We start from the raw sequence: 115,343 nt of genomic DNA, 5'->3' as shown, positions 1-115,343 counted from the left end.
CGCCAGGACCCCGCCTGCTCGCTGCTGCGGCGCAAGATCGAGGAGACCCCCGAACGGGTCACCGTCACCCTCGTGCAGGGCGTCATGGAGATGTTCGCCGAGGACCCCGGCGTCTGCGATCCGGACAACACCGAGTACCCCCTCGTCACCAAGCTCACCGACATCGTCCTCCAGGAGCCCCTGGCCGGGCGCGAGATCGTCGACGGGACCACAGGGGAACCCGTGGAACGCTGGCAACCCCGGCCCACCCCGGTCTGGGAGTAGCCCACCGCCTCACACCCCGCCCTCGCGTGCCGGCTTCAGCAGAGGGGCGCCGGGGCCGTGGGAGGCCAGTGCGTCGTCGTCGTTGCGCAGCCCACAGGCGCGCAACGACAGGCAGCCGCAGCCGATGCACGAGGAGAGCCGGTCGCGCAGACGCTGTAGCGCGTCGATGCGGCTGTCGAGTTCGTCCTGCCACTCGCTGGACAGGCGCGCCCAGTCCTCGGCAGTGGGCGTGCGCTTCTCCGGCAGCGTCGCCAGGGCCGCGTGGATCTGGCCCAGGCTCAGACCTACCCGCTGCGCCGCAGAGATGAAGGCAAGCCGCCGCAGCGTCGTGCGGTGGTAGCGCCTCTGGTTGCCCACCGTGCGAGTGGACGAGATCAGCCCCCGCTCCTCATAGAAGCGAAGGGCGCTGTGCGCCATCCCGCTGCGTTCGGCGAGCTGGCCGATCGTGATCAACACCGGTAGGTGACCCATCTCACTCGCCACTCCCTGTTCCTGCCGTCTCGACTCCCTTGACCTCAACTTAACTGAAGGTTTCAGGCTGTCGCTATGCCAGCGACCACGCTCTCCAGATACGCCGACCTGCCCGCACTCGTCGGCCTCCTCACCGGTAACAAGAAACACCAGGCCGCGGCCACCACCACCCTCGACGTCCTCTGGGTCCTCTACGACCGCGTCCTCGACATCTCACCCGCCACCGCCACCGACCCCGCACGCGACCGTTTCCTGCTCTCCAGAGGCCACGACCCGGCCGCTTACTACGCAGTCCTCGCAGCCAAAGGCTTCATCGACACCGCAGCCCTCCGTTCCTGGGGGGAGTTCGACTCCCCACTGGGCCGTCGTCCCGACCGCACCCTCGTCCCCGGCGTCGAGATCAGCGGCGGTTCACCCGGCCACGGACTCGGGCTCGGAGTGGGCACCGCACTCGGCCTGCGTGCCCAGGGCCACGGTGCCGCCCGAGTCGTCGTCCTTCTCGGCGACACCGAACTCGACGAGGGCAGCAGCCACGAGGCGATCACCGCCGCCGCACGCCTCGGACTCAGCGCGCTGACCGCCGTCGTCATCGACAGCCGTTCATCCCCCCTGGGCCGGTCCGGCAAAATCCCCGACCGTTTCGCCCGCGAGGACTGGGCCACCCGTTCCGCCCCGGGACGCGACCACGACGCCCTTCACCAGGCACTCACCGCCCCCCACGAGAGCCGCCCCCTCGCCGTCACCGTCCGCACAGCCGCCCGCCACCCCCGCTGACCCATCCAGGAGCCGCAATGACCACCCTCACCACCGAGGCCGGCACCATCCAGCGGATGCGCGAGACATTCGTCCACACCCTCGACCGGGCCATGAACGACGACCCCCGACTCGCCCTCGTCCTCGCCGCCACCGCCCTGGGCCCCTTCGCGCGCACCGCCCTCACCCACCCCAACCGGGTCGTCAACGTCGGCATCCGCGAACAACTCATGATCACAACCGCCGCAGGACTGGCCCTGACCGGGCTACGACCCGTCGTCCACGCCCCCGCCCTCGTCGAACGCGCCTTCGGACAGCTCAAGACCGACCTCACCCACCAAGACGCCGGCGCGGTCCTCGTCAGCACCGGCGCCTCCCACGACACCCCCGAACAGGGCCGCACCCGCATGGCCCCCGGCGACATCGCCCTCCTGGACACCCTCCCGGGCTGGACCGTGCACGTCCCCGGCCACGCCGACGAAGTCCCCCGCCTCCTCGCCCCCGCCCTCACCGGCGGCGACCGCGTCTACCTCCGGCTCTCCACCCGGGGAAACGCCGCAGCACGCCCGGTCGGCCAAGGACTCGTCGTGGTGCGCTCCGGATCACGACGAGCCGCAGGAACCGTCATCGCCGTCGGACCCATGCTCGACCGCGTCCTCGCAGCCACCCGCGAACTCGACGTCACCGTGGCCTATCTCGCCACCGTCCGCCCCTTCGACCGCACCGGACTCAGCCGCATCGTCGCCCGGGCCGGCCACGCCGACGTCATGATCGTCGAGCCCTACCTGCGCGGAACCTCGGCCCACGAGATCGCGGAGGCCCTCAACGGCCGCCGCCACCGCCAACTCGGCCTCGGGACCCTGCGCCACACCGAGATCCGCGGCTACGGCGCCCCCGACGACCACGACCGCGCCCACGGACTCGACACCGCCGGCCTCGCCCGCCACGCCCGCGACTTCTTCCTCGACTGACCAGGCCCGGCCGCCCGCCGTTCGCGGCACTCCACCGCAGCCGCGACAATAGACAGCGATGAACCTCGTCAACCTTCAAGACGTCTCGCTGGCCTACGGGCCCCTCGTCCTCCTCGACTCCGTCTCCCTCGGAATCGAAGAAGGCGACCGCATCGGCGTGGTCGGCCGCAACGGCGGCGGCAAGTCCACGCTGGTGTCAGTGCTGTCCACCCGCACCCAACCCGACTCCGGCCGGGTCATCCACACCCGCGGCCTGCGCGTGGGCTTCCTCCACCAGAGCGACAGCTTCCCCGAGACCACCGTCGCCGAATTCGTCATCGGCGACCGCGCCGACCACGAATGGGCAGGCGACGCCCGCGTACGCGACGTGCTGCGCGGCCTCCTGCCCGGCTGGGACCTCGGTGCGGCCATGTCCGGCCTCTCCGGGGGCGAACGCCGTCGCGCCGGCCTGGCCCGGATGCTCATCGAGACCCACGACCTGATCATCCTCGACGAGCCCACCAACCACCTCGACATCGAAGGCATCGCCTGGCTCGCCGAGCACGTCAAGGCCCGCCGCGAAGCCCTCGTCGTCGTCACCCACGACCGGTGGTTCCTCGACGCCGTCTCCAACCGCACCTGGGAAGTCGTGGACGGACGCGTCGAACGCTACGAAGGCGGCTACGCCGCCTACGTGCTCGCCAAGGCCGAACGCCAGCGCCTCGCCCAGGCCACCGAGGAACGCCGCCAGAACCTCATGCGCAAGGAACTGGCCTGGCTGCGCCGCGGCCCGCCCGCCCGCACCTCCAAGCCCAAGTTCCGCATCGACGCCGCCAACGCGCTCATCGCCGACGTGCCCCCCGTCCGCGACACCGTCGAACTCGTGCGATTCGCCAGCTCCCGGCTCGGTAAGACCGTCATCGACGTCAAGGACGCCACCCTCAACGCCGGCGCCAACACCCTCCTGGAGCGCCTGACATGGCAGCTGGGCCCCGGGGAGCGCATCGGCCTCGTCGGGGTCAACGGCTCCGGGAAGACCACGCTCCTGCGCGCCCTGGCCGGCGAGCGCGAGCCCGATGCCGGGACCGTCCGGCGCGGCAAGACCGTCCGCCTGGGACACCTCTCCCAGAACCTCGCGGAGCTCTCGCCCACCGCCCGCCCGCTCGAAGCCGTCACCGAGATCCGCGAACACGTCACCATCGGCAAGAAGGACTACTCCGCCAGCCAGATGCTGGAGCGTTTCGGCTTCCGCGGTGATCGCCAGTGGACCCCCATCGGGGACCTCTCCGGCGGCGAGCGGCGCCGACTGCAGATGTTGCGACTGCTCATGGACGAGCCCAACGTCCTGCTCCTGGACGAGCCCACCAACGACCTCGACATCGAGACCCTCACCGAACTGGAGGACCTCCTCGACGGCTGGCCGGGGTCCCTGGTGGTGGTCAGTCACGACCGGTGGTTCCTGGAGCGCATCTGCGACCAGGTCTTCGCGCTCATGGGCGACCGCACCATGCGCCACCTCCCCAACGGAGTGGACGAGTACCTCGCCCGGCGCGAAGCGGCCGAAACGGGAGCCGTCCCCGCGGACCGCGGCGCCGCGTCCGCCGTCGAGGCGGAGCCGGACCGGCAACCGCAACTCTCGGCAGCCCAACGCCGCACCGCGCAGAAAGAACTCCAGCGCATCGAGCGGCGTATCGACCGCATCGGCACCCGCGAGAGTGAACTGCACGAACTGATGGCCGCCGCAGCCGAGAACTACACCCGGCTCGCCGAACTCGACGCCGAACTCAAGACCCTCGGCGCGGAGAAGGACGAACTGGAAGAGGCGTGGCTGCTCCAGGCCGAGACACTGGGGGAGTGACCGCTGCCGGAAGAGACGCGGCCCGCCCCGTTCACCCTCGCTGGGGGCGGGCGGGCTCGTCCAGCGGCGACAGCACCGACCGCAGCAGCGCTGCCAACTCGCCGCGCTGGACGGCGCTCATCGCACCCAGGATCGACTCCTCGTAACTGAGCAGGTCGGCCAGCGCCGCATCCACCAGTTCGCGTCCCTCGACGGTCAGGCGCACCAACACCCCCCGCTTGTCGGCGGGGTCGGGGAACCGGCCCACCAGCTTGGCCGCGGCCAGCCGATCGATCCGGTTGGTCATGGTGCCCGACGTGACCAGGGTGGCGCGCAGCAGCCGCCCCGGACTCAACTCGTAGGGGGCGCCCGAACGCCGCAACTCCGCCAGGACGTCGAACTCCCACGGCTCCAGGTCGTGCCGGGTGAACACCGTGCGGCGCGCGCGGTCCAGGTGCCGGGCAAGGCGCGACACCCGGCTCAACACCTGGAGCGGCTCCACATCGAGGTCCGGGCGCTCGGTGCGCCACGCCTCGACCAGACCGTCAACCTCATCGCGCATGAGCACAGCATATCTCTTGACATCGAGATAATTTGCGGGAACCGCCGAACCCGCGCACCGGTCACTCGCCCCGGCGCCGCCCGCCGCCCTCCAGGCGCGGCTTGGCATCCAGCTTCGACAGCCCGTTCCACGCCAGGTTCACCAGGTGCGCCGCCACCACCTCACGCTTGGGCCGGCGCACCTCCAGCCACCACTGGCCGGTCAACGCCACCATGCCCACCAGCGACTGCGCGTACAGCGGCGCCAACTTGGGGTCATAGCCACGCGCCTTGAACTCCGCGCCCAACTCGTGCTCGACCTGACTCGCGATGTCGCTGATCAGACTCGCGAAACTCCCCGTCCCCGAAGCGGCGTGGGAATCCCGCGCCAGGATCCGGAACCCCTGGCTGTGCTCCTCGACGTAGCGCAACAGCGCCAGCGCCGCGCCCTCCAGCTTGTCCTTGGCATGGTCGGCGACCAGCGCGTCGCCGACCATGCCAAGCAAGCACTGCATCTCGCGGTCCACGACGACCGCGTAGACGCCCTCCTTGCCCCCGAAGTGCTCATAGACCACCGGCTTGGACACACCGGCACGGGCCGCGATCTCCTCGACCGAGGTGCCGTCGAAGCCGCGCTCGGCGAACAGTTCCCTGCCGACGTCGAGAAGTTGCTCCCGGCGCTCCTTGCCGGTCATGCGCTTTCTGCGGGATCTGGGCTTCTGCTCACTCACGGCTTCCATGATGGCCGATCCGCCTAGGCGCTCACACGCTTTGCAGCAAGCCGCTCGGCGTTGGGCCAACGGACCTTGGTCGCCCAGCCCAACTTCTCGAACGCCCAGATGACCCGGGCGGAGATGTCGATCTGCCCCTTGAGGACGCCGTGGCGTGCGCAGGTGGGGTCGGCGTGGTGCAGGTTGTGCCAGGACTCCCCGAAGGACGGGATGGCCAGCCACCACACATTGCGGGAGCGGTCGCGGACCTCGAAGTTCTCCTCGCCGATGGTGTGGCAGATGGAGTTGATCGACCAGGTCACGTGGTGCAGGACGGCGACACGGACCAGGCTTCCCCAGAAGAACGCGGTGAGCGCGCCCCACCACGACATCGTCACCAGGCCGCCGATGAGTGCCGGCGCGGCCAGCGAGAACAGCACGATCAGCCCGAACCACTTGTCGAGGCGGACGAGGTCCTTGTCCTTCAACAGGTCGGGGGCGAAACGCTTGGGCGAGGTCTTCTGCTCGTCCAGGTACATCCACGCCATGTGCGCGTAGAACAGGCCCTTGGCCACCGAGCGCCAGTCGTCGCCGAAACGCCAGGGGGAGTGCGGGTCGCCCTCGTGGTCGGCGTACTTGTGGTGGCGGCGGTGGTCGGCCACCCACTTGATGACGCTGCCCTCGATGGCCATCGAGCCGGCGATCGCCATCGCGATGCGCAGCGGCCGGTTGGCCTTGAACGAGCCGTGCGTGAACAGCCGGTGGAAGCCCACCGTGATGCCCAGGCCGCCGATGATGTAGAAGACCGCGCCGATGATGATGTCGGTCCAGGTCAGCCCCCATCCCCAGGCGAAGGGGACGGCTGCTGCGACAGCAAGGAGCGGGATGAAGACGAACGCGAAGACGGTGTAGCGCTCCGCCTTTCCGCGCTTCTCCTCCAGGATCTCCGGCTCGGGGCCCTTCCTCGCTGTGTCGGGACTGATCTCGGGTGCTGCGGTCATGTGTCCACCTTGGTCGGGACGGCCGTGGAAATCGATGTGAGAACGCCCGCGTCCCCAGGTCGGACCGGTCGTGGTGACCGGCGGACAAGGATCGGGGTGCGTCAGGCGAGCTCGAAGGGCGTGGGAGGCGTACAGGGATGCCCTGCGCCACCCGGTTGCCCGGCGGTCGCCGTGTGACTCTTACCTACGTAACCGTAACCTACGGCGTCGTAGGTTTGGCAAGTCCGTCGCCCGACCACTTCGGGTGAGGAAACACACGCCCCTTCCGTCACGGACTTTCCGGCATGTCACTTCAAGGTGAGAAAAGACTTACTTCGGTTGATCGGGGCTGTGGACAACCCCGTTTTCGAGCCGGCGGCCCCCCTATCCCTGGTGCAGCCTGAAGCCATGAAAGAGAACACGAGTTCGAACCAGGACGCAGCCCTCCGCGCCCGCGCCATCGACCTGCGCGAGCGGGGCTGGAGCAACCCGCGCATCCGCGCCGAGCTCGGCCTGAGCGGTTGGAAGCTCACCCAGCTCCTCCAGGGCCACGTCGAGCCCAAGCACCGCAACCTCGCCAACCGGGCCAAGCCCGAACTCCGAGCCCGCGCCCTCGACCTGCGCCGGCAGGGCTGGAGCTACGACGCCATCGCCCGCGAGCTGACGGTGTCCAAGAGCAGCCTGTCCCTGTGGCTGAGGGATTTGCCCAAACCCGAAAAGCCCTATCCGGGGCCGGTCCCGGAAGGGCGGGCCATGACACAAAAGGAGTGGGAGGAGCATTGCGAAGATCCGGCGAGTACTCGCCGGCGACAAGTCCAGCAAGAATCGGTTCGCAAACGGAGCGATGACAGGGCTGCAGCAGCCGAGGTGGTGGGCGAGCTCGGCAAACGTGAGCTGTTGATCATCGGTGCTGCGATCTACTGGTGCGAGGGAACCAAAGCCAAACCGTGGAACCGCAACTACCGGGTGGTCTTCGTCAACAGCGACGCCGGTTTGATCAAGCTCTTTTTGCGGTTCCTCGCTGCTATGGGCGTTGAGAAGGACCGGTTGGGGTTCACGCTGAGCATCCATGAGTCAGCCGACATCGGTGCGGCGACCGAGTTCTGGGCAGGTGTCGTCGGAGTAGGGGCGGAACGTTTCAACAAGCCCTGGATCAAGCGGCACAACCCAAGCACGGTGCGCAAGAACGTGGGGGAGAGCTATCAGGGCTGTCTGGTTGTGCAGGTGTACCGCAGTACTGAGCTCTATCATCGGATTGAGGCTCTGGCCAAGCAAGTGATGGACGGTTCGGTGTCGGGATGATTGGAGAGGGGGACCTCGCCATCTGTCGAGACCTGCTTCGGCCCGGTCCATGTGACCGTAACGGGCGAAGACGTTATGGTGTTCCATGCAAGACGCGGTGCCACCCTGCAGTCTGGGAATAGAGGCAGGTGTGGAAGTTTGTGGTTTTCGCGGATAGTAGATCTTCTGCTTTCCCGGGTGGTGTAATCGGCAACACTTCTGATTTTGGTTCAGACATTTCAGGTTCGAGTCCTGGCCCGGGAGCATGGCAGCTGAACAGCTGAGACGCTTCTTTGTAGACAACTTCACACTGTGACAGCGCGGGGTCCGAGACCATAGGTCTCGGACCCTTATCGCTGTCTCGGGCCGGTAACGCGTCAATCACGAACGCCACACCCGGGCGCGCCGTCCCGCCGAGCGGCCCACCTGTATGCTGCCCATGTCGGCCCAGGGAGGACGGGCTCAGCGTGCCCTGGCCAGGTGTTCTCAGGCCGTTTCGCCGACGCGGCCCATCGGCCGTGCGGGCCGTCCCCGCCGCCGGCCGAGCCATAGAAGTTCATTCGCCAGCGACATGAGGAGTCTCCGCCAGTGAGCGTGAGCCGTCCGGCAGCCGTCATCGTCCTCGCGGCGGGCGAGGGCACCCGCATGAAGTCCAGACTTCCCAAGGTCCTCCACGAGATCTGTGGCCGCAGCATGCTGGGACACGTCCTGGCCGCAGCCGCCGAACTCCGACCCCAGCGCACCACCGTGGTGGTCGGCCACGCCAGGGAGCAGGTGGCCCAGCACCTCAAGGACGTCGCGCCCGACGTCTCGACCGCGGTCCAGGACCAGCAGAACGGCACCGGCCATGCGGTCCGCATGGCCGTCGAGGCACTGCGCGAGCAAGGGGTGGAGCTGTCCGGCACGGTCGTCCTCGCCTACGGCGACACCCCGCTGCTGCGGGGGCGCACGCTCCTCGACCTCGTCGCCGCCCACGAGGCGGCGGGCAACGCCGTCACCGTGCTGTCGGCCAGGGTCCCCGACCCCACCGGGTACGGCAGGGTCGTGCGCGACTCCGGCGGTGCCTTCACCGAGATCGTCGAGCACGCCGACGCCACCGAGGCCCAGTTGGCCGTGGACGAGATCAACTCCGGGATGTACGCCTTCGACGGCGCGCTGCTCACCGAGGTCGTCAACCGGTTGTCCACGGACAACGCCAAGGGCGAGGAATACATCACCGACGCCGTGGCGATCCTGCGCGGCGACGGCCACCGGGTGGACGCGGCTGTCGCCGAGGACTGGGTCGAGATCCAGGGCGTCAACGACCGCGTCCAGTTGGCGGAGGCCCGGCGCCTGCTCAACGACCGTCTCCTGGAGCGCCTGATGCGCGACGGGGTCACCATCGTGGACCCGGCCTCCACCTGGGTGGACGCCCAAGTGAAGGTCGGCCGTGACGCGGTGGTAGAGCCCCAGACCCAGCTCCAGGGGCACACCGTGATCGGCGAGGGCGCCCGGGTCGGCCCGGCCACGCTCCTGCGCGACACCCGGGTCGGCGACGACGCCGTGGTCGGACACACGGTCGCCCACGAGGCCGAGATCGGCCCCGAGGCGTCCGTCGGCCCGTACGCCTACCTCCGTCCCGGCGCCAGGCTCGGGCGCGGGGTCAAGATCGGCACCTATGTCGAGGTGAAGAACTCCGTTGTCGGAGAGGCGTCCAAGGTCCCGCACCTGACCTACGTGGGCGACGCCGACATCGGCCGGGGCGTCAATATCGGCGCCTCCTCCGTCTTCGTCAACTACGACGGGGTCAACAAGAACCGCACGACGATCGGGGACCACGCGCGCACCGGGAGCGACAACATGTTCGTCGCGCCGGTCGACGTGGGGGCGGGCGCCTACACGGGCGCCGGCACCGTGGTCCGCGAGGACGTTCCGCCCGGTGCGCTGGCCGTCTCCGCCGGTCAGCAGCGCATCATCGAGGGGTGGGTGCAGCGAAAGCGTCCTGGGACGCCGTCCGCGCAGGCCGCGGAGCAGGCGGGCCGGGGCCTTCCGGGGAGTGACGATTGAGCGCGTGTCGGGGGCGGTCCGAACCGGCTCCTTTGAGCCGGCGAAGAAAGTAGGCAGCAGACTGTGGGGGAAATACACGTGACCGGCATGAAGGCCGCGGGCCAGAAGAAGATGATGCTCTTCTCGGGGCGCACCCACCCCGAGCTCGCGGAGCGGGTGGCCGCGGAACTGGGCATCGAGGTGGTCCCGACCAGGTTCCAGGACTTCGCCAACGGGGAGATCTTCGTCCGCTACCTGGAGTCGGTCCGGGGCAGCGACGCGTTCATCATCCAGTGCCACTCGGAGCCGATCAACAAGTCGATCATGGAGCAGTTGATCATGGTGGACGCGCTGAAGAGGGCTTCGGCCAAGCGCATCACCGTGGTGACGCCTTTCCTCGGCTACGCCCGCCAGGACAAGAAGCACCGGGGCCGCGAGCCGATCTCGGCCCGGCTGGTCACCGACCTGTTCCGTACGGCCGGGGCCAACCGCCTGATGGCGGTGGACCTGCACACGGATCAGATCCAGGGGTTCTTCGACGGTCCGGTCGACCACCTCTTCGCGCTTCCCATTCTCGCCGACTACGTGGCGTCGCAGGTGGACGCCTCGGAGGCGACCGTCGTGTCGCCCGACGCGGGCCGGGTGCGTACCGCGGACCGTTGGGCCGACCGGTTGGGTTCGCCGCTGGCGATCATCCACAAGCGCCGTGACCCCGATGTGGCCAACGAGGTGAAGGTCCACGAGGTGGTGGGTGAGGTCAAGGGCCGCACCTGTGTGCTGGTGGACGACATGATCGACACCGCGGGGACCATCGTGAAGGCCGCGGACGCCCTGTTCGAGCAGGGGGCGGCCAAGGTCATCGTGGCGGCCACCCACGGAGTGCTGTCGGGTCCGGCGGTGGAGCGGTTGCAGAACTCGCGGATCTCCGAGGTGGTCATCACCAACTCGTTGCCGTTGGCCAAGGACCGTCAGTTCGAGAAGCTCACCCAGTTGTCGATCGCGCCGCTGCTGGCCCGGGCGATCAACGAGGTGTTCAGCGACGGCTCGGTCACGAGTCTGTTCGAGTAGACCGCGGGGCGGCTGGGCGGGGTTCGCCCCGTTCAGCCGCAGCGCGTGCACGAGCCGCCGGTGAGAGCCGTTAGACTGCTATGAGCTTCCCCGCGTCTGTGGGGTAATCCCTGCGCTCGCGCGGGCCGCTTGACAGTGGCGCGGCGAGATCGTGTTTCCCCGCGTAGGTGGGGCTTTCCCGCTGGTATGGAGGCGGGGCTGTTTCGTAGAAGCCGTGTTTCCCCGTCGCCGCGGGGGAAGATCCACACCAAGGAGTTCCGTCGTGTCCGAGGTACGTATCGCTGCCGAGCCGCGCACCGAGTTCGGTAAGGGCGCCGCGCGCCGTGCCCGTCGCGCGGGCCAGGTGCCGGCCGTCCTCTACGGCCACGGCACCGACCCCAGGCACATCACCCTGCCTGGCCACGACCTGATGCTCGCGCTGAAGACCCCGAACGTGCTGTTGCGTCTGGACGGTGTCGAGGGCAGTGACAACCTCGTCCTCCCCAAGGCCGTGCAGCGCGACGCCATCAAGGGCTTCCTTGAGCACGTCGACCTGCTGGTCGTGAAGAAGGGCGAGAAGGTCGCCGTGGAGATCCCGGTGACCCTCACCGGCGACGTCGCCCACGACGGCGTGCTCAACCAGGAGCTGGTCCAGGTCGAGGTGCTGGCCGAGGCCACCCACATTCCCCAGGGCGTCGAGTTCGACGTCACGGGCCTTGAGGTCGGCGCCCAGGTGTCGGCTTCCGACCTGAAGCTCCCCAAGGGCGTCGAGCTCTCCGGTGACCCCGAGGCGCTCGTCGCGACCGTCTCCGCCGAGCGGGTCGAGGAAGAGCCCGAGACCACCGGTGACGAGGAAGCAGCCGTTGAGGCCGCTCCCGCCGCTGAGGCTGAGGACGAGGAGCAGGCCGCCGGTTAGTACCGGTTCACCGAGTCTTCGGATACACACTGATGCGCGGTCTCCTCAAGCGAATGCTGGGGGGCCGCGCGTCGCTGTTTTCCGCGTCGGATCGTGCACGAGTCGTGGAGAGTCCCGTGAGTTCGGAGCGCTGGCTGGTGGTGGGGTTGGGTAACCCCGGTCCCAAGTACGCCGGGAACCGGCACAACATCGGTTTCATGGTGGTCGACGCGCTGGCCGCCCGTGCCGGTGAGCGGTGGAAGGCGCACAAGGCGCACGCGGAGGCCGTCGAGACCCGGATCGCCGGTGTCCCGGTGGTGCTGGCGAAGCCGCGGTCGTTCATGAACCTTTCGGGAGGGCCGGTCGCGGGGCTGTGCTCGTTCTACAAGGTTCCGGTCGAGCGGGTGATCGTGGTCCACGATGAACTCGACATTCCGTTCAGTGCGTTGAAGCTCAAGCGCGGGGGAGGGGCGGGCGGGCACAACGGTCTGCGCTCGGTCTCGGCTTCGTTGGCCGATCCGGGGTATATCCGGGTGCGGGTGGGCATCGGTCGCCCTCCGGGGCGGATGGACGCGGCGTCGTTCGTGTTGCGGGACTTCTCCGGTCCGGAGCGTTCGGACCTTGAGGTCGATGTGGAGCGGGCGGCTGACGCGGTGGAGACGGTTCTGGAGTCGGGTCTGGAGAAGGCCCAGTTGATCTACCACACGGCAGGCTGATCCCGCCGGTCTGGCGGGGGAACGGCCGGCGGCTGTGCGGTCGCCGTTTCGGGGTGCCGTGAGTCGACCCGTCGGTCCTCCGGCAGGCGGACCTTCTTGTTAATGAGTGTCCGAGTTCCTTTTCTCGGATGGACCTTTTCTGCTCACCTTCCGTCACGTCGCGCGACTTATTGACTACATTTAGCTACTGTTCAGTGGTCGGTTCGAGTTCCGCGCCCCCTGGCCCCTTTCCTCTTGGGTTCGTCGCCCCCTTGCGCGAGCCTGCCCGAAAACGGATCAGTGCGGCCGGCGGTGTCGAAGGTAGGAATGCATGGCCGTCGTCAGTGACGTGAAACCTGTTGCCACGTGGCAGGCACCCGTTGCGGTGTCGGGGGCGGGGTGGCCGAAATCGTATGTGCGGGGATTGTTCGCGATCGACGCGTCGTGCGCGATCGCGTCGGGGTTGGTGGCTGTCGAGGCCCGGTTCTGGGGAAGTGTGTGGGCGCAACAGGTGGCGCCCTATGCGGTGATGTCGGTGCTGTTGCCTTTCGTGTGGGCGGCGGCAGTCGTGCTGGCCGGCGGGTACGAGCGTCGTTTCATCGGGATCGGCACCGAGGAGTTTCGCCGGGTGCTGAGTGCGGGGGTGATGCTCACGGCTGCTGTGGCGATCGTTTCCTATGCCACGAACACCGACCTGGCCCGCGGTTATGTCCTGGTGGTCCTGCCGTTGGTCACGGTGATGAGCCTGGCTTCGCGTTATGCCTGGCGCAAGAGGCTGCACCGGCAGCGCCGAAACGGGGCGTGCATGCGCCGGGTGGTGGTGGTCGGACATCAGGAGGCGGCGCGCGAACTGGTGATGCAGTTTCGTCGGGAGCCCTATCACGGGATGAGTGTGGTGGGCGTGTGCCTGCCCACTGGACAGTGCGAGCCCGGGGTGTCGGAGGTCGCGGGCTGTCCGGTCTACGGTGACTTCGGATCGGTACCGCCGGCCGTGGCGGTCACCGGGGCCGACACGGTGGCGGTTCTGACCTGCCCGGAGATCGACGGGGTGGAGTTGCGCCGGATGGCCTGGAGGTTGGAGAAGACGGGCACCGATCTCACGGTGGCGCCCGCTCTCATGGACGTCGCGGGGCCGCGCACCACGATCCGCCCGGTCGCTGGGCTGCCGCTGCTGCATGTGGAGCACCCGGAGTTGGCGGGCGGGCGCCGTCTGGTCAAAGGGCTCTACGACCGGGTGGCCGCGGCCGTGGCGCTGGTGCTGCTGGCTCCGTTGTTCGGAGTGCTGGTGCTGTTGATCCGCAGAGGGGGAGCCGGGCCCGCGTTGTTTCGACAGACCAGGGTCGGCAAGGACGGGGCCGAGTTCACCCTTTACAAGTTTCGTACCATGGTCGTCGACGCGGATTCCCTCAAAGCCTTGCTGCGTCGACGAAACGAGCACGACGGGGTGCTCTTCAAGATGCGCAGGGACCCGCGTGTCACGCCGGTCGGGGCATGGCTGCGCAGATATTCATTGGATGAGCTGCCTCAGTTGGTCAACGTGCTCAGGGGCAACATGTCGTTGGTGGGGCCCCGGCCGCCGCTGCCGGAGGAGGTGGCCAAGTACGGTTACGACGTCCGGCGCAGGTTGGTCGTGAAGCCGGGGATGACAGGATTGTGGCAGGTGAGCGGCCGTTCCGATCTTTCGTGGGAGGAATCGGTGCGTCTGGATCTGCGGTACGTGGAAAACTGGTCGTTGACGTTGGACGTCCAGATTCTGTGGAAAACGTGTTCAGCGGTTATCCGTGGGGCGGGAGCATACTGAGTCTGGTGAGCACCATCAGAAATGATCATGAGGTCGCGCGCGATCTCGCCATCGAGGCGGGACAACAGTTGCTGCGCTTGCGCGCGCGTGGTGGGTTCGACGAGCCCGAGGTGCTGCGCACGCTCGGGGACCGCCTTTCGCACGAGTTCCTCTTCTCCGCGTTGGGGCGGCTGCGTCCCAGTGACGCCGTGCTTTCCGAGGAGGGGGCGGACGATCCGGCGCGGTTGACCGCGCGGCGGGTCTGGATCATCGATCCGCTCGACGGCACCCGCGAGTTCTCGGAGCCGGGCCGGGTGGACTGGGCCGTGCACGTGGCGCTGTGGGAGAACGGGGAGTTGGCCGCGGGGGCTGTGTCACTGCCCGCGCAGGGGAGCACCCTGTCCACGGTGGATCCGCCGTGGCTGCCGGAGGAGCGGCCGTCCGAGCAACGGTTGCGCATCACGACGAGTCGTACCCGGCCGCCGGAGTTCGTGCAGCGCCTGGCGACCCGGATGGGTGCGGAACTGGTTCCGATGGGGTCGGCGGGGGCGAAGATCTGCGCGGTGCTGCTCGGGATCGCCGACATCTACATCCACGCGGGCGGGCAGTACGAGTGGGACAGCGCCGCTCCGGTGGCGGTTGCCAAGGCCGCCGGCCTGCACGCATCCCGGATCGACGGCGCTAACCTGACCTACAACGACGCGGATCCCTACCTACCCGATATCCTTGTATGCCGACCGGAATTGTCGAGTATGTTGTTGGCCAGTGTCCGCAATGCCGCGGACCTGGACAGCGCGGGTCCACACGCGGGTGGTTGAGGCTTTCTCGGCCCTCGCGAGCGAAGTGAGCATGAGGCGGATTCATGAGTCAGGCCAGTCAGCCGGCCCTCGGGCGGTACCAGCTCTCACAGCTTGATTTCCTCGAGGCGGAGGCCATCTTCGTCATGCGCGAGGTCGCCGCCGAGTTCGAGCGGCCGGTGCTGCTCTTCTCGGGCGGCAAGGACTCCATCGTGATGATGCGCCTGGCGGAGAAGGCGTTCTGGCCGGCTCCCATCCCGTTCCCGGTGATGCACGTCGACACCGGTCACAACTTCGACGAGGTCATCGAATACCGCGACCGCCGTGTCGCCGAGACCGGTGTGCGGCTGGTGGTCGCCTCGGTCCAGGAGCAGATCGACGCGGGCAAGGTCACCGAGCCCACTGGGCGCTGGGCCAGCCGTAACCGGCTGCAGACCGCCGCGCTGCTGGAGGCGATCGAGGACAACGGCTTCGACGCCGCGTTCGGCGGTGCGCGCCGTGACGAGGAGAAAGCACGCGCCAAGGAGCGGGTCTTCTCCTTCCGGGACGAGTTCGGCCAGTGGGATCCCAAGAACCAGCGCCCCGAGCTGTGGAGCACCTTCAACACCCGCGTCAACCGGGGCGAGAACATCCGGGTGTTCCCGCTGTCCAACTGGACCGAGCTGGACGTGTGGGGCTACATCGCCCGCGAGGGCCTCGAACTGCCCTCCATCTATTTCGCGCACCGGCGCCGGGTGTTCGAGCGCGACGGCATCCTGCTGGCCGACACCCCGGTCATCACGCGTGACGACGACGAGGAGGTCTTCGAGACCTCCGTGCGCTACCGCACGGTCGGCGACATGACCTGTACCGGTGCGGTGCGTTCCACGGCGACCGGGCTCGACGAGGTCATCGCCGAGATCGCCGCCACGCGGATCACCGAGCGAGGCCAGACCCGAGCTGACGACCGCGCCAGCGAGGCCGCGATGGAGGACCGCAAGCGCGAGGGCTACTTCTAGCCCGGGCCGAGCGTCCATCACCCCCAACCACCCGCGCACACGCACTTGGACTGGCTGCACATGAGTACTGACATCCTGCGGTTCGCCACGGCCGGCTCGGTCGACGACGGCAAGAGCACCCTGATCGGCCGGCTCCTCTTCGACTCCAAGTCGATCTTCGAGGACCAGTACGACGCCGTGGAGCGCACCAGCCGCACCCGCGGCGAGGAGACCGCCAACCTCGCGCTGCTCACCGACGGCCTGCGCGCCGAGCGCGAGCAGGGCATCACCATCGATGTCGCCTACCGTTACTTCGCGACTCCGCGGCGCACTTTCATCATCGCCGACACGCCCGGCCACATCCAGTACACCCGCAACATGGTGACGGGTGCCTCCACCTCCGATCTGGCGATCATCCTGGTGGACGCACGCAAGGGGCTGCAGGAGCAGAGTCGGCGCCACGCCTTCCTGGCGACCCTGCTCCAGGTGCCGCACCTGGTGCTCGCGGTCAACAAGATGGACCTGGTGGACTACTCCCAGGAGCGCTTCGAGGAGATCAAGCGGGAGTTCTCGGCGTTCGCCACCAAGCTCGACATCACCGACCTCACCTTCATCCCGCTGTCGGCCCTGCACGGCGACAACGTGGTGGAACGCTCGCTCAACATGACGTGGTACGACGGTCCGTCGCTGCTGCACCATCTGGAGAACGTGCACATCGCCTCGGACCGCAACCTGATCGACGTGCGCTTCCCGGTGCAGTACGTGATTCGGCCCAACCGGGCGGACGACCCCGGCTTGCACGACTATCGCGGTTACGCGGGCCAGGTAGCGGGGGGTGTGCTCAAGCCCGGTGACGAGGTCACCCACCTCCCTTCGGGGCTCAACACCCGGATCAAGAGCATCCGCACCGCCGACGGGGAGATCGCCGAGGCGTTCGCGCCGATGTCGGTGACCCTGCTGCTCGACGACGACATCGACATTTCCCGCGGTGACATGATCTGCCGCCCCAACAACAGGCCCAACGTCACCCAGGACGTGGACGCGATGGTCTGCTGGATGTCGGAGAACCGTACGCTCACCCCGCGTACGAAGCTCATCATCAAGCACACCACGAGAACCGCCAAGGTCGTGGTGCGCGACCTGCTCTACCGGCTCGACGTCAACACGCTCCACCGAGACGAGGGGGCGGAGGGCCTCGGTCTCAACGAGATCGGTCGGGTCAATCTGCGGGTCACCCAGCCGCTGTTCGCCGACGAGTACAAGCGCAACCGGCTGACCGGCGGATTCATCCTCATCGACGAGGGGACCAATGCGACGGTCGGGGCCGGGATGATCGTCCGCGCCGAGTAGGCGTGTAATTGTCACTCACGGTAGTAGTGTCACTGCCTGTGAGTGATTATGAGCTGGTATTCGTCGGGGGCATCGGGCGGTCGGGGTCGACGCTGATCGAACGGCTCCTCGGCGAACTGCCCGGGGTCTGCTCGGTCGGTGAGGTCGTGCACATGTGGCGGCGCAGTCTCGTCGACGACGAATGGTGCGGCTGCGGGGAGCCGTTCAGCGGTTGCTCGTTCTGGCGTGCCGTGGGAGCGGAGGCGTTCGGCGGTTGGGGCCGGGTCGACGCGCACGAGGTCCTGGCGCTGAAGGACGCGGTCGACCGCACCAGGTTCGTTCCCGGGCTGCTCAGGGCCGAGCCGGGCGGGCACCCCGACCTCGTCCACCGCTATACCGCGCTCTACGACCGCCTCTACGCTGCGATTGCACAGGTCAGTGGTTGCAGGGTGGTCGTCGACTCCAGCAAGCACGCCTCGCTGGCCGCCTGCCTGCGATTGCGCTACCACCGGCGGATGCGGATGCTGCACGTGGTGCGCGATCCGCGTGCGGTTGCTCACTCCTGGGCCAGGCGGGTGCCCCGGCCGGAGGCCACGGCGACCAGTCCCGAACAGGAGATGGCCCGCTACCCTCCGGTGCGTACCGCGGTGCAATGGATGACGCAGAACGGGGTGTTGGCGGCACTGGCCCGACGCGGAGTGCCCACCCAACGGGTCCGTTACGAGGACTTCGCCGCCGCGCCCGAGGCGGAGTTCGCCTCGATCGCCTCGTTCATCGGGTATCGCGGTGTTCTGCCCGTGGACGCGCAGGGGAATGCGACGCTCTCGGCGGGGCATACCGTTTCTGGGAATCCAATGCGTTTCACCACAGGTTCGGTCTCTGTGCGCGCGGACTCCTCATGGAGGAGTAGTCTCGCTTTTCGGCACCGTTTCACGGTGTCCGCGCTGACCGCGCCCGCGCGATGGCGGTACGGGTACTAGTCGCACATGCGACCGGTCTGCGCCCCACAATCATCCTGATGCGATTCCCGCGGTCCGCCGGCGTGCCCGGACGATCGCCGCGGGCGCTTTTTTCGTTGGAGTGAGCGCGATGAGCATGCCGAGCGATCACCGCATGGTGTTCACCGGTGGGTTGCACGGAAGCGGCGTGACGCTGCTGGCCGAGCACCTTGCGCGGCATCCGGAGGTTAGCCTGCTGGCCGGTGCCGACGCCCCCGGGTGCGAGGGGCAGCACATGCAGTCGGTCTATCCTCGTGATGCCGCCTACGGGGGGCCTGGGCTGTTCGCCTTCGATCCGCGTGCGCATCTCACCGAGGAGCGTCCGTTGTGCCGGGTCTCCACCGCTCAGCGGCTCTTCGAGCAGTGGGCCCCGGAGTGGGACCTCACCCGCGACGTGCTGGTGGAGAAGTCCGCGCCCAACCTGATCATGATGCGCTACCTGCTGCACCTGTACCCGCAGGCCCGGTTCGTGATGGTGGTCCGCCACCCCGTTGCGGTCGCGCTGGCCACCCAGGCGCGCCATCGTGACCTGCCGATCCAGTCCCTGGTCGCCCACTGGCTGCACGCGCACGAGCTGGCCGCCATGGACGCGCTCCTCGTCGAGCGTCTGCACATCGTGCGCTACGAGGAGCTGGTGACCGAACCCGAGCGGGTTCTCGCCGGGGTGGGTGACTTCCTCGAGCTGACCGGGCCGGTTCCGGCGGGTGGGATGGACGCTCACCACTGCGACCGCTACCAGCGGCAGTGGCGTTCCTACCGCAGCCTGGTTCACCCGGGACGCAGGGCCAGCTGCAACCGGATGGAGCAGCGGTTCGCAGAGCGGGTGGAGCGTTTCGGGTACCGGTTGGGCGACTTCACGGCGTTGAACCCGGAGTCCACGCGACTCGCCGCGCAGGGCGCACTCTCGGTTACTTAGCGTTAATTTTCGAGCGCATATGGTAACTATGAGTCTATGCGCGGAATATCGAACTCCGCGATTACGGAGAACTTGTACGGGTCTGCGGGCCTTTGCGGACCGCCCGTCGAAAGGTGCCGGAGCGAGCGGTTGGGCGCTGCCATGGTGGTGGCGACCCTGCTGCTCACCGGGTGCGCCACTGCGGATATCCAACCCGCGAGCGTGTACGAGGTTCCTCCGGAGTCGCCGACAGCCGAGCCAGGAACAACCGTCAGCGCCGGGGCGTCCGCAGATGCGCTCTCGCCCGAGCCACCGGCCCCCAGTGCGTCGATGAGTCCGCTGCTGGAGCCCGGTCCGTCGCCCTCGGGTGTCACCGCCTCGACCGACCCGGTCTGCGACGTCACGGAGATCCTGGAGCCGTCCTGCGGGGTGTGGTGGGGGGTCAGTCCCTATCGCAACAACGTCGCCGGGTTGGAGCGCGCTGCGGGGCGTCCCATGGACATCGTCTACACCTGGCACGGCATCGACCAACGCAACTTTCCCACGGCGAAGGAGCGCGCGTTCGCAAACGAGGGGCGTTACCTGCACGTCAATGTGGAGGCCCGTCGCTTCGACCAGAACGGGCATCCGCCCCTGCGCTACCGCCAGATCACCCGCGGGCAGTTCGACGGTCCGCTGCGGGCGCAGGCCCGCCAGATCGCCGATCTGGGGCTGCCGGTGTTCGTCACCTTCGACCACGAGGCCGACGCCAACAAGCGCTACAACACCCGTGGCACGCCCGACCAGTTCGTCCAGGCGTGGCAGCACGTCGTGGACGTCTACCGCGACTACGGGGCCGACAACGCGATCTTCGTGTGGAACGTGACCGGCTATCCCGGAAACTTCGCCCGGCTGCCCGGCCTGTGGCCCGGCAACGACTACGTGGACTGGATCAGTTGGGAGGCGTACAACATGACCGGCTGTCCCCACCAGCCGAGGTGGAAGCACGTGCAGTCCTTCGAAGAGGCGATGGCGCCGATGTACGAGTGGATCCAGGAACAGGGCCCCCGCCACGGCATCGACCCCGACAAGCCGGTGATGATCGGAGAGGCCGGAACCGTGCCGATCCCCGGCAACCCTCGGGCAACGCAGGAGTGGTACGCCGAGATCCCTGATGTGCTGCGCAAATACGAGCGGGTGCGGGCGGTCAAGTTCTGGGACAACACCCTGGGGCCGACCTGCGACTTCCGGTTGCTCAACAACCGTTATGCACGGGCCGGATTCGTCCAGGCGGGCCAGGACGAGTACGTGAACCTTCCCGAACAGGCGAGGGAAGCCGTCAATTCCGCGCTGTCGATGCTGGACCAGTTCGAGCTGCGCTACTAGTGCGGTGTGTGCCCGCATCGGGCGGGGCCCGGTGGCTGATCGGCCGACCACCGGGCGCTCTGGGCTCAGACGCCCTTGCCGCGCTTGTGCAGCATCCGCAGCACCGTCGTGGCCGGAACACCGCAGGCCACGGCCAGGGCCAGGTATCCACGTGCCTCCGCGGGGCGAGCGCGAAGCGTGTCGAGTGACCACGACAGCGCCGCGTCGCGCTGTCCGGCCGCGGCCTCTGCGAAGGCGATCTGGCCGCAGACGCGCGCGTATCCGCGCGGGTCCAACCGGAACTCGGGGTATTCGGCGAGCAGCCAGCGCAGCGCGGTGGAGATCATCTCCCAGCGTCCGGTGAAGTGCGATCTGGGGTGCCAGAGCACCCGTACTCCCGCTTCGGGGATGTTGCGCACAGGGGCGCGCCGGGCCAGGCGCAGCAGAAGTTCGTAGTCCTCGCCGTAACTGCCGGGGATGTCTTCGCTGACCAGGCCGCATCCGTGCACCATGGCGTCGCGTCGGATCAAAAACGTCGAGGGGTGCAGTTCGGTCAGCCGGGAGCGCAACAGGTCGGCGAAGGTGATGCTGGTGCGCCTGAGGATGCGTTCGGACTCGTGGTCGCCGTAGGCGACCCTGATTCCCGAGCAGACGATCTCGGTGTCCGGTTCGGCGCGCAGAACCTCGACCTGGGTGCGCAGTTTGTGCGGGAGCCAGGTGTCGTCGTCGTCGCAGAACGCCACGAGGTCGGTCTCGGCGGCCAGGACACCGGTGTTGCGCGCTCCGGCCAGCCCTTGGCGCATCGTGTTGGACAGCACCAGGATCGGGCGATCGCCGGAGCCGCCGGCCAGCGAGTGGTCGGGGGCCACGTGGTCGTAGACGACCAGGGTGATGATGGTTCCCTGGTAGTCCTGTGCGGCGATCGCCCGCAGGGTTGCGCGCAGCAACTCGGGACGGTCCTTGGTGGGCACCACCACGGTCACGTCCGGCCATTTCGCCCATGCCTGGCCGGAACGGGGAAGCGGGCGTGGTTCCGAGGGCCAGCGTACGGCGCTGAGCAGGTCGATCAGTTCTCCTGCCCGCCGGGCGGCTGCGCCGGAGCGGTCCTCCGCATCGTCTTCCAGGCGGAAATCGCCGGGCTGGGCCAATGCCTTGTCCAGGGTGGTGCACAGTTGCTGTGAGCTGCCGCAGGAGCGCACCAGGCCGGCGTCGTCCAAGCGGGACACGAAGCGCAGCTGGTGGTCGTCGACGTGCTCGCCGAGTTCGGGGTCGCGGGCCACGGCCAGTGGCAACCGACCCTGACGGCGGGCCTCGGTGATGGTGGCCGGTCCGCCATGGGTGACCACGACGGTTGCCCGGGCCATCAGTTCGTCGAGGCGTTGCCGGTCCACGAAGTCCACGCCCTCGGCGTGCACCGGCGCCCGGGAAGCCCCGTGCTGCACCAGCACCTGGATGCCGGGACGTCGTTCGGCGTAGTCGTCGACCCAGTCCAGGAGGCGGGTGAAGGGGTGGTGGTCGGTGCCGATGGTGACGAGGACGAGGGGACGCGCGTCGGCCTCGACGGCGGGCAGTTCGCTCATAGCAGTGGCCCTACGGTGATCGCGGTCGGCATGAATTCACGCTGCTCGTCCCACTGGGCGAGGAAGAGGCGGGTGAAGGGGCGGCACAGCCGCGCAGTCAGGGTGGGGGTGTCCATCCGGTCGTAGACCTCGATGTAGACGGTCGGCACGCGCAGCAGCCGGGCCAGGACGAAGAACGGCACGGCCACGCCCGCACCGGTGGAGACCACGACGCGGGGACGGTGCCGGGCGAATACGCGTAGCGCCAGGAAGGTGTTGCGGACCAGGTTGACGACGTTGCGCGTGGTGGGGTGGTAGGCCCAGTGGACGGTCTCGCCCGCCAGTGCGGAAACGGCATCGGGGGTTTTGAAAGTGATCCAGACGCGCTCGTGGGTGGTCCACCATGGCCGCAGCGGCCACAGCTGGGCCAGGTGGCCTCCACTGGAGGCGACGAGCAGGACAGGGGCTGAAGACATAGCCCAATAGTCTCATAACTGAGAGTGATTTAATCATTACTTGAAGTAATGAACATCGTTTGCGGGTAGAGAATCCCCTGCAATAAGGACGAATGCCTCTGCCACTGCGCAGGCACCAGCACCGACCGCTTCGGGCACTCACCGTGCGGTGGGGCGCCGGTGCAGCAATCCCTCCAGCGCCAGCACCGACCGCAATCGCCACAGTGTGGCCGCGTACCCGGCGCCTCCCACCAGCATTGCCACTGCGAGCGAGCCCGCCCCGGCGCCCAGGACCGCGTTGGCGCCCAGCGGGACCAGGCCGAACCAGACGAGGCACGCACCCACGGCCACCAGCCAGGCCCGGCTCAGCGGCTGGAGCCCCAGCGAACGGTGCAATTGCGCCAACGGCAGCAGATTGCGCACCAAAACGGCCGCAGCCCACGCCAGAGCCGCACCCACCGCCCCGATCCACGGGATCAGGACCACGCACACCACCACGCTCACCACAAGCGCCAGGATGTTGTTGAACAGGTTCCAGCCGGTGCGCCCCGCCATCGTCAGGGCCAGGTCCCCCATGCCACAGGCAGAGGACGCCAACATCGCAGCCGAGACCACTACCAGCACACCGGCGCCTGCCGCGTAGTCCGCGCCGAACAAGTGCAGGAGCAGCGGCGCATACACGATGACGGGCAGGTAGAGCGGCCAGGTCAGGCAGACCAGCCACGCGGTGCCGGCCTGGTACAGGGTGGCTGCGCCCTTGTGGTCGCGTATCGCCAACAGTTCGGCCAGGCGCGGCTGCACCGCGAACTGGATGGCCTGTGTCGCGAACTGACCGACCACCATGAACCGTGTCGCCGCCGTGAACACCGCCGCCTCGGCCGCCCCCTGGAGGACCGCGACGAGGACGATTCCGCTGCGCTGGATCCCGATCTGGGCGATGCTGGCCACCGATCGGGGCAGAGCGAAAGCCCAGAAAGTCCGTGCGTCCACGACCTTCGGCCCCACGGGCAGTGGTGCGGTTTCCTCCCGCTCCGCAACACGCAGGACCCGGCGCAGCCACCACCAGGCCAGGATCGCGACCGGAAGGTACGGGCCGACCCAGGCCACTGTCAACAGTCCTGCGCCGCCCCACACGGCCAGTGCGCCCAGCAGGGCCAACTGCGCGGCGGGACGGGCCACCTTGTCCAGGACCACCGTCGCCCGCATGTCGTTGAAGCCGCGGGTCGCTGCCAGTGCGGCATCGGCATAGACGGCAAACGGCAGGAAGATCGCCAGCACCTGTAGATAGGCGGCGGCATCCTGGCTGCCCAGGAGCCCCGCGAGCGGTTCGGCCAGTAATGCCAGAGCCGCACCGACCAGCAGGGCCACCGCCACCACCGGTCTCAACGCCAGCCGTAGCACTCCCAGGCTCTGACCGCCTGCTCCCAGGGCGCGCAGTCGCGCGATGAAGTACACCAGGCCGTTGGAGGTGCCAAGGTTGGCCACCGCGAGCACGATGAGGAACACCGAGGTCGCGGAGAAGAACACGCCGGCGGTCTCCTGGGGGAACATATGCGCCACGACCACCACGAGTCCGACGTTCAGCGCGGCCCCGCACACCGCCCCGGCCATGTTGACGGCCCCGCCCCGCGCCACCCGGCCCAATCCGGCGGAGTCCCCGCTCGTCGCGGTCGGGGCGGCCCCCGTCGGCCGTTGCTGCGTCTTCGGTCCCGGGTCGTTCATCGTCGCCAACCGGGCATGCGCCCCCACCACTGGGCCAGCCGCTCGTCATAAGGCGTGAAATGGGCGCGCAGCCGATCCCGCAGGGCCGGGTCCATGCTGCTGCGCGGCCGTGCGTTGTGACGCTCGAACCGGATGCCCGAATGCTGGGGGAGGTCGAGGAAACCGGCGATCACCTCGAAGTTCTCCTCCGGCTGCCGGAAGAACGACTCGCTTTCCACGACGTGGATGCGATCGCGCCCCACGTGCTTCTCCAAACGTTCCAACTGGTCCACGTACTGGCCTCGTGACAGATAGGCGTGATGTTGATGGCTGTGCGAGTAGGCGCAGGGGTCGGCAGCCAACCGCTCCTCGACCCCGGCCAGCCGCTCGGGCTCCAGTTCCAGAGCGCGTTCGAACGTCTCGGTCTCAAAGCCCCTGGCCCGCTCGTGCACGTAGGCGGAGTAGGCGCGTTCCACCGGGTCGCGCAGCGCCACCAGAATCTTCGTGTCGGGCAGCTCCCGAGCGATCCGCTCGGGGGCCAGCGGGTGGAACATGTAGTACGGGCTGGACTCGCAGACCTGGACGGGGGGCAGGGCCGACTTGCGCGTGGGGAAGTGCCCCCGGTAGAACGCCGGCCCCCGATGGTGGTTCACGTCGAAGTAGTGCACGCCCTTGCGGAAGGTCGGCCCCTCGACCAGCGGGTGCTGCACCAGGGCCTTGAACAGCGAGGTCGTCCCACCGCGCTGGGTGCCCACGATCAGGAAATCGGGAAGGACCCGGTTCCACCGGGTCAACTGGCCGAACACTCCTGCTGCGGCACGCATAGCGTTCTTGGCGGCAGACACGGCGGGTCCGGGGCGGTTGGTTGCGGTCATACGTCACAGGCTCCTTGCTCGGAGGGCCGGCGCGCCGGTCCGGGCGCGCTTGACAGGGGAAAGCCGCTCGCCGGGCGAACCGGGACGGCCATCGGTCAGGGGCGGGCGGTGGCCGCCTCGTGGGCGGCACGCTCCTCCAGCCCGGCGAGAGCCGGCAGCAGCCAGTCGTCCACGGCTGCGAGCTTCGCGCCCGCCTCGGCCTGACGGTCGTGCAGATAGCGTGTCGCCAGGTCGATCAGGTAGAGCGCCATCACGGTGGGCACCGCACGCGACTTCAGCCCGGTCGCGGCCAGCATCGGGTCCCGCAGCAGGCGCGCGCCACTGTCCAGCCAGCGGTGCACCCCCTGATGCACGCCGGCCTGGACCGACTCGTTGAGTTCGTAGTGCAGCGCGTCGAAGCCCACCGGGACGTCGAACGTCAGCCGTTCCCAGTCCCATACGAACGCCCGTCGCGAGGTGCTGGCCACGTTCCACCGGGTGAGGTCGCCGTGCCAGGCCCCGAAAGGCACCCGGACGTCGGGCAGCCGCTCCAGGGTCGCGCGCAGCGCATCGGCCTCGGGCCGCTGGCCCAGGGCGGTAATTCGCTCGACAAGGGTGCGCCGGTAGGGCGAGGCGGAGACCAGCCGTTCGGCGATCGGTTCCAGTGCCGCCACCTGGACGACGCAGCGCAGCAATTGGCGACGGGTGGGCCGGTCGGTCTGATCGCCTACAGGCAGCGCCTCCTGGACCAGCAGGGGACGATCGTTCCACTCGCCCGCGTGAAGCAGGCGAGGCACGGTGACATCGGGCAGGACCGAGTCCAGCAGGCGTCTCAACGCCACGGTCTCGGCAGCGACCAGGCGCGAGGTCAACGCGTTCACCCCGACCTTCGCGTACCCCACGATGCGGCCCTTGGGGGTGAGGAGCAGGAGGACGGGTTTGCGGTTCGCGCGGGGCGGACCGACATGGATGACGATCACCAGCTCCCGGTCCAGCGCACCCGAAAGCGCGTGTTCGATCCCCTGGCCCGAGCCGACCCGCAGCCGGTCGCGCAGCAGCAGCGGAGCCACCCCACTGGCGAACGCCGTGGTCAGCAGGCCCGTGCGCAGTTTTTCCCGGAGGGAGTGGCCCTGCGCGAACGCCGAGATACCGCGCACAGCGGCGTAACGGTTGGCGGCGGGGATGATCACCCGCGGATCGTGGGCGGAGGGAACCGGCAGGTAAACGCGCACAGGCGCGCCACGCGAGCCGGGCGTCCCGGGTTCTTCGCCGGAACCACGGTCGAGGAGACCGCCGCACGGCCAGAGCACCTCGGCGAGGTCGGTCAGGTAGGTTGTCTCGCCGGTCATCGCACGCCACTTTCCAGCGTCGAGACCACCGTTGGCGTCTTCTCTCTCGACCTCCGCCACAGCAGGGCAACGGCGATCATCGACACGGCCAGCGGCGCCGTCAACGCGACGTAGAAGAACATGTACCAGAACAGCAGCAGGATGCTCAGCAGCGAAGCCGAGCCGACCAGGGAGAGGTCGCCACGGTGACGCCACGCGGCCTGCGCGAAGAAGGCCAGGAAGAGCAGGGTTCCGCCCCAGCCGTTCGCGATCAGCAGCAACCACAACTGCCCGTTGTTGCCGATCGTGTTGTTGCCGCACTGCGGGCACTCGGGGGACTTGCCGATCGCGATGGAGGAACCGCTGCCCAACGCGGCGCGGGTCGTTCCCCAGCCCACGACCGGCGAGTCGCCCGCCGCACGCAGCGCGGCCGCGCTGGCCACCGCGCGGCCGTCGTCGCTGTGCGGGTTGTCCGCGCGCTCCTGCAAGATGTCCAGCAGTGGTGAGACGAGGACCGCGGCCAGCGCCAGTGCCACCGCCCCCGCGCACAGCGACACGGCCGCGATCCTGCCGCGACGCAGCAACTGCACCAGTGCAAAGGCCACCGATAGTGCCAACCCCACCCACAGGCCGCGGTTGAGCGAGTAGACGACGGGGACGACCGAGACCGCGATGGCCGTCACGCCGATCAGCTGCCTCCGGGTGCTGCCCCGCGCAACCCAGCCGACCACCAGCCAGATGAGGAGCAGTGACAGCATGTTGCCCCAGGTGTTGGTGTACTCCCAGGGAGCTTTGGGGCGCGGCGACTCGTACCCCAGCACGTCCATGATCTGGGCGGCGGAGGGATGGACGAGCGCTTGGACGTAGGACTCCCCGGCCAGCGACCCGGGGAGCAGCATCTCCACCAAGGACGTGAACTCGAAGTAGGGCCAGAAGGTCCCCAGCAGGCCACCGGCCACGGTCGCCAGGCACAGCCAGCCAAGCGCGCGGGCGATGCGCAGGTCAGACAGTTCCGTCCGCGACAGGTTGCCGACGTAGAGCATCAGCACGGTCAGCGCCAGGTAGGTGATGATGCGCATGATCGCGCCCAGCATCCCGCCGGTGCCCGCCAGAGCGCCCGCCGGTGTCAGCCCCACCAGGACCAGTCCGGCCACCGACCAGACCAGGAACAGCACCCACAGGGTGAACCCGGAGGGTAGGAACAGCGGACGTCCCGCGTGGTGGCGTCGGACCAGTTCGATCACCATCGGCACCGCGAACAGCCAGAACGCGAACTGCCCCAGTCCCAGCGCCCACCAGAGCGGGTATCCGGCCGTCAACCACACCACTGGCCACCCCGGGCGCAGGAGGTGCGTCACCGCTGCGGTGCGAGGTCGGCGGAGGACTCCGCTGTGTCGTGCGCGCCCGTGGCTGCCTTGGGAGCGCGTACCGGGGGAGCCTGTTCCCTAGGCGCTGGAGTGGAGGCGTGGAGCGTCGCCACGGTGACCGTGCCCAGCATCCGTGCCCCGATGTGCTTGAGCCGGTCCAGGCCCCCGGTCAGGTCCTCACGGCGCGTTCGGCCCAGTTCCACCACGGTCAGTACCGCGTCGCAGGCCGGGGCCATGGCGTGGGCGTCGGCGCGCTCGCTGATCGGCGCGGTCAGCACAAGCACGTAGCGGGCCCTGCCCCGCAGCTTGTTCAGGGTGGTGATCATGACCTCGCGCTGGAGCAGGCCTGCCGCGCGGTCGGGGTCCTGGCCAGAGGAGAGCAACCGCAGCCCCGGGGTGCGGACCGGATGCTGTTCCAGGGCGTTCGTATCGGCTCCCTCGATCAGTACCTCGGTCAGTCCGGGCCCCTGGGCCTCCAGCAACCGGGAGGCGGTCGCATCGCCTGGGTCGGCGCACACCAGCAGGACCCCGGCGTCGACGCGGGCCAGCGCGGCGGCCAGGTTCACCGCCACCACGGCCCCGGAGGAGCCGGAGGACAGCGCTGACACCTGGAGTACGTGGTCGCCCGCACCCAGACGGGCGCCGAGCGTGTGCGCCAGTTCCTGGAAGCCTTGGCCGGCCCGGCTGGTGGCGTCCAGGATGCCCGCTGCGGCGTCGGTCGCGCGCAGGTCCAACAGGACAGGGCCCGCGCCGTGGCGCCGGGCGTCGCCCACCGACCGCAGACGGGAGTCGCGGCGGTCCAGCAGGTAGGCGGCCGCGACTCCGGCCACCAGACCGAGCAGAAGTCCGCTGCCCAGCCACATGGCCGGTATCGGGGAACTCGCGGAGTCGGGGGCGACGGCGGCGGTGATGACCTGTCCGGGCAGCAGGGACTCGCGCAGTGCCTTGAGCGGGTTGATCTGCTTGCCGAGTTCGGTGATCTCGTTCTGTACGGATCCGAGTTCGGTCTCGGCACGTACTTGAGCCGCCCCGGTCGCGGAGTCGGCGCGGTCGGACGCGCGACCCAGTGCAGCCTCCCGTTGCCTGAGTTCGCTGGTCAGTGCGGTGACCCGGGCGTCGATCTGCTGGTCCACCTGTTCCGCCCGGTACTCCAGGTAGGCGCTGGCGAACGCCGTGGAGCCCCGCTGAGCCAGCTCGGGGCCGGAGTCGGAGTAGGCGATGTCCAGCACGCTGCTGTTGGGCGGGACACTGACGTTCACCCGGTTGCGGAACTCGGTGATGTCCTCGACGCGGCCCAGTTTCTTCAGCGCGGCGGAGGCGACCTCGGCGGATGCCACGAGTTGGGCTTCGGTATCGAGGTTGACCTCGCCGTTTGTGCGGCCGGAACGTTCGCCGGTGAGGTCGGCCAGCCCGGTCGGTCGTACCTGTACCGAGGTGGTGGCGGTGTAGGTACGGGGCACGACCACCAGGGCCAGCGCCGCGATGGTCAGACCGAGCGCCATCGCGGCAGCGATGATCCACCAGCGGCGTCGCAGTGTGGCCGCGTAGTCGGTGAGTTCCGGTCCGGGGGCGGGGGTATCCATCGGGGAGCGTCCCTACTTCTTCGGTCAACACATCTCGACTGACACGTTTGGTAATTTCTTAAACACTAAGAGTAGTCGAGTTGATCGTGTGCAGGGTTTGCCATCATCGAGAGTTCGGTGAAGCGGCGGAACCGGCAAGGAATTTGACGCCGGGCCGGCCGCGACCGAAACACAGAGCGGGGACGAATGCCAGCCCTGCCCGGTGCTGTCCGTCCCCAAAGGGTGCGCCCCGGCTGTTCCTCGGACGTGGACCCGCAGATCGGCACAGAACAGGCCCGTCCCCGCCCCCTCGTGCGGGTCGCGGTGTTTGAGAGGGGCCCGAGCACAGCGAGCGTCTGCTCGGTGAAACGGCAGGAGGAACACGTGGGCAGACGAGCGGGCTTCGACCGTCTGATGACCGGGTAGGCCCGGCCCCTCGTTTTTCGAGGGGCCGGGCCTACCCGGGCGGGTGTCCTCGCCCTATGGCGCCGACATGGGGCGCATCAGCCCTCGGGGCGCTTCTTCTGCGGTTCGAACACGGCCGCCACCAGGTCCGCGGCCCAGGTGAGCAGTTCCAGGTCGCGCAGCGGCTTACCGCCCAGTCCGCCGCTCTTGGGGGCCGGGACCAGCAGCGTCTTGGTGGTTTCCTTGTGCAGGGATTTGGGGTAGAGCCTGCGGACCCGCAGTTGTTGGGACTCGCGCAATTCCACGGGGGCGAACCGGACCTGGCTGCCCTGCATGATGACGTCGGTCAGTCCCGCACTCTTGGCCAGCACACGGAAACGGGCCACGGCAAGCAGGTTGTCCACCGGGCGCGGTGGCTCACCGTACCGGTCGGCCAACTCCTCGCGTACCGCCGCGATGTCGGCCTCCCCGCCGACCCCCGCGATACGCCGGTAGGCCTCCAGACGCAACCGCTCGCCCGGAACGTAGTCGTGTGGAATGTGGGCGTCGATGGGGAGTTCGACCCTGGTCTCGACCTCCTGGACCGAGTTCGGGTCACCCTTGAGCTCGCGCACCGCCTCACCGACCATGCGCACGTACAGGTCGAATCCCACTCCGGCGATACTGCCCGACTGCTCGGCCCCGAGGATGTTGCCCGCTCCGCGGATCTCCAGGTCCTTCATCGCCACGTACATGCCCGCGCCGGTCTCGGTGTGCTGGGCGACCGTCGCCAATCGCTCGTGCGCCGTCTCGGTCAGGGGCTTGTCGGCCGGGTACAGGAAGTAGGCGTAGGCCCGGTCCCGACCGCGCCCGACCCGGCCGCGCAGCTGGTGGAGCTGGGACAGGCCGTAGTTGTCCGCACGGTCGACGATGAGGGTGTTGGCGTTGGGGACGTCGAGCCCCGACTCCACGATCGTGGTGGAGACGAGGACGTCGAAGTTCTTCTCCCAGAAATCGACCATCACCTTCTCCAGCTGCTGCTCGTTCATCTGCCCGTGGGCGTAGGCCACCCGGGCCTCGGGAACCAGGCGCTGCAGGGTGGCCGCGACCTTGTCGATGGATGCCACCCGGTTGTGCACGAAGAACACCTGGCCCTCGCGCATCAGTTCACGCCGGATGGCCGCGGTGATCTGCTTCTCGTCGTAGGGCCCCACGAAGGTCAGCACCGGGTGCCGCTCCTCGGGCGGGGTCAGGATCGTGGTCATCTCCCGGATGCCGGTGAGCCCCATCTCCAGGGTGCGGGGGATGGGGGTCGCCGACATCGCGAGTACGTCCACCTGGGTCCGCAGCCGCTTCAGCGACTCCTTGTGCTCGACGCCGAAGCGCTGCTCCTCGTCGATGATGACCAGGCCCAGGTTCTTGAACTTCGTCTCGGCGGAGAGCAGGCGATGGGTCCCGATGACCACGTCCACCTCGCCCGAGAGCATGCCCTCGCGGGTCGCGGCGATCTCGGAGTCGCTCTGGAACCGCGACATCGGCTTGACCGTGACGGGGAAGGAGGCATAACGCTCGCTGAACGTGGACAGGTGTTGCTGGACCAGCAGGGTGGTGGGCACCAGCAGGGCCACCTGCTTGCCGTCCTGCACGGCCTTGAACGCCGCCCGGACCGCGACCTCGGTCTTTCCGTAACCCACGTCGCCGCAGATCAAGCGGTCCATGGGCAGGGCCTTCTCCATGTCGCCCTTGACCTCGTCGATAGCCGCGAGCTGGTCCGGCGTCTCCACGTAGGGGAAGGCGTCCTCCAGCTCGCGCTGCCACGGGGTGTCGGGGGCGAAAGCATGCCCGGGAGACGCCTGGCGCGCCGAGTACAGCCGGATCAGGTCACCGGCGATCTCCCGGACGATCTTGCGTGCCCGGTTCTTGGTCTTGGTCCACTCGGCGCCGCCCATCTTGGACAGCGACGGCGCGTCCCCGCCGACATAACGGGTGACCTCGTCGAGCTGGTCGGTGGGGACGAACAACCGGTCGCCGGGCTGGCCGCGCTTGGACGGTGCGTACTCGATCAGCAGGTATTCGCGTGTGGCGCCTTGGACGCTTCGGCTCACCATCTCGATGTAGCGGCCCACGCCGTGCTGCTCGTGCACGATGTAGTCGCCCGGCTTGAGCTGCAACGGGTCGATGCCGCCGCGCCGCCTGCTGGGCATCTTGCGCATGTCACGGGTGGATGAGCGCTGTCCGGCGAGGTCGGTCTCGGTGAGGACCACCATGCGCACCGAGCGCCATACGAAACCGTGCTCGATCAGCCCCGTGGTGACCGTGGCCACCGAGGCATCCGGTGGTCCGGGGAGATCCGGGCGCAGCTGTGCGCCCAGACCCGCGTCGCGCAACATGGAGACCAGCCGCTCGGCAGGGCCCTGTCCCTGGGTGAGCAGCACGACCCGCCACTCGTCGTGCAGCCAGGACTTGACGTCGGCGAGGGCGCGCTCGGTGTCGCCACGGTAGGCGTCCGCTGAGGTGGCCCCCACCAGGACCGAGTCGTCGTCATCGGCGGAACCGGCGCCCGGGTCGAAGGGAGTGACCGTCCACCACGGAAGGTCCAGTTCGCTCGCGCGCAGCCGGAGGTCGGCGATGGACTGGTAGGCCGAGGCGCCCAGGTCGATCGGGGCCTCGCCACCGGAGGCGGCGTTGATCCAGGACGCGTCCAGGAACTCCTGGCTCGTGGCCACCAGCTCCGTGGCGCGCGTGCGGATGCGCTCGGGGTCGCAGCCCAGAACGTGGGCGCCCTCGGGCAGGAGGTCCAGCAGCAGTTCCATGCGCTCGGCCAGGACCGGGGCGAACGCCTCCATGCCCTCGACCGAGATGCCCTCGGCGAGCTTGCCGAGGATGTCGGCGAGGGAGGGGTGCTCCTCGCTCAATGCGCGGGCCCTGGCCCGGACCTCGTCGGTGAGCAGAAGTTCCCGGCACGGCGGGGCGAACAGTCCGGCCGCGGCGTCGTCGCCGGAGCGTTCCGTGGCGGACATGGAACGCTGGTCGGCGACCTGGAAGTAGCGGATCTCCTCCACGGAGTCGCCCCAGAACTCCAGCCGTAGGGGGTGCTCCTCGGTCGGGGGGAAGACATCCAGGATTCCGCCGCGCACGGCGATGTCGCCGCGCTTCTCCACGAGATCGACCCGTGCGTACCCCGCTGAGACCAGGGATTGCACCACGGTGTCCAGCTCGGCCTCGTCGCCGGCGCGCAACCGTACCGGTTTGAGGTCGCCCAACCCCGCCACCAGCGGTTGCAGGGCTGCGCGGATCGGGGCGACGACCACGCGCAGCGGTGCGGTCAGCGGGTCGGCGGGATCGGGGTGGACCAGGCGCCGCAGTACTGCCAGGCGCTGACCGACGGTGTCCGACCTCGGCGACAGACGCTCGTGCGGCAGGGTCTCCCACGCGGGAAACAGCGCGACGGAGCTCTCCGGCAGCAGGGATCCCAGCGCCTCGGTGAGATCGGATGCCTCACGCTCAGTAGCGGTTATGGCCAAAACCGGACGCCCGGCGCCCACCGGGGCGTCGACGGCCAGCCCTGCGACCAGAAAGGGGCGAAGGGCGGTTGGCGCGACGATGTCGAGACGGGGATCATGGCCGCCTCGCGCGGTCGCGATCGCTTTGCTCAGGGCCGGGTCACCGGCGACGACGGAGAGAAGTCCAGAAAGGCTCATATCACCAAGTGGGGCGTTTGATGGAAGGTGCCTGCCGCACGGCGGTAGAAACGCGCCGGCCACGGATTCGGTGTGCTCCCCGTAGACAGCCTACGCGTGGCGCCACACCGGCTGTACCCGGATTCGCCACCGCTCACAGCGTGTGACCGGCATGATTGCTCACCATGAGTAACGCTCAATCGACCCGGGCTGTTCCGCCCCTCAGGGCTCAGCCCACTCCCGAGTACGACACCGAGGTTTTTCGACAGCGCATCCATGAGGCGGGGGTGCGCGTCCGCGACGAGCGCGGCGCCACCGAGTTGCGGATCCTGGAAGCCGGTTGCGGCCGGCAGTGGACGCTGGGCACGGTGGAGGTCGAGGGGGTGACCCCGCACATCACCGGAATCGACGCCGACGGGCGCAGCCTGCGCATGCGCATCGACGAGCGCGCCGACCTGCACGAGGCGATCGTGGGTGACCTGCGCACCGTGGAACTGCCCGAAGCAGCCTACGACGTGGTGTTCTGCTCCTGGGTGCTGGAGCACGTGTCCGGCGCCGAACAGGTCCTGGACCGGTTGTTCGCCGCACTGCGGCCGGGCGGGACCCTGCTCCTGCGCATCCCCGACCGCGACTCGGTGTACGGATTCCTGACCCGGATCGCTCCGTTCGGCCTGCACGTGGCCTACAAGCGTCATGTCCGTGGCCGGGTGAACGCGGGGCGGCCAGGGTTCGGCCCGTTTCCCACCGTCTACGACCGGGTGGTTTCCTACCGGGGGGTGCTCGACTACTGCGCGCGCAATGAAGTAGAGGTGCTGCAGACGCTCTCGTGCAACCACCACCTGCGCTACTTCGGCCGGATGTCCCCGATCGTCGACGCCGGACTGCGCACGGTCGCCGCCGCGTCGCTCGGCCGTCTCACCGCCAGGCACAACAACCTCGCTTTCGTCCTGCGCAAGTCCTGAACTTCCACGTCGTCCCCCATCATTCTGGCCGACCGCCCGACAAGCGGGCCGGGTGCGTCCACCGCCTGTGGACAACCCCGGACCGCGCCGCCCCGGGCGGCCTCGGCCAGAATGGGGACGGCGCGCCGCGCGCCGCCAGCGACGACGTAGGGAGCACGCATGACCCGGCCCGCCGGTGACCCGCCCGCCTTCACCCCGGGACCGGAGGGGTTGGCCCATCTGGAGCTGATCCTCTCCGGCGTGTGCCCGCTCCCAGGTTTCATGACGGTCGCCGAGGCCGCCGAACTCGCCACCGACGGACCACCGCCCCCGGGCGCCGTCTGGCCGGTCCCGGTCGTCCTCACCGTGTCCGACGAGCTCGCCGACACCAACAGCATCACCCTCACCGACCCCGAGGGCGCCCCCCTGGCCGAACTCGACGTCACCGAGGGGCGCCGTGCGGGGGGAGCCAGGCTGGCAGGCCGGCTGCACCGGGCCGCACCGCCCGCCCACGGAGTGCTGCGCGCCCTGCGCCACACCCCGGAGCAGGTGCGCCGGGAGCGCGCCGATCGCACGCGTCCGATGCTCGCAGTGGTCACCGACCAGGCGCTGCACCATCGGGCACTGACCCGTATCCACGCCGCTCTCGACGGGATCGGCGGTACCGCCCCCGATCTGCTCGTCCTCATCGACGCACCTTTCGACGACGAGGCCGCGGCACCCGCGGTCCTGGCCGCCCGTCCCCTCCTGCCCGAGGAAACCCGGTACACCGTCGTCACCCTGCCGGCGGCCTGGACCGACGGAGGGCCCCCGCTGCCCGCGCAGCGCCGCGCGCTGCTCGCCGTGCACGTGGCAGCCGCCTACGGTGCCACCCATGTGCTGCTCGAAACCCGGGAGAGCAGCGCGACCGACGCGTCGCCCACCCCCGTGGTCGTCCTGCCCGAGCAGGAATGGGGCTACGACACCGACACCGAATCCTGGCGTCCGGCCGACCGGATCGCACCCGACCGCGTCCGGGCCGAACTCACCGCCGAGCAGGTGGAGACGGAGTTGGTGCACGGGCGGGAACTGCCTCCGTGGTTCACTCCGGAGCCGGTCGCCGCGGCGATGGCCCGGATGCGTCCTCCGCGGACCCGCCGCGGACTCACCCTGTTCTTCACGGGACTGTCCGGCTCGGGAAAGTCCACGATCGCACGCGGGGTGAGCGAGGCCGTGCGGGCTACCGGCCGTACCGTCACGCTCCTGGACGGGGACGTAGTGCGCCGGATGCTGTCAGCGGGGCTGACCTTCTCGCGCGCCGACCGCGACCTCAACATCCGCCGTATCGGCTACGTCGCAGCCGAGATCGCCCGACACGGCGGTGTCGCGGTGTGCGCGCCCATCGCCCCCTACACCGCCACCCGCGCCGAGGTGCGCCGTATGGCCCAGGAGACCGGGGACTTCTTCCTCGTGCACGTGGCCACGCCGCTCGACGTGTGCGAGACCCGCGACCGCAAGGGCCTCTACGCCAAGGCGCGTGCCGGCGAGATCCCCGAGTTCACCGGGATCTCCGATCCCTATGAGGAACCCCATGACGCCGACCTCGTCATCGACACCGCGGGGGCGGCCGAGGCGGATTCGGTCGACCAGGTCGTGACGGCCTTGCGCGAGGGCGGTTGGCTGCCCGACGCGATGCCCTGAGCAAGACCCTCCGACACGCTGGTCCGGTGCGGACGGGGTGGCGCGCGGGGCACCGGTGCGGCACAGTGGGCGGCGCACCAACTGCCCCGGCTGCCGTCCGGCCCGCCGAGCCGTGTAGCCCGATCGAAAGGTTCAGCCCTGTGCGCTCGACTCTCCCGCGCCGTCGAACAGTTTTTGCGGGCGCGGCAGCGGCCGTGCTGATGCTCACCGGCTGCGGGGTCTCCCAGGCCGGCTCCGCCGTTGTCGTCGGTGGTGAGAGCCTGGGCCACGAGCAGGTACGCAGCGAGGTCGAGCGGATCGAGTCGGCTTCGGGCCGGCAGCTCTCCCCCCAGCAGCGCTCGGACGCGGCGACCAGGGTGCTCAGCAGCTACATCACCGTCACCACCCTGGACCAGATCGCCAAGGAGGAGGGCATCGCGATCACCCGGGCCGACACCGATGAGGTCCTCGACCGACTCGGCGGGCGCGAGTCGCCCCAGTTCCAGGGGCTCACCGATGCCGAGGTCGATGACCAGGTGCGCGTCGCGCTGATCGGGGACCGACTGGCGAGTGAGGCCGATCCTGCGGACCTCGCCGAAATCGAGGACAAGCTGCGCACCGACACCCGCGCCTACCTCACCGAGCAGGCCGAGTACAACGGGCTGAGCGGCGCCGAGCTGGAGGAGCAAGTGGAGACGGCGATGGCGCAACTGGAGTCGTCCGTCCCCGCCGAAGCGGCCAACCTCTACCCCCAAGAGCGCTTCCGCAGCCACCTGGCCGCGGCCGACATCGAGGTCAACCCCCGCTATGGGGTGTTCGACCCTGCGGGCCTCACCATCGACCCCCGTGGAAGCCTCCTGTCGGCACCGGCCGAACCCGCGCTTGCCCTGCCCCAGGGCCAGCAGCCCATGGGCGGGTGATCCCGACAGTGGAAGAGCACGCCGACCAGTCCTCCGGCCACCGGCTCCTCGCGCTGGTGGAGGTCATGGACACGCTGCGCCGCGAATGTCCCTGGGATGCGGGACAGACGCACGAGACGTTGGCGAAGTACCTCATCGAGGAGGCATACGAGGCGTTGGAGACGATCGAGAGCGGCGATCTGCACGCCCTCGCCGGGGAGCTCGGCGACGTGCTCCTCCAGGTGGTCTTCCACGCCCGAGTCGCCGAGGAGCGCGGCCCGGAAGGCTTCACCATCGACGACGTGGCCGACGCCGTCATCGACAAACTCACGCGGCGGCACCCGCACGTTTTCGCAGGCGTGCAGGTGTCGGGTGCCGACGAGGTCAAGGCCAACTGGGAGGCCATCAAGGCGGCCGAGCGCGCTGAGCAGGGCGAGGCCGCCGACACCTCCGTGCTGGCCGGGGTCCCTTTCGCCCAACCGGGGGCTCTGTTGGCCTACGAGCTGCAAAAGCGTGCCGTACGCAATGGGGTTCCCGAGGAGCTCATCGGTGACGACCGGGGTCCCGGAGGCGGATTGTTCGCCGAAGTGGCGGCAGAGCGTCGGGCCGAGGCCGATCCGGAACTGGACCTGCGCGCGGCGGCCCGCCGTTTCGACACCCGATTGCGTGCCGCAGAGGGCGCCGCTCGCGACGACGGCCTGGACCCGAGGGCCCTCACATCTGATCAATGGCGGAGGTACTGGGCCGCACAGCAGTGAGCCTCCCGTCGTTGAGGGAGATCTCCACGGTCTCGCCCGGCTCCCCGGTGACCGCCTGCGCAGGACGGCGTGCGGTGTCGCCCACCCGAAGCCACAGCCCGATGATGATCCAACTGGTGGTCAGCGACGATCCTCCGATGGCCAGCAACGGAGTCGTCATGCCGGTCAGCGGGATCAGCAGGGTGACCCCGCCGAGCACCACGAACACCTGGAACGCCCAAAGGAACGCGAGTCCGGCCGTCATCAGTTTGACGAAGAGCTCGCGTGAGGCCAGTGCCACCCTGAACCCCCGCTCCACCAGCAGCAGGATCGCCAGGATCACGGCGCTGAGCCCGGCCAGGCCGAACTTCTCCCCGATCGAGACCAGGATGAGGTCGGAGTCGGACGCGAACAGGGTCGCGGCGCGGCCCGCACCGAAGCCGATCCCCAGCAGCCCGCCGTCAGCGAGCGCGAAGAGACCCTCGACAACCTGGTAGCTGCCGCCCTGCTGGCGGTAGACCTCAGGGTCGAACGGCGCCAGCCAGATCGCGACGCGCTGTTGGACGTGCCAGAAGATCAGGTAGGCGGCGTAGGCGCCGGCGAGGAACATCGCCAGGCCGATCCCCACCCAGGACTTGCGCTGCGTGGCGATGTAGAACATCGCGAGGAACAAACCGAACAACAGCAGCGAGGTCCCCAGGTCCTTGGTGCCGACCAGGACGAGGATGGCCATGCCCCACGCCGCTGTCATCGGCCCCATGTCGCGCATCCGGGGCAGGCTGAACACCTTGACCTCGCGCACCATCACCTGTTTGGCAGCCAGCGCCAGCACGTCCCGTTTCACACCGAGGTAGGCGGCGAGGAAGACCACCAGAGGGAGTTTGGCGAACTCCGAGGGCTGCACGGTGATCGTGCCGAAGGACAGCCAGCGCCGCGCGCCGTACTGGTCCAGGCCCACCACCGGCAGCATGGGGGACGCGATCAGGAGCACGCCTGCCAGCGCCATCAGATAGGGGTAGCGCTGCAACAGTTGGGGACGGCGCACCACCACCAGCACGGCCAGGCACAGTGCCAGGCCCAGACCGGTCCACATGAGCTGTTTGAGGGCTCCGGACCCGTCACGTCCGGCCTCGGCGTGCAGGCCCCAGATCACCACGAGTCCGATGCCGTTGAGGAGAACCCCCAGTGGCAGCATGAGCGGATCGGCCCAAGGGGCCAGGTAGCGCAGTGCGATGTGCACCGCGATCGCACCCCCGCCGAGGACCCCGGTGAACAGGGCCAGAACGGGTGGGACGCTGCCGTTGACTCCGAGCCCGGCGAGGCTGAAGCCGATGACGAAGACCGTGATCGCTGCCAGCAGCATCAGCAGTTCGACGGTGCGGCGCCGCCCGGGGCGGGGCGTCGTCTTCTCGGTCATCCCCTCCGCCTTGCTCATCCTCTCTCGGGTATCGGACAGTGCGAACTATAAGCGTGTGATGGTCGGCCAGGGGTGAAGAGGGGGCAGCGGGTCGCCTGGTGGGAAGAGCGCGCGGTACCGGGACCCGGGACGGGGAAGGCCCTGTCGCGCGGTGGCGGGCCCCTTCAGCCGCGGACGGGGGTCGGGAGTCGGGCGGCATCCGTTCCGGCGGACCGTTCCATGCGGTGGGCCCGTACCGACCACACCACCGCTCCCACCCAGACGGTAAGAACCAGCAGGTAGACAGCTATTCGTGGGGTGCCGTCCAGAGGGAGCCAGTCGCTGTTCACGACGGTCCGGATGTTGGTCATGATGATCATGCCGCCCACCACCGAGCCCAGGACCCGTGCGGGGAAGTAGCGCACGATCCATGCGGCGAACGGAGCGGCGATCACACCGCCGATGAGAAGAGCGCCGGCCCAGGCCAGGTTGATGCCCGAGTGGCCGAGGCCGGTCAGGAACCCGAGGCTCGCCGACAGTGCCACGATGAACTCGCTGGTACTGACCGAACCGATCGCCGTGCGCGGCTCCAGCCGTCCGCTGGCGAGCAGGGCAGGGGTGCTCACGGGCCCCCAGCCGCCGCCTCCGGTGGCGTCGACGAATCCGCCGACCAGGCCGAGCGGGGCGAGGAACCGGGTGCGCAGCGGCTTGCCGAGGTGGCCGCGCGGGGTTCCCCAGGCGGTGAAACGCACCAGGACATAAACGCCCAGCGACAGCAGGATGCCCGACATCAACGGCGCTGCCAGTTCGGTGGAGACGCTGCTGAGGACGGTCGCCCCGACGAAGGCACCGATCGCGCCCGGCACCGCGATCCTCCGCACGACGCCCCAATCCACGTTGCCCATGCGCCAGTGCGACACCCCGGACGACAGGGTCGTCCCGATCTGGGCCAGGTGAACGGTCGCAGAGGCGGTCGCGGGAGTCGCGCCCAGGGCGAGGAGGAGCGTGGTCGAGGTGACGCCGTAACCCATTCCAAGGCTGCCGTCCACGAGTTGGGCCACCAGACCGACCGCGGCGAGCAGGACGAGGGTCTGCATCGAGGACGCCTTCCCGTCTAATCGACTGCTTAGGTCGGAATTGTAGACGACAGGTGGTTCGGCAGGTCAAAAGGCCGCGGCCCCGACCGCTCACCAGTCCCGGGGCGACGACTTCGGCCGGGAGGCGGGGCATCCTGCCGGTTGTCCGGCCGATGCCGGGCAACCGGAGAACACGTCAGGTGCTGATGCCCCAGCGCTTGCGGATCGACTTGTCCGCGTAGCTGAAGAAGATGTCGATCACGATTCCGATGATCAGCACGATCAGGATGTAGGACAGCAGCCGTTCGGAGTTGTTCATCGTCCGGGCCTGACTCAGCGCCCAGCCGATCGAGTTCTGTTGGTCGATGATCACCAGGAGTTCGCCGGCCATCAGCGACCGCCAGGCGAATGCCCAGCCCTGTTTCAGCCCTGCCACGAACGTCGGCAAGGCCGCAGGGACGATCAGGTATCGGTACCGGGCGATACCGCGAAGCCCGACCACCTGGCCGACCCGCAACAGGTTCGGCGACACGTAGTCGATGCCGGAGACCAGTCCATTGGCGATGGAGGGGGCCGCGCCCAGGATGATCACGAACATGATCGCGGACTCGGTGATCCCGTACAGCAGCATCGCGAACGGGAACCACACGATCGAAGGCATCGTCTGCAGGCCGGTGATCAGCGAGCCGATCGCCGCGCGCAGCGGTTTGATCCGCGAGACCGCCACGCCCACCAGCACGCCCACGACCACCGCCAGCGCGAAACCGCTGAGGGCCCGCTGCATGGTGACCTGCATCGCCTCCCAGAAACGGGGGGTGGTCACCTCGCCCAGCAGCACGGGAAGGACCTTGTCGGGACCGGGGAAGACGAACTCCGGCTTCCACTCGCTCCACACCACCGCCTGCCAGGCACCCAGCACCAGGACCAGGGCGAGGGCCTTGGGCCATGAGGCGTCCCACAGCCGCTTCCCCCACACCGCGAACCCATTGGGTTCGACGAGGCGCTGCGGGCCCAGTTCGAGGGCGTCCAGCCCCGCGACCTCGCGTTCGTCCTGCCCGGTTCGCGCATCGGCCCTCTGCTGGGCCGTCGTCGCCGAGTCAAGCGGCATGACGGGCCACCTCCGCTCGCAGCCGGTCGGTGATCGAGGCGGCTCGTGCGGCGACCTCGACGGAGTCGATCCGCCTCGGGCGCTCCTCCACCACGGGGAACTCCTCGATGATTCGGCCCGGACGGCTGGACAGCAGCACCACGCGGTCGCCCAACCGGACCGCTTCACGCACGTTGTGCGTGACGAACAGGACGGTGAGATCGCGTTCGCGCCAGATCCGCTCCAGTTCGTCGTGCAGGATGTCGCGGGTCATGGCGTCCAGCGCGCCGAACGGTTCGTCCATGAGCAACACATCGGCGTCCTGGGCCAGGGCGCGGGCAAGGGCCACGCGCTGGCGCATCCCACCCGACAACTGGTGCGGCAACCGGCCGGAGAATCCGCTGAGCCGGACCAGGGCGAGCAGCTCCTCGACCCGGCGCCGCCGTTCGGCCCGCGCGACTTTTCGCACCTTCATGGGGAGTTCGATGTTGGACCCCACCGTCAGCCACGGAAACAGTGCGGCCTCCTGGAACATCATGGAGACCCGGTGCCCACCGACGGTGACGGTGCCCGCTGTGGGTGCGTCCAGGCCGGCCACCAGGGACAGCAGAGTGCTCTTGCCGCACCCTGAGGCGCCGAGGACGGAGACGAACTCGCCCTTGCCCACCTCCAGGGAGAGGCCGTCCAACGCGGTCAGGGTGTGCTTGCCGCGGCCGAAGACCTTGACCAGGTCATGGATGCGCACGGCGGGCGGGTCGGCGGTGCCGGTGGGGGACGCCGGTGCGGCGGCGTCCTTGGGGACTGGGGTCATCGCTTCCTCCGAGGCCACTCGCCGGCGTCGGCCGGCGGTGTCGATTCGTTCGTCGTGGGCGGGGCCGCTCCCGGCGCAGAACGCCGTGCGCGGAGTCGGCCCCACCGATAAGCCGCCCCTAGAAGCCCGACACGGGCTCCTGGCCAGCCTTCTCCAGCTCCTCGTTGAGCAGGTCGAGGGCGTAGATGCCTTCCAGGTCGACCGGTTCGAGCAGGCCCACGGCCTCGGCATGCTCGGCACTGCCACGAAGGGACTCGGCCACCGGGTCGGTGGTGAAGGACAGGTTCTCGAAGGCCGAGGCCACGATCGCGTCGTCCAGCCGGTCGCCGCTGATCTTCTCCAGGTGGTCGTTGGCGACGGTCTGCGCGTCCTCGGAGTTGTCGTTGATCCAGGCCACGGTCTCCACATGGCCGCTCAGCAGCTTGGCCACCAGGTCGGGTGCGGCCTCCAAGAAGTCCTGGTTGACGATGAGGTGCGTGGTCACGTACTCGCCGTCGGTGTCGGCCCACTCGTCGGCCTCGTCCACCAGGAGGTTGCCCTCGCCTTCGATCAGCAGACGGCTGAGGTGCGGCTCGGGCACCCACGCGGCGTCGATCTCTTCGGTCAGGAACGCCTGCACGATCTCGGAGTTGCCCTGGGGGACGATCGAGATGTCGCCGCCGCCCTCCGTATCGAACTCCCAGCCGCGCTGTTGGGCCCACCAGCGCAGCGCCACGTCCTGGGTATTGCCCAGTTGCGGTGTGGAGATGGTCGTGCCTTCGAGGTCGTCCACCGACTCGATGCCGGGCCGGGCCACCAGGCCGGCCCCCCGCGAGGTCGACCCCGCGATGATGTGCAGTGCGGTGCCGCTGGACTCCGACCAGCCGTTGATGGCGGGGTTGGGGCCGATGAAGGTCGCGTCGATCTCGCCGGCGAACAACGCGTTGATCGCATCGGGGCCGGCGTTGAAGGTCTGGGTGTCGAGTTCGACGTCTGCGCCGAGTGCGTCGGCCAGGATCCCGTTCTCCACGCCCACGAGCGCGGGGGCGTGGGTGATGTTGGGAAAGTAGCCGAGGGTCAGGGTGTCGGTCTCGCCGGTCGCTGAGCCGGTGCCGCAGGCGGTGGCGACCAGGGCCAGGGTGCAGGCGGCCGCGGCGGTGGCCAGGGGGCGGGGTCGTCTCGCGGTCATGGGTCGGGAGCCCTTCAGGGGAACCAATGGGGTGCGGGTACGTAATTCCTACCTGAACAGTAGAGAACAGAATCGTCCGACAGTCAATCCCGATTTATCCGATGGGTTTTATCGTTACTGTTCGGTGTCGACCTGCTCGCCTACCGTCGTTGTGCCGTTGCTTTCGGTCCCCATGCGCGCGGATTCCGACACGCCGGACCCGTCGGTGATCGCCTTCGAGTGGATCGCCGTTCCACCATGGGTGCGTTGTCCCTGATCAGGATGGTGGGAAAAATGGACTAAACCAATCCGGGGAGTGGGGGAGACTCCGTCGCGCCAGGCTCGGTAGGCTCAGGGTGGTTCGCGCGGCCCCAGGGCGGCAAGTACGCCCGCTATTGCCCGTGCGGCCGCCGTGTCAGATGACACGCCGAACGTGGTTCCCGGCCGCACGCGACGCGCAGCGGGCGAAGAACCACGGCCAGACGCGAGGAAATGGAGTACTACGTTGTCGTCGATCGAGGCAGTGCAGGCACGGGAGATCCTTGACTCCCGCGGTAACCCGACGGTCGAGGTCGAGGTCCTGCTCGACGACGGGACGACCGTCCGCGCAGCCGTTCCCAGCGGTGCGTCCACCGGTCAGTTCGAGGCGGTCGAGCTGCGCGACGGCGGCGACCGCTACGGCGGGAAGGGCGTCGAGCGGGCCGTTACCGCTGTCAACGACGAGGTGGCCGACGAGCTGCTGGGCTATGGCCCCGAGGAGCAGCGCCTGATCGACCGCGCGCTCATCGACCTCGACGGCACCCCGGACAAGTCCCGTATCGGGGCCAACGCCATCCTCGGCGCCTCCCTGGCCGTGGCCAAGGCGGCAGCCGAGAGCGCCAACCTGCCGTTGTTCCGCTACATCGGCGGCCCCAACGCCCACGTGCTCCCCGTGCCGATGATGAACATCCTCAACGGTGGCGCGCACGCCGACACCAATGTGGACATCCAGGAGTTCATGATCGCTCCCATCGGAGCGGCCAGCTTCCGCGAGGCACTGCGCTGGGGCACCGAGGTCTACCACGCCCTCAAGGGAGTCCTCAAGGCGCACGGCCTGGCCACCGGCGTCGGCGACGAGGGCGGGTTCGCTCCCGACCTGGAGAGCAACCGCGCAGCGCTCGACCTCATCATCGAGGCCATCGAGAAGGCCGGCTACACCCCGGGCCGCGACATCGCTCTCGCCCTGGACGTCGCAGCCACCGAGTTCCACAAGGACGGCTCCTACCAGTTCGAGGGCAAGGCCATCAGCTCCGCGGAGCTGGCCGCCTACTACGGCGAGCTCGTCGACGCCTACCCCCTCGTCTCCATCGAGGACCCCCTCGACGAAGAGGACTGGGAGGGGTGGAAGCACCTCACCCAGGCCCTGGGCGACCGCGTCCAGCTCGTCGGTGACGACCTGTTCGTCACCAACCCCGAGCGCCTCCAGCGCGGCATCACCGAGGGCACGGCCAACTCGCTGCTGGTCAAGGTCAACCAGATCGGTACGCTCACCGAGACCCTGGACGCCGTCTCACTGGCCCAGCGCAGCGGCTACACCGCCATGATCAGCCACCGGTCCGGCGAGACCGAGGACACCACCATCGCCGACATCGCGGTGGCCACCAACGCCGGCCAGATCAAGACCGGTGCCCCCGCGCGCAGCGAGCGGGTCGCCAAGTACAACCAGCTGTTGCGCATCGAGGAGGAGCTCGACGACGCGGCCGTCTATGCGGGCGCTGGCGCCTTCCCGCGTTTCGCCCGGGAGGCGTAGCCCCATGCCGAAGGTGCCGGAGCCGCCGAAGGGCTCCCGTCCGCGCAAGACGGGGCCCTCGGCCTCCGGTGCCTCCGGCCGTACCGCCCCGACGGCCCATGGGGCGGCCAAGCCCAAGCCGGCTGCTTCGGCGAAGCCGGCCGCCACGACCGCCAAGGCCAAAGCGGCACCGGCCGGGAAGCCGGCCCCCGCCGCGCGGGCTGAGGACCCGGCCGAGCGGCCGACGCGGACCCGGCCGGCGCTGACCAGTCGCGCGGCGATCCTCGGCCTGCTCGTCTGCGTCATCGCCCTGAGCCTGGCCTACCCCCTGCGCGAGTACATCGCCCAGCGTTCCGAGATCGCTCAGCTCAAGGACCAGAAGGCCCGTACCGAGCAGGCGGTCCAAGAACTGACCGAGCGTCAGGCCGAGCTCCAGGACCCCGCTTACATCGAGCGTGAGGCGCGCTCCAGACTGCACTATCAATATCCGGGCGAACAGGCGTACGTGGTCCTCGACGGCAACGACCCCGCTACGGACGTCCCGGAGGACAGCGCGCCGAGTGACCCCTGGTTCACCCAGCTGTGGAAGTCGGTCGTCGCCGCTGACGTGCTGCCAAGCGACAGCGAGGAAATTCCCGAAGCCCAGGCCCCGCCCCGCGCCCCCTGATCCTTGCGCCCGCGAGGGCGTACGGACGTGATCGTCGGGAGGCGGCAGCCCGCTAGGCTGAAACCGACATGACTTCCCCAGATCAGTCCGCCCCCGAGGGGCGGTTCACCAGTGATGACATCGCCGCAGTCGAACTCCAGCTGGGCCGGCTGCCGCGGGGGGTGCGCGGGGTGGCCCATCGGTGCCCGTGCGGCCTTCCCGACGTCGTGCGCACCGCGCCCCGTCTGGAGGACGGCACCCCGTTCCCGACCATGTACTACCTGACCTGCCCGCGTGCGGCCTCGGCCATCGGCACGCTGGAAGGCGGGGGGCTGATGCGCGAGATGACCGAGCGTCTGGCCGCCGACCCCGAGTTGCGCGAGGCCTACACCCGGGCGCATGAGTCCTACCTTGCCGAACGCGACGCGCTCGCCGCTGAGGCCGGCGTCGAGCCGCTGCCCGCGGGGATGCAGAGCGCGGGGGGCATGCCCGCCCGGGTCAAGTGCCTGCACGCGCTGGTGGGTCACGAACTGGCGGTTCCGGGGACGAACCCGTTCGGCCAGGAAGCGTTGGAGGTTCTCCCCGAGTGGTGGGCCAAGGGCCCCTGCGTATGTGTGGGCGAGCGCACCGACGACACTGACGACACCGACGACACCAAGGACGACGAGTGAACACGGTCGCGGCGATCGACTGCGGTACCAATTCCATCCGCCTGTTGCTGTGCGGACTCATCACCGGCGGCGACGAGGAGGTCGAGCTGCTCGACCTCCAACGGCGGATGGAGGTGGTCCGGCTCGGAGAGGGAGTCGACCGTACGGGCGCGTTCTCACCGGAGGCACTGGAGCGCACGTTCGCCGCGCTGCGCGACTACGCGGAGCTGATGCGCGCCCACGGTGTCGAGCCCGGGCCCGACACCGTGCGGATGGTGGCCACCAGTGCCACCCGCGATGCCGCCAACCGGGCTGATTTCCTGGACGGGGTACACGCGATCATCGGGGTCGAACCCGAGGTCATCACCGGTGACGAGGAGGCCGAGCTCTCTTTCGTGGGAGCCACCGCCGAGCTTGAGGCGATCGACGAGGCGGACGGCTTCGCGCGCCCCTACCTGGTCGTGGACATCGGAGGCGGCTCCACCGAGTTCGTGCTGGGGCACACGGACGGCGACACGGACGATGTCGTCCGCAGCGCTCGATCGGTGGACATCGGGTGCGTCCGGATGACCGAACGCCACTTCAGCGCCGACCCGCCGACTCCCGAGCAGATCGCTGCGGCCACCGCCGACATCGAGGCGGCCCTGGACGAGGCGGCCGCCGTCGTACCGCTCGCCGAAGCCGCAACGGTGGTCTGCGTGGCAGGCACCGCCACGACCGTGGCCGGTATCGCGCTGGGCCTCGACGCCTACGACCCCGACCGTATCCACCACTCCCGCATCAGTGCGGACCGGGTGCGCGAGATCGCGGGGGAACTGCTGGCGATGCCGCGGGAGAAGCGCGCCGAGATCGATGTCATGCACCCGGGCAGGGTGGACGTGATCGGCGCCGGTGCACTCATCCTGGACCGGGTCCTGGCCCGTACCGGTGCGGTCGAGTTCGTCACCAGTGAGCACGACATTCTGGACGGTATCGCCTGGAGCCTGGCGCTGGGGTCCGAGCAGCCCTAGACGGGCCGGTCGCCCGTCGGTTCAGGGGCGGGCGACCGGTGCCCGGGACAGGGGCTTTCGTCCTCTGCTGTCGGAATTCGCGGGTGAGGCCCATCACGTTGCCCCGGCCGCGTGAAGCCGTTCACAAGGCTCTTGACCTGCAACGATAGAGGATCGGTCGGCTTTTTTGTGGTCTAAACCTTTCTGACTTGTACCTTTCTTGACGGGGGATGCTTGTGAAAGGATGCACAAGCGAGCGCGGGATGGGTGAGATCTCGCGGGAGCGTGAAGAAGTCCATCTCTTCTCCGGAAAACTGAGTGCAGAGATGTCAGTCAAAGAAGACTTACCAATCTTCGCCACCCGTGTCGGTGGCAGGATGTGGGAACCAAGGGCGGATATGCGATGACCGAGAGCAGGAACTACCGACTGGTTCACGGCGGTGGTGACGAATCGGAGATCCCGCACGTGCTCATCATCGGTGGTGGGTACCTGGGGATGTACACCGCGATGCGGCTGGAGAAGAAGCTGGGCGCCGGCGAGGCCCGTATCACCGTCGTCGACCCCAACTCCTACATGACCTACCAGCCCTTCCTCCCCGAGACCGCCGCGGGCAGCATCTCCCCCCGCAACGTCGTGGTTCCGCTGCGCAAGGTCCTTCGCCGCACCAAGGTCCTGACCGGGCGCGTCGTCCGCATCGACCACGCCAACCGCAAGGTCGAGTTCGAGCCGGCCCAAGGCGGGCTGCGCGACATCGCCTACGACTACGTCGTCATGGCCGCCGGCGCGGTCTCGCGCACCCTCCCCATCCCGGGGCTCGCCGAGCACGGCATCGGCATCAAGACCGTGGGCGAAGCCGCCTACCTGCGCAACCACGTTCTTGAGCAGCTCAACATCGCCGACTCCACCGACGATCCCGCTGTCCGTCGCAAGGCACTGAACTTCGTGTTCGTCGGCGGCGGGTTCGCGGGCGCCGAGGCCATCGCCGAGCTGGAGGACCTCGCCCGCGACGCCACCCGGATCTATTCGTCGATCAGCATCGACGACCTGCACTTCTACCTCATCGAGGCCGCGGACAAGATCCTGCCCGAGGTCGGTCCCGAGGTCGGCTCCAAGGCGCTCAGCCAACTGCGCCTGCGCGGCATCGACGTGCGCCTCTCGACCTTTCTCGAGTCGGCCGTCGACCAGCAGATCAAGCTCAGCGACGGCAGTGAGTTCGCTGCCGGAACCCTCGTGTGGACCGCCGGGGTCAAGCCGAGCCCGGTCGTCCAGGCGTCCGACCTGCCGCTCGGCCCCAAGGGGCACGTGGACACCAGCGAGAACCTGACCGTCAACGGTGTCGACCGTGCTTTCGCGGGCGGGGACAATGCCCAGGTTCCCGACGGCAACGGCGGCTACTACCCGCCCAACGCCCAGAACGCGGTCCGTCAGGCACCGGTGCTCGCGGGCAACGTCATCGCGACGCTGCGCGGCAAGGAGCTCTCGCCCTACCGTCACAAGAACCTCGGTGCCGTCGCCGGCCTCGGACTGAACAAGGGCGCCGCGCAGCTGTTCGGGCGGATCAAGCTGACGGGTCGGCTGGCCTGGCTCGCACACCGGTCCTATCACCTGCTCGCGGTCCCCACGTTCAACCGCAAATTCCGCGTACTTTCGGACTGGACGCTCGGTTTCTTCCTGCGGCGCGATTTCGCGTCCCTGCCGGAGATGGGCGACCCTCGCCAGGCGTTTACCGAGGCCAGCAAGCCCCAGATCGAAAACGGCCAGCTGCTGCGCCGCGTCGGCTAGCCCGTATCACCGTCGAGACGGCCGTGCCCGACCCGGGTACGGCCGTCCGCACGCGCCGGGAGCAAAGGGATCCGAACCCGAAAAATGGTGCGTGGGAGTATGCTGGACCCGCCCTCGTAGCCCAATGGTAGAGGCAGGCCCCCTAAAAGGGTCACAAGTGTCGGTTCGAGTCCGACCGGGGGTACTTCGGGCAGGGATGTCCAGACTTCTAACGGAACGTACGGCCAAATGGTTCCCGTGCAGGTGGCAGTGGTCGCCGTCACTCCATGGCCGGCCGTTCGGCCGTCGGACGGACCGTCGCACTCGTTGCCCTGGTCCTTGCCGCGGGGGTTCCGCCCCCGTCCGGTACTCCCTTTGCGGTCGGATCGATCCCGTACACCACTTTCCTCGCGGCGAACACACACCGTGTCGATGTGACCGCGTACCGTTCCTCACGCGACGTGTCGTGGGACATGGCGTGATGCCGAGCGGGAAAACGGGACGATTCGATGGAATCCACAAAAAGTTTCGGGCAGGGGTCCGGTGTTCTTCGCCGCAAACCCATCGACGACGGTGCCGACGACGTCGTGGAAGGCAGCGGTCTGACCCGATCCCTCGGACTGTGGCACCTCACCGCCATCGGTGTGGGCGCCATCATCGGCGCCGGTGTGTTCTCCCTCGCCGGCGCGGTCGCCCGTGACACGGCGGGCCCCGGTGTGCTCTTCTCCTTTCTCATCGCCGGTATCGCCAGCGCGGCCGCAGCCTTCTCCTACGCGGAGTTCGCGGGTCTCATCCCACGCGCAGGCTCGGCCTACACCTACGGCTACATCGTGCTCGGTGAGATCGTGGGCTGGTTCATCGGCTGGGACCTGCTGCTTGAGTACATCGCCATCGTGGCGGTGGTCGCCATCGGCATCTCCGGCTACTTCAACTTCTTTCTCCAAGGCATCGGATTGACGATGCCCGCGTGGATGATGGGCGCGCCGGGGACCGAACCCGACGGGGTGCCCGAGGGCACCTACCGGGTGAACCTGGTCGCGGTCCTGTTGTGCCTGTTCATCGCTTTCCTGCTGACCCGCGGAGTCCGCAACGCCGCCCGCTTCGAGACCGTGGTCGTGGCCATCAAGGTGGTGATCGTCCTGGTCATCGTCATGGTCGGTGTCTTCTACATCGACCCCGCCAACTATTCGCCGTTCCTGCCCTTCGGCGTCACCGGGACCTTCGCCGGAGCTGCGGTCGTCTTCTTCGCGGTGTTCGGCTACGACGCCATGAGCACCGCCGCGGAGGAGGCCACCGATGCCCGCAGGCACATGCCACGGGCGATCATCCTCTCCCTGGCCGTCTCGATGGTGCTCTACGTACTTGCCTGCCTGGTCCTCACCGGCATGCAGAAGTACACCGACATCGACCCCGAGGCGGGTTTCTCCGCGGCGTTCGCGTCGGTGGGCCTGGGCTGGCTGGCCAACCTCATCGCCGTCGGGGCGGTCATCAGCATCCTCACCGTCATGTTCACCTTCATGCTCGGCGTCACCCGTGTCTGGTTCGCGATGAGCCGGGACGGCCTGCTGCCCAAGTGGTTCGCCAAGACCGACCCGAAGCACAACGTGCCGGTCCGGGTCACCTGGATCGCCGGGGTGCTCTCCGCGGTGCTGGCCGGCCTGCTTCCCATCGGTGAGGCTGCCACTCTCACCAACATCGGCATCCTGTCGGCGTTCGTCGTGGTCTGCGCCTCGGTCATCGTGCTGCGCTACCGCCGCCCCGACCTGCCGCGCTCCTTCCGCTGCCCGGGGATGCCCGTCGTGCCCGCCATCGGAATCGTCTTCTCGCTCTGGCTGATCAGTTTCCTCGACGTCCACACCTTCATCCGTTTCGGAGGATGGCTGCTGATCGGCCTGGTCATCTACGGTCTGTACTCCTACCGCGCGTCCAACCTGAACCGTCCGCCCGCCGGGACAGCCGTCCCCGACGGCCCCGCCTCCGGCTGACCCTCATCCGTTCGTCCGCCGGGCGGCCCGCCCCCTGCGCGTGGTTCGCGTCGTGGCCCGCCCGGTGAAAGAGAACGTCGGTCAGGCCTCGCGCTCCAGGAGCAGCTGGAGCTGGGTGAACAGCCGCTCGTTGGGATCGGACAGGTCCACGCCGCTCACCGTCTCGGCACGGCGTACCCGATAGCGCAGCGTGTTGGGGTGCACATGCAGCCGGGAGGCTGCACCCCGCACATCGCCGAAGAAGTCCAAGTAGGCGATGAGTGACGCCACCAACTCCGACCCGTGCGCCGTGTCGTGCGCCACCAACCGTGTCACCCGCGGGTCGCGCAGCCGGGGATCGGCACGCAGGAGCGCCAGGGTTTCCCCGACCAGCACGCGCGCCCGTACGTCGGAGATGGTCGCCACGTCCATTTCCAGGTCCCGTCCCATGGCGTCCAGAACCCGGTCGGCCTCGGTGCGCGAGCCCCGGACGTCGGCCAAGCTGTCCACCATCGACCCGACCGCTCCCTGCACCCTGACCCCCAGCAGTCGTCCGGCCGCCCCCACGATCTTGCGGGCCAGCGCCACGACCGATGCCTCGGCGGTGCGCCGTGCCAGCGCCGGGAGCAGCACGTATACCCGGGTACCCAGCGTCGTGACCAGCGCCTCGCGCCGGTAGGCGGCGGCATGCACACTGATCAGGCTGGTCATCTGCCGGCGGTTGAGTTCGGCTGCCGACCGGTCCGCGAGCTGCCCGTCTTCACCCGTCCGAAGGGTGAAGACCAGCATCACCACGGCGTGCTCGGCGTTCACGGTGACGCTGTCGGCCAGCGCCATGGGTTCCACCCGGCCCTCCAACAGCCCAGCGAGCAGGTCCTCCCGCAGCCGCAACCCCGCGGTGAGTTCGGTGCGCTGGCGGACCAGGTGCAGTGCTGTCATCCGGGCGGCACCGAGCAGGGCCTCCTCCGCCTGTGCGGTCAGGGCGAGTGCGCCCTCCTGCACCCAGATAGTGCCCAGCGGTTGGGAGCCGGCGTGGATGCCTACGGCCAGGCGACGGCGAATCCCCAGTTCGGGGTGCTCGTCGATGCGGACCACCTCCTCGCCGCCGCGCAGTTTGGCGAACACCCCCCAGTCGCGCAGCAATGCCAGATAGGGCTCCGGCCCCTGGCGACCCAGTACCGAGCGGCGGCGCAGTTCGTCGGCGTCCTCGCCACCCGAGTAGGCCAGAACCCGGCTCGCCGCGTCCTCGATACTGACCAGTCCGCCGGTCAGGGTGGCGATCGTCTGCGCGAGCGAGAACAGGTCGCCGGCCGCCTCCCCGAGGTCGGTGTCGCGCCCCAGCCTGGCGTCGTCCACCACGCTGCGACACAGTGCCTGTAGCTGTTCCCAGCGCAGTTCGGGGCGCACGGCCAGCAGAGCTGCTCCGGCGTCCGCGGCCAGTGAGCGCAGCAGCGCGGTCTCAGCAGGGCCGTCGACCTTCACCGCAACCGCAGTGGCCCCGAGCCGGGCGGCCACCCGCACCAACCGGGCCGCTGCCCGACCGCGTACCCCGATCAGCAGCACCAGGTCGCCGGGGCCCGCCACCGCCTCCTCCTCGGGGTCGAGGATGACCACGTCGCCGACGGTCACGTCCAGCCCCCGCGGTGCCGACAGCACATCCACCACCGGCTCGCCCACCGCGAGCAGCAACTGCCGCAGCGGAACCCCGTACGACTCGGGCCCCCGGGCTGCGGGCGCCGTTTCGCCGGAAACCGATTCGTTCTTCATGACCCCCCTGTTTTGTTCTATCGAACAAATAAGACTCGCAAAAAGTGGCCGCGCCCACAAGACTCACCTGGGGTTCTCGGCATACCGTTTGTCCAGTTCAACGACGACGATACGCATGAGGGGGAAGCGGTCCATGGACGCCGTGACGAACGTGCCCACGCCGGTTAACGAGCCGGTCCTTACCTACGCGCCGGGCAGCCCGGAGCGGGCCGAGTTGGCTTCTGCGCTCACGACCTTGGCCGCCGACCCGGCCGAGCTCACGATGACCATCGGCGGGGAGCGTCGGATGGGCGGTGGCGAGCGCATCGACGTGGTCCAGCCGCACGCCCACGCCTCCCGTCTCGGCACGCTCGGCAACGCCACCCACGACGACGCGCGTGCAGCGATCGCCGCGGCTAAGCAGGCGGCCCCCGCCTGGCGCGAGACGCCCTTCGACGAGCGCGCCGCCATCATTCTGCGCGCCGCCGACCTCCTGTCGGGGCCGTGGCGCCAGCGCATCAACGCCGCCACCATGCTGGGCCAGTCCAAGACCGCCATGCAGGCCGAGATCGACTCCGCGTGCGAGCTCATCGACTTCTGGCGCTTCAACGTCCACTTCGCTCGCCAGGTCATCGCCGAGCAGCCTCCGGCCAATGCCCCGGGAGTGTGGAACCGCACCGACCACCGCCCCCTAGAGGGCTTCGTCTATGCGATCACCCCGTTCAACTTCACCGCCATCGCCGGCAACCTGCCCACCGCTCCGGCGCTCATGGGCAACGTCGTGGTGTGGAAGCCCTCACCCACCCAGACCTTCGCGGCACAGCTGACCATGCGGCTGCTCGAAGAGGCCGGACTGCCCCCGGGCGTCATCAACCTCGTCACCGGTGACGGTCTGGCCGTCTCCGACATCGCGCTGACCGACCCCGACCTCGCGGGGATCCACTTCACCGGATCCACCCGCACCTTCCAGCACCTGTGGCGCACGGTCGGGGAGAACATCGCCGGCTACCGCTCCTATCCGCGCATCGTGGGCGAGACCGGCGGCAAGGACTTCATCGTCGCGCACGCCTCGGCCGATCCCGCGATCCTGCGCAACGCCATGGTGCGCGGCGCCTTCGAGTACCAGGGCCAGAAGTGCTCGGCCGCCTCGCGCGCCTTCGTCGCACGTTCGGTGTGGAACCGGATGAAGGACGACCTCATCGCGGAGGTCGAGTCCATCAGCGTCGGCGACGTCACCGACTTCACCAACTTCATGGGTGCGGTCATCGACCGCCGTGCCTACGACCGGCTCTCCGGAGTGCTCAACGCGGCCCAGTCCGACCCCACCCTCGAAGTGCTCGCAGGCGGGACCGCCGACGACTCACAGGGCTACTTCGTGCGCCCGACCGTCCTGCTGGGCTCCGACCCCGGCCACGAGGTCTTCTCCACCGAGTACTTCGGTCCGGTGCTGGCGGTCAACGTCTACGAGGACGGCGACTTCGACAAGGTTCTGCAAACCGTGGACACCGGAGCCCCCTACGGGCTGACCGGTGCGGTCATCGCCACCGACCGTGCCGCGGTCACCCGGGCCTCACAGGCGCTGCGTTTCGCGGCGGGCAACTTCTACGTCAACGACAAGCCCACCGGTGCGGTCGTGGGACAGCAGCCCTTCGGCGGCGCCCGCGCCAGCGGCACCAACGACAAGGCCGGCTCCGCGGCCAACCTCGCACGGTGGAGCAGCCCCCGTTCCATCAAGGAGACGTTCGTTCCGCCGACGTCCTACCGCTACCCCCACCAGGGTTAAAGGGGTGCGCGCGTCGGGCCTCCGCCCGATGCGCGCCCTGATGAGGTGCGGCCGACGCACCTGCACGCCCACGAGGCGGGCGGGTCTTCGGGCACCCCGCCGCCCCGGGGCCGACCGGCCCGGGGCGGTCTCTTCCGCAGCCGAAACCACGAGCCGAGGTTCACCATGCTCCGCACGCCTCTGCTGATCGCCGCGCGATCGGCGGCCTGTCGCACCTTCGTCGAGCGCACACCCCTCACCCGCGCCATGGTCACCAGGTTCGTCGCCGGGACCACCCAGGAGGAGACCCTCCCGGTCGTCGGCGACCTCACCACCGACCGCCTGGTCACCCTCGACTACCTGGGCGAGGATGTCGCCGACGCGGCCCAGGCCCAAAGCACCGTCACCGCCTACACCAGGCTCCTGACCGCGCTCGGCGAGCAGGGACTCGCCCCGCGGGCGGAGGTCTCGGTGAAGCTGTCAGCGGTCGGACAGTTCCTGCCGGCCGACGGCCAGAAGATCGCGCTGGACAACGCCCGACAGATCTGTGCGTCGGCCGCCGCGGTCGGGACCACCGTGACCCTGGACATGGAGGACCACACCACCACCGATTCCACCCTCGCCATCCTGCGTGAACTGAGGGTCGACTTCCCGTGGGTGGGCGCGGTCCTGCAGGCGTACCTGCGCCGGACGGAGGCCGACTGCCGCGACCTGGCCCACGAAGGGTCCCGGGTGCGGTTGTGCAAGGGCGCCTACGACGAGCCGGAGTCGGTCGCCTACCGGGACAAGGCAGAGGTCGACCGCTCCTACGTGCGGTGCCTGAAGGTCCTCATGAACGGTTCCGGCTATCCGATGGTCGCCTCGCACGACCCCCGGATCGTCAAGATCACCGGACATCTCGCGTCGGTGGCCGGCCGCACCCCGGACTCCTACGAGTACCAGATGCTCTACGGGATCCGCACCGAGGAGCAGGCCGCGCTCGCCGCCGAGGGCAAGCGTATGCGGGTCTACGTTCCCTACGGCGAGGAATGGTACGGCTACTACATGCGCCGCCTCGCCGAGCGTCCGGCCAACCTTGCCTTCTTCGCCCGCTCGCTGGTGGGCCGGCGCTGACCCCGCCCGCTCAGTACCGCGGCCTCCTTCCCGGGCGGGAAGGAGGCCGCGCCTGTCATGGCGCGATGACTGATTCGGGACTGTGACGAATTCGCGGGAACCCCTGTGACAGGGCGTGCGTTACGTTGTTCGCAGGACAATTACGCCCTGAAAGGTGTACTACGAAAATGCGGATGCGCAGTTCCAACCCCGCTCTCAAGCGGGTCATGTCGTCTGGCCGGGGAGGCGCAGGCGCATATGGCTCCTACCCCCAGCAGGGGTACGGGCAGCAGCCCGGCTACCCCCAGCAGGGGTACGGGCAGCAGCCCGGCTACCCCCAGCAGGGGTACGGGCAGCAGCCCGGCTACCCCCAGCAAGGTTTCGCGCGCGGTGCCGACTACCGCCCGATCACCATCGACGACGTGGTCATGCGGACCGGCTTCACGCTGGGAACCGTCGTGCTCGCCGCCGTCGCCACCTACTTCCTCGCCATGGCCAACCCCGGCCTGGCTCTGCTGCTGACCATCGTCGGTGCCATCGGCGCGCTGATCCTCGGCCTGGTCATCAGCTTCAAGCAGTCCAACAACCCCGCCCTCATCCTCACCTACGCGGTGCTCGAGGGTCTGTTCGTCGGTGGTTTCAGCTTCGTGCTGGAAAGCTCGCTGGCCAACATGACCGGCGGCGGTCTGGTCGTTCCCGCCATCTTCGGCACCCTGTTCGTGGCCGGCGGCATGCTCGCGCTGTACAAGTTCAAGGTCATCCGGGTCACCAACACCTTCATCAAGGTGGTCTCGGCCGCTGCCATCGGCATCTTCGTGCTGCTGCTGGCCAACTTCGTGCTCAGCTTCTTCATCGACGGCGGCCTGGGCCTGCGTACCGCAAGCCCGCTCGGCATCATCGTCAGCCTCGTGGTCATCGTGATCGCCGCGCTGGTGCTGGCCATCGAGTTCAAGGGCGTCGACGACGCCATCGAGATGGGGCTCCCGGAGAACTTCTCCTGGCAGCTCGCCTTCGGCCTGACCGTCACCCTGGTCTGGCTCTACATCGAGATCCTGCGTCTGCTCTGGATGATCCAGGCAATTTTCAGCGAATAGCCGCCGGTATGCCCCAGGGCAACATCGGTGGACGATCAGCGCCGCACCCGATCAGCTTCGGGTGCGGCGCTTTCGGTTGATCCAGTGGGGTCCTCGGCGATTGCGGTCGCTAGGAGCGCTGGGAAGGGACGGTCGAGCGGTTGCGGCGGCGGCGGTCGAACTCCTGCACGATCGCGCGGGCGTAGCCGTTGCTGAGTCCGTACTCGTCGGTCAGCCAGTGGGACCGCTCCGAGCAACTGGCGAGTCCAGGGCCTCGTTCCAGAACGTCAAACCACTCGTGGAGTTTGCGACCGGTGACGGTCGGGATTCGATCGATGAGCAGTGCGTGTTTCTCCGGCGAGTGGGTCAGTGACATAGGCACCTCCGAGAGTGATCGGCACTTGCCTTCGACCCTGCAACACGATCACGGTTTGGACAAGGCTTTGTCGCGACCTTTTACGCGCGATTCCGTAGATCCATTTTTACTTTCCGGACGACTTCGCGCGTGTGTCCGATTGATACAGCGGCAATAAACCGTTATCACCGGCAAAGCGGAAAATTCACATGCGATGCCCCGCTCCCGGGTGGTGTGCCGGTATCAGCTCAGTCGTTCGAACACCGCGGCCATGCCCTGCCCGCCGCCCACGCACATGGTCTCCAGACCGAAGGTCTTGTCGTGGAAGCTCAGGCTGTTGATCAGTGTCGTGGTGATGCGGGCACCGGTCATCCCGAACGGGTGGCCCACCGCGATGCCGCCGCCGTTGACGTTCAGCTTCGCCTCGATGTCGATCCCCAGGTCATCTGCCGAGGGCAGGACCTGTGCGGCGAACGCCTCGTTGATCTCCACCAGGTCCACGTCGGAGATCGCCATGTTCGCCCGCGCCAGCGCCTGGCGGGACGCCTCGACAGGCCCCAGGCCCATGATCTCGGGGGACAGGCCGGTCACGCCGGTCGAGACGATTCGTGCAAGCGGTGTGATGCCCAGTTGGGCGGCTTTGACGTCGCTCATGACGACCAACGCTGCCGCGCCGTCGTTGAGCGGGCAGCAGTTTCCGGCCGTTACCGTTCCGTCCGGGCGAAAAACCGGCTTGAGCTGCGAGACCTTCTCGTAGGTGGTGCCGCGTCGAGGACCGTCGTCGGCAGAGACCACGGTGCCGTCGGGGAGGGTCACCGGGGTGATGTCGCGCTCCCAGAAACCGTTGTCCAGGGACTTCTCGGCCAGGTTCTGCGAGCGCACACCGAACTCGTCCTGACGCCGGCGCGACAGGCCGCGAAGCTGGACGACGTTCTCCGCGGTCTGGCCCATCGCGATGTAGACGTCGGGCACGTCGCCGTCGTCGCGCGGGTCGCCCCACGCAGGACTTCCGCCCTCGGCGCGCTTCTCGGTGCGGGCCTCGGCACCGGCGAACAGCGGGTTCTTGGTGTCGGGCAGGGAGTCGCTGCTGCCCTTCACGAACCGGCTCACCATCTCCACGCCGGCCGAGACGAACACGTCGCCCTCGCCGGCCTTGATCGCGTGATAGGCCATGCGGGTGGTCTGCAGCGACGAGGAGCAGTAGCGCGTGACGGTCGCACCCGGAACGGTGTCCAGGCCCAGTTGGACCGCGATCACCCGAGCCAGGTTGTATCCCTGCTCGCCACCCGGCAGCCCGCAACCGACCAGCAGGTCGTCGATGGTCGACGGGTCCAGCTGCGGCACCTTGGCGAGGGCCGCCGAGATGATCTGCACGGCGATGTCGTCGGGCCGTAGGTCTTTGAGAGATCCCTTGAACGCCCGTCCGATGGGGGAGCGCGCCGTTGCGACGATGACTGCCTCGGGCATGTTCGCGGCCTTTCTGTCGAAGCGGTGCCGAGCAGACCCGTAGTGCCTGCTTGGTTACTCGCACGTTAACGCTTGGCGGGTCCGCTGTCGGCCTGCGGGGTCTCATTGGTCGGATCCTGCTGGAAACCGGTGGCGTCCGGTTGGGCCTCGCGGCGCAGCAGCCGCGCCCAGCGGCCCCGTGGACCGTGCTCGACTCCGGCCACGCGCGCGCCGCTGACCTCGGTCCCGGCCCGTTCGGCCGCGGCCGCCGCTGCGCGGTGCACCGGCAGTACGCCTTCGCCTCGCCCGGTTGCGGGATCAACGGGCTCGGGAAGCAGGCCCAGCGCCGCGCACGCGGAAGGAAGGACCGCGGTCGCGGCCTGGGCGTAGCCACGCGCAGAGGGGTGGAAGCGGTCCGGGCCGAACATTTCATCCGGGTACAGCTGGAAGTCGTCGGAGAGCAGGTCGCTCAGCGATACCGTGCGACCGCCTTCCTCGACCACCGCGATGGTCTGCGCCGCGGCCAGCTGACGTGAAGCCCGACGGGCGATGTACCGCAGCGGCTGCGCGAACGGCTGCACCGTCCCCAGGTCGGGGCAGGTGCCCACCACCACCGCTGTGCCGGCGCCGACCAGTTCTCGGACCACGTACTGCAGGTGGGCGACCGCGTCGGCAGGGCGAATCCGGTGCGTCACGTCGTTGGCCCCGACGAAGACGACGGCCAGGCGCGGTGAAAGGGGGCGGATCTTCTCCAACTGCGCCAGGAGGTCGCGCGAGGTCGCCCCCACCCTCGCCACGTTGCGCAACCGGACAGGCCGATCCGCGGCTGCCGCCAGGCCCGAGGCGATCAACGCCGCCGGTGTCTGCAACGCATCGGTCACCGCGAAGCCGGCGGCGGTGGAGTCGCCCATCATCACGAATCGGATCGGCTCGCCGTCGCCGGTGCCGTAGAGCCCGTTGTCCTTGGGGCGCTTCCACTCGGTCTGCCCGATCGACCGGTAGGCTGCGCGGACCTGCACATACAGCAGGACCAGGGTGCTGGCGCCCAACAGTGTCAGTCCACCGCCCCCGAACGCCGTGGCGGTCGCGATCCTCCGTGCGCGTGCGGCGCGCAGCACCATGCCTTTCGCCTCCTGCGTCGAGCTGCCGGGTGCGAGGGTGAAGGCTTATCCCCACCACGTCATCCAAACAGTCAGGTTATGCCGGGAGGGTGCGCGACACGACGAACCTCGCGTGAACTGTGCGAGTGAGGTCGTGGAGCCCGAAGCCCGCGTTAAGGTCGAATGAAAACCGGCTCGACCGGCTCTGTGGCGGTGAAATGACCGCTGCTGACAGTGAGCGCCGTGAGATCCACGGTTGCAGGAGCACGCTAGAAAGCAAGGGGGAGCCGCTGATGCGGGTCTACAACTCTCTGATCGAATTGGTCGGCGACACCCCGCTGGTTCGGTTGCGCAAGGTCGCCAAAGGACTCGCACCGACCGTCCTGGCCAAGGTCGAATACTTCAACCCCGGCGGGTCGGTCAAGGACCGGATCGCCCTGAGCATGGTCGAGGATGCGGAAAAGAAGGGCCTGCTCAAACCGGGTGGGACCATCGTCGAGCCCACCTCGGGCAACACCGGCGTGGGACTTGCCATCGTGGCGGCGGAGAAGGGGTACCGCTGCATCTTCGTCTGCCCGGACAAGGTCAGCAACGACAAGCTCGCCGTGCTGCGCGCCTACGGTGCAGAGGTCGTGGTCTGCCCCACCACGGTCGCCCCCGACCACCCCGACTCCTACTACTCGGTGTCCGACCGCCTCGCCGAGAGCACTCCGGACGCCTGGAAGCCCGACCAGTACACCAACCCCAACAACCCCCAGTCGCACTACGAGAGCACCGGCCCGGAACTGTGGGAGCAGACCGAAGGCCGCATCACCCACTTCGTCGCGGGGATCGGTACCGGCGGCACCATCTCCGGCGCGGGACGCTACCTCAAGGAGGTCTCCGGAGGAAAGGTCAAGGTCATCGGGGCCGACCCCGAAGGATCGGTCTACTCCGGGGGAAGCGGACGCCCCTACCTCGTCGAGGGTGTCGGCGAGGACATCTGGCCCCAGACCTATGACACCGAGATCTGCGACGAGGTCATCGCGGTCAGCGACAAAGAGTCCTTCCTCATGACCCGTCAGCTCGCCAAGGACGAGTCACTGCTGGTCGGCGGCTCCTGCGGGCTTGCTGTCGCCGCCGCGCTCAAGGTGGCGGCCACCGCCGCGCCCGACGACGTCATCGTGGTCCTGCTGCCCGACGGCGGTCGCGGTTACCTCGGCAAGATCTTCAACGACGAGTGGATGGCCGACTACGGCTTCCTTTCCGCCGAGACCGAGGAGGCGACCGCGGGACAGGTCCTCGCGGGCAAGGGCGCCTCGCTGCCCGAGTTCGTGCACACGCACCCGGACGAGACCGTCGGCACCGCGGTGGCCATCATGCGCGAGTACGGGGTGTCCCAGCTGCCGGTGATGAAGGAAGAGCCTCCGGTCATGGCGGCCGAGGTCGTCGGCGCGATTGCCGAGCGGGACCTTCTCGACGCCCTGTTCAACGGGCGCGCCGAGCTGAGCGACCCGGTCGAGTCGCACATGAGCGCCCCATTGCCGCTGGCGGGATCCGGTGAGCCGGTGAGCCGGTGCGTCGAGCTGCTTCAGCAGGCCGGCGCCGTGGTCGTCCTCGTGGACGGGAAGCCCGCCGGGCTGCTGACCCGCCAGGACCTGCTCGCCCACCTCGCGGGCTGACCCGGTCCGGGGTCGGCCCGCCGCGGCCGGCCCCCGGACGGCGCCCCCGGGACAGGGGGCTTGCCCGGCACTGGTTGACTGATGCCCCTCGGTAGTGCCGGCGAGCGGAGGAGGGGAGCGGTGTCACGGCTGATTTCCTGGGCGGTGCGCGCGGCCTGGTCATGGGCCAGACGCAAGGCCGACATCAAACGGGGGTCGCATGCTGCGGCGCGCTTCGCGGCCTACGGGGAGGGAACCTCGATAGCATTCCCGCCGGCCACCGTTTTCGGCGAACCCTGGATCCGCCTCGGCGCCCACACGCTCCTGGGCGGCGACATCACCCTCACCGCCGGATTCGTCCCCGGCCTGGACCTCGGCCCGGTACCGCTCGTCACCATCGGCGACGGCTGCACCATCGGCCGCGGTTCGCACGTGGTCGCACACCGGTCCATCGTCATCGAGGACAACGTCTTCACCGGCCCCTACGTCTACATCACCGACCAGAACCACGTCTACGCCGACACCGAGACCCCTGTGGGGCACCAGTGGCCCGCGGAAAGCCCCGTGCGTATCGGTGCGGGTACCTGGATCGGTGCGAACGCGGTGATCCTCCCGGGGGTACATCTGGGGCGCAACTGCGTGGTTGCGGCCGGTTCGGTCGTGCGGCCGGGCGACTACCCCGACCACAGCGTCATCGCGGGGGTCCCCGGTCGGGTCGTCCGCCGTTACGATGCGCAAGACGGCTGGTCGCCGCCCCTCCGTGAGAACGCGGCTCCGCCCGCCGACTGAGGGCACACCTCACCCGCCCGATCCGTGGAAAGCGCGCGGAATCGGTGCGGCGGCGGCACTACCCTGAGCCCATGACTTACGAGGGTTTTGAAACACTGGCCATCCACGCTGGTCAGGAGGCCGACGCCGAGACCGGTGCGGTTGTGGTCCCCATCTACCAGACAAGCACCTACCGCCAGGACGGCGTGGGTGGGCTGCGTGGGGGCTACGAGTACTCCCGGACCGGCAACCCCACGCGCGCCGCCCTGGAGGAGTGCGTGGCGGCACTGGAGTCGGGGGCGCGCGGACTGGCTTTCGCTTCGGGCATGGCGGCAGAGGACACCCTGCTGCGCACCATCGCCAAGCCCGGGGACCACCTGATCATCCCGGGCGACGCCTATGGGGGTACTTTCCGACTGGTGTCCAAGGTCCTACAGCGCTGGGGCGTCGGCTGGGATGCCGTGGACCTGTCCGACCTGGACGCCGTACGCGCCGCGATCCGCCCGGAAACGGTCGCGGTCTGGGTCGAGACGCCCACCAACCCGCTCCTCAACATCGCCGACATCGGGGCACTGGGCGAGATCGCGCACGCGGCGGGCGCGCTGCTGATCGTGGACAACACCTTCGCCTCGCCCTACCTGCAACGTCCCATCACGCTGGGCGCGGACGCGGTCGTGCACTCCACCACCAAGTACCTGGGAGGGCACTCCGACGTGGTCGGCGGGGCGCTGGTCACGGCCGACGCCGAGCTGGGGGAGCGCGTCGCCTTCCACCAGAACACGATGGGAGCGGTGGCCGGTCCCTTCGACGCGTGGCTGACCCTGCGCGGGATCAAGACGCTGGGCGTGCGCATGGACCGTCACTGCGCCAACGCCGAGCGCGTCGTCGCCGAACTGGTCGAGCACCCCGCCGTCGCTCAGGTCCTGTACCCCGGTTTGTCCGAGCACCCCGGCCACAAGGTCGCCGCAGCCCAGATGAGCGCTTTCGGAGGGATGGTCTCCTTCCGGCTGCGCGGCGGCGAGGAGGCGGCGTTGCGGGTGTGCGATCGGACCGAACTGTTCACCCTGGCGGAGTCGCTGGGAGGCGTGGAGTCCCTCATCGAACACCCGGGACGCATGACACACGCCTCCACCGCGGGGTCACCGCTGGAGGTTCCCGCCGACCTGGTGCGGATCTCCGTGGGAATCGAGTCCGGTGACGACCTCGTCGCCGACCTGCTGACCGCTCTGGGGGAGTAGACCGCAGGGTGCCGTCCGCGACGACGTGTCAGGAGACGTCCGGCGACGCGGCGACGACGCGATCGCCCCGGCCCGCCCGCCAAGCGGCGCGGGTCAGGGGCGACGCCGGGCGCGTCTTCCGGAACCGCGCCGGGACAGCAGGGCGTCCACCACGAACGCGCCCAACCGGTCGGGGTCGGGCCGAAGCATCCGGCCACCGTTGCGATCCACCACCTCTGTCACGAAAGCGGTCAACCGCGGGTCGTCGGCCAACATGAACACGGTGAGCCGTGCCCCACGCCGAGTCATCCGGTCCACCTCGGCCATGGTCGCCTCGGTCGTCTCGGCCGCCGGGGGATAGGCGAACCGGGCCGTCCCCTCGGAATCCAGATGGGCGGTGGGCTCGCCGTCGGTCACGACCAGTACAACCGGGTCGAACTCCGGATGGCGGTCCAGGTGCCGTCCGGCCAGGGCCAGCGCCTGGTGCAGGTTGGTGCCCTGCACCCAGTCCAGGGAAAGCTCCGCCAGTTCACCCGGGGCCAACACCCGTGCGTAGTCGTTGAACCCGATGATCTGCACGGCGTCCTGGGGGAAGCGCGTGCTGACCAGCGAGTGCAGTGCCATCGCGGTCTGTTTGGCCGTCCCCCACAGGTCGCGGCCCACCATCGAGTAGGACAGATCCACCAGCAGGCACACCGCTGCCGCATCGCGCCGCTCGGTCTCGGCCACCTCGAAGTCCTCGGGCCGCAGTCGCACCCGCCCGGCCGGCCCCGCAGGGCGAGCAGCAGCATTGACGACCGTTCGCACCACATCCAGCGGCTGCTCGTCACCGAAGCGCCAGGGACGGGTCGTGCCGGTGCGCTCGCCGGAAGCACCCGTGTCCGAGACGGAGTGAGCGCCCGGGCGGGGCGCAGAGCGATCGGAGAGAACGTCGCGCAACGCTGTGTCGGCCAGCCGCCGCACCGCCTTGGGCGTGAGCTCCAGCTTGTTGCGCGAACCCGAGAGGTACCCCTGATCGCGCAGCTGCCGGTCGAGTTCCCGCAGGCGCTTTAGCTCCTCGGCCGCGCCCGTCCCCAAGGACCGACGCACCGCAGCGGAGTCCACGTCGTCCAGGCGGGCACCGGGGTAGTCCTGTCCCAAGGCGGAGTCGAGTTCGGCGAGTTCGGCCAGCTCTTCCAGCACGCCGGTGGCGTCGCCCATCCCCAGCGCGGTCCCGCCGTCCACCGCCTCACCACCGGACCAGTCGAGGTCGGGGCGGCGCGAACGCAGCGATTGCCCCAGCCGGTCGAGCCGGTCTGCCAAGCCGGAGTCGATGGCTGCCTGACGGCCCAGCGCATCGAGTTCGGCACGCTGAGCCGGGGTCAGCGAGTTCAGCACCCGCCGTGCCGCCGCAGACCGCCGCGCCAACGAATCCACGAGTTCCCTGAGGTCGCGGGGCTGGTCGGGGAAGAGGTCGCCGTATTCGGCCATGAAACGCTCGAAGTCGACCCGGCCGTGTTCGCCGCGATCGTCAGCCGCCAGCATCGCGTTCAACGCGTCCAGCATCGTCGCCACGCGCCGCAGCTCTTCGGGGGACCCCCCGGAGAGAGCCTGTTTCATCCCACGGAACTGCGCGTCCAGCACCTCGCGCCGCAGCAGGCCGCGCAGTTCCTCGAACGTTGCCCGCGCGGTGTCGGACCGCCACTCGTACCCGGCGAGGCCGCGCACCGCGGCTGCGGCGTCGGCCGGCAGGTCGTCGAGTTGGGCCTCGCGCAACCTCGCCTCGTCTCCGGGGTCGGGAAAGAGCGCGGCGCGCTCCTCGCCCACGGCGCGGTCCAGCAGCCGTCGGGCCTCCTCCAAGGTGCCCGACAACCGGCCCGACGATCGGAGCCGCCCGGCCCGTTCCGAGGCCCGACGCCGCAGGTCCTCAAGACCACCCAATCCGCGTACACCGCGTCGGAGCAGCTCGCGCAGTGCCTGGCCCGGTCTTTCACCGGCCATGATGGACCGTCCCAGCTCGTCCAACGCCGCGCGCACGTCATAGGGCGCACGAAGAGGGTCGGGCCCGTCTTCGTACTCCCCGTAGCGAAACCCGCTCATCGCCCACGTCCTCGTCGATCAGGTGCGGTAACGGGCTCCGCCACCGGCGACGGTGTCCTTGGACAGTCGCCGGTTCAGGTAAAGGCCCTCCAAGGCGAACTCTAGGGCTGCCGCGGCGTACCCGGGTTCGACCGCCGGGTCGTCCTCGTCCTCGGGACGCACCCGGTCCAGGAGCTCGGACAGGCCGCGCACGGGCCCCACCCGCTCCAGGAGCTCCCCCGCTGAGACCAGTTCGCCGGACTCGACCGTCGAGCCCTCGCTGAACCGTTCCACGAGAGGGCCGAGGTCCACCCCGCCCAGTGTGTCGCGGAAGGCGTCGTAGACGGCGCGGCGCAGCAGGTGCGTCAGCACCTCCGCCTCCCGGCCCTCCTCGCTCACCTCGAACTCGACCTTGCCGCGCAGTGTCCCCACGGCAGGAAGCAGGTCGCACACCCGTGCCACCGGGCGCTTCTCCGACACCAGGGCTGCCCGGCGCTCCGCCGATGCCGCAGCGGTCTCCAAGGCCGCGATGGCGAACCGTGCCGACACGCCCGAGCGTTCGTCCACGGAGGAGGACTCGCGCACCAGGCGGGTGAAGCGGGCAACGATCTCCACCAGGTGCGGCGGTACCACTACGGTGCCCTTGACGTCGCTCTCCTGGGCGATCAAGGCCACTTCGTCGGCCAGATCCGGGGGGTAGTGGGTGCGAATCTGCGCCCCGAACCGGTCTTTGAGCGGGGTGATGATCCGCCCCCGGTTGGTGTAGTCCTCGGGGTTGGCGCTGGCGATGACGAGCATGTCCAGCGGCAGCCGCAACTGGTAGCCGCGAATCTGGACGTCGCGCTCCTCCAGCACGTTGAGCATCGCCACCTGGATCCGGGCGGCCAGGTCGGGCAGCTCGTTGAGGCAGAAGACACCCCGGTTGGAGCGCGGGACCAGACCATAGTGCACGGTCTCGGGATCGCCCAGGCTCCGTCCCTCGGCCAGCCGGACCGGATCGACGTCACCGATCAGGTCACCGACGCCGGTGTCGGGGGTCGCCAACTTCTCGCCGTAGCGCTCACCCCGGTGCCGCCAGGAGATCGGGAGGTCGTCGCCGTGCTCGGCCGCCAGGCGACGCGCCTCGGGGGAGACCGGTGCGTAGGGGTGGTCGTTGAGGGCGCACCCGGTGACGACGGGGGTCCACTCGTCGAGCAAGCCGGCGACCGTCCGGATGAGCCGGGTCTTGCCCTGGCCGCGCTCGCCGAGCAGCACCACGTCGTGCCCCGCCAGAAGGGCCCGTTCCAGCTGGGGAAGCACCGTGTCGTCGAATCCGACGATCCCGGGAAAGCGCTCCCGGCCGGTCCGCATGCGTTCCAGCAGGTTCGCGCGGATCTCGTCCTTGACGGTGCGGTGGACGTGCCCGGAGGCGCGCAGCGCACCCAGGGTCGGGGGGAGGTCTGCGTGATCTGACACAGGGGCGAGTCTATTGCGTGACGCCCACTGCGGTAGTGACGCGCACCACAACTTTGTCCTGGCTGCTCGGTGAGTGCGCAGGGTAGGGCCCGAGAAGGTGGGGAAGCACGTCCGGGCGGACCACGACCCCGGCGGAACCGGGTCGTCGGCGCGCGTCCGTGCGTTGCTGGGACAATGAAGCAGATACCTTGCACTACTCAACAAGGAGGCTGGCGAGTGGCCCGGTTCGGCGATGCCCTGGCGACCGGGGCCGATCTGGTGAGTGCGGCCGAGCGTGCCGCGGAACTCGCACTCGGCAAGCTCGACGGACCGGCGGACCTTGTCTGCGTCTTCGTCAGCGGAACCGATGCCGAGGAGGTGGGGCTCGCCGGGGAGCGGGTGATGGCCCTCGCCGAGACGGCGACCACCATCGGGTGCAGTGGCAACGGGGTCATCGGCGGCGGTCGCGGGGTCGAGGGTCAAGGCGCGGTGAGCGTGTGGGCGGCGATGCTTCCCGGAGTGACCCTGACCCCTTTCGGCCTTGACGCAGTGCCGGAGGGCGAGCGTCTCGCCATCGTCGGGATGACCGAGCCCGCCCCGGCCGACCGCGCGGCCCTGCTGCTGGCCGACCCCTACGTCTTCCCCACGCATTCCTTCGTGCAGCGCTCCCACCCGGTACTCGGCGAACTGCCCATAGTCGGCGGGCTCGCGGACGGCGCGCACGGCGCCGAGGACGTCCGACTGTTCCTCCAGGGAGAGACGGTCCGGGCAGGCGCCGTGGGCCTGCTGCTCGGGGGCGAGGGGGTGGCGGGAACCGCCGTCAGTCAGGGCTGCCGCCCCATCGGGCCGTCCATGGCCGTCACCAAGGCCGAGGACAACGTCATCCTGGAGCTTGCCGGTACCCCCGCCTACGACAAGCTCGAGGACATCGTCAACGCGATTCCCACCGAGGAACAGGACCTGGTGGCACAAGGGCTGCACATCGGTATCGCCATGGACGAATACGCCGAACGCCACGAACAAGGGGACTTCCTCATCCGCGGCGTGGTCGAGGCGGACCCCGACCACGGCGCGATCACCATCGGTGACATGGTCGAGGTCGGGCAGACCGTACGGTTCCAGGTCCGCGACCACGACAGCGCCGACAGCGACCTGGTGGAACAGTTGCGCGAGTTCGCCGAAGGGCCCGGGGCAGGCGCCGAAGCAGCGCTGCTGTTCTCCTGCAACGGCCGCGGGACCCAGATGTTCTCCAGCGCCGACCACGACGTCGCCTGCGTGCGTCAGACCTTGGGGGTCGACGCGGTCGGCGGCTTCTTCGCCGCCGGGGAGATCGGTCCCGTCGCCGGCCGCAACCACCTGCACGGTTTTACCGCCTGCGTCCTCGCTTTCACCGGCTGACCCCCGATGGGGGTTTCTTTACCGGCGTGTCCGACATTGTCCGGCGCGCCCTCTTCGTGACCGTCCGACTCCGGGTGCTTACTGGGGGTGGTCAAAACGACATGGAGGGCACGGACATGCCGCACGCCTGGATGAGACTCGGTGCCGTCGCCGCGGCAGGAGCCGTGACGCTGGCGGTTCTGCCGCGCCCGGAACCGGCGCAGGCCGTGGTCGGGGAAGAAGACCACGCCACGGACTCCTGGATCCGCGAGGACCTGGCCGCGGCCGATCTGTCGGGCGTCACCCTGAGCGACACGGGACTGACCCCGGTCGGGCCCGTCGGCGGATTCGCCCCCGACCCTTCCACCGCACGCGATATCCACGGGGGAGTGCCTTCCGCACTGGCGGTCTTCCCCGCACACCATCTCCAGCACAGGGCAGGCGCCGTGGAGATCGAGGTCGACACCGACGCCGGGCGCGCCGACCTCACAGTGGAGGCGCGCGGAGTGCGTTCCGACGGGATCTGGACCGAATGGCGGCAAGCGCCCGACCCTACGGCCACCAGCCGATTCGAGTTGCCCGACCAGGTCGACCAGGTCCAGGTACGGGTGGCGATCGACCCCGCCGCGGGGCCCGCCGCCCACGTCTCAGGGGTGCGGGTACGCCCGATCGAGGGTGGTGCCGAACGGCGTGCGACTCCGGGCGCCCCCCAATCCTCCCGGGTCTTCACCACGCGTATCGGACTGGTCGGAGACCGCACCGCGAACGGGGACACCATCCGCCCCAATGCCCACTTCGCCGCGCTGCCGTCCAGACGGGGCCTGGCACCCAAAGGAACCGGTGACTACACGGTCCGGGTGTGCACCCCCGATTCCGCTGAGCCCCGTTGCGTCTACGTCCCCGTGTGGGACGTCGGGCCGTGGAACATCAAGGACGACTACTGGAACAACCCGCGGGAGAGCTGGACCGACCTGCCGCAGGGCAAGCCCCAGGCCCAGGCGGCCAACCAGGAGGGCTACAACAGGGGGCTGGACGGATTCGGGCGCAGGGTCGCCAACCCTGCGGGCATCGACCTCGCCGACGGTGCCTTCTGGGAGGGACTGCGGCTGCGCACCAACGCCTGGGTCACCGTGGACTACCTGTGGACCGGTCGTTACGCCCACCGCGCGGAAGTGGGGTCTGCCAACGGCTCCGACCCGGTGATCGTGCGCTCAGGTCCCAGTACGTCCCACGACGACATCGGTCTGGCCGCGCACCGGGCCAACGTGGACGTCGCCTGCCAGGCGACGGGAACCGAGGTGACCGGTCCGCAGGGCACCAGTGACACCTGGTATCGGATCGGAACGGCCGACTACCTGCCGGCCTCGTTCGTGTCCGGGGGCAGTGAGGCGCCGTCCTGTGCGGAGGCAGCAGTGGAGCCCGAGGAACCGACCGGGTATGCCCCGTCCTGCCCGGCAGCGCCGAAACCGGTCGCGCCGGTCGAACCCGTTCGTCCCTGCGGCGGATCCGCTCCGACCTACTAGGCCGGCCGTTTCAAGGAGCCGGACCGTGGTCAGGTCCTCACCACGATGGTTCCGGCCGCCCGGTCGTGCAGTGACTGGGAGCGCTGGGCGTCGGTCAACGAAGCAAGACAGTCCACCAGCGTCCAGAACTGCCCCAGGCACAGCACCGACTGCGGGAGCCCGAAGAAAGCGCTGCGCAGGATCGTCTGGCCCTGGCGCAACGGCCCGCCGTCGGTGCGCACCACGCGGACGGAGAGCGCCATCTGGCCCAGGGTCCGGCCGGAGCCGATGAGGAACAGCCAGTCGTACAGGAACAGCGCGACGCCCCAGCCGAAAAGGACCACCCAGGCCAGCACGCCGGCGGAACTGTCGGAGATCTCCCCGTCCGAAGAGATCACGCCGAGGAAGATCGAGATGAAGACGAACAACAGGAACAGCACGAAGGAGAGTACGACGTAGTCGATGATCCTTGCCGTCACCCTGCGCCCGAACCCGGCCAACCGGAGGCCGGTCCGGCTGTCCACCGGCCCGTTGTCGGGGAACCCGGCGCCTCCGTAGTGGGCCGGTGGTCCGCCCGGGTAGGGGCCTGGAACGCCTCCGTAGGGCTGGGGGTTCTGCCAGTGTGGAACGTTCACTCCAGCATTATGACGCTTTTTGCGGATCCGCCGTGCTTCCCCGGCCATTTCGCAGTCCGCGGAACCGTGGACCCTTTCCGTCAGCCGGTGCCGTGCGCCCGATTCCCCGCGTGCCCGCCGGAGGACCCGCGCAACGCGGAAGGGGTGGCCCCTGGCCACCCCTTCCGCGTATCGCCTAGGGGTTACAACCCGCCGTAGGGGACGGCATCGATGATCTCGACCGTGTTGCTCCGGCCGTTGGGGAGCGTGTAGCTGGCCTTCTCGCCGGGACGCTTGCCGTTGATGGCCGCACCCAGAGGGGACTTGGGGGAGTAGACGTCGATCGGCGCACCGCTCTCCTCGCGGGAAGCGAGCAGGAAGGTGACTTCCTCGTCGTCGCCGTCGAACTTGATCGTGACCGTCATGCCCGGGCCGACCACACCCTCGCTGCGGGGGGCCTCGCCCACGCGCGCGTTGTTCAGGATCGACTGGAGATGCACGATGCGGGCCTCGATCTTGCCCTGCTCCTCCTTTGCGGCGTGGTAACCGCCGTTCTCCTTCAGGTCCCCCTCTTCCCGGGCGGCTTCGATCCGGTCGGCGATCTCGATGCGACCAGGCCCTGACAGGTGCTCCAGCTCCGCTGTGAGCCGGTCATACGCCTCCTGGGTGAGCCAGGTGACGTTGTCATCACGGGTCTCGGTCACGGGAACTCCCTTAGTGCGTCTAGGGACCGCGCCACCTATGGGTGCGGTAGATGAACTTACGAGATTAGCACCGAGAGCCTGAGGTGTCGGGGCCGTGAAAAGCCCGCACGCGGCATGCACTCGGGCTGGTCCGTGCGGGTCAGGGCGACAGGTGTTCTGGTTCGGGGTGTGGGCGGCTCAGGCTACTCGGTGGAGTCGGTCGAAAGACCTTGTTCCCTGCAGGAGGCCACTTCTACCGCCGAAGCGCGACGAACTGTGTCGATCGTGGTTCCGGTGTCCTGTACGCCGCTGCCGACCGACACCTCGGTCTGGCCCACCTGGACGTGCTGCGCATCGGTCGCCGTGATCAGGCACAGCGCCCCTGCCTTGCTGTTGACCTGGAAACTGATGTGCGCCTCGGAGTCGGAGACGACCTTCCAGGCAACGGTCTGGTAGTGGACCTGACCGGGGCCGTTGCCGCTGTAACTCAACAGGGCCAGCCCCCAGCCGACCGTGAAAACCGCCGCGGCGAGGACGCCCAGGACGAAGAAGAACGGCTTGTTGCCCAGCCGTCGCCGTGCGGGAGCCGCGGTGGGCGCGGCATCGGCCGTGGCTTCATCAGGCGTGGGCGGCATACGGGAATCTCCGAACGTGGGATCGACGTTGTCTAAGATAGCCCTGTCTCGACAGGCTCCCGCTTCGCCCCCACATACCGCCCCTCCCGCGCGTGTGGGCACCGTCACCACCCGGTGCCGAAGCGGCCTCCACCAGCCGCCCAAAGATCACCAAGGGGTCATCTCCATTGTCCGAGCGTTTGCGGCTCATGGCCGTTCATGCCCACCCAGACGACGAGTCGAGCAAGGGCGCCGCCACCATGGTGCGCTATGCGAAAGAAGGCGTCGAAGTCCTGGTCGTCACGCTCACCGGCGGTGAGCGCGGCTCCATCCTGAACCCTGCCATGGACCGGCCGGAGATCCTGGCCAACATCGGCGAGGTTCGGCGCAAGGAGATGGCGGAGGCCCGCGCCATCCTGGGGGTGGAACAGGAGTTTTCCGGCTTCACCGATTCCGGGCTGCCCGAAGGCGATCCGCTGCCTCCGCTCCCCGAGGGCTGTTTCGCCCTCCAGCCCCTGGAGACGGCGGCGGAGCCGCTGGTGCGCTCCGTGCGCAGTTTCCGTCCGCATGTCATCCTCACCTACGACGAGCAGGGCGGATACCCTCACCCCGACCACATCATGTGCAACAAGGTCTCGGTCGAGGCGTTCGAGGCCGCAGGAGACCCGGGACGCTATCCCGGGACCGGTGACCCTTGGCAGCCGCTCAAGCTCTACTACCACGTGTCCTTCCCGCCCCAGCGTTTCGAGGCGATCGCGGCCGTCCTCGCCGAACGCGGCATGGAGAACCCGTTCCCCGAGTGGATGCAGCGGATGCGCGACCGGGACGTCCCCCAGTGGGACATCACCACCCGGGTCACCTGTGACGAATACTTCGACACCAGGGACCGCGCCCTCATCGCGCACGCCACCCAGATCGACCCCAACAGCTTCTGGTTCGCGGTCCCCAACGAGATCCAGGGCGAGGCATGGCCCACCGAGGACTACCACCTGGCCCGTTCCCTGGTGGACACCGAGCTCCCCGAGGTCGACCTCTTCGCGGGCGTGCACGAGGCGGTGAGAACATGATCGGTATGCAGACCCAAGCGCCCCAGCTCGCCCAGTCCGCCAACATCGTCGCCAGCACCGTCACCCCCGGGGTGCTCGGCTTCATCGTCATCGCGCTGATCGGGGGTGCCCTGTACTTCCTGATGCGCAACATGAACAAGCATCTGGCCGTCATGCGCGCCAGCGACTTCGGGGCAGAGCCCGCCCCGACCGCCGGCGACGACAAGGACAAGACCGAGTAACGCGGTGCGCCGGCCCGTGGCGGGCCGGCGCACCGCGGGCCGGTGTGCTTCGGGTGTGCGTTCTCGGGCAGAGTCGGGGTATGCCCAACCGCCTTGCCGACGCCACCAGTCCCTACCTGCTCCAGCACGCCGACAACCCGGTCGACTGGTTCCCCTGGGGTGAGGAGGCGTTCGCCGCGGCCCGCCGCCGCGACGTCCCGGTCCTGCTGTCCATCGGCTACTCCGCCTGCCACTGGTGCCACGTCATGGCGCACGAGTCCTTCGAGGACGAGCGAACCGCCCAGCTCATGAATGCCGGGTTCGTCGCCGTCAAGGTCGATCGTGAGGAACGCCCCGATGTGGACGCCGTCTATATGGAGGCCACCCAGGCCATGACCGGCCAAGGCGGTTGGCCCATGACGGTCTTCCTCAGCCCCGAAGGGGCGCCCTTCTACTGCGGCACCTACTTTCCCCGCGACCACTTCCAACGGCTGCTGCTCGGGGTCTCCCAGGCGTGGAACGAGGACCGGGACGGTGTCCTCGACCAAGGCAGACGAGTGGTGGACGCGCTCAGCGGGCCGCGAGTCCCCCCGAGCGGGGAGTGCCCCGACGCCGACGTCCTGTCGGCGGCCGCGGCCGCGCTGGCCGATGCCTACGACGGCGTCAACGGCGGATACGGCAGCGCGCCCAAGTTCCCGCCGTCCATGATCATCGAATTCCTCCTGCGCCATCACGACCGCCTCTCCCGTACGGGGGAGCGGCCCGAAGCCGCGGGGGAGGCACTGCGGCTGGCTACCCACACCACGACGGCCATGGCCCGTGGCGGTATCTACGATCAGCTCGGTGGAGGGTTCGCCCGCTACTCGGTGGACGCGGGCTGGGTGGTCCCGCACTTCGAGAAGATGCTCTACGACAACGCCCTGCTCCTGCGCGCCTACACCCATCTGTGGCGCCGGACCGGGGACGGGCTGGCCCGCAGGGTCGCGCTGGAGACCGCCGACTGGCTCGTCGCGGAACTCGCCACCGACGAAGGCGGTTTCGCTTCCGCGCTCGACGCCGACACCGAAGGCGAAGAGGGGCTGTTCTACGTCTGGACGCCTGAACAGTTGGACGAGGCTCTCGGAGCCGAAGACGGGCAGTGGGCCGCCCACCTGTTCGGTGTCACCGCCCAAGGCACCTTCGAGAACGGTGCCTCCGTCCTCCAGTTGCGTACCGACGCCGACGACCCGGACCGGTACTCCCGGGTCCGCGCGACCTTGCACACGGCCCGCTCCCTGCGGGAGGCCCCGGCACGCGACGACAAGGTCGTGGCGGCCTGGAACGGCCTCGCGATCGCTGCCCTGGCCGAGACCGGAGCCCTGCTGGACCGCCCCGACCTGGTCGAGAGCGCCCGTGGTGCGGCTCGTCTCCTCGTGGACGTGCACTACGCCGACGGCCGTCTGGTGCGCACCTCCCGTGACGGTGCGGCCGGGCGCAGCGCAGGCGTTCTGGAGGACTACGCCGACGTCGCCGAAGGACTGCTCGCCCTGCACGCGGTCACCGGGGAGCCCGAGTGGGTGCGGGTGGCCGGTGCGCTGCTGGACACGGTCCTGAAACGCTTCCCCGACGGCCACGGTGGTTTCTACGACACCGCGGACGACGCCGAGGAACTGTTCAACCGCCCTCAGGACCCCACGGACAACGCCACCCCCTCCGGCCGGTTCGCCGCTGCGGGCGCGCTCCTGAGCTACGCCGCCCTTACCGGGTCGCACCGTCACCGCGAGGCCGCGGAGTCGGCACTGTCCCTCGTCACCCTGCTGGCCGGCAGAGCCCCCAGGTTCGCCGGCTGGGGCCTGGCCGTAGCCGAGGCCAGGCTCGCCGGTCCGCTGGAGATCGCAGTGGTGGGCGCGACGGGCGATCCGGACGCCGACGCGCTGCATCGGGCTGCCCTGTTGGCCACCTCCCCGGGGGTCGTCATCACCCGTGGCGACGGCCGCGATGACGGCGGGATCGGCCTGCTGCGCGACCGGCCCCTGGTCGATGGCCGTGCCGCTGCCTACGTCTGCCGTGGCTTCACCTGTCGGCTGCCGGTCACCACTCCCGAGGAACTGGCCGTGGAGCTCGCCCAGGGCTGACCGATGTCCGGCAGAGCACCCTTCTCCCGCGTCACGTGCCCGCCAGCCGTCACCGGCCACGGATAGGGTCTCGTCTTCTCGCCCTTCGGTCTGATGGGATGAGAGGGCGCGATCGGGTTCACCCGGCGCAGCCCGGCAACACGCCTGCACGACAAACGGGGGAGGGGAGCCATGCGGGGACGCACCGGTGTGGCGTTCTTCGTCGCGGTGCTCCTCCCGCTGGGCGGATGCGTGGGAAACCCGCCGCGCAACGTCCCCGGCCTGGCGCATCCGGCTGCCGTCGCGGAAACGGGGTTCCGCCTGGTCGGCGACGCCCGTCTGCACGACTACAAAGGCGTCAACCTGGTACTGCCGCCCGGTTGGACCACCGGCGGCTCCGCGTCCTGCCTCGTCCCGCCCGGAGCCGACCCCCAGCCCGGCGGCGAGTGCCCCAACTCGGCCCTGCACATCCGATCCAACGCCGTCCAGGACGGCATCATCGATGCGGAAGGTGCGGACCTGGACGATCCGAAGAAGTGGCGGCGCCCCTGGGCGGCCTGTCCGGGCGGTTCCCCCACCGACGGTCCGGTCCGTACCGGAAACGCAACGATCACCGACAGCGGTGGCTTCGCCCTGGTCAGTGGCGAGCAGGCCAGGTTCAGCGAGTGGACCGTGCCCTGTACGGACGGGGTGTCCTTCCGCACCCTGGTATGGTTCGTCGCCGAGGCCGGGCTGGAGTTCGACGTCCCGGTCGCCCAAGAGGACGCCTACCCGGGATACGCCGCGATCGTGCACTCCGCCGACCTGTCGGGGTACGAGGGCGACTGAACCGTCGGCCCGTGCCGTGGACGCCCGCCCTGATCGGGGACGGACCCGGGAGGGTTTCATTCCGTGAGGCGTGCGCCCGCCAGGATCTCGTCGACCACGGTCGGTTGGTGTCCGGATTGGCGGATCTCCAGATACAGCGTCCGGTCGTAGGCGCGATGGTTGAGCGCTGCCGTCGTGAAGACACCACCCGAGGGGCAGTCCTGCCACTGCCAGACCTCGCCCTCCCAGCGCCCGTTGCCGAATCGCAGCCGCTGGGGATGTCCCGGACAAAGGGCGGAGCCCACCAGCCGATCCAGCCCGGCCAGGCCGCGATCGCCGTCCTGTTTCACCAGCCCGGCGAACACCCCCGACACGTCGGCTTCCGGATCACCCCAGGCCGCCACGTCGGTGGCCACCAGCAACCCCGGCTCGTGTCCACCGGGCATGCCCAGCTCGCGCGGGGACCAGCCGTTCACCTGCATCTCCCGCGCCCAGGGCAATGGGATCAGCATCTGGATCTCGGCGGTGGAGTCGTAGACGTCCACCAACTCCACCCCGGGCGAGGCTGCCGCGGCGGAGGCCCCCGCCAGGACCGCCAGTGCGGTCGCCGCTGCCAGGGCACTCCGTGCCCCGATTGCCCGATAGCGGTGCCACCACGGTTCGGCGAGTTTGAGGTCGGGGGCCATTCGGATCTCGCGGATCCGTGAGGTGAAGGTGGCGGCATCGGGTGGGCGCTCCGCGCGGTTCTGCGCCATCGCCGACATGATCAACTCGTCCAGGGCCGGGGGAAGACCGGGACGGGACCGGCTGGGGGGAACCAGGACCGGCGGACGCGGTGGACGCTTGCCGGTGAGAAGTTCGTAGGCCACCGCGCCCAGCGAGTAGACGTCGGCACGCACGTCGATGTCCCCGCCGATCACACTCTGCTCGGGGGACATGTACCCGGGAGTGCCCGCGGCAGCAGTGAAACCAGACGCCTCGTCGATGCTCTTGGCGAAGCCGAGGTCGGCGACCAGGACCCGCTCTCCGACCGGGCTCGACTGCAGCAGCACGTTGGAAGGTTTGATGTCACGGTGAATGGTGCCGTGCCGGTGCAGGACGGTCACGCCCTGGCCGATTTCGGTCAACAACCTGAGCGCTTCGTCCATCGGCAACGTCCCCGCCGCGATCCGGTCGGCGACACTGCCGCGGTCGGCGTAGGTCATCACGAAGTACGGCCGCTCGTCGGGAAGCGTTCCGATGTCGTGCACCCGGACCAGCCACTCGGAGTCGGCATGGCGCAGAATGCGCGCCTCCTCGACGAAGCGGTGATGAATGTCCAACTGGTGGGCCCAGTTCTCGGCCAGCACTTTGATCGCGACCGGTGTGTCGAGCAGATCGTCGTGTCCCAACCAAACGGTGGCGAACGAGCCCGAGCCCAGCCGACGAAGAACGCGATAGCGTCCGAAACGCTCCGGTTGTGCCACAGCTACTGCTTTTACCATGTCTTCACCTGCCAAACGTCACGTTTGTTCGGACCGAGAGGCGGAGCCGGAGAAGCGGGCGACACGTTCGGGCGACACGACACTGCTGTCGTGAGAGGTGTGTAATACCTGGACAGCGATCTCAGTTGGGAGCCATCTGCCGTGCGCAACGCAGACCAGCCTTACGGTTCGGACCGGGCAGAGCCCGTCGCGGAGGAGTCCCTGGAACAACTGGCGCTCCGCGCCAAGGCAGGGGACCAGCCGGCTCTGGAGGAGCTGCTGCGCCGAATCCAGCCGGACGTGCTGCGGCGATGCGCCCGCTTCCTGCCCTACAGGCAAGACGCGGAAGAGGCGTGCCAGGACGCGCTGATGCGGGTCGCCGCCAGCATCGAGCGCTTCCGTGGTGAGTCGCTGTTCACGACGTGGCTCTATACAGTGGTCTCCAACTCTGCGCGACAGACCTACCGCTCCATGAAACGGCGTTCGGCGGAGCTGCCCACCGAGGCCGAGCGGATTCCGCACCAGAGCGACCCGCGCACCACCAGCGTCATCGCGGGTTCCAGGATCGACCTGCTGGAAGCACTGGACCAGTTGGAGCGCGATCGCCCCAATCTGGTTGCCCCTCTGGTACTGCGTGATCTGTGCCAGATGGAGTACAGCGAGATCGCCGCTGAGTTGGACCTCGCGTTGGGGACGGTCAAGTCCCGTATCCACGAGGGGCGCAAACGGGTCCGGAAGTCGCTCGCCGTCAAGTAGGACGGGACATGCAGATCCCGGGAACCGCGCGGGTCGGCATGACCGTTGCCGGCCGGTTCGTTGGTTACGGTTGTTGCCAGCAGCGGCCCCGCGACCCCCGGATCGCATGACCCGCGGCCCGACGAGAGCGCTGCGGTGGTCGTCGCGCCTTCGGAACCGCCCGGTACCCAAAGCAGTGGAAAGGTGACTCTCATGGGGCTGCGTGACCCCCTTTACTGGCTGTACGAACGGCGGATCGAGCGCAAGCTCGGAACCTTCGAGATCCCCCGGCACGTCGGAGTGATCCTCGACGGCAACCGCAGGTGGGCCAAGACCAGTGGACTGGCCAACGTCAACAAGGGACACCAGGCCGGCGCCGACAAGATCTTCGAGCTGCTGAGCTGGTGCAACGAGGTGGGTGTCCAGGTGGTCACGCTGTGGCTGCTGTCCACGGAGAACCTCACCCGCCCACCCGAGCAGCTCGAACCCCTACTGGCCATCATCGAGGAGACCGTTCGCCGCCTCGAACACGAAGGCTTCCGGGTCAACCCCATGGGCGCACTGGACCTGTTGCCCGATGCGACCTCCCGTGTCATGAAAGAAGCGGGTAGCGCCACATCCGAGAATCCCGGTCTGATTGTGAACGTGGCCGTGGGGTATGGAGGTAGGCGTGAGATCGCTGATGCGGTTCGGTCGCTCCTGCAGTCGGAGGCGGCCAAAGGCACCACGATCGAGGAGCTCGCAGAGCGCCTCGACCTGGAGCACATCGCCGAGCATCTCTACACCCGTGGCCAGCCCGACCCGGACCTTCTCATCCGGACCTCGGGAGAGCAGCGCCTATCCGGCTTCCTGCTCTGGCAGAGCGCGCACTCGGAGTTCTACTTCTGCGAGGTCTTCTGGCCCGCTTTCCGCAAAGTGGACTTCCTGCGCGCGCTCCGCTCCTTCGGTGCGCGGAACCGACGCTTCGGCTCGTGAGCCGGATCCCAGTTCTCTCCTGGACCAGGAAGCGACACGCGTAACCCGGTGTTCACACGCTGGGTGCCGCTGGGGTCTTGCTCTTTCACCCGAGCCGAGTACCGTCGGTATCCAGTGGCAGGTGCGCATCCTGCCGCTCGGGAGGCCCCGACTCATTGACGGTCCTGGTCAATCAGGAACTCATCGTGATGAGGGCCGGTCCCGGCCCTCGTGGGGCTGGTCCCGGTCCTTGGTATCCCGTGAGTCTAGGGTGCTTGAATGCGCCCAGGGGGAGAACGAGTGGCTAGTTCCTCGACCGCCCGCCGCGACCTCGACACCAGTGCCTCAGACGAGGCGCGATTGCGGCGCACCTATGTGCTCGACACCAGTGTCCTTCTCGCGGACCCAATGTCGATCACCCGCTTCGCCGAACACGAAGTGGTCCTGCCGATCGTTGTCATCACCGAGCTTGAGAGCAAGCGCCAACACCCCGAACTGGGCTACTTCGCCCGCGAGGCGTTGCGTCGCCTGGACGACCTAAGGGTCGCCTTCGGCAGCCTCGACGTGCCGGTATCCGTCAACGAGCTCGGCGGTACCCTGCGCGTGGAGCTCAACCACAGCGATCCGAGTCTCCTCCCGGCCGGTTTCCGGCTGGGGGACAACGACACCCGGATACTGACGGTCGCCCGCAACCTCTCGGCAGAGGGCTGTGACGTCGTCCTGGTCAGCAAGGATCTCCCCTTGCGGATCAAGGCGTCGTCGATCGGTCTGGCCGCGGACGAGTACCGTGCCGAGCTCGCCATTGAGCACGGGTGGACCGGGATGGCAGAGCTGGAGGTGCCCGCGCACGAGATCCAGGACCTCTTCGAGCACGGTTCGACGGATGTCGAGGCGGCCCGGGACCTGCCCTGCCACACCGGGTTGGTCCTGGTCTCGGAGCGGGGCAAGGCACTGGGCCGGGTGCTGCCCGACAAGTCGGTGAAGGTGGTCAGGGGCGACCGCGACGTGTTCGGCCTGCACGGCCGCAGCGCCGAGCAGCGGATCGCGCTCGACCTGCTCACCGACCCCGATGTGGGCATCGTGTCGCTCGGCGGCAGGGCCGGTACCGGTAAGTCCGCGCTCGCGCTCTGTGCGGGGCTCGACGCCGTCCTCGAACGGCAGCAGCACCGCAAGGTCGTCGTGTTCCGCCCCTTGTACGCGGTCGGCGGTCAGGAACTCGGCTACCTGCCGGGCAGCGAGTACGAGAAGATGTCGCCGTGGTCGCAGGCGGTCCACGACACGCTCTCAGCGGTGACCACGCAAGACGTCGTCGACGAGGTCGTGGAACGGGGGATGCTGGAGGTCCTGCCGCTCACCCACATCAGGGGCCGCTCGCTCCACGACTCCTTCGTGATCGTCGACGAGGCCCAGTCCCTGGAGCGCGGGGTGCTGCTGACCGTGTTGTCGCGGCTGGGGGAGAACTCCAGGGTGGTGCTCACCCACGATGTCGCCCAGCGCGACAACCTGCGGGTCGGGCGTTACGACGGCGTGGTCGCCGTGGTCGAGAAGCTCAAGGGCCATCCCCTCTTCGCCCACGTCACGCTGACCAGGTCGGAGCGCTCTCCGATCGCCGCACTGGTCACCGAGATGCTGGAGGGCTGAGCCCCTCGGAAAGCAGACGCAGGGGGCGGTTCCGGTAAGGGAACCGCCCCCTCGCGTGTGCCCCGTCCTCCGGCAACCGCCTCGCCTACTCCATGCGGCGCAGGGCATGACCCAGGCGACGCAGGTCGCGCAGGCGCCGTTCGTAGCGGGCCCCGACCGCCAGGAGCAGAACCCCCGCAACACCCACCGGAATCCAGTTGGGCAGCGTCAGCACCGTCTGCCACAGTGGTGGCCCGAACGCCTGGGCTGCTGCCAGCACCAGGGTGACCGACCCCGTCAGCAGCGGTGCCAGGAGTCGCCACCGAGCCCCGGCCAGCGTCGCGGCCAGGGCGCTCGCGGCGAGCACTCCGATCCGCCACGGCTCGGCCCCGGAAGCCAGGTAGGTGGCCCCGAGACCGGGAAGGAACAACAGGGCAAGGCCAGGGCCGTACGCCATCCAGGTCCTCGTTCCGGGCCGACGCCCGCGCCACTCCCTTCCGACGGCCAGTGCCGCGAGAGCAGGCAACAGTGTGTAGGGTTCGGGCGCCCCGACCTGTAGCCAGCCCAGGAACACCCAGACGGAAGCCATCATCAGCATCGCTCCGACAGCGCCCAGCGGCGCGCGTCCGGGGCGCGGTGCCGCGCTCAGGGCGATCACACCGAGGCCGGCCAGCACCGTGCCGGCCATCTCCGGCCGTCCGCCGATCAGCGCCAGCAGGACAGCGGCCAGCCCGAGGACCCCCGCCGCACCCTCGGCGGCCATCAGCACGCCGCGGTCCGGTCGCACCAGGTAGGGCATCAGCAGTACCCCTGCAACCACCACGACCAGCGCCAGTGCCGCCGTCTCCGGGGGATGGCCGAAGGCCAACGGCACAGCCGCCGCGAAACCTCCGCTTGCCAGTACCGCGACCACTCCCGCACCGACGGCGAAAGCAGTGTCCGATGCCCCGGTGGAGGCCGGACGCGACGGACGGTGTCCCGCGATGACAAGGCAACTGGCGGCCACGACCGTCACCAGCCCGGTGACGACCAGCGTCGCGCCCGGCTCGGCCAGGCTCCAGGCCACGGCCAGGCCGGCCGGCCACAGTGCCACCACCCCGGTGAAGACGGCGAATCCGGGGCGCCCGGACAGCGCCGCGACCCCGCCCAGCGCGGTGGCCACGAGCAGCAACCATCCCAGGGCCATGCCGTAGCCCAGGTTCGTGACCACCGCATAGGGGGCCAGTACCGGTGTGGCCATGAGGACCGCGGCCGGGGCCACGGCCTTCGGGACGCGCGTCCACAACAGAACCAGCACCGCCAGGCCGCTCACCGTGACGACTGGAAGAGTCAGCGGATCGGGCTCGATCCCGCCCCACGGAGCAAGGACACCCGAGGCCGGGGCGAGCAGACCCTCCGGGCCCGTCCCGGTCCAGGCCGCCACGACCCAGGTGTAGGGGGCGAGCAGGATCATGCCCAACCGTGGTACCGCGGTGACCATCGCCGCTGTCACGCACAGCGCTCCCAGCACGGCCACCCCCGTCGCGGGAACACGCGCCAGGGTGCCCGCCAGTCCGATCAGCAGCACCCCGGAGAGGGCCGCCACCAGCGGAGCCGACCCCGTTGCCCCGGTGGCCAGGGCGGCACTCACCATCAGTGCCAGCGCCGCCACCACGAGGCCGCCCCGTCGCTCCGGTCGTTCCGTGCCGTCCGGTCGTACCGTGGCCGTCGCGTGGTCGTGCCACCGTTGTGCCGCGGCCCGATTCGGCGCCACGGCCGTGCGCAGCCATGCTGCGGCACCGCGCCGCGATCGCGCCGACGACAACTGTGCCGCGACGCCGAGCACCGCGGCCAGCGCCAGCGCCACGTAGGGGAGTCCAGCGGGATCGACCGCGACGCCCACACGAGGCAGCGCCGCGTACCCGGCCTGGACGGCCAGTGCCAGCCCCGTTCCCGCGACAACGACCGGTACCGCAGCGGCAACCGGCGCATCGGCCCGGGTCCGAGCGGACACGGCCAGCGTCGCCACGACGCCCAGTACCCCGAGCGCACCCAGTACGGCCACGGTGCGTGCCGGGGTGGTCAGCGCCCAGCCGACGGTCAGTACGGCGACGAGGAGTCCGCTCCCCGCCGCCACAAACGCACCTGCGCCAGTGGCGCGGGCCGCCCGCCCCAACAGCAGTCCCGCCGTAACCGTGGCGGCGGTCAACGCGGGCAGCACCGGTATCGCCAGATGGGTGATCAGCAACAGGACCATGACCCCTCCGGCTGCCGAGCCCGCGCTCACCACCGAGCCCCGTCCTCCGCCCAGGCCGGCGAGCAGCGCCAGCACGGTCAGCGCTACGGCGCAGGCCGCAAGAAAGAGCAGCGGGGCGCCGCCCCCGGCCGCGGTGGCCAGGGTGGTGTCGGTTCCCCACCCGGCGTCCCAGGCAGAACCGGCCACCGTCAGCGGGCCCAGCAGCATCGCCGCGACCCGGTCGCCCACCAGAAGAAGGGAGCCCACTCCCAGAAGACCGGCCAGCGCACCGAGCGCCTGGTCGGCGCGGACCGTTCCCACCGGCCGGGTTCGCACGGGGTGGGTCGCGGCCACCAGAACGAGCAACCCGCTCAACCCGGTCGCCAGAGCGGTGAGCTCCCGGCCTTCGCCGAGCGCCCAGACGATCGCGGCCCCCAGAGGCACGAGTCCGCTCGTGTCCAGTGCGATCACCTGTGCGCGGCGCCCGCCTGCCCGGCCCGCGACGGTCGCACAGCCCACTGCGATCGCCGCGGCGCTCAGCAACGCCGGTACCGCTGCCCCCGCTGTTGCCTGGGCATAGACCAGCGCAGCCCACACCAGGCCGGTCAGTGCGAGGACTCCCGCCACGGCGGTCGCCGCGCGGGTGGCGACAGGCGCGGCCAGCACCGCCGCCGCTCCGGAGGTAGCCGCCAGCACTCCCAGGACGACGACCGTCGTCACGGGGCCGGCCAGACCGGCCGCAACCGCCGCAGTCCCGGTCAGGCCGGCCAGGGCCAGTGCCGGACCTCCTGCCGACAGCACCGGAACGCGGACAGGAGCGACCCCCGACATCCGGACTTCAGTCGATTTGTCGACAAAAGTGGTGGTTCGGTGGCGTCCCGCGATGACCGACAGGGTCACCAAAAGCACCGTGGCGACGGTAAGCGCCATGGGGATCAGAGGGGCGGGAAGCCATGCGGTGGCGATCAGCGCACCCATCGTCCCCGCCGTGGTCGAGGAGATCGGCCCCGCGCCGCGGTGGCGAACCGGCGGCCACCAGGCGGCACATCCCAGCAGTACCAGCAGGGAGAGAGTGGCCCCGAGTTCGGGCTGGCCCGCCACGAGCGGACCCACGGGACCGGCCCAGACCGCTCCCACTTGGGCGAACGGTCCGAGAACCACCTGTGTGAGCAAAGGCAGCGACAGCAGCCCCACAGCGGCCAGCGCGATCCCGGCGCCCCACGCAACCGCAGCGGGCGCATGGCGCGGAAGCGAGCGATGATGGCTACCCGCCGCCAGGGCCGGGACCGTCGCCAGGGCCAGAGCCAGGGCAGCCGGTCCCGTTCCTGCTGTTCCCGCGAGCGCCACCGCCAGGCCCAACGGCACGAACAGTGCGGTGTCCACCGCCATGACCTGCACGGCTGCCCCGGTGTCCGCCGAGGGGGAAACGGGTGCGGATGGGCGGCGGCGGTCCAGGGCGGTGGCCGCAGCCACTGCCGTCCCGGCCACTCCCAGCAGCACGCCGACCACGATTCCCAGAGGGAGGGGCCAGAACACATTCACCCCCAGCGTCGCACCGGAGGACAGGAGCACGGCCGCCACCGAGTAGCAGGCCCGGACAGCCGGCGGCGCACCTCGGACGCCCGACAGCACCGCCCCGGCCACGACCACCACGGTCAGCGCACCCACCACGGCGACCGCCGACCCGCGGTCGGCCAGGGAGCCGCTCGCAGCCAGCACGCCCAAGGGAAGACTGACCATCAGCGCGGTCACAACGGTGCGGCGACGAGCAACAGGGCCCCAGAGGCTCCCAGCGCCCTCGACCGGAACACGCAGCAGCGCCGCGATCCCGACCAGCACCGACGCCGTTATCGCCAGGATCACCACCGACGCGGTGTGCCCCAGCAAGTGCCCGGCTCCCGTTCCGGTGAGGACGATTCCCGCCAGCCCCGTTGCAGCACTCCACGCGGGGGCCCGGGAAACGGTCACCACAACCGTGCCCGCGACCACCGCCGACAGTGTCCACAGGAGCCCCGCCCCCCAAGGCACGGCCGACCCCACCAGCAGGACATGCCCCTGCCCCGGGCGAGAGAGCGGCCCCAGCAGATCCAGTAGCGGGAGCAGCCCGACGGCGCCGACCAGCCCGGCCACGCCGAGAGTTCCGACCACCACGAAACGAGGACCGTGGCGATGGGCGGCCGGCAGAAGCCCCACCACGACAGAGGCGATCATCGCCGCTACTGCCAGGGACAGCAGTGCCCACACCGGGGAGGGGAGGAACCCGCCCACGGCGACCGGGGGGACCAGGAGCCAGGACAGGGCGGCCCCCGCGCCCGCCGCGGCGCGGCCCGTGGCCCACCGGCCGGCCCGTGCCTCCAGCACCGCGACCGCGCCGCACAGCAGCAGCGCGACGGTCGGCCATCGCGCGAATTCGCCGGCTTCCCCGCCCAGCGCGCCGATCGTGGCGTTGACCAGAGCAAACAGGGAGGCCGTGATGATGGCGGCCACCCAGCTGATTGCGGCCGCCGTGGACAGCAACCCCTGTTGTGCCGCGGCCCGCGGGGTCGAACGAACCACGACGTTGCCCAGCGCGGTCGTCGCCAGTGCCAACGGGAGCACTTCAAAACTCGGCCATACCGCGATGCCGACAAGGATCGGGACGGGTTGGGCGAGGACTGCTGCCACGACACGCGGACCGCGCAATGGGACCAGCAGCGGATAGGCCACGAGGAGGGCGCAGATGGCCGCCAGGGCCGCCGCGGTATAGCCCGCTACGGGGAGCGGGAGGTCGGTGACGATCCATAGCGCGATCGCGTTCAGGCAGAGCAGCACGGCGGCCAGCACGCCGAATGTCTCTGCGGTGGACCCCATCCCCCTTCGGTGCAGAGGCCGCGCGGCGACGGCGGCGAGCGCGGTGAGCCCGCCCAGGACCAACGCACGCGTTCCGACCCCCAAGTCGCTCCAGCTGACGATGGTGAATACGGCTGCGGCCACGGCGATCAGCAGACCGCCCAGGGCGAGCAGCACGTTCTGGACCGAGAAACTGGACAGTTCGAGCCGTGGACGCGCCCGTGGACCGGAGGGTGCGGCTACCGCAGCGCTGTGCGCCGGGCCGCTTCCCCTCTGATGCTCCACCGGGGGAGAAGCGGCCACAGGCGAGCCGAGTGCGGCGGAGGGCCGGCCGGGGGCGGGGGCCCAGGGCGGGGGCGAGAAGCGGTGCGGCGCCGGCCCGACCTCTGCGGGCGCCGGTTGCGGTGGACCGAACGCGGGGCCCGGGCGCGGCGCGGGGGAGAGACGTGCCATGCGGGCACGGTGTGCGGCAGCCGCGGCGTCGCGCTGGCTGCGCAGATGAAGGAGCAAGGTGTCGCGTTGCAGGTAGAGCCGGCTCCGGCGCTGCTCGACGGCGCGAATCCGGGCCAGGACCCTGCCCAGGCTCTTGGCCGTCGCCCCTGAGGAGGGAAGGCCGCACACGTGGCACATCGCGCTCCATGGCGCCAACCGGGTACCGCAGTCCGGGCACGGGGCATCGGGTCCGTAGGCGTTCATAGGACAGACGATCCCAGAACGGGACGCCCTGGCCATCGCCTCGGGTACTCAATCGCGACCTGGGTGTACCTGCTCACCGCCCTCCGCGCACCCGGGTACTTCGATGGCCGGCGGGCCCGTGTGCCGAAAAGGCCAGAAGAATCACTCTTCGTGAATTAACAATTTCTTTGAGTAGTGTGATCTGCCTCATGGTGATTTTGGTGTTATTTGGTCGTGATCATGAGGCAGGGTGGAGCCCGTTCCTGAAAGAACCCCGAGAACCGTGCGCCGGACGCTGCGTGAACGAACCCGTCCAATCACCCCGCGCACTAAGACCTCAGCGGGCGATGCGGGTGGCCCACGTGCCCGACCCCCCACCCGTCGCCGCACCTCCTCACCACGAGGTCCTCGGGGTGCGTTCGATCGTGTGCGAGCTGTGGGGCACACGACCGTTGAAAGGCCGATTCTTGCTGAAAAACCGGATTTCGCTTCGGGTGGCCACGGCGGCCGGAGCGGCGGCGGTCGTCGTCGCGGGGACAGCTTTCGGCGTCTCCGCATTCGCCGACACCGGGGCTGTGCCGGACCAGGCGGCCTCCGCTGCGGTTCTGCCGGAGGACGCACCGGTCGAAGAGGAGATCCCGTTCTTCGTCGACTCCGACCCCCTCACCCAGGAAGCGCGCCAGAACCTGCGCGCCCAGGCCACCACCGAGCGCGATGCCGCGGTCGATGCCGGTTCCGCGTCAGCCCAGGGCGAGGTCGCACCGGAGAAGGAGGAAGAAGAGGAAGAGGCAGAGGAGGAGACCTCCGGCGGAGGCGACCAGGGCGGAGGCGGAAGCACCTCTCCCGTTCCCGCCTCGGAGTCCAAAGCCATCGCCCGCGAACAGTTGACCGCCCGCGGGTGGGGCGACGACCAGTTCAGCTGCCTGGAATCCCTGTGGGAGAAGGAAAGCAACTGGAACCACCTCGCCCAGAACCCCAGCTCGGGAGCCTACGGGATCCCGCAGTCGCTGCCCGGTTCCAAGATGGCCAGCGCCGGTTCCGACTGGCAGACCAACCCCGCCACCCAGATCAAGTGGGGGCTGGGCTACATCAAGGACCGCTACGGCGCCCCCTGCGACGCCTGGCAGCACTCCCAGAACAACGGCTGGTACTAGAGCCGGGAAAGCGGTCCGCCCCGTCACCGACGGGGCGGACCGCTTCGTTGTTCCGGGGCCGGGCCGCGGCTACTGCGAGTTGGTCATCGACAGCACGTCGAGGGCCTCGTCCAACTGGGCCTCGGTGAGCTTGCCGTCGGTGACGTAGCCCCGTTCGATGACGACCTGGCGAATCGTCTTGCGCTCGGCCAGCGCCTGCTTGGCGACCTTCGCGGCCTCCTCGTAACCGATGTAGCGGTTGAGCGGCGTCACGATGGAGGGAGAGGACTCCGCGTACTCACGGCAGCGTTCCTCATCCGCCGCGATCCCGGCCACACAGCGGTCGGCGAACACACGGGAGACGTTCGCCAGCAGCCGGATCGACTCCAGCACGTTGCGCGCGATCAGCGGCAGTTGAACGTTCAGTTCGAACACCCCGGATGCGCCACCGAACGCGACCGCCGCGTCGTTGCCCACGACCTGCGAGGCGACCTGGAGCACCGCCTCGGGCAGTACGGGGTTGACCTTGCCTGGCATGATCGACGAACCCGGCTGGAGGTCGGGCAGGAAGATCTCGGTGAGGCCGGTCCGCGGACCGGAGCCCATCCAGCGGATGTCGTTGGCGATCTTGACGTAGCCCACGGCGATCGTGCGCAGCTGGCCGGAGAGCTCCACCAACCCGTCCCGTGCACCCTGCGCCTCGAAGTGGTCGCGGGCTTCGGTCAACGGCAGCCCGGTGGCCCGCGCGATCTCGGCGATCACCTTGGGCGAGAAGCCCTCGGGCGTGTTGATGCCGGTGCCCACGGCGGTCCCGCCCAGAGGCAGCTCGGCGACGCGCGGCAGGCTGGCTTCGACCCGCTCGATGCCGTAGCGGACCTGTGCGGCGTATCCGGCGAACTCCTGACCCAGGGTGACCGGAGTGGCGTCCATCAGGTGGGTACGGCCGCTCTTGACGACCGTCGCGAACTCCGCGGCCTTGGCACTGAGCACGCCTTCAAGGTGACGCAGCGCCGGGACCAGGTCGTTCACGATCGCGGAGGTGGCCGCGATGTGAATCGAAGATGGGAAGACGTCGTTGGACGACTGCGACGCGTTCACGTGGTCGTTGGGGTGCACCGGCTCACCGAGCCGCGCGGTGGCAAGGGTGGCCACGACCTCGTTGGTGTTCATGTTGCTGGACGTGCCGGAGCCGGTCTGGAACACGTCGATGGGGAACTGGTCGTTCCACCGGCCTTCGGCGACCTCCAGGGCTGCGGCGTGAATCGCCTCGGCCAGATCCGGTTTGATCACGCCCAGCTCGGCGTTGACCGTCGCCGCTGCGGCCTTGATGTGGCCCAGAGCAGCGATGTGCGCGTGCTCCAGTCCCTGACCGGAGATGGGGAAGTTCTCCACCGCCCGCTGGGTCTGCGCCCGCCACTTGGCGTCGGCGGGGACCTTGACCTCGCCCATCGAGTCGTGCTCGATCCGGAATTCACTCATTGCGAAAAGACACCTCCAGGGAAACTTTCACGTCAAAGACTGTCAGACCCTGCTGTGAGATCGTGCCCTGGGCCCGCTCCCCGGCACAGAGATTCACACCTCACCCGTGCGCCGTACCCCGGGGTGTCGGCACGTGGGGCCGACGATTTTGATCACCGAGGCGGGAACGGTCGGCGTGCCCCGGCCGTTGCAGGTCCTGGAAAGGGACGCCGACCGGTGCGTCCCCGTGCACGGCCGGGCAGCGCACCACCGGTTGTTGCGTACTCTCGGTGAGGTGAAGACCCGGATGAAGCGGAATCGCCGCTGGCCAGTCGTGCTCGGCGCCGTGTCCGTCCTCCTGCTCGGGGCGGGGTCGTGGACCGTCGCGACCGCGACCGACGACGCCCAGGGCGGTTACCAGGTCTCGGAGCAGCAGATCCAGGTTCCCGAATCCCCTGGCAGCCCCGACCGCATCGAGCTGGACACCTCCGCCTACCTGCCCCAGCAGCAGGGGGACGGACCGTTCCCGGCCGTTCTGCTGGCGCACGGTTTCGGCGGCAGCAAAGCCGACCTCCACGGCCAGGCCGGTGAACTCGCCCGGGCCGGCTACCTCGTCCTGACCTGGTCGGCGCGTGGTTTCGGGGAGTCGCAGGGACGGATCGGCCTCAACGATCCCGACCGAGAAGTGGCAGATGTCTCACATCTGATCGACTGGCTGGCCAAGCGCCCCGACGTGTCCTTGGACGCCGAGGGCGACCCCCGTGTGGGCATGGCCGGCTCCTCCTACGGCGGCGCGGTCACCTTGATGGCCGCGGGCGTCGACGACCGCATCGACGCCATCGCCCCGCAGAGCACCTACCACGACCTCACCGAGGCGATCTTCCCCGAGAGCTCGGTGGACACCGACGACGAGGGCGTCTACAAGCGGATGTGGACGGGCCTGCTCTTCAGCGCGGGCGGCTTCGGCGGGTTCGACGCACCGACCGACTCCACCGCACAGCAGGACGACGGTGCCCCCGAGGCCGCAGGATCGGACACCCCGGCCGCCCAGCAGCCGACCCCCCAGCCCGATGTCGATGCGGACACCCTCGACACCCCGGTCGACCTGGACCAGTTGGGTAATTCCGTGCGCTGCGGCCGCTATCAGCCCGAGATCTGCGCGCTCTACGAGCAGGTCGCCGAGCAGGGGACGGCCACCCCCGAGATTCGTGAACTGCTCACCCGGCACAGCCCGGCCGCCTCGACCGCCGACATCTCCGCCCCGACCCTGGTCGTCCAGGGCATGAACGACTCGCTGTTCCCGCTCGACCAGGCCGACGCCACGGTTGCGGACCTGCGCGCCAACGGTGTCGAGACCTCCGTCATGTGGACCGAGGGCGGGCACGACGGCGGCGACGCCGAGGCCCCGTACATACGGGAGCGCATCCAACGCTGGTTCGACGTCCACCTCGCCGGCGCCGATGCCGATCCGGTGCCCGTTTTCACCGTCAGCCGAGCCGGCGGCCTCACCGCCGGCGGAGGCACGGCCGAGGTCCGGCACGCCGAGTCCGATGAGTACGTCCCTCTGGCCGACGGTGACCGAGAGCGCATCGAACTGTCCAACACACCGCAGCCCGTCTCCTCCCCACCCGGAGGTTCGCCGGCCGCGATCTCGGCTCTCCCCGGTCTCTCCGCGTTGACCGGCCTGGGATCCCTGGGCGGTCTGGGCGGCTTCGCCTTCGACATGCCCGGTCAGACGGCGTTCTTCGAGTCCGAGCCTGTTGGCGCCGCCGGGGTGGACGTCACCGGAGCCCCGACGGTGCGCGTCAACGTGGTGGGGGACGGCGAGACGGTCCTTTTCGCCAAGCTCTACGACGTGGACTACGACGGACGGGCCACCCTTCCCCGCCAGCTCGTGGCCCCCGTCCGGGTCCAGGCCACCCCCGAAGGCACCGAGGTCCCGATCCAGCTGCCCGGGGTCGACCACTCCTTCGCCAGCGGCCACAAACTGCGCCTCGCGGTCAGCACCAGCGATATGGCCTATGCCGTCCCCGCGCAGAGCGTCACCTCGGTGGTGTCACTGGCCGATGCCGGTGTCGAGGTTCCGGTCCGCCCTGACCTCGTCGCCTCCGCGCCCCCGTTGCCCGTCTGGGTCTGGGCCCTCCCCCTCGCCGCTCTGGCCGTCGCGATGGGCCTCCTGGCCACCGCCCGGCGGGCCGGGAGCGCGGGGCGGCCCGATCCCGACCTCGCCGACGTCCCGCTGCGCATCCAAGGGCTGACCAAGCGCTACGCCAACGGCTACCTCGCTGTGAACGACCTTTCCTTCCAGGTCGAGCGCGGACAGGTGCTGGGGCTGCTCGGCCCCAACGGCGCGGGCAAGACCACCACGCTGCGCATGCTCATGGGCCTGGTGCGCCCCGATGCCGGCGAGATCCGTATCTTCGGACACCGGGTCGTCCCGGGAACCTCGGCGCTGGCCCGACTCGGGTCGTTCGTGGAGGGGCCCGGGAATCTCCCGCACCTGTCCGGGCGCGCCAACCTCGACCTGTACTGGAAGGCCATCGGGCGTCCCGACACCGAGGCGCACATGGCCGAGGCGGTCGAGATCGCCGCCCTGGGTTCTGCCCTGGACCGTCCGGTGCGCACCTACTCCCAGGGAATGCGCCAGCGGTTGTCCATCGCCCAAGCGATGCTCGGTCTGCCCGATCTGCTCGTGCTCGACGAACCCACCAACGGCCTCGACCCACCCCAGATCCGCGAGATGCGCGACGTCCTGGTCAAGTATGCGGCCACCGGGCGCACCGTCATCGTGTCCAGTCATCTGCTCGCCGAGGTCGAGCAGACCTGTACGCACGTGGTCGTCATGGACCAGGGGCGCAAGGTCGCGGCCGGTCGCGTCGAGGAGATCGTCGGCGCGGGTACGGCGATCCTGGTCGGCACGCCTGCTCCTGAGGACGCCCTGGTCCGGGTCCGCGCCCTCGACGGCGTTCGCGCCGCCGAAGTCGGTGCCGACGGACTACTGGTGCACCTGGAGGGGATCACCGTCGCCGCATTGGTCGCCGAACTCGTCGGAATGGGGATCGCCGTGGACCGGGTCACCCCGCACCGTCGCCTGGAGGACGCCTTCCTGTCCCTGATCGCAGACGCGGCAGCCGGAGAACGCCCATGACCGAGCACACGACGCCGACGCAGGGATACCGCGTGGGCCGCACCCTGCCGCTTCGAGTGGAGTTCGCCCGCCAGCTGCGCCGCCGTCGCACGCAGTTGGCGTTCGGTTTCCTGTTCCTGCTGCCCTGGATCCTGGTGCTCGCCTTCGCGGTGGACACCGGATCCGCCGACGAGCAACCCGATCAGCAGTCGTCCGGATTGTTCACCAGCATGACCGACATCGCCACGACCGGCGCGGTCAACTTCGCGGTGTTCACGATGTTCGTCTCCACCGGCTTCCTGCTGGTGGTCGTTGCCGGGCTGTTCTTCGGCGACACGGTGGCCAGCGAAGCCAACTGGTCGTCGCTGCGCTACCTGCTGGCTGCCCCGGTACCCCGGATGCGATTGCTGCGGCAGAAACTCCTCGTGGCGCTCGCCATGGTCACCATGGCCGTCGTTCTGCTGCCGTTGACCGCTCTCCTCGCGGGAGCGGTCTTCTACGGCCTCGACCCCCTGGTCCTGCCCTTGGGCGGCCCCCCGCTGTCCACAACCGAATCGTTGGGACGCCTCGGCCTGATCGTCCTTTACGCGCTGGTCAACCTACTTGTCGTCTCGGGGACGGCATTCGCGCTCACGGTTGCCACCGACTCGCCGTTGGGGGCGGTGGGCGGCGCCGTCGGACTGATCATCATGTCCAACATCCTTGAGGCAGTAGACGCTCTCGGCGCCGTCCGAGAATTCCTGCCCGCCTACTGGTCGTTCGCCTGGGCCGACGTGATGCTCACCGACATCCCGGTGGACTCGATGATCAAAGGGGCAGCCGTCTCGGTTTCCTACGCGCTGATTCTTTTCGCCTGGGCGTTTCGCCACTTCTCCCGTAAGGACGTGGTCTCCTAGCCTTCATCGCGGGAGGCCCGCAACGGGGAAGGGGAGAACCGCGGCGCCAATGGGACGACCACCAACAGCAGCAGCATCGGGACGGCGAACGCGGCTCGCAGGTCGGCCAGTTCGGCAACCGTCCCGATCAGGATCGCTCCCACGACGAATCCCACGTAGTTGAAGATGTTGACCCGGGCGACCGCCACCCCGGTGCCATGCGGGTCGAGGGCGCCTGCTGCGGAGAAACTGGTCGGCACGATCACCGAGGCACCCAGTCCGGCCAGTGCGAACCCCACCAGGGCGGGCCAGGGCCGGCTGGCGGACACGATCGCGAACAGGCCGAGCACGGCCAGCACCGCACCGGTTCGCACCACCGACGGTGCACCGTACCGACGGATCATGAAGTCCCCGACCGCCCTGCCGAGAACGGTCGTCACCTGGTAGGCACCGTAGGCAAGCGGGGCCAGTGCCCCAGCAGCCAGAGCTCCGGTCATGAAAACGGCGCTCCAGGTGGACACCGCGGAGTCGGCGATGTAGACGATGGCCAACGCGGTCCCGATCACAATGATCGGTCGCCACGGGACACGGGGCGCAGGACATCCACCCGATGCGGCCTGCGGGACGGCGCGCCCCCGGTACAGCAAAGGTCCGGCAGCCAGATTGACCAGTACGCCGATCCCGGCCACCACCGCGAAGGCCCCTGCCAGTCCCGGGCCGGCCCCGGCAAACATCCCGAGTGCACCGGTCGGGGCGAGACCTGCGGTGAAGGCCGCCCACAGGGAACCCAAAATCGCTCCGACGCTCCACACACCGTGGAAACCGGTCACCATGCTCCTACGGTAGGCGCGCTCCACTGCGACGGCCTGCATGTTCATTGCCGCGTCCACCACACCGAGGAGAAGACCGACGCAGAAATTGGCGGTGTAGAGCCATGGAAGCCCAGGAGCCGCACCCACTCCCACGATGGCCAGCGCCAACGCCGGTTGGGCCACGCGCAGCAATGCGGCGCTTCCCACCCTGGGGGAGAGGACGCCGGCCACCGCGCTGCCCACCCCCGCAACGACGGGGACGAGGGCCAGTACGACCGTCAACTGGCCCTCACCGAGGGCAAACCGATCCTGGAGGGCGGGAATCCGGGTGACCAGCGTCGCGAACAACAGGCCGGTGACGAGGAAGACTCCGTATCCGGCAATCCGGGCGCGTCGATCGACCGCGGTCGTGGAATTCGCCATCGGACCTCCACGGTAAATGTGAATCTAATTCACATAAGCTAACCCGTGGTGGCCGCCTCGACCAGAGAAATCAGGAGGGGGCCTGCGTCACCGCTGCTCGGCCGCCGGAGGAGAAGGGCGGTCGGTAGTGCACGAAGTACGTACTGGACGTCGGGTCACGGGCCCTTCCCTCTGCTGCACCGGGTGGGGCCGCCCCTGCCGCGACCTGGAAGCAGTGGTTCGGGGTCAGCCGAGTTCGGGTCGCTTCCTGGCCCGCCGTAGCCAGGGCCGTCTGCGCCGGGGGGCGCTGACGTGCACCGAACCGAACAAACAGAATCCTTCCACCTCCAGAACCGGAGCGTCGGCCACGGGGGACGGTCGGGTCGTGGTCATGCGCCGGCCGAGAAACGACCACCCGGTCACCCGCACCTCCATCCCCTCGGGCACCCGCACGTGGACACGGCCGAACAGCGCGGAGGCCGTCATCCGAACCGTGTTGCGCACCAGAAGCGCGTCGCGAAGGTCGATCTCGGCGGTCCCGAAAAGGGCGTAGGCATACTGCTGCGGTGCGACCACCCAGCGTCCCGCACGGGTGTCGTTTCCGAAGAACGCGGAGACGGGGGCGGTCTCCAACCGGAGGGGCTGACGTTCGGCCGGTAGCAGGTCGCTGGTGATCGGGGGGAGTTCGCCGAGGGTGCGCGCCTCGTGCACCCGGTCACTGCGCTCGGTGAACTCCTCCAGGTCCAGTCGGCCGTCCTCGGCTGCTGCCCGCAGCACGTCCAGTACACGCTGCCTGTCGGCATCGGAGGCGCGCAGCTTGGAAGCGGGTAGACCCTCATTCACCCCTTCAACCTACTGTGCCGCTGGGTGTGCGGGGGAGGCCGCACACCCAGCGGAGGGTCACCGGTCGGCCGGTGGCCCGGGGCCGGTCAGGCGGCGCGGTGCGCGCCGGCGGCACGGCGGCGCCGCGCGTACCACGCGAGTCCGGCCCCGCCCAGCATGGCGACCAGCGCGCTGAGGAACAGGCCGGTAATGGTCGATCCCGTCACCGGAAGCTGTTCCCCGTTGTGTGCGGCGTTGTGTCCGTCATGCGTGCCCTGGCTGTCGACGGGCGGCGGCTGGGAGTCGCCCGCGGGTGCTTCGGGGGATGCCGAAGATTCGGGGGAGGCTTGACCGCCGTCGGTCGTCCCGGAGCCGTCGTTCGTCTCCTTCTCTTCGGCGGGGGGACCGACCGGTTCCGGGGTCGTGCCGCCGGTGCCCTCACCCGCCTGTCCGCCGTGCTCGGCGTGCTCGTCGCCCGGGTCCATGCCGCCCACGGGGGTGATGGTGGGCAGCCCCTGGCCGGTTCCGCCGAAATCGACGTCGGAGCAGGAGTAGAACGCCTCGGGGCTGTCGGTGCGCTGCCAGATCACGTAGATGACGTGCCGTCCGCTCTTGCCCTGGGGCAGGGGGCCGGTCAGGTCGTACGTGCCGGCGACCGGCTGCGGGTCGTCCACCCGGTGAAAGGGTTCTTCTTCCAGGTCCGACCACTTCAAAGCCTGGTCGGGGTCGTAGCCGTCCTTGGTCACGTACAGCTCGATGTACCCCTTGTGCGGGGCGGTCACGGTGTACTCCCAAGCGAAGTCACCGCTGGTGGCGAGGTTGGTCGCGGCCCAGTTTCCCGGCTTGTCCAGGCCGGAGAAAGCGGGGTCGCCGCCACTGCAGAGCTGGCCGTCGGGGATGTTCTGCCGGTGGTTGCTGTCGGCCTCGCCGTCGCGAACCCCGTTCCAGTCGTAGAGCGCCTGGGAGCCGTTGGCCGCGACCAGGTCCTTGCACGCCTGCGACTGGGGATTTTCGGGGCCTTCGGCATGGCAGGCCGCGATTCTGCTCGCGGGGCTGCCCATCGTTCCGTGGGCGTGGGCCACGCCTGTGCCCAGGCCGATGACGGCCAGGGGAGCGGTGGCCAGTACGGCCAGGGCTCGTGTCGCACGTCGCGGATTCATTGGGGGACTCCTCAGTTGGACTAGGGGGAGCCGTGCGGGAAGCGGGTCCGCACGGTCGTCCGGGCTGGAGGACAACCTTCCGGGGTGTGCCGAGCCGTGTACGCCGCCCCCCTGTGACGTCGGCAGGGGAAGCGGTCCGGGGAATCCGGGACTGCTCGAACGTGATTCCAGCCCACCCGAAAGGTGTGAGAGAGGACTATACACATTCGATATCTTCTGCGGTAACTGAAGAAGAAAGGGTGCTTTGAGCAGGATATTTGTGTTTTTTGAGTGTTAATGATAAAGGAGGTTTCCTATTTTTTTATCCCTTTTGAGGTGTTTTAAAGTCGAGAGTCTGATTTGCATTTTCCGTCTCTTCGGGTAAAGGCCTGGGATGTGGTCCCGGCCCCCTGGAAACCGCTGGAAAATTCGTGGGCATGCCATCTACGGTGGGGCGCATGACCTCGTCGCGGTTACGCCAACCGTTCTCCGAAGAGCACGCGGACACCCCTCCCGCAGCCATCTCGCTGCGCCGGGTGGTGAAGCGCTTCGGTACCCTGACCGCCGTCGACGGACTCGACCTCGACGTCCCGGAAGGCATCGTGCTCGGTCTGCTCGGCCCCAACGGAGCGGGAAAATCCACCACGATGCGGATGCTGACCGCCCAAAGCCGCGCCGACTCCGGGCACATCAGCATCCTGGGCCACCCGATCCCGCAGGAATCCAAGTGGGCGCGCTCGCTCATGGGGGTCGTCCCCCAGCACGACAACCTCGACGAGGAACTGACCGTCGAGGAGAACCTGCGCGTTTTCACCCACCTCTACCGGGTCCCGCGCCGCGAACGCGCCCAGTGCGTTGAGCAGGCTCTGGGGCTCGCCCATCTAAAGGACCGGAAGGACAGTTTCACCGGCAAGCTTTCCGGAGGGATGCGCCGCCGGCTGCTCATCGCCCGCGGGCTGGTCCACCGTCCCCGCGTGGTCCTGCTGGACGAGCCGACGGTCGGTCTCGACCCCCAGGTCCGACAGGAACTGTGGGGACTCATCTCGGGACTGCGCGACGACGGTGTGACGGTCCTGATGTCCACCCACTACATCGAGGAGGCCGAACGGCTCTCCGACGAGGTGGCGTTGATGGCCAAAGGACGGGTGATCAACCGTGGCACCCCCGCCGAACTCATCACCGAGTTCGCCGGGAAACTGGTCGAGGAGTACGCGGTGAGCCTGGACAAGATCGCCTCCTTGGAGGACATGGTGCACGCCGCCGGGTTCAGCACCCGACGCACCGGATCGGCGCTGTCGGTCCTGCGCGCCGAAGACCTGCCCGACTCGCTTCGCGACCGTCTCGGCGCAGGCACACGACGGGTCAGCAACCTCGAAGACGTGTTCGTGGCACTGACGGGGGAGCGAGTCGAATGACCATGGCCGAACACGCGGCAGCCCAGCGCGGCCTCCGCTCCGAGTCCCGCCCCGGACGCTTCGAACTCGCCCCCATCACCGGTGTCCTCGCCCGGGAATGGGCGCTGTACCGGCGCACCTGGGGGCCGGTCACATTCGCCGCGATCGTCGAGCCGATCCTGTACCTGCTCGCCTTCGGCTTCGGTATGGGCGCTCTGGTGGGCAGCATCGCCGGCTACGACTACATCGACTTCCTCGGGACCGGCATCGTCGCGATGTCCGTCCTGTTCACGTCGATGTTCCCCGGCATGATCAACACGTTCGTGCGACGCGAGTTCCAGCATTCTTATGAGGGAATCCTGGCGGCACCGGTGGACGTCCGAGAGGTCATCACCGCCGAGGCCCTGTGGATCGCCCTGAAAGCAGGCGTCTACGGGTGCGCTCCGCTCCTGGTGGCGATCGGTTTCGGGTTGAAGCCCACCCCGGCGATGCTGCTCGTCCCGTTCATCGCCCTCGTCACCGGATTCGGCTTCGCCCTATTGGGCATCCTGCTCTCGGCCCTGATCTCGTCGATCCGGATGATGGACTACCTGATCTCGGGCGTAATCACCCCGCTGTTCCTCGTCGCCGGAACGTTCTTCCCGATCGACCAGTTGCCGGGCTGGGCGCAGACGATAGCCGCGTTGAACCCGCTCTACCACTGTGTGGAACTGGTGCGTGGAACCGCCTTCGAAATCGGGCTGCTGCCCTTCCTGGGGCACGCCGCAGCGCTCTGCGTCTTCACTGCTGTCGCCTGGATCCTGGCGGTCACGATGATGCAGCGCAGGCTCATCGACTAGTAACACGCGTGAGGCGACCCCGGAAACGGCGATCAGCGCCCCCCGGGTGCGCCCCTGCCGGTGGTCCCGGCCGCCGACTGCTCGACCGGGACCACGGGGAGCCGGCGCCGGGCCGGCAGCTGTCCCCGGTTGGCTCAGGAAGGGCTGGGAACCCACCGCAGGATGGTCGAGGAGCCGCCGCCGTCGCTCAGTTCCACCGCACCGCCGATCCCGCCCCACTGTTCGGGGTTGGCCTCCTCGGCCTCTTGGGCGATGTAGCGGCCGTCCATGTAGAAGCCGATGTGCGCTCCCTCCAGGCCCTTCATCGTCTGCTGGAACACTGGATCGTCCCCCAGCCGTCCGGTGCCGGCGGTCCCGTAGGACAACACGGTCGTGTCGCCGTCGGCAGACACCCCGGGGCCGGTGGTGTAGCCGCCGGAAGCCGTCCCCGCCGCGAATTCCTCCCAGATTCCCTGGTCGGCACCGGCCAGCCGGACCTCGAAGGACCCGTCGTCACCGGAGCCGAAGAAGTCGTCGCCGATATCGGTGAAACCGATCGCGGTCGTTGTCCCCAACAACTTCGTGAAGTCGCCGGGAAGCGCCACTCCCATCTGCTGGAATGCCTCGTTCGCATCGGCGAAGTCCGGGGAGGATTCGATCGTGTCGGAGTTGGTTTCCCACACCTGCTGGGCCAGGGCGTCCAGCCCGTCACCGCCAACTGCGATCACCGAGTTGTCGGGAAGGTCGTTCAACGCGGTGATCCCGCCGGCGGGAACCTCACCGGACAGCATGGCTTCGCCGTCCACGGTCCACGCGTAGGCGTCGGCGCGGAACTCCAGGTAGTCGCTTTCCAGGCGCAGGACGGCGGCAACACGCCCATCGAGGTCGCCGACCTGGGCCAAGTCGTCGAAACTGCCGTTGGAGGCGCCCAGCGCGCTCTTGCTCAACCCCCCGATGTCGCCCCACAGGGTAGCCACCCCCTCCCCGATCTCGTCGATGTCGGTGGCGAAGGTCTCGTTCTTGTCCAGCGTGCCGTACTGGGCGATCTGGCCGTCCAGGTCGGCAAGGGAGGCGTCGTCGGTCGTGACGAGCGCGAACCCGTTCTTCACGACGAAGGAGAAGTCCTGGGACTCCGCGTGTACTTTCTCCAGGGTTTCCGTGGCCTTCCCCTCGTTCTCGGCGGCGATGGCCACCGCGAACACCGGTGCGCTGTCGGGCCCCTCCCACACCGCGAAACCGAAGCGCTGGCCCAGCCACGGCTCCACGTCGTTGACGTAGTCCAGCTCTGGGAACGCCTCCTCGACGACGGCGCGCGCGGGGTCTTCTTCGGAACCGCCCAGCTCATCGCGGACGGAGTCGGGGAGTTTGTTGTAGAACTGCGCGTAGGACGCCCACTGTCCGCCGGTGGGCTTGAGGTCCACCTTGGCGAACATCAGCGACGACCCGGGCAGCACGGTCTCGGGCTGCGGGCCACCGAACAGGTTGTTCACCAGTGCGGTCGAGGCCCACACCGTCGTCCCCATCAGAGCAAGGGCCACAACCACAGAGGCCGGGACCAGCCAGATGCTCTTCTTGCGCGGTGCCGGCCCGGGAGCCGGTTGGTAGACGTGTCCCGGAGGGGGGCCCTGCGGCGGGTATCCGTAGCCGGGCTGCCCCTGCACGGGCTGCTGCCCCCACTGCTGCGGAGGCTGGTTGGGCGGGTCGGGGTAGGACATCGAACCTCCGGACTGCACGGGATCTTTCGTGTCTAGGCCGGTAGGACCCGCCGTAGAGGGCCGGGGTTCCCCCAGGACGCACATCGTTTTCGAAAAGTGATCGGCAGAGACCGCACCCGCTGCGGCCCCGCGTGTCCGTGGAGCCGCAGTGCGAACGTGCGGGCGGCGCCCGCACCGATGGGACTTCCGTTGCCGATCGCTAGTTTGCGGTCTTGAAATCGATGCCGCTGTAGGTCGCCAGCTTGCTCAGGCGGTGCTCGCTCATGACCCGGCGGGTGGTCCCGCTCCGCCCCCGCATGACCAGGGAGTCGGTGGTCGCCCCGCCCGCTGCGTAACGAACGCCGTCGATCAACTCGCCGTCGGTGATCCCGGTGGCCGCGAAGAAGACGTCGTCGGAGGAGACGAGGTCGTCGGTGGTCAGCACCCGGGACAGATCGTGCCCGGCCTCCTGCGCCTTGCGGCGCTCGTCGTCGTCGGTCGGCCACAACCGTCCCTGGATCACACCGCCCAGGCACTTGATCGCGCATGCCGTGATGATGCCCTCGGGCGTACCGCCGATTCCCAGGAGCAGATCCACCCCGGTGCCGGCCCGGGCAGCCATGATCGCACCGGCGACATCGCCGTCCATGATGAACTTGATCCGTGCCCCGGTGGCGCGTACCTCGTGCACGAGCCGCTCGTGCCGCGGCCGGTCCAGGATCACGACCGTGACGTCCTGCGGTGTGCCGCCCTTGGCCGCGGCGACGGCCCGGATGTTGTCGGCGACGGGCGCGTCGATGTCCACCTCCGCCGCCGCGGCAGGCCCGGTGACCAGCTTCTCCATGTAGAACACGGCAGAAGGGTCGAACATCGAACCGCGTGGGCTCACGGCCAGTACGGCCACGGCGTTCGGCATTCCCATCGCGGTCAGGCGGGTGCCGTCCACCGGGTCCACCGCCACATCGCATTCGGGGCCGGTGCCGTCGCCCACGCGTTCGCCGTTGTAGAGCATGGGCGCGTTGTCCTTCTCACCCTCGCCGATGACGACCGTGCCATCCATCGAGACGGTGCTGATCAGGTGACGCATCCCGCGTACTGCGGCACCGTCGGCCCCGTTCTTGTCCCCGCGGCCGACCCAACGGGCGGCGGCGAGCGCCGCGGCCTCGGTGACCCGCACGAGTTCCAACGCGAGGTTGCGATCGGGGGCGTCGGTGGGGGTCGGCACAGGAGCGTTCGGAGTGGTCATGATCGGCCTTTCGGGTCAGCTCGGGCGCCCCGGCAAGCGAGGGACCTGCTGATTTTCTCAGCTTCGGTCCCGGGTGGAGTTCGCTCGGGAGGCGGCTCGCGTACTCTCAACCCTAGGCGAGCCCCCCGCACGCGATCGAGGACGATTGGGTTGACTGTGGAGAAGGTGGAAAAGCCGGTACGGATCTCGCACCGCGGCGCTGCCACGCGCAGCGCGCTGCTCGTAGCGGCGTCGCACGTGTTCCGCACGGTCGGTTTCGACCGGGCCGGGGTCAGCGAGGTCGTCGCCCACGCGGGGGCCAGCGTCGGCAGTCTCTATCACCATTTCGGGGGCAAGGCCGATCTCTACATCGCGCTCTACGAAGAGTTCCAGCAGCGGCAGCAGGAACGCACGCACCAGGCCGCAGCCCTGGCGAGAGCCGCCGGTGAGACCGATCCGGCCCGATTGATGAACCGCTCGGCCCGGGCCTACCTGGAGGGCTGCATCGAAGAGCGCGAGCTCACCTGGCTGTTTTTCAGCGGGGACAGCCCCCCGGGTTTCGAGGCCACCATGCGCACCCGGCTGCGCGAGTGGACCGACCGCAACGTCGCCCTTTACCGCAAGGCCGATGAGCCCGTCGACGAGGCACTCCTGCTGATCGTCAGTGGTTCGATCTCCCTCGCCGTCAGCGAGGTCGTGCGCCGGGAGGACGTGACCGCGGCCCGCGCCCTCGCCGACCAGGTGGTCGACACGCTCGGACGCCTCACCCCACCCCGGTAAGGACGCCCCGCCGACATCGGGCAAGCTGGTCGGACCATGACCGAACGCAGTCACGAAGCGGAGTACACCGCATGAGCAGTGGTGGCAGCCGCGCCAACAGCACTTTTACCGGATACGCGATTGTCCTGGGGGTGATCGTGCTCATCGTGGGCGCCATGGCCTTCGTGGTCAACGGCCGTTCCGTGGAGCACATCCCGAGCATCGACTACACCGCCGACGCCCTCACCCTCGCCGAGGTCGCCCCCTACCGTACCTACGCGCCGCGGGACCTGCCGGACGGATGGGTCCCCACCAGCTCACGGCTGGAGACCGGCGGGGCGCTCCCGGGAGAGGACCCCAAAGAGCCGGTCAGCTGGTCACTGGGGTTCGCCACCCCACGGGACCGGCATGCCGCATTCAGCATCAGTGACGCCGATCCGGCCACGTTCATCGCCGAGACCAGCCGCGGTGGTACACCGGACGGTGAATCGACGGTGAACGGCGAAGAATGGGAGCGTTATTACAGCAAGTCAGAGGGCGAGCGTGCCATCGTCAGACGTGCTGAGGGCGCGACCCGAGTTGTTTCGGGCAGTTCTCAATACGACGAGCTGGAAGTACTCGCGCAGTCGCTGGCCGCGCAACAAAAGCCGGAGTAGCGGTCCGCTGCCCCTAGCGGCCATTCGGGTTCCTGTTTCGGATCTGCTTTAACCTCGCTTTGAGGTGCAGCGGGGTATATCTGAGGTCAACCAGTAATTACGGAGTTGATTTCCAGATGTTCGATGCACTATTCGATTGGTTCAAAGGCATGGTCACCGGCGCGGCTGAAACCGTCGGGGAGACCGCCGAGACCACCACCGCCGGATTCGGTGACGCAGCCGCCCAGGTCGGTGATCAGGCCGGGCAGTTCGAGGCGGGGCTGACCGAGCAGTACGGCACTGCCCAGGACGCCTTCGCCGACCCCGGAGCGATGGCGGGTGACTATGCGGCGGATGCCGGGGCCGCACTCGGTGATCAGGCCGGGCAGTTCGAGGCGGGGCTGACCGAGCAGTACGGCACCGCCCAGGACGCCTTCGCCGACCCGGCAGCCGCAGTCGAGGGCCAGGCCGCCGACCTTTCGGCCGCCGCGCAGGCCCAGGCCCAAGAGGCGGCCCAGCCGGCCAAGGACCTGGGAGAGTTCTTCCCCGAACGGTGACCCCTTCCAGGCTCGTCCCACGGTCAGAACGGTGCGTCGTCCCCCTCACCAGGGGTGTCCTCGGCCAAGGCCACGGCGAGCCTGGCGCGGGCTCCCTCCAGCCACGACTCGCAAGTCCTGGCCAGTTCCTCCCCGCGCTCCCACAGGGCCAACGATTCCTTCAACGTCAGGCCGCCCGACTCAAGGCGCCGCACGACCGTGTTCAACTCCTCCCGCGCCTCCTCGTAGCCGAGCTCAGGCTCGGTCGCCCCTGCCTCTGTGGTCTCCGTCATCGATCGTCCCCTTCCTCCGGTGCCGCCTCGCCGGCGGTCACGGTCAGTTCGTCTTCGGCGAAACGCAGCCGCAGCGGATCGCCGGTCCCCACCTCTTCCGCAGAACGGACCACGGACCCGTCCGCCCGCTGCACGATGGCGTAGCCGCGCGCCAGCGTCGTAGCCGGCGACAGTGCGTGCAGCCTGGCCCCCGTATGAGCGAGGCCGTCGGCGGCTCGGTCCAGTGCCGTCGTCAACGCCCGTCGGGCACGGTCACGCGCATCCAGGACCTGTTCCACCTGCCTGTCCACCTCGCGCAGCGGGCTGGCCAGCACCGGGCGCGAACGCATCCCCGCCAGCCACGCCTCCTCACGGGCGACCCCCCCCTGAAGGACCCGGCGTCCGCGGTCCCGCAACTGCCGGATCAGCTGGAGTTGTTCTCCCACGTCCGGTACGACCTTCTTGGCGGCGTCGGTCGGCGTGGAGGCCCGCACGTCCGCGACCAGGTCCAATAACGGACTGTCCTGCTCGTGGCCGATCGCACTGACCACAGGGGTCCCGGTGGCCGACACCGCGCGCACCAGCGCCTCGTCGGAGAACGCCAACAGGTCCTCCAGAGAACCGCCGCCGCGTGCGATGACGATCACGTCCACCTCCGGACGCGCGTCGAGATCCTTGACGGCCGCCATCACCTCGCCCACCGCCCGGTCACCCTGGACCGCGACCTCGCGTACCTCGAAACGCACCGCCGGCCAGCGGCGCCGTCCGTTCTCCAGGACATCGCGTTCCGCGGCGGACTCGCGACCGCACACCAGCCCGACCACGCCGGGCAGGAACGGCAGACGCCGTTTGCGGGACTCCGCGAACAGCCCCTCCGCCGCGAGCGTCGTTCGCAGTTGCTCCAACCGGGCCAGCAGCTCGCCCAGACCGACGTGCCGGATCTCCAACGCCTGCAGCGCGAAGGTGCCCCGCGGCACGTAGAAATCGGGTTTGGCGTGAATCACCACGCGCGCTCCCGCCTGGGGGGCCGGCGCGGCCGCCTCCAGGACCCGTACCGGACAGGTGACCCGTGCCGAGACGTTGGCGACCGGGTCGCGCAGCGTGATGTAGACCATCGAGCCGCGGCGGTTCAGCTCCGCGATCTGGCCCTCCACCCAGATCCGGCCGAGCCGCCCGACCCAGCCGCCGACCGCTTGCATGACGACGCGGACCGGCTGCGGTGCCTCAGGTGTGCTCTCCATCCCCATGGCATCCGAGCCTAGGCCCACGTGGCGACAGCGCAGGGGTAGCCGCCCCGGGTGTCCGGCACGGGAAGCCGGATCGGAGTCAGCCCCCCACGCCTCGGCCGCGCGGGCCGCGACCCGCGCGGCCGGGCAACCGGTCCGCGATGGCCGCTGTGCGCTCGGCCTCCGAGACCCGCGCCGTTCGTGAGGCGATTCTGCCCACGCGCGCGGCCGGTCTCGGGGGCGGGGGAGCGGAGTACAGCCCAGCCCGATCCGGCGAGTGCGAGGCGGCTGATCCGGGCGGGCCGCTCGTTCCCGGGTGGGACGAGTTGGGAACGGTAGAGGTCGTCCAGGTCTGTGCCCGACAGGATCTGTGCTCCGACGATCGATCCGGCCGAGGTGCCGGCCACGAGGTCGGCGTCGGTCAGGTCCACGCCCGTCTCACGGAGGCCCGCCAGCAGCCCGAGCTCCCATGCGATCCCGGTGACGCCGCCGCCACCGAGTACGAGTGCCTTGCCCACGAGCAGATCGGCCCTTCCGCTCCGAAACGTGCCCGACCCGCCCCACCACAGGAGAACGCGGACGACCGCACCAGGCGGAGGCCCTTCAGGACACGGGCCCGAAAAAAGCGGTGGGACCCGGTGGCGACGCGCGGTCGCGCAACCGGGTCCCGCAAGGGTTCGACCCTCGATGGGGGCACGTTCCCTAGGCCTGTGCCTCGGCCTCCAACTTGGCGATCCGGTTGTCGTACATGCGCACGAACTCGGCGCGGTTGTCGTTCGTCGACTCGTAGGTGCGAAGTTGACGCACTTCCTCAAGGGTGAGCTTGCGCAACCGGGCCCGGACGGACGGAAGGGTCAGCGCCTCGTAGTTGGGCACGGGCAGCGGAATGTCACCCTCGGAGATCCGGGCGCCCTCGGCCGCGGCGGCGTGGACCGCGCTGAAGACCGCGGTGTCGGATGCGCCGGTGGGGGCCTCTGCCACGTCCAGCGCCTCGACGATCTCCGCCTTCTCCTCCGGCTGGACCAGGGCGGAAGTCTCTTCCGCAACGGTCTCTGCGGGGGAGGCGGTGTCCTCTGCGTCCTCTGCGGGCGCGGTCTGCGCGCTCTCCTCCACGGGCGAGGGCGCAGGCTGGGCACTGCCGACGGGCTCGGCCACCGGAGCGGCGGGTGAAACCGGTTCGGTCGAGGCGGCCGGGGACTCGGCAGCGGGCCGTTGCCCCTCGGAGGAGGCCGCCTCGGTGGTGAACTCGCCGGCCGCCTCGGAAGGCGCGGCGTCGGCGGGGACAGCCCCTGACGGGGCGGTGTCAGGAGTCACGGCGCCGGGCGCGGCGGCGTCTTCGGGCTTGCTGGAAGCCACCGGCTGGCTGGACCCGCCGAAGGCTCGCTTGAGGGCGTCGGTGATCTTGGTGACGAGGGTCGGCTTCGACATGGGACTCGGGGACTCCTGAAAATCGCTGGCTGGGTGGGGGTGCATGCGGGGCGGTCGCCATTCGGGATACGCGAACTACCGACACGGTGATTTCACTGAGCAGATAGCTCAGAATAGGGGAGTTCCGTGCTTGCCAGCAGGGGTGGCAGGCGTGAATTCACCACCTCGGGACCGGGTTGGCTCCACACCGTGTCCTTGCGGCGAGGCCAGCGCCCGCTACGGTGCGCAGTGTCACAGTTCGCAGCGGGCGTCCCGAAGGGCCCGTAGGATGGTGGCATGTCTGCGACGAATCGCCGCCGTGTCCTGCTCGCCAAGCCCCGTGGTTACTGCGCCGGGGTCGACCGCGCCGTCATCACGGTCGAGAAGGCCCTTGAGCAGTACGGCGCCCCGATCTATGTGCGCAAGCAGATCGTGCACAACACGCACGTCGTGCGTTCTCTGGAAGAACGGGGTGCCGTCTTCGTCGAGGAGACCTCGGAGGTGCCCGAGGGGGCCACCGTGGTGTTCTCCGCCCACGGGGTCTCGCCGATGGTGCACGAGGAAGCCGCCGAGCGCGGCCTCAAGACCATCGATGCCGCCTGCCCCCTGGTCACCAAGGTGCACAAGGAAGCACAGCGCTTCGCCGCGGACGATCTCGACATCATCCTGATCGGGCACACCGGTCACGAGGAGGTCGAGGGCACCAGCGGCCACGCCCCGGAGCACATCCAGATCGTCGACGGCCCCGACGAGGTCGCCGCCATCGAGGTCCGCGATCCGGACCGGGTCTCCTGGCTGTCCCAGACCACGCTGTCGGTCGACGAGACCAACGCGGCGGTCGAGGCGCTGCGCGCCAAGTTCCCCAACCTCATCGACCCGCCCAGCGACGACATCTGCTACGCCACCTCCAACCGCCAGGCGGCGGTCAAGGAGATCGCGCCCGACTGCGACCTGTTCATCGTGGTGGGTTCGGCCAACTCCTCCAACTCGGTGCGCCTGGTCGAGGTCGCGCTGGACTCCGGCGCCGACGCCTCCTACCTGGTGGACAACCACACGTTCCTCAAGGACGAGTGGTTCGAGGGAGTGCGCACCGTCGGCCTGAGCAGCGGGGCGTCGGTACCCGAGATCCTGGTCAGGGAAGTCCTGGACCGTCTGGCCGAGCACGGCTACACCGACGTCGAGGAGATCGAGACCGAACGGGAGAAGCTCACCTTCGCCCTCCCCAAGGAGCTGCGGCCCCGCCGCAACAACGACGGCTCGATCGCCCACAAGCTGCTGCCGCTCTCGCCGGCCTGACCCCGGGCCTACTTGCGCTGCGCCATCCTGTTCCTGCGCCCGCTGAGCTCGTCGCCGAGCTCGCGGACGTTGGCGGGCAGGCCGCGCACGATGGTGACCACGAGGACCAGTGCGGTCCCGGCGAACAGCCACGGCGCGACCTCGGCGAGCCGCGTGCCCATGCCGATGGCCACGCCCCGTACGAAACCCTCGGTGCCCAGGGTCAAAACGGCTTCGGCGCTCAACGCCGCGGTGAAGTAGGCCAATGGAGGGCTGACGCTCAGGGACAGCAGGTCGCCGGAGCGCACCAGCAACGCGGCCGATGCGCAGGCCAGCAGGAAGCCGATCCCGTTGATCACGGGCAGTTCGGTCAGGCTGGCGACCAGCGCCGAGGCGAAGCTGAAAAGGACCATGCCGACGATCGCGCCGCGAGCGGTGAGGCGTACGGCCGCCGCTCCGGCGGGTGATATGTGTTCGCTACGGCGTTTCGGACGTTCGGTCCGGTGCGGTGTCCGTGCGCCGTCCACGTCGCGTGTCGTCATCACCGTGCGCTCCCTTGTGTGACTCACGGTATTCAGTGTGTCACCTCATGTGAAAAATCCGGCTCTCTCTGGTGTGTCGTGTCGTCGTTTTCATCGTCGCGACCACCGCTCGACTTCGTGCCGTACAACTCCTCTTGAGGAGAAAAACCCTCTTCATCCGATTCGGGAGTGGTTCCGGCGAACTGCTCTGCTGCGTGTTCGACGCTCGGCCACCCCCCGAGGTTGTCCCCGCGTCCTCGTGCGGCCTCTTCGGTGAGTTCGGCGGCGGTGAGCGCCCTGGCCTGATCCTGTACGCCCCGCAGGCGATCCAGTTCGCCTTCCACCAGCCCGAGCTCCCCGAACTTCCGAGCCGTCACCAGGACACGGGTCTCCAGGGAGCCCACGGTCTGGTTGTAGACCGCCACGGTCCGGGAAAGCGACTTGCCCAGCGTCTCCACGTGCCCACCCAATGTGGCCAACCGTCCGTGCAGCTGCTTTCCCAGCTCGAACACCTCGCGCGCGTTGGCGCTCAGTGCCTCCTGCTGCCACGCGTACTGTGCCGTGCGAAGCAGCGAGATCAACGTCGTGGGGGTGGCGATGTGGACCCGTTTGGCCATCGCGTACTCCAGCAGGCCGGGATCCCTTTCCAGCGCAGGGGCTAAAAACGCCTCTCCGGGGATGAACAGCACCACGAACTCCGGTGCCGGACTGAACGCCGCCCAGTACGCCTTCGCGGCCAGTTGGTCCACATGCGTGCGCACGTGCCGGGAGTGTGCCTCCAAGCGGCTCGAACGGGTGGTGGAATCCGGTGACTCGACGGATTCCAGATAGGCGGCCAACGAGACCTTGGAGTCCACGACGATGTTCTTGCCGCCGGCCAACCGGACCACCATGTCGGGGCGCTGCACCCCGTTGTCGGTGGTGACGCTCGCCTGCTCCTCGAAGTCGCAGTGGGCGGCCATTCCCGCCAGCTCCGCCACCCGGCGCAGCTGCAACTCACCCCACCGGCCCCGCGCTTCCGGGCGGCGCAGAGCCGTGACCAGGGCACCGGTTTGATCACGCAACCGGTCCGAGCCCTCCCGGACCATCTCGACCTGTTTCGCCAGCTCCGCATGCGCGGCACGCCGCCCGGAATCGGCTTCGTGCAACTGCCCCTCGACCCGGGACAGGGTTTCCTTCAACGGGGCCACCAGGTGTTCGATGGCCTGGCGGCGCTGGTCCAGATCGTGTCCCGCCTCAAGGTTCGCCGCTCGCAGCCGTCCCTCGGCGATCTCCATGAACCGCTGGTTGGTGGCGTCCAACGCCTGTGCCGACAAGGCCCGGAACCGTTCCGCCAACTGCTCCTCGATATAGGCCGCCCGCTCGTCGGCCGCTTCCGCACGGGCCTCGGCCCCGGCAGTGCGCGACCGGGCGAGCAACCAGCCCAGTGCCGCACCGACACCCAGGCCCACGAACAGTACGAGGAGCACATAAAACCCATCCATAACCCGCCATGGTCTCAACTCCGGAGCTTTTGGTCCCCGCGCCACGCGCAGGGGGCCGGCCCCGGTTCGACGGGCACGTCGGCGCCGGAGCGCTGCCGGGCAGCTCGCTCAGGCGTTCGGCGTACAGGTTTTCAGTGCATCGCCCCACAACCGGACGTTCTCCCAGAAAGCCGGTTCCGGCGCTTCGGGAGCGAACAGCCAGGTGCGCTCGCGCGGTGTGCGCGACGCCGTGATGGTTGTGCCGGCGGGATAGGGCGGAGGGCCACACAGATGGTGCCAGCTGTAGTCCAGGGGCTCCAGCAGTGCCATCAGCCGCTCCTCGACCCCGTGGTCGGGAACCACCCCGCACATGATCCACGGGCGGAACCGGCGCAGGATCTCCAGGGCGCCGGCGATGACGTCGGGTTCGGTGGGGCCGGTATCGATGCGCAGGACGGAAGGCACGATGTTGTCGCGCTCCCGCCAACGGGAGGCCGTGTCCACCCGAACCTCCACGCGGCCCAGCTCCGGCCGAAACCCCGATGTCAGCGAGTTCGACGCTTCGGAGACCGCTGACAGACGCAGCCAACCGGTTCCGGTGTGGTTGCTCAGCGCGGTCTCCTCCACCCGCACCGCGAGGCCGTTGGCCGCGGCGATCGCGCCGGCGGTGGCGGCGACATCGGGGGTCGGTTCGAACGCGTAGACGCGGCGGCGGCTCCGGGCGGCGGCCAACAGTGAGTAAAGGCCCACACCCGAGCCGATATCGAGCACCGCTCCGGGGCGGGCGTAATCCAGCACGGAAAGGAAGCAGCTGACGATCTCCGGCCGGTATCCGGCCAACCCCAATGCCTGGAGTCGGCGCGGTACCCAGTAATCGCCGGGGACCGACAGCGACAACAGATCCGGGCCGAGGGATTCGCCGCCTTCGCGCCGTGGCAGCACCAGATCGAAGGACCGCACCCTGGGCGGAAGCAGGGTGGCGTCGAGTCCGCCCAACACCTGGGGCAGGTGTGAGCGCAGGCAGCGCGTCGCGTACCTGACGTTCGGATGACGGCGTACGAACGCCCGAACCGGATCGGGAACCATTCCACCCCCCACCTCGCGGTCCGGACCGCACCGTCCGGACACCGGCACGCCTCCTGGCCGTGCCCTGGACAATGACGCTATCTCTGAGCTGGCCGGACGCGCAGGCGAATCCTTTCAAAGAACATTCGCGTCCGGTGAACCCGTGGAAGCGGGTCGGGCGGACAGCGGATCCTGACCCGGCCCGTTGGGGACCGGCGGGACGAGCACCTAGACTCAAGCCCCGTGAGTCTGTCTATTGGGATCGTCGGCCTGCCGAATGTCGGCAAGTCCACGCTGTTCAACGCCCTTACCAAGAACGATGCTCTGGCCGCGAACTACCCGTTCGCCACCATCGAGCCCAACGTCGGCGTGGTCGGGGTTCCCGACACGCGACTCGACACCCTGGCGGGGATCTTCGGTTCCGCCAAAATCATTCCGGCAACCGTCACCTTCGTGGATATCGCGGGTATCGTCCGCGGCGCCTCGGAGGGGGAGGGGCTGGGCAACAAGTTCCTCGCCAACATTCGCGAGACCGATGCGATCTGTCAGGTCATCCGGGAGTTCGAGGACCCGGACGTTACGCACGTCGACGGTGAGATCGACGCCTCGCGCGACATCGAGACCATCAACACCGAGCTCATCCTCGCCGACCTCCAGACGTTGGAGAAGGCCCTTCCGCGCCTGTCCAAGGAAGCCCGCACCAACGCCAAGGACAAGGAGCGCAAGCAGGTCCTCGAGGCCGCCGAGGCCGCGAGCCAGGTGCTCAACGAGGGCAAGCCGCTGTCCTCGGGCGGTCCGGCCGCCGGTATCGAACTCGCTCACCTGCGCGAGCTCAACCTGCTGACCGTCAAGCCGTTCATCTACGTGTTCAACCTGGACACCGACGAACTCGCCGACGAGGCGCTCCGCGCCAAACTGTCGGAGCTGGTCGCTCCCGCCGAGGCGATCTTCCTCGACGCCAAGATCGAGGCCGAGCTCGCGGAACTGGACGACGACGAAGCGGCCGAGCTCCTGGAGTCGTTGGGGCAGACCGAATCAGGACTGGCCCAGTTGGCCCGTGTCGGGTTCGCCACGTTGGGGCTTCAGACCTATCTCACGGCCGGCCCCAAAGAGGCGCGCGCCTGGACCATCGACAAGGGCGCCACCGCACCGGAGGCGGCCGGGGTCATCCACACCGATTTCCAGCGCGGCTTCATCAAGGCCGAGACGGTGTCCTTCGACGACCTGGTCGGAGCGGGGTCGATGCAGGCGGCAAAGGCCGCCGGCAAGGTCAGGATGGAGGGCAAAGAGTACGTGATGAACGACGGTGACGTGGTGGAATTCCGCTTCAACGTCTGACCCGTGTCCGGCCCGCGCCGACCACCGAGGCCACAGCTTCCTAACTGAACAGCGATTCCTCCCTTTCCGGTCAATCATCAATCCGGTAGTTGACCTCACCGAATACATCCGTTCAGTGAGGAATTACCCAGCTGTGCGGCTTTGTGGCAAAGCTGGGCCGGGTACATGGATTGGGTTGGTAGGAAACACGGCCCCGTAATGCGGTCGTAGATCCAGAGTCATGCCGCACCATAGAAGATGGGGTAGACAGGCGAAGGACGGAATTCGACTGCTCCAAGTGGCATGCCCGTGTTTGGGTGGATGGAGGCATGATGGCTCGCAGGTCGGCCGCGGGGCGCGGCGGTGTCCTGGAAGCGGACACCCCCGGCGTGGAGGCGGAGGAGACCTTCGACGCCGAGCCGGCCCAACGAGGCAGGTCACGGCGGCCCAAGGCGGGGGCGGGCGGCCGTTGGTGGGTGTGGGTCGGACGCGCCGTGCTCTGGGCGTTCATCCTCGTCGTGCTCTTCAACGGCATCTGGATGCCGTTTCGCGCCGGCTTCAACCAGCCGGCCCAGGAAGCGCCGCCCGAGACCGCCACGGTGAACTTCCCCGAGACCGCCGCGGCCTCCTTCGCCGCTCAGTTCGCCGCGATCTACCTCAACGCCGACCCCGAGGAGCCGGCGCAGCGGGCCGAGGAGCTTGCCGCGTTCGTGCCCGAGGGGCGGGCGGCCACGTTCAACCTCACCGGTGCCACCCTTTCGGCCACCGGAATCGAGGTCGTCGGCGTCGACGCGCTGGACGACAACAACGCCGTGGTACGTCTCACGGCCTCGGTCGGCGGCGAGCCGGTCAGCCTCGACGTCCCCGTCTACGCTTCCGACAACGGCTCCGCACTCGTCGTCTCGGGCCGCCCGGCCCTGCTGGCCGCACCGGACAAGGCCGAGCTGCCCGCGGCCCCCACGGTCGAGACCGATCCCCAAGCCGAAGGCGAGCTCCAGCCCAGGCTCGAAGGGTTCTTCGACGCCTATGCGCAAAGCCCCCAGTTCCTCGACCCCTTCATCGAGCCCGGCGCGCCTGTCGTCCCCCTGCCCACGGGAACGGTCGAGTTCGGCTCCCTCGGCGAGATCACCGTCCCGGTCGCGTCCTCCGGAAACGAGGACGTGCGCGTCGTCCAGGCCACCGTGGCGTGGCAGGTCCCCGGCGGCGGGAACAACGCCGAGCTGACCCAGAGCTACCGGCTCACCGTCGTCAAGGACGGTGAGTCCTGGTATGTGCGTGATATTCAAGGTGCCCCCAATTCGTTCGGGTGAGGCGGTGCGGGACACAATGACCGGCATCGACTCAGGCACTGTTTAAGGAGACGAAGGACCATGCAGAACACCAGCCGAACAGCGTGGATCACGGGGGGAACCGGTTAGATGCTCCCCCTCCTCCCCCTCGTTTCCGAATTCGCCGGGACCGCGGCCGACGCGGTGCGTCCCGTGCTCGTCCTGGCAGCCAACACCGACGGACCCAACACCACCGGCCTCGCGGACTGGTTGCGAGGCTTCTTCGGTCCACTGTTCCTCGTCATCGTCTCGATCGTGGCGATCTTCTTCCTTTTCACCAGGGAGATCACCCGATTCGCGCAGTTCATCATCCTGGCGATCTTCATCGGCATCGTTTTCTACGTACCAGGGATCATCGAAGTCATCGCCGTCGCCATCGCACGAGCCATGGGCGTGACCACCGAGTAGGAGGCCGGGGACGTGGATCTGCCCACGTACACCAATATTTGGCGTATCGAGAAGCGGCTGTACAAGCTTTATGATTTCCGGCTGCCCATTTCGCTTCCGCTCGTCACTGTCGGTGTCTGGCTGGGCGTGACCCTCGTCTGGGTCCTGCTCATGCAGTTTCTCCGCGTCCCCTTCGAGACGCCGTGGCACGTCCTATGGATCGTCCCCCCATGGGTGATCGCGTTCCTGGCGACCCGCCCCGTCATCGAGGGCAAGCGGCTCACCGAGCTTCTGCTCTCCCAGGGCCGCTATGTCGCAGAACCCAGGGTCTACACCCGGCTCGCGCCCCAGCACGAGCCGACGCACCTCGTCATCGCGATCCGGGTCTGGCGCCGTGACCCCGCGGCGGGCCCGCTCCCCGCCGTCAGCCGCAAGGCCGCCCGCGCTGCCGAGCGCGACCGCAAGCGTGCCGCCGCGCCGGTCCCGGAGACGGCAGCGGGGACCGAGAAGCCCAGAAAAGAGGCTGAGGAACTCGTTCCCGTCGCGGTCTCCGAACGTGCGGAGGCGGCACCCTCCACGGGCCGCAAGGTCCTGGACTACTTCGGTATCGCGCTCGTCCGTCCCGTCGCCTCCGCAGAGGAGGAAGCACCGCTCCCCAACGGGGAGAAGAGCACCGTCCCGGAGCGCTCCGAGGAGCGAACCCCCGCTGCCCTGCGCACCGAACTCGCCTCGATCAAACGCCGGGACGACGCCCCCAGCCGTCCACTGCCGTCGGGAACGGATTCTCCGGCCCACGGAGCAGTTCCCGGTCCCGACCACGAGAGCGATGCCTGGTACACCTCGCTGTCCGCGTCGTCCGGCCAGACCCCCTGGCCGTTGTCCTCGAAGAGCGCCTACGCCAGCAGTGACACCGCGGCCATGCCGCCTCCTCAGGACCGGGCCGCCGCGCGCCGCCGTGCGGAGGAGATCATGGCGGCTCCCGACCCGGAGGCCGTCACGGAGACGCGGTCCGCAGGGCCCGACACCCAGCCCATCCTCGCCTCGGACTACCTCGACGACGGCGAAGAGGACAAGCAGTTCGCCCAGCGTCGACTGCGGGGGCGGACCCAGAGCGTCGCCGTGGCTCGACGCCTGGAGCGTGTCCGCGCCAAGATCGCCGAGTCCCGGGGGACGGCGCAGGCACACGGCAACGGACTGCCCGCCCCCGCCGACGACGCACAGAACGACTCGGCCGAGGCTCCGAGACCACGGCCGCACGCAGCCCCCTGGGACCTCCCCCCAGTCGCCCGTACCGACGATGCGGGAATCCCGGAGCACCCCGACGGACAGCGTCCCCAGAAGAAAGCCGCCTCGGGCGTCGACGGCCACCAGGTCGCCGCCGCACCCGACACGGACCACACCGGTGGGGCGGACGACCGGCCTGCCGCCGAGCCGGTGCCCGAAAGCACGACGGGGCCCACGGCCGCGCTCGGGGCCGCCCCTGCGGCCCCTGCCGCCCGCCATGCAGATCCCGAGGCAGCGGAAGACGGTCATCGGTCCGAGCCCGTGCGCGACGAACCGGTCGCCGTCGAGGAGCTCGCAGCCGCCTCCTCCCCGGAGCCCCTCCGTACGGTTCACGCGATCGCGCTTCCTGCCGGCCCGGTGGAGGTGCCTGGCGACGACGCCGAGCCGGGAGCCGGTGCCGGGACAGGAGCTGTCCTCACGTCCCACCCGGAAGTCGACGCATCCGAGCCTGAGCCTGAGCCTGAGCCTGAGCCTGAGCCTGAGCCTGAGCCTGAGCCTGAGCCTGAGCCTGAGCCTGAGCCTGAGCCTGAGCCTGAGGCCACGACGACGGTTATCCCCCCGTCCGACCGAGCAAGGCCCGTCGTCTCCGGTCCCGGCGAGCGGTTCAAGCCTCCCCTGGAACTCGACCATGGAACCGGCGAACACGTCAGTTTCAGTGACGTCGCCCAACGGCCGACCGAGGACGACCTCGCCGCCGTCGAACGGGCGGCCCTGCTCCAGCGCGCCGCGACAGCCGACCAGGAACCACCCCAGCGTTCCGAGCGCCTCGCCCGCAACGTGCGCTCGGCAGGTACCGAGCCCGCCGAGCCCGTCGAGACCTCTGCGACAACCGGACCCGAT

Annotated in this window: 95 protein-coding genes and 2 tRNA genes (2 of these 97 cut by a window edge); 56 read left to right on the top strand and 41 right to left on the bottom strand. The window is 68.9% G+C overall.

The features are described from left to right. On the top strand, positions 1-264 hold the end of the coding sequence (locus tag QSJ59_RS06265; protein ID WP_285757743.1) for a hypothetical protein. The gene continues 396 nt to the left of window position 1, outside the view; the window shows 264 of its 660 coding nt (coding positions 397-660); the start codon falls outside the window, past its left edge; its stop codon occupies positions 262-264. Positions 265-273: 9 nt separating this feature from the next. Here the strand turns inward: QSJ59_RS06265 and soxR are convergent, their stop codons facing one another. Continuing rightward, positions 274-735, bottom strand: a complete 462-nt coding sequence (gene soxR / locus QSJ59_RS06260) for a redox-sensitive transcriptional activator SoxR (RefSeq protein WP_285757937.1) — start codon at positions 733-735, stop codon at positions 274-276. 75 nt (positions 736-810) lie between these two features. Here soxR and QSJ59_RS06255 point away from each other — a divergent pair, with 75 nt between their 5' ends. From QSJ59_RS06255 to QSJ59_RS06245, 3 genes are read left to right on the top strand one after another with little or no spacing between them, the layout of a single operon-like run. After that, the gene (locus QSJ59_RS06255; RefSeq protein ID WP_285757742.1) at positions 811-1,509 is read left to right on the top strand and encodes a transketolase; all 699 of its coding nucleotides are present in this window, start codon (positions 811-813) and stop codon (positions 1,507-1,509) included. Between the two features lie 56 nt (positions 1,510-1,565). Beyond that, the gene (locus QSJ59_RS06250) at positions 1,566-2,459 is read left to right on the top strand and encodes a transketolase family protein (protein WP_285757936.1); all 894 of its coding nucleotides are present in this window, start codon (positions 1,566-1,568) and stop codon (positions 2,457-2,459) included. Between the two features lie 58 nt (positions 2,460-2,517). Beyond that, positions 2,518-4,296: an ABC-F family ATP-binding cassette domain-containing protein gene (locus tag QSJ59_RS06245; RefSeq protein ID WP_285757741.1), complete on the top strand. Its 1,779-nt coding sequence runs from the start codon at positions 2,518-2,520 to the stop codon at positions 4,294-4,296. Positions 4,297-4,327: 31 nt separating this feature from the next. On the opposite strand, the gene QSJ59_RS06240 is transcribed toward QSJ59_RS06245, so the two are convergent. The 3 genes from QSJ59_RS06240 to QSJ59_RS06230 form a co-directional block, all read right to left on the bottom strand. Continuing rightward, entirely contained in the window at positions 4,328-4,837 is a 510-nt protein-coding gene (locus QSJ59_RS06240) for a MarR family winged helix-turn-helix transcriptional regulator (RefSeq protein WP_285757740.1), read from the bottom strand. A 61-nt stretch (positions 4,838-4,898) separates the two neighbouring features. Then, on the bottom strand, positions 4,899-5,555 hold the full coding sequence (locus QSJ59_RS06235; protein ID WP_285757739.1) for a TetR/AcrR family transcriptional regulator: 657 nt from the start codon (positions 5,553-5,555) through the stop codon (positions 4,899-4,901). A gap of 14 nt (positions 5,556-5,569) precedes the next feature. After that, positions 5,570-6,526 carry an acyl-CoA desaturase gene (locus QSJ59_RS06230; protein WP_285757737.1) on the bottom strand — a complete coding sequence of 319 codons (957 nt, stop codon included), beginning with the start codon at positions 6,524-6,526 and terminating at the stop codon, positions 5,570-5,572. Positions 6,527-6,856: 330 nt separating this feature from the next. Between QSJ59_RS06230 and QSJ59_RS06225 the strand changes: the two genes are divergently transcribed. The 13 genes from QSJ59_RS06225 to QSJ59_RS06165 all read left to right on the top strand — a co-directional run bounded on the left by QSJ59_RS06225 (position 6,857) and on the right by QSJ59_RS06165 (position 20,589). After that, entirely contained in the window at positions 6,857-7,807 is a 951-nt protein-coding gene (locus tag QSJ59_RS06225) for a helix-turn-helix domain-containing protein (RefSeq protein ID WP_285757736.1), read from the top strand. Between the two features lie 171 nt (positions 7,808-7,978). Further along, positions 7,979-8,050: transfer RNA gene (locus tag QSJ59_RS06220), tRNA-Gln, on the top strand. A gap of 324 nt (positions 8,051-8,374) precedes the next feature. After that, complete coding sequence (gene glmU, locus QSJ59_RS06215) at positions 8,375-9,832, top strand: bifunctional UDP-N-acetylglucosamine diphosphorylase/glucosamine-1-phosphate N-acetyltransferase GlmU (RefSeq protein WP_285757734.1); 1,458 nt, start codon at positions 8,375-8,377, stop codon at positions 9,830-9,832. A 78-nt stretch (positions 9,833-9,910) separates the two neighbouring features. Then, positions 9,911-10,879 (top strand): ribose-phosphate diphosphokinase, encoded by a 969-nt coding sequence (locus QSJ59_RS06210; protein WP_285757732.1) that lies wholly within the window; start codon positions 9,911-9,913, stop codon positions 10,877-10,879. Positions 10,880-11,141: 262 nt separating this feature from the next. After that, complete coding sequence (locus tag QSJ59_RS06205; RefSeq protein ID WP_285757731.1) at positions 11,142-11,774, top strand: 50S ribosomal protein L25/general stress protein Ctc; 633 nt, start codon at positions 11,142-11,144, stop codon at positions 11,772-11,774. A 32-nt stretch (positions 11,775-11,806) separates the two neighbouring features. Further along, a complete protein-coding gene (gene pth / locus QSJ59_RS06200; RefSeq protein ID WP_432707423.1) occupies positions 11,807-12,469 on the top strand; it encodes an aminoacyl-tRNA hydrolase in 663 nt (220 codons plus the stop codon). A 310-nt stretch (positions 12,470-12,779) separates the two neighbouring features. Continuing rightward, positions 12,780-14,249, top strand: a complete 1,470-nt coding sequence (locus QSJ59_RS06195; RefSeq protein WP_285757728.1) for a sugar transferase — start codon at positions 12,780-12,782, stop codon at positions 14,247-14,249. A gap of 5 nt (positions 14,250-14,254) precedes the next feature. Continuing rightward, positions 14,255-15,046: a 3'(2'),5'-bisphosphate nucleotidase CysQ gene (locus QSJ59_RS06190; protein WP_285757727.1), complete on the top strand. Its 792-nt coding sequence runs from the start codon at positions 14,255-14,257 to the stop codon at positions 15,044-15,046. 44 nt (positions 15,047-15,090) lie between these two features. Further along, a complete protein-coding gene (gene cysD, locus QSJ59_RS06185; protein WP_285757726.1) occupies positions 15,091-16,023 on the top strand; it encodes a sulfate adenylyltransferase subunit CysD in 933 nt (310 codons plus the stop codon). 60 nt (positions 16,024-16,083) lie between these two features. Continuing rightward, complete coding sequence (locus tag QSJ59_RS06180) at positions 16,084-17,352, top strand: sulfate adenylyltransferase subunit 1 (RefSeq protein ID WP_285757725.1); 1,269 nt, start codon at positions 16,084-16,086, stop codon at positions 17,350-17,352. Positions 17,353-17,390: 38 nt separating this feature from the next. Continuing rightward, positions 17,391-18,311: a sulfotransferase family protein gene (locus tag QSJ59_RS06175; RefSeq protein ID WP_285757724.1), complete on the top strand. Its 921-nt coding sequence runs from the start codon at positions 17,391-17,393 to the stop codon at positions 18,309-18,311. 109 nt (positions 18,312-18,420) lie between these two features. Next, complete coding sequence (locus QSJ59_RS06170; RefSeq protein WP_285757723.1) at positions 18,421-19,245, top strand: sulfotransferase family protein; 825 nt, start codon at positions 18,421-18,423, stop codon at positions 19,243-19,245. Positions 19,246-19,374: 129 nt separating this feature from the next. Next, positions 19,375-20,589, top strand: coding sequence for a glycoside hydrolase family 26 protein (locus QSJ59_RS06165; protein WP_285757722.1), 1,215 nt, complete (start codon positions 19,375-19,377; stop codon positions 20,587-20,589). A 65-nt stretch (positions 20,590-20,654) separates the two neighbouring features. On the opposite strand, the gene QSJ59_RS06160 is transcribed toward QSJ59_RS06165, so the two are convergent. From QSJ59_RS06160 to mfd, 8 genes are all read right to left on the bottom strand, one after another. Then, positions 20,655-22,148, bottom strand: coding sequence for a glycosyltransferase (locus QSJ59_RS06160; RefSeq protein WP_285757721.1), 1,494 nt, complete (start codon positions 22,146-22,148; stop codon positions 20,655-20,657). Beyond that, positions 22,145-22,603, bottom strand: coding sequence for a PssD/Cps14F family polysaccharide biosynthesis glycosyltransferase (gene pssD, locus QSJ59_RS06155; protein WP_285757720.1), 459 nt, complete (start codon positions 22,601-22,603; stop codon positions 22,145-22,147). The genes QSJ59_RS06160 and pssD overlap by 4 nt, the downstream gene beginning before the upstream one ends. A 138-nt stretch (positions 22,604-22,741) precedes the next feature. Then, positions 22,742-24,304 (bottom strand): lipopolysaccharide biosynthesis protein, encoded by a 1,563-nt coding sequence (locus tag QSJ59_RS06150; protein WP_285757719.1) that lies wholly within the window; start codon positions 24,302-24,304, stop codon positions 22,742-22,744. Beyond that, the gene (locus QSJ59_RS06145) at positions 24,301-25,158 is read right to left on the bottom strand and encodes a sulfotransferase domain-containing protein (protein ID WP_432707422.1); all 858 of its coding nucleotides are present in this window, start codon (positions 25,156-25,158) and stop codon (positions 24,301-24,303) included. The genes QSJ59_RS06150 and QSJ59_RS06145 overlap by 4 nt, the downstream gene beginning before the upstream one ends. A gap of 95 nt (positions 25,159-25,253) precedes the next feature. Further along, the gene (locus QSJ59_RS06140) at positions 25,254-26,486 is read right to left on the bottom strand and encodes an aminoglycoside phosphotransferase (RefSeq protein ID WP_285757718.1); all 1,233 of its coding nucleotides are present in this window, start codon (positions 26,484-26,486) and stop codon (positions 25,254-25,256) included. After that, positions 26,483-27,790, bottom strand: coding sequence for a ligase (locus QSJ59_RS06135; RefSeq protein WP_349497183.1), 1,308 nt, complete (start codon positions 27,788-27,790; stop codon positions 26,483-26,485). Before QSJ59_RS06135 ends, QSJ59_RS06140 begins: the two co-directional genes overlap by 4 nt. A gap of 29 nt (positions 27,791-27,819) precedes the next feature. Next, the gene (locus QSJ59_RS06130) at positions 27,820-29,415 is read right to left on the bottom strand and encodes a Wzz/FepE/Etk N-terminal domain-containing protein (RefSeq protein WP_285757715.1); all 1,596 of its coding nucleotides are present in this window, start codon (positions 29,413-29,415) and stop codon (positions 27,820-27,822) included. Positions 29,416-29,897: 482 nt separating this feature from the next. Beyond that, a complete protein-coding gene (gene mfd, locus QSJ59_RS06125) occupies positions 29,898-33,479 on the bottom strand; it encodes a transcription-repair coupling factor (protein WP_285757714.1) in 3,582 nt (1,193 codons plus the stop codon). Between the two features lie 164 nt (positions 33,480-33,643). On the opposite strand from mfd, the gene QSJ59_RS06120 reads away from it, so the two are divergent. From QSJ59_RS06120 to mazG, 4 genes are all read left to right on the top strand, one after another. After that, positions 33,644-34,420: a class I SAM-dependent methyltransferase gene (locus tag QSJ59_RS06120; protein ID WP_285757713.1), complete on the top strand. Its 777-nt coding sequence runs from the start codon at positions 33,644-33,646 to the stop codon at positions 34,418-34,420. Positions 34,421-34,579: 159 nt separating this feature from the next. Beyond that, complete coding sequence (gene cysC / locus QSJ59_RS06115) at positions 34,580-36,079, top strand: adenylyl-sulfate kinase (RefSeq protein WP_285757711.1); 1,500 nt, start codon at positions 34,580-34,582, stop codon at positions 36,077-36,079. A 140-nt stretch (positions 36,080-36,219) separates the two neighbouring features. Next, on the top strand, positions 36,220-36,978 hold the full coding sequence (locus tag QSJ59_RS06110; RefSeq protein WP_285757710.1) for a SurA N-terminal domain-containing protein: 759 nt from the start codon (positions 36,220-36,222) through the stop codon (positions 36,976-36,978). A 65-nt stretch (positions 36,979-37,043) separates the two neighbouring features. Next, the gene (mazG, locus tag QSJ59_RS06105) at positions 37,044-37,715 is read left to right on the top strand and encodes a nucleoside triphosphate pyrophosphohydrolase (RefSeq protein WP_285757932.1); all 672 of its coding nucleotides are present in this window, start codon (positions 37,044-37,046) and stop codon (positions 37,713-37,715) included. Here mazG and QSJ59_RS06100 read toward each other — a convergent pair. The 5 genes from QSJ59_RS06100 to QSJ59_RS06080 all read right to left on the bottom strand — a co-directional run bounded on the left by QSJ59_RS06100 (position 37,672) and on the right by QSJ59_RS06080 (position 43,232). Next, complete coding sequence (locus QSJ59_RS06100; RefSeq protein WP_285757709.1) at positions 37,672-39,111, bottom strand: FtsW/RodA/SpoVE family cell cycle protein; 1,440 nt, start codon at positions 39,109-39,111, stop codon at positions 37,672-37,674. The two genes, mazG and QSJ59_RS06100, sit on opposite strands and share 44 nt — an antisense overlap. A 164-nt stretch (positions 39,112-39,275) precedes the next feature. Continuing rightward, positions 39,276-40,187, bottom strand: coding sequence for a sulfite exporter TauE/SafE family protein (locus QSJ59_RS06095; RefSeq protein ID WP_285757707.1), 912 nt, complete (start codon positions 40,185-40,187; stop codon positions 39,276-39,278). Positions 40,188-40,362: 175 nt separating this feature from the next. Further along, the gene (locus QSJ59_RS06090; RefSeq protein ID WP_285757705.1) at positions 40,363-41,274 is read right to left on the bottom strand and encodes an ABC transporter permease; all 912 of its coding nucleotides are present in this window, start codon (positions 41,272-41,274) and stop codon (positions 40,363-40,365) included. After that, a complete protein-coding gene (locus QSJ59_RS06085) occupies positions 41,264-42,064 on the bottom strand; it encodes an ABC transporter ATP-binding protein (RefSeq protein ID WP_285757703.1) in 801 nt (266 codons plus the stop codon). The genes QSJ59_RS06090 and QSJ59_RS06085 overlap by 11 nt, the downstream gene beginning before the upstream one ends. A gap of 118 nt (positions 42,065-42,182) precedes the next feature. Then, positions 42,183-43,232, bottom strand: coding sequence for an ABC transporter substrate-binding protein (locus QSJ59_RS06080; protein ID WP_285757702.1), 1,050 nt, complete (start codon positions 43,230-43,232; stop codon positions 42,183-42,185). A gap of 484 nt (positions 43,233-43,716) precedes the next feature. Here QSJ59_RS06080 and eno point away from each other — a divergent pair, with 484 nt between their 5' ends. From eno to QSJ59_RS06045, 7 genes are all read left to right on the top strand, one after another. Further along, on the top strand, positions 43,717-45,000 hold the full coding sequence (eno, locus tag QSJ59_RS06075) for a phosphopyruvate hydratase (RefSeq protein ID WP_285757701.1): 1,284 nt from the start codon (positions 43,717-43,719) through the stop codon (positions 44,998-45,000). A 4-nt stretch (positions 45,001-45,004) separates the two neighbouring features. Next, entirely contained in the window at positions 45,005-45,646 is a 642-nt protein-coding gene (locus tag QSJ59_RS06070; RefSeq protein ID WP_285757700.1) for an FtsB family cell division protein, read from the top strand. 68 nt (positions 45,647-45,714) lie between these two features. After that, positions 45,715-46,296 carry a DUF501 domain-containing protein gene (locus tag QSJ59_RS06065; protein ID WP_285757698.1) on the top strand — a complete coding sequence of 194 codons (582 nt, stop codon included), beginning with the start codon at positions 45,715-45,717 and terminating at the stop codon, positions 46,294-46,296. Further along, a complete protein-coding gene (locus QSJ59_RS06060; protein ID WP_285757697.1) occupies positions 46,293-47,285 on the top strand; it encodes a Ppx/GppA phosphatase family protein in 993 nt (330 codons plus the stop codon). The genes QSJ59_RS06065 and QSJ59_RS06060 overlap by 4 nt, the downstream gene beginning before the upstream one ends. A gap of 382 nt (positions 47,286-47,667) precedes the next feature. Continuing rightward, positions 47,668-49,047: an NAD(P)/FAD-dependent oxidoreductase gene (locus tag QSJ59_RS06055; protein ID WP_285757695.1), complete on the top strand. Its 1,380-nt coding sequence runs from the start codon at positions 47,668-47,670 to the stop codon at positions 49,045-49,047. A gap of 110 nt (positions 49,048-49,157) precedes the next feature. Further along, a tRNA-Leu gene (locus QSJ59_RS06050) sits at positions 49,158-49,231 on the top strand. Positions 49,232-49,535: 304 nt separating this feature from the next. After that, positions 49,536-51,011, top strand: a complete 1,476-nt coding sequence (locus QSJ59_RS06045; RefSeq protein WP_285757693.1) for an amino acid permease — start codon at positions 49,536-49,538, stop codon at positions 51,009-51,011. 81 nt (positions 51,012-51,092) lie between these two features. Here the strand turns inward: QSJ59_RS06045 and QSJ59_RS06040 are convergent, their stop codons facing one another. Next, positions 51,093-52,757 carry a PucR family transcriptional regulator gene (locus QSJ59_RS06040; RefSeq protein WP_285757692.1) on the bottom strand — a complete coding sequence of 555 codons (1,665 nt, stop codon included), beginning with the start codon at positions 52,755-52,757 and terminating at the stop codon, positions 51,093-51,095. A 133-nt stretch (positions 52,758-52,890) separates the two neighbouring features. Between QSJ59_RS06040 and pruA the strand changes: the two genes are divergently transcribed. From pruA to QSJ59_RS06025, 3 genes are all read left to right on the top strand, one after another. Next, the gene (pruA, locus tag QSJ59_RS06035) at positions 52,891-54,519 is read left to right on the top strand and encodes an L-glutamate gamma-semialdehyde dehydrogenase (RefSeq protein WP_285757691.1); all 1,629 of its coding nucleotides are present in this window, start codon (positions 52,891-52,893) and stop codon (positions 54,517-54,519) included. A gap of 165 nt (positions 54,520-54,684) precedes the next feature. Continuing rightward, positions 54,685-55,611 carry a proline dehydrogenase family protein gene (locus tag QSJ59_RS06030; RefSeq protein ID WP_285757689.1) on the top strand — a complete coding sequence of 309 codons (927 nt, stop codon included), beginning with the start codon at positions 54,685-54,687 and terminating at the stop codon, positions 55,609-55,611. A gap of 167 nt (positions 55,612-55,778) precedes the next feature. Beyond that, positions 55,779-56,684: a Bax inhibitor-1/YccA family protein gene (locus QSJ59_RS06025; RefSeq protein WP_285757687.1), complete on the top strand. Its 906-nt coding sequence runs from the start codon at positions 55,779-55,781 to the stop codon at positions 56,682-56,684. A gap of 109 nt (positions 56,685-56,793) precedes the next feature. On the opposite strand, the gene QSJ59_RS06020 is transcribed toward QSJ59_RS06025, so the two are convergent. From QSJ59_RS06020 to QSJ59_RS06010, 3 genes are all read right to left on the bottom strand, one after another. Beyond that, complete coding sequence (locus tag QSJ59_RS06020) at positions 56,794-57,039, bottom strand: DUF4287 domain-containing protein (RefSeq protein ID WP_285757685.1); 246 nt, start codon at positions 57,037-57,039, stop codon at positions 56,794-56,796. Between the two features lie 222 nt (positions 57,040-57,261). Then, positions 57,262-58,485 carry an acetyl-CoA C-acetyltransferase gene (locus QSJ59_RS06015; RefSeq protein WP_285757683.1) on the bottom strand — a complete coding sequence of 408 codons (1,224 nt, stop codon included), beginning with the start codon at positions 58,483-58,485 and terminating at the stop codon, positions 57,262-57,264. A gap of 65 nt (positions 58,486-58,550) precedes the next feature. Then, positions 58,551-59,582, bottom strand: a complete 1,032-nt coding sequence (locus QSJ59_RS06010; RefSeq protein ID WP_285757931.1) for an SGNH/GDSL hydrolase family protein — start codon at positions 59,580-59,582, stop codon at positions 58,551-58,553. Positions 59,583-59,857: 275 nt separating this feature from the next. On the opposite strand from QSJ59_RS06010, the gene QSJ59_RS06005 reads away from it, so the two are divergent. The 3 genes from QSJ59_RS06005 to QSJ59_RS05995 all read left to right on the top strand — a co-directional run bounded on the left by QSJ59_RS06005 (position 59,858) and on the right by QSJ59_RS05995 (position 63,210). Next, the gene (locus QSJ59_RS06005; RefSeq protein ID WP_285757682.1) at positions 59,858-61,225 is read left to right on the top strand and encodes a cystathionine beta-synthase; all 1,368 of its coding nucleotides are present in this window, start codon (positions 59,858-59,860) and stop codon (positions 61,223-61,225) included. A 120-nt stretch (positions 61,226-61,345) separates the two neighbouring features. Then, positions 61,346-61,993: an acyltransferase gene (locus QSJ59_RS06000; protein WP_285757681.1), complete on the top strand. Its 648-nt coding sequence runs from the start codon at positions 61,346-61,348 to the stop codon at positions 61,991-61,993. A gap of 71 nt (positions 61,994-62,064) precedes the next feature. Next, a complete protein-coding gene (locus QSJ59_RS05995) occupies positions 62,065-63,210 on the top strand; it encodes a cystathionine gamma-synthase (protein WP_285757680.1) in 1,146 nt (381 codons plus the stop codon). A gap of 93 nt (positions 63,211-63,303) precedes the next feature. Here the strand turns inward: QSJ59_RS05995 and QSJ59_RS05990 are convergent, their stop codons facing one another. Both QSJ59_RS05990 and QSJ59_RS05985 read right to left on the bottom strand, forming a co-directional pair. After that, positions 63,304-65,268 (bottom strand): vWA domain-containing protein, encoded by a 1,965-nt coding sequence (locus tag QSJ59_RS05990; RefSeq protein WP_285757679.1) that lies wholly within the window; start codon positions 65,266-65,268, stop codon positions 63,304-63,306. An 18-nt stretch (positions 65,269-65,286) separates the two neighbouring features. Then, positions 65,287-66,702, bottom strand: coding sequence for a sigma 54-interacting transcriptional regulator (locus tag QSJ59_RS05985; protein ID WP_285757678.1), 1,416 nt, complete (start codon positions 66,700-66,702; stop codon positions 65,287-65,289). A gap of 216 nt (positions 66,703-66,918) precedes the next feature. On the opposite strand from QSJ59_RS05985, the gene QSJ59_RS05980 reads away from it, so the two are divergent. Then, on the top strand, positions 66,919-68,079 hold the full coding sequence (locus QSJ59_RS05980; RefSeq protein ID WP_285757677.1) for an FIST signal transduction protein: 1,161 nt from the start codon (positions 66,919-66,921) through the stop codon (positions 68,077-68,079). A gap of 101 nt (positions 68,080-68,180) precedes the next feature. Next, entirely contained in the window at positions 68,181-69,581 is a 1,401-nt protein-coding gene (locus QSJ59_RS05975) for a DUF8814 domain-containing protein (protein WP_285757676.1), read from the top strand. A 29-nt stretch (positions 69,582-69,610) separates the two neighbouring features. Here the strand turns inward: QSJ59_RS05975 and QSJ59_RS05970 are convergent, their stop codons facing one another. From QSJ59_RS05970 to QSJ59_RS05960, 3 genes are all read right to left on the bottom strand, one after another. Further along, complete coding sequence (locus QSJ59_RS05970; protein WP_285757675.1) at positions 69,611-70,195, bottom strand: RDD family protein; 585 nt, start codon at positions 70,193-70,195, stop codon at positions 69,611-69,613. A gap of 182 nt (positions 70,196-70,377) precedes the next feature. Continuing rightward, positions 70,378-70,878, bottom strand: coding sequence for a transcription elongation factor GreA (gene greA, locus QSJ59_RS05965; RefSeq protein WP_285757674.1), 501 nt, complete (start codon positions 70,876-70,878; stop codon positions 70,378-70,380). 182 nt (positions 70,879-71,060) lie between these two features. Further along, positions 71,061-71,492, bottom strand: a complete 432-nt coding sequence (locus tag QSJ59_RS05960; RefSeq protein ID WP_285757673.1) for a DUF4307 domain-containing protein — start codon at positions 71,490-71,492, stop codon at positions 71,061-71,063. A 167-nt stretch (positions 71,493-71,659) separates the two neighbouring features. Between QSJ59_RS05960 and mca the strand changes: the two genes are divergently transcribed. From mca to QSJ59_RS05940, 4 genes are all read left to right on the top strand, one after another. Next, the gene (gene mca, locus QSJ59_RS05955) at positions 71,660-72,538 is read left to right on the top strand and encodes a mycothiol conjugate amidase Mca (protein ID WP_285757672.1); all 879 of its coding nucleotides are present in this window, start codon (positions 71,660-71,662) and stop codon (positions 72,536-72,538) included. 5 nt (positions 72,539-72,543) lie between these two features. Next, positions 72,544-72,759: a hypothetical protein gene (locus QSJ59_RS05950; protein ID WP_285757670.1), complete on the top strand. Its 216-nt coding sequence runs from the start codon at positions 72,544-72,546 to the stop codon at positions 72,757-72,759. A gap of 80 nt (positions 72,760-72,839) precedes the next feature. Continuing rightward, complete coding sequence (locus QSJ59_RS05945; protein WP_285757668.1) at positions 72,840-74,852, top strand: thioredoxin domain-containing protein; 2,013 nt, start codon at positions 72,840-72,842, stop codon at positions 74,850-74,852. A gap of 171 nt (positions 74,853-75,023) precedes the next feature. Continuing rightward, positions 75,024-75,659, top strand: coding sequence for a hypothetical protein (locus QSJ59_RS05940; protein ID WP_285757666.1), 636 nt, complete (start codon positions 75,024-75,026; stop codon positions 75,657-75,659). Positions 75,660-75,715: 56 nt separating this feature from the next. Here the strand turns inward: QSJ59_RS05940 and QSJ59_RS05935 are convergent, their stop codons facing one another. Then, complete coding sequence (locus QSJ59_RS05935; protein ID WP_285757929.1) at positions 75,716-77,104, bottom strand: serine/threonine-protein kinase; 1,389 nt, start codon at positions 77,102-77,104, stop codon at positions 75,716-75,718. Between the two features lie 159 nt (positions 77,105-77,263). Here QSJ59_RS05935 and QSJ59_RS05930 point away from each other — a divergent pair, with 159 nt between their 5' ends. The 3 genes from QSJ59_RS05930 (at position 77,264) to phoH2 (ending at position 80,431) form a co-directional block, all read left to right on the top strand. Then, entirely contained in the window at positions 77,264-77,857 is a 594-nt protein-coding gene (locus QSJ59_RS05930) for an RNA polymerase sigma factor (protein ID WP_285757664.1), read from the top strand. 192 nt (positions 77,858-78,049) lie between these two features. Next, entirely contained in the window at positions 78,050-78,811 is a 762-nt protein-coding gene (locus QSJ59_RS05925; protein WP_285757662.1) for an isoprenyl transferase, read from the top strand. Positions 78,812-79,165: 354 nt separating this feature from the next. Then, entirely contained in the window at positions 79,166-80,431 is a 1,266-nt protein-coding gene (phoH2, locus tag QSJ59_RS05920) for an RNA 5'-3' helicase PhoH2 (RefSeq protein ID WP_285757928.1), read from the top strand. A gap of 85 nt (positions 80,432-80,516) precedes the next feature. Here phoH2 and QSJ59_RS05915 read toward each other — a convergent pair whose 3' ends face one another. Beyond that, complete coding sequence (locus QSJ59_RS05915) at positions 80,517-86,150, bottom strand: SCO7613 C-terminal domain-containing membrane protein (protein WP_285757661.1); 5,634 nt, start codon at positions 86,148-86,150, stop codon at positions 80,517-80,519. A 446-nt stretch (positions 86,151-86,596) separates the two neighbouring features. Here QSJ59_RS05915 and QSJ59_RS05910 point away from each other — a divergent pair, with 446 nt between their 5' ends. Beyond that, positions 86,597-87,283 carry an aggregation-promoting factor C-terminal-like domain-containing protein gene (locus tag QSJ59_RS05910; protein WP_285757659.1) on the top strand — a complete coding sequence of 229 codons (687 nt, stop codon included), beginning with the start codon at positions 86,597-86,599 and terminating at the stop codon, positions 87,281-87,283. Between the two features lie 69 nt (positions 87,284-87,352). Here the strand turns inward: QSJ59_RS05910 and QSJ59_RS05905 are convergent, their stop codons facing one another. Further along, complete coding sequence (locus QSJ59_RS05905) at positions 87,353-88,741, bottom strand: class II fumarate hydratase (RefSeq protein ID WP_285757658.1); 1,389 nt, start codon at positions 88,739-88,741, stop codon at positions 87,353-87,355. A 133-nt stretch (positions 88,742-88,874) separates the two neighbouring features. On the opposite strand from QSJ59_RS05905, the gene QSJ59_RS05900 reads away from it, so the two are divergent. Continuing rightward, entirely contained in the window at positions 88,875-91,868 is a 2,994-nt protein-coding gene (locus QSJ59_RS05900; RefSeq protein WP_285757656.1) for an alpha/beta fold hydrolase, read from the top strand. Beyond that, a complete protein-coding gene (locus tag QSJ59_RS05895; RefSeq protein WP_285757654.1) occupies positions 91,865-92,743 on the top strand; it encodes an ABC transporter permease in 879 nt (292 codons plus the stop codon). The genes QSJ59_RS05900 and QSJ59_RS05895 overlap by 4 nt, the downstream gene beginning before the upstream one ends. Here the strand turns inward: QSJ59_RS05895 and QSJ59_RS05890 are convergent. The 3 genes from QSJ59_RS05890 to QSJ59_RS05880 all read right to left on the bottom strand — a co-directional run bounded on the left by QSJ59_RS05890 (position 92,740) and on the right by QSJ59_RS05880 (position 95,918). Then, positions 92,740-93,957, bottom strand: coding sequence for an MFS transporter (locus QSJ59_RS05890; protein ID WP_285757652.1), 1,218 nt, complete (start codon positions 93,955-93,957; stop codon positions 92,740-92,742). The genes QSJ59_RS05895 and QSJ59_RS05890 overlap by 4 nt on opposite strands. Positions 93,958-94,182: 225 nt before the next feature. Beyond that, the gene (locus tag QSJ59_RS05885; RefSeq protein WP_285757650.1) at positions 94,183-94,779 is read right to left on the bottom strand and encodes a DUF1707 SHOCT-like domain-containing protein; all 597 of its coding nucleotides are present in this window, start codon (positions 94,777-94,779) and stop codon (positions 94,183-94,185) included. An 86-nt stretch (positions 94,780-94,865) separates the two neighbouring features. Then, positions 94,866-95,918, bottom strand: coding sequence for a lytic polysaccharide monooxygenase auxiliary activity family 9 protein (locus QSJ59_RS05880; protein ID WP_285757649.1), 1,053 nt, complete (start codon positions 95,916-95,918; stop codon positions 94,866-94,868). A 437-nt stretch (positions 95,919-96,355) separates the two neighbouring features. Here QSJ59_RS05880 and QSJ59_RS05875 point away from each other — a divergent pair, with 437 nt between their 5' ends. Further along, positions 96,356-97,312 carry an ABC transporter ATP-binding protein gene (locus QSJ59_RS05875; protein WP_285757648.1) on the top strand — a complete coding sequence of 319 codons (957 nt, stop codon included), beginning with the start codon at positions 96,356-96,358 and terminating at the stop codon, positions 97,310-97,312. A 2-nt stretch (positions 97,313-97,314) separates the two neighbouring features. Next, entirely contained in the window at positions 97,315-98,130 is an 816-nt protein-coding gene (locus QSJ59_RS05870; RefSeq protein WP_432707438.1) for an ABC transporter permease, read from the top strand. Between the two features lie 134 nt (positions 98,131-98,264). Here the strand turns inward: QSJ59_RS05870 and QSJ59_RS05865 are convergent, their stop codons facing one another. Together QSJ59_RS05865 and glpX are read right to left on the bottom strand one after the other, a co-directional pair. Then, positions 98,265-99,824 carry an acyltransferase gene (locus QSJ59_RS05865; protein WP_285757644.1) on the bottom strand — a complete coding sequence of 520 codons (1,560 nt, stop codon included), beginning with the start codon at positions 99,822-99,824 and terminating at the stop codon, positions 98,265-98,267. Positions 99,825-100,023: 199 nt separating this feature from the next. Further along, positions 100,024-101,049: a class II fructose-bisphosphatase gene (glpX, locus tag QSJ59_RS05860; RefSeq protein ID WP_285757643.1), complete on the bottom strand. Its 1,026-nt coding sequence runs from the start codon at positions 101,047-101,049 to the stop codon at positions 100,024-100,026. Between the two features lie 156 nt (positions 101,050-101,205). On the opposite strand from glpX, the gene QSJ59_RS05855 reads away from it, so the two are divergent. The 3 genes from QSJ59_RS05855 to QSJ59_RS05845 all read left to right on the top strand — a co-directional run bounded on the left by QSJ59_RS05855 (position 101,206) and on the right by QSJ59_RS05845 (position 102,979). Next, the gene (locus QSJ59_RS05855; protein WP_285757927.1) at positions 101,206-101,808 is read left to right on the top strand and encodes a TetR/AcrR family transcriptional regulator; all 603 of its coding nucleotides are present in this window, start codon (positions 101,206-101,208) and stop codon (positions 101,806-101,808) included. A 71-nt stretch (positions 101,809-101,879) separates the two neighbouring features. Then, positions 101,880-102,443 carry a DUF4245 domain-containing protein gene (locus QSJ59_RS05850; protein ID WP_285757642.1) on the top strand — a complete coding sequence of 188 codons (564 nt, stop codon included), beginning with the start codon at positions 101,880-101,882 and terminating at the stop codon, positions 102,441-102,443. A gap of 116 nt (positions 102,444-102,559) precedes the next feature. Next, the gene (locus QSJ59_RS05845; protein ID WP_285757641.1) at positions 102,560-102,979 is read left to right on the top strand and encodes a hypothetical protein; all 420 of its coding nucleotides are present in this window, start codon (positions 102,560-102,562) and stop codon (positions 102,977-102,979) included. A gap of 23 nt (positions 102,980-103,002) precedes the next feature. On the opposite strand, the gene QSJ59_RS05840 is transcribed toward QSJ59_RS05845, so the two are convergent. The 4 genes from QSJ59_RS05840 to QSJ59_RS05825 form a co-directional block, all read right to left on the bottom strand. Beyond that, on the bottom strand, positions 103,003-103,251 hold the full coding sequence (locus QSJ59_RS05840; protein ID WP_285757640.1) for an exodeoxyribonuclease VII small subunit: 249 nt from the start codon (positions 103,249-103,251) through the stop codon (positions 103,003-103,005). Continuing rightward, complete coding sequence (gene xseA / locus QSJ59_RS05835; protein WP_285757639.1) at positions 103,248-104,477, bottom strand: exodeoxyribonuclease VII large subunit; 1,230 nt, start codon at positions 104,475-104,477, stop codon at positions 103,248-103,250. The genes QSJ59_RS05840 and xseA overlap by 4 nt, the downstream gene beginning before the upstream one ends. An 11-nt stretch (positions 104,478-104,488) precedes the next feature. Further along, positions 104,489-104,974, bottom strand: coding sequence for a patatin-like phospholipase family protein (locus QSJ59_RS24315; protein ID WP_349497182.1), 486 nt, complete (start codon positions 104,972-104,974; stop codon positions 104,489-104,491). Positions 104,975-105,158: 184 nt separating this feature from the next. Beyond that, entirely contained in the window at positions 105,159-105,884 is a 726-nt protein-coding gene (locus tag QSJ59_RS05825) for a DUF8129 domain-containing protein (protein ID WP_285757638.1), read from the bottom strand. Between the two features lie 276 nt (positions 105,885-106,160). Between QSJ59_RS05825 and QSJ59_RS05820 the strand changes: the two genes are divergently transcribed. Beyond that, a complete protein-coding gene (locus QSJ59_RS05820; RefSeq protein ID WP_285757637.1) occupies positions 106,161-107,159 on the top strand; it encodes a 4-hydroxy-3-methylbut-2-enyl diphosphate reductase in 999 nt (332 codons plus the stop codon). Positions 107,160-107,167: 8 nt separating this feature from the next. On the opposite strand, the gene QSJ59_RS05815 is transcribed toward QSJ59_RS05820, so the two are convergent. From QSJ59_RS05815 to QSJ59_RS05805, 3 genes are all read right to left on the bottom strand, one after another. Continuing rightward, positions 107,168-107,680: a DUF6542 domain-containing protein gene (locus QSJ59_RS05815; protein ID WP_285757636.1), complete on the bottom strand. Its 513-nt coding sequence runs from the start codon at positions 107,678-107,680 to the stop codon at positions 107,168-107,170. Positions 107,681-107,712: 32 nt separating this feature from the next. Next, positions 107,713-109,143, bottom strand: a complete 1,431-nt coding sequence (locus tag QSJ59_RS05810) for a DNA recombination protein RmuC (protein ID WP_285757635.1) — start codon at positions 109,141-109,143, stop codon at positions 107,713-107,715. Between the two features lie 108 nt (positions 109,144-109,251). Next, complete coding sequence (locus QSJ59_RS05805) at positions 109,252-110,208, bottom strand: FkbM family methyltransferase (RefSeq protein WP_285757634.1); 957 nt, start codon at positions 110,206-110,208, stop codon at positions 109,252-109,254. A 222-nt stretch (positions 110,209-110,430) separates the two neighbouring features. Here QSJ59_RS05805 and ychF point away from each other — a divergent pair, with 222 nt between their 5' ends. From ychF to QSJ59_RS05785, 4 genes are all read left to right on the top strand, one after another. Beyond that, positions 110,431-111,525 (top strand): redox-regulated ATPase YchF, encoded by a 1,095-nt coding sequence (ychF, locus tag QSJ59_RS05800; RefSeq protein ID WP_285757633.1) that lies wholly within the window; start codon positions 110,431-110,433, stop codon positions 111,523-111,525. A gap of 311 nt (positions 111,526-111,836) precedes the next feature. Beyond that, positions 111,837-112,814 (top strand): conjugal transfer protein, encoded by a 978-nt coding sequence (locus tag QSJ59_RS05795; protein ID WP_285757632.1) that lies wholly within the window; start codon positions 111,837-111,839, stop codon positions 112,812-112,814. A 108-nt stretch (positions 112,815-112,922) separates the two neighbouring features. Next, complete coding sequence (locus QSJ59_RS05790) at positions 112,923-113,240, top strand: hypothetical protein (protein WP_285757631.1); 318 nt, start codon at positions 112,923-112,925, stop codon at positions 113,238-113,240. 12 nt (positions 113,241-113,252) lie between these two features. Further along, positions 113,253-115,343, top strand: partial view of a TcpE family conjugal transfer membrane protein gene (locus QSJ59_RS05785; protein WP_285757630.1) — the 5' portion only. 1,233 nt of this gene lie beyond the right edge of the window; 2,091 of the gene's 3,324 nt are visible here — the first part of the coding sequence; its start codon is at positions 113,253-113,255; the stop codon falls past the right edge of the window.

Origin of the sequence: Nocardiopsis ansamitocini (assembly GCF_030268225.1) — a bacterium.
Taxonomy (GTDB): Bacteria; Actinomycetota; Actinomycetes; order Streptosporangiales; family Streptosporangiaceae; genus Nocardiopsis_D; species Nocardiopsis_D ansamitocini.
The sequence above is the reverse complement of the archived record's forward strand: the minus strand, read 5'-3'. Positions and strand labels throughout refer to the sequence as shown.

Bases quoted from the DNA above. Each gene is read 5' to 3' on its own strand.
- soxR (WP_285757937.1), bottom strand. From the start codon at position 735: ATGGGTCACCTACCGGTGTTGATCACGATCGGCCAGCTCGCCGAACGC.
- pssD (WP_285757720.1), bottom strand. From the start codon at position 22,603: ATGTCTTCAGCCCCTGTCCTGCTCGTCGCCTCCAGTGGAGGCCACCTG.
- QSJ59_RS05875 (WP_285757648.1), top strand. From the start codon at position 96,356: ATGACCTCGTCGCGGTTACGCCAACCGTTCTCCGAAGAGCACGCGGAC.
- QSJ59_RS06045 (WP_285757693.1), top strand. From the start codon at position 49,536: ATGGAATCCACAAAAAGTTTCGGGCAGGGGTCCGGTGTTCTTCGCCGC.
- QSJ59_RS06180 (WP_285757725.1), top strand. From the start codon at position 16,084: ATGAGTACTGACATCCTGCGGTTCGCCACGGCCGGCTCGGTCGACGAC.
- pth (WP_432707423.1), top strand. From the start codon at position 11,807: ATGCGCGGTCTCCTCAAGCGAATGCTGGGGGGCCGCGCGTCGCTGTTT.
- QSJ59_RS06095 (WP_285757707.1), bottom strand. From the start codon at position 40,187: ATGCAGACCCTCGTCCTGCTCGCCGCGGTCGGTCTGGTGGCCCAACTC.
- QSJ59_RS06100 (WP_285757709.1), bottom strand. From the start codon at position 39,111: ATGACCGAGAAGACGACGCCCCGCCCCGGGCGGCGCCGCACCGTCGAA.
- QSJ59_RS06140 (WP_285757718.1), bottom strand. From the start codon at position 26,486: ATGACCGGCGAGACAACCTACCTGACCGACCTCGCCGAGGTGCTCTGG.
- QSJ59_RS06150 (WP_285757719.1), bottom strand. From the start codon at position 24,304: ATGAACGACCCGGGACCGAAGACGCAGCAACGGCCGACGGGGGCCGCC.
- QSJ59_RS05810 (WP_285757635.1), bottom strand. From the start codon at position 109,143: ATGGATGGGTTTTATGTGCTCCTCGTACTGTTCGTGGGCCTGGGTGTC.
- glpX (WP_285757643.1), bottom strand. From the start codon at position 101,049: ATGACCACTCCGAACGCTCCTGTGCCGACCCCCACCGACGCCCCCGAT.
- QSJ59_RS05915 (WP_285757661.1), bottom strand. From the start codon at position 86,150: ATGAACGCCTACGGACCCGATGCCCCGTGCCCGGACTGCGGTACCCGG.
- cysD (WP_285757726.1), top strand. From the start codon at position 15,091: ATGAGTCAGGCCAGTCAGCCGGCCCTCGGGCGGTACCAGCTCTCACAG.
- QSJ59_RS06160 (WP_285757721.1), bottom strand. From the start codon at position 22,148: ATGAGCGAACTGCCCGCCGTCGAGGCCGACGCGCGTCCCCTCGTCCTC.
- QSJ59_RS06040 (WP_285757692.1), bottom strand. From the start codon at position 52,757: ATGAAGAACGAATCGGTTTCCGGCGAAACGGCGCCCGCAGCCCGGGGG.
- QSJ59_RS06020 (WP_285757685.1), bottom strand. From the start codon at position 57,039: ATGTCACTGACCCACTCGCCGGAGAAACACGCACTGCTCATCGATCGA.
- QSJ59_RS05895 (WP_285757654.1), top strand. From the start codon at position 91,865: ATGACCGAGCACACGACGCCGACGCAGGGATACCGCGTGGGCCGCACC.
- QSJ59_RS05850 (WP_285757642.1), top strand. From the start codon at position 101,880: ATGAGCAGTGGTGGCAGCCGCGCCAACAGCACTTTTACCGGATACGCG.
- QSJ59_RS05925 (WP_285757662.1), top strand. From the start codon at position 78,050: ATGGGGCTGCGTGACCCCCTTTACTGGCTGTACGAACGGCGGATCGAG.
- QSJ59_RS06245 (WP_285757741.1), top strand. From the start codon at position 2,518: ATGAACCTCGTCAACCTTCAAGACGTCTCGCTGGCCTACGGGCCCCTC.
- QSJ59_RS06070 (WP_285757700.1), top strand. From the start codon at position 45,005: ATGCCGAAGGTGCCGGAGCCGCCGAAGGGCTCCCGTCCGCGCAAGACG.
- QSJ59_RS06055 (WP_285757695.1), top strand. From the start codon at position 47,668: ATGACCGAGAGCAGGAACTACCGACTGGTTCACGGCGGTGGTGACGAA.
- QSJ59_RS05995 (WP_285757680.1), top strand. From the start codon at position 62,065: ATGACTTACGAGGGTTTTGAAACACTGGCCATCCACGCTGGTCAGGAG.
- QSJ59_RS05820 (WP_285757637.1), top strand. From the start codon at position 106,161: ATGTCTGCGACGAATCGCCGCCGTGTCCTGCTCGCCAAGCCCCGTGGT.
- QSJ59_RS06195 (WP_285757728.1), top strand. From the start codon at position 12,780: ATGGCCGTCGTCAGTGACGTGAAACCTGTTGCCACGTGGCAGGCACCC.
- QSJ59_RS06005 (WP_285757682.1), top strand. From the start codon at position 59,858: ATGCGGGTCTACAACTCTCTGATCGAATTGGTCGGCGACACCCCGCTG.
- QSJ59_RS05795 (WP_285757632.1), top strand. From the start codon at position 111,837: ATGGCTCGCAGGTCGGCCGCGGGGCGCGGCGGTGTCCTGGAAGCGGAC.
- QSJ59_RS05940 (WP_285757666.1), top strand. From the start codon at position 75,024: ATGCGGGGACGCACCGGTGTGGCGTTCTTCGTCGCGGTGCTCCTCCCG.
- QSJ59_RS05950 (WP_285757670.1), top strand. From the start codon at position 72,544: ATGCAGACCCAAGCGCCCCAGCTCGCCCAGTCCGCCAACATCGTCGCC.
- QSJ59_RS05905 (WP_285757658.1), bottom strand. From the start codon at position 88,741: ATGAGTGAATTCCGGATCGAGCACGACTCGATGGGCGAGGTCAAGGTC.
- QSJ59_RS06170 (WP_285757723.1), top strand. From the start codon at position 18,421: ATGAGCATGCCGAGCGATCACCGCATGGTGTTCACCGGTGGGTTGCAC.
- QSJ59_RS05790 (WP_285757631.1), top strand. From the start codon at position 112,923: ATGCTCCCCCTCCTCCCCCTCGTTTCCGAATTCGCCGGGACCGCGGCC.
- QSJ59_RS05805 (WP_285757634.1), bottom strand. From the start codon at position 110,208: ATGGTTCCCGATCCGGTTCGGGCGTTCGTACGCCGTCATCCGAACGTC.
- pruA (WP_285757691.1), top strand. From the start codon at position 52,891: ATGGACGCCGTGACGAACGTGCCCACGCCGGTTAACGAGCCGGTCCTT.
- QSJ59_RS06120 (WP_285757713.1), top strand. From the start codon at position 33,644: ATGAGTAACGCTCAATCGACCCGGGCTGTTCCGCCCCTCAGGGCTCAG.
- QSJ59_RS05890 (WP_285757652.1), bottom strand. From the start codon at position 93,957: ATGGCGAATTCCACGACCGCGGTCGATCGACGCGCCCGGATTGCCGGA.
- QSJ59_RS05945 (WP_285757668.1), top strand. From the start codon at position 72,840: ATGCCCAACCGCCTTGCCGACGCCACCAGTCCCTACCTGCTCCAGCAC.
- QSJ59_RS06235 (WP_285757739.1), bottom strand. From the start codon at position 5,555: ATGGAAGCCGTGAGTGAGCAGAAGCCCAGATCCCGCAGAAAGCGCATG.
- xseA (WP_285757639.1), bottom strand. From the start codon at position 104,477: ATGGGGATGGAGAGCACACCTGAGGCACCGCAGCCGGTCCGCGTCGTC.
- QSJ59_RS05815 (WP_285757636.1), bottom strand. From the start codon at position 107,680: ATGACGACACGCGACGTGGACGGCGCACGGACACCGCACCGGACCGAA.
- QSJ59_RS05975 (WP_285757676.1), top strand. From the start codon at position 68,181: ATGGAGGGCACGGACATGCCGCACGCCTGGATGAGACTCGGTGCCGTC.
- QSJ59_RS05960 (WP_285757673.1), bottom strand. From the start codon at position 71,492: ATGCCGCCCACGCCTGATGAAGCCACGGCCGATGCCGCGCCCACCGCG.
- QSJ59_RS06085 (WP_285757703.1), bottom strand. From the start codon at position 42,064: ATGACCCCAGTCCCCAAGGACGCCGCCGCACCGGCGTCCCCCACCGGC.
- QSJ59_RS06025 (WP_285757687.1), top strand. From the start codon at position 55,779: ATGCGGATGCGCAGTTCCAACCCCGCTCTCAAGCGGGTCATGTCGTCT.
- mfd (WP_285757714.1), bottom strand. From the start codon at position 33,479: ATGAGCCTTTCTGGACTTCTCTCCGTCGTCGCCGGTGACCCGGCCCTG.
- QSJ59_RS06240 (WP_285757740.1), bottom strand. From the start codon at position 4,837: ATGCGCGATGAGGTTGACGGTCTGGTCGAGGCGTGGCGCACCGAGCGC.
- QSJ59_RS06015 (WP_285757683.1), bottom strand. From the start codon at position 58,485: ATGCCCGAGGCAGTCATCGTCGCAACGGCGCGCTCCCCCATCGGACGG.
- QSJ59_RS05840 (WP_285757640.1), bottom strand. From the start codon at position 103,251: ATGACGGAGACCACAGAGGCAGGGGCGACCGAGCCTGAGCTCGGCTAC.
- mazG (WP_285757932.1), top strand. From the start codon at position 37,044: ATGGACACGCTGCGCCGCGAATGTCCCTGGGATGCGGGACAGACGCAC.
- QSJ59_RS06065 (WP_285757698.1), top strand. From the start codon at position 45,715: ATGACTTCCCCAGATCAGTCCGCCCCCGAGGGGCGGTTCACCAGTGAT.
- QSJ59_RS05845 (WP_285757641.1), top strand. From the start codon at position 102,560: ATGTTCGATGCACTATTCGATTGGTTCAAAGGCATGGTCACCGGCGCG.
- QSJ59_RS06145 (WP_432707422.1), bottom strand. From the start codon at position 25,158: ATGACCGCAACCAACCGCCCCGGACCCGCCGTGTCTGCCGCCAAGAAC.
- QSJ59_RS06230 (WP_285757737.1), bottom strand. From the start codon at position 6,526: ATGACCGCAGCACCCGAGATCAGTCCCGACACAGCGAGGAAGGGCCCC.
- QSJ59_RS06090 (WP_285757705.1), bottom strand. From the start codon at position 41,274: ATGCCGCTTGACTCGGCGACGACGGCCCAGCAGAGGGCCGATGCGCGA.
- QSJ59_RS05825 (WP_285757638.1), bottom strand. From the start codon at position 105,884: ATGTCGAAGCCGACCCTCGTCACCAAGATCACCGACGCCCTCAAGCGA.
- QSJ59_RS06250 (WP_285757936.1), top strand. From the start codon at position 1,566: ATGCGCGAGACATTCGTCCACACCCTCGACCGGGCCATGAACGACGAC.
- QSJ59_RS05865 (WP_285757644.1), bottom strand. From the start codon at position 99,824: ATGTCCTACCCCGACCCGCCCAACCAGCCTCCGCAGCAGTGGGGGCAG.
- QSJ59_RS06130 (WP_285757715.1), bottom strand. From the start codon at position 29,415: ATGGATACCCCCGCCCCCGGACCGGAACTCACCGACTACGCGGCCACA.
- QSJ59_RS06255 (WP_285757742.1), top strand. From the start codon at position 811: ATGCCAGCGACCACGCTCTCCAGATACGCCGACCTGCCCGCACTCGTC.
- cysC (WP_285757711.1), top strand. From the start codon at position 34,580: ATGACCCGGCCCGCCGGTGACCCGCCCGCCTTCACCCCGGGACCGGAG.
- QSJ59_RS06030 (WP_285757689.1), top strand. From the start codon at position 54,685: ATGCTCCGCACGCCTCTGCTGATCGCCGCGCGATCGGCGGCCTGTCGC.
- QSJ59_RS05880 (WP_285757649.1), bottom strand. From the start codon at position 95,918: ATGAATCCGCGACGTGCGACACGAGCCCTGGCCGTACTGGCCACCGCT.
- QSJ59_RS05870 (WP_432707438.1), top strand. From the start codon at position 97,315: ATGGCCGAACACGCGGCAGCCCAGCGCGGCCTCCGCTCCGAGTCCCGC.
- QSJ59_RS06080 (WP_285757702.1), bottom strand. From the start codon at position 43,232: ATGACCGCGAGACGACCCCGCCCCCTGGCCACCGCCGCGGCCGCCTGC.
- QSJ59_RS05990 (WP_285757679.1), bottom strand. From the start codon at position 65,268: ATGAGCGGGTTTCGCTACGGGGAGTACGAAGACGGGCCCGACCCTCTT.